Source organism: Cetobacterium sp. NK01 (assembly GCF_024506395.1).
Classification (GTDB): Bacteria; Fusobacteriota; Fusobacteriia; order Fusobacteriales; family Fusobacteriaceae; genus Cetobacterium_A; species Cetobacterium_A somerae_A.
This window is the reverse complement of the sequence record NZ_JANIBO010000002.1, coordinates 519044-609639: the sequence shown is the minus strand read 5'-3', so window position 1 is coordinate 609639 and position 90596 is coordinate 519044. Positions and strand designations below refer to the sequence as shown.

At 29.4% G+C, this 90596-nt stretch carries 79 protein-coding genes (1 of these 79 cut by a window edge); 26 read left to right on the top strand and 53 right to left on the bottom strand.

The features are described from left to right. Positions 1-8 precede the first annotated feature (8 nt). From gmd (NON08_RS12105) to NON08_RS12020, 18 genes are all read right to left on the bottom strand, one after another. The gene (gene gmd / locus NON08_RS12105; protein ID WP_256691851.1) at positions 9-1094 is read right to left on the bottom strand and encodes a GDP-mannose 4,6-dehydratase; all 1086 of its coding nucleotides are present in this window, start codon (positions 1092-1094) and stop codon (positions 9-11) included. Beyond that, entirely contained in the window at positions 1091-2131 is a 1041-nt protein-coding gene (locus tag NON08_RS12100; protein WP_256691850.1) for a glycosyltransferase, read from the bottom strand. The genes gmd (NON08_RS12105) and NON08_RS12100 overlap by 4 nt, the downstream gene beginning before the upstream one ends. Before the next feature lie 24 nt (positions 2132-2155). Next, positions 2156-3202 carry a glycosyltransferase gene (locus tag NON08_RS12095; protein WP_256691849.1) on the bottom strand — a complete coding sequence of 349 codons (1047 nt, stop codon included), beginning with the start codon at positions 3200-3202 and terminating at the stop codon, positions 2156-2158. 340 nt (positions 3203-3542) lie between these two features. Then, entirely contained in the window at positions 3543-4802 is a 1260-nt protein-coding gene (locus NON08_RS12090; protein ID WP_413774057.1) for an O-antigen polymerase, read from the bottom strand. An 86-nt stretch (positions 4803-4888) separates the two neighbouring features. Then, positions 4889-5980, bottom strand: a complete 1092-nt coding sequence (locus NON08_RS12085) for a glycosyltransferase family 4 protein (protein WP_256691847.1) — start codon at positions 5978-5980, stop codon at positions 4889-4891. A gap of 2 nt (positions 5981-5982) precedes the next feature. Continuing rightward, on the bottom strand, positions 5983-6921 hold the full coding sequence (gene fcl, locus NON08_RS12080; RefSeq protein ID WP_256691846.1) for a GDP-L-fucose synthase: 939 nt from the start codon (positions 6919-6921) through the stop codon (positions 5983-5985). Between the two features lie 8 nt (positions 6922-6929). Continuing rightward, the gene (gmd, locus tag NON08_RS12075; protein WP_256691845.1) at positions 6930-8018 is read right to left on the bottom strand and encodes a GDP-mannose 4,6-dehydratase; all 1089 of its coding nucleotides are present in this window, start codon (positions 8016-8018) and stop codon (positions 6930-6932) included. A gap of 11 nt (positions 8019-8029) precedes the next feature. After that, a complete protein-coding gene (locus NON08_RS12070) occupies positions 8030-9106 on the bottom strand; it encodes a mannose-1-phosphate guanylyltransferase (protein WP_256691844.1) in 1077 nt (358 codons plus the stop codon). A 12-nt stretch (positions 9107-9118) separates the two neighbouring features. Then, on the bottom strand, positions 9119-9871 hold the full coding sequence (locus NON08_RS12065) for a glycosyltransferase family 2 protein (RefSeq protein WP_256691843.1): 753 nt from the start codon (positions 9869-9871) through the stop codon (positions 9119-9121). Between the two features lie 2 nt (positions 9872-9873). Further along, entirely contained in the window at positions 9874-11124 is a 1251-nt protein-coding gene (locus tag NON08_RS12060; RefSeq protein ID WP_256691842.1) for a sugar transferase, read from the bottom strand. A 14-nt stretch (positions 11125-11138) separates the two neighbouring features. Then, positions 11139-12215: an ABC transporter permease gene (locus NON08_RS12055; protein ID WP_256691841.1), complete on the bottom strand. Its 1077-nt coding sequence runs from the start codon at positions 12213-12215 to the stop codon at positions 11139-11141. Next, a complete protein-coding gene (locus NON08_RS12050; protein WP_256691840.1) occupies positions 12215-13534 on the bottom strand; it encodes an efflux RND transporter periplasmic adaptor subunit in 1320 nt (439 codons plus the stop codon). The genes NON08_RS12055 and NON08_RS12050 overlap by 1 nt, the downstream gene beginning before the upstream one ends. A 9-nt stretch (positions 13535-13543) precedes the next feature. Further along, positions 13544-14782, bottom strand: coding sequence for a TolC family protein (locus NON08_RS12045; protein WP_256691839.1), 1239 nt, complete (start codon positions 14780-14782; stop codon positions 13544-13546). Beyond that, the gene (locus NON08_RS12040) at positions 14697-15383 is read right to left on the bottom strand and encodes a tyrosine-protein phosphatase (RefSeq protein WP_256691838.1); all 687 of its coding nucleotides are present in this window, start codon (positions 15381-15383) and stop codon (positions 14697-14699) included. Before NON08_RS12040 ends, NON08_RS12045 begins: the two co-directional genes overlap by 86 nt. Then, positions 15377-16207 (bottom strand): CpsD/CapB family tyrosine-protein kinase, encoded by an 831-nt coding sequence (locus NON08_RS12035; RefSeq protein ID WP_256691836.1) that lies wholly within the window; start codon positions 16205-16207, stop codon positions 15377-15379. Before NON08_RS12035 ends, NON08_RS12040 begins: the two co-directional genes overlap by 7 nt. Further along, positions 16197-16940: a YveK family protein gene (locus NON08_RS12030; protein ID WP_256691834.1), complete on the bottom strand. Its 744-nt coding sequence runs from the start codon at positions 16938-16940 to the stop codon at positions 16197-16199. Before NON08_RS12030 ends, NON08_RS12035 begins: the two co-directional genes overlap by 11 nt. A gap of 121 nt (positions 16941-17061) precedes the next feature. Next, positions 17062-17328, bottom strand: a complete 267-nt coding sequence (locus tag NON08_RS12025; RefSeq protein ID WP_256691833.1) for a hypothetical protein — start codon at positions 17326-17328, stop codon at positions 17062-17064. A 13-nt stretch (positions 17329-17341) separates the two neighbouring features. Next, the gene (locus tag NON08_RS12020; RefSeq protein WP_256691832.1) at positions 17342-18166 is read right to left on the bottom strand and encodes a hypothetical protein; all 825 of its coding nucleotides are present in this window, start codon (positions 18164-18166) and stop codon (positions 17342-17344) included. Positions 18167-18360: 194 nt separating this feature from the next. Here NON08_RS12020 and NON08_RS12015 point away from each other — a divergent pair, with 194 nt between their 5' ends. Further along, a complete protein-coding gene (locus tag NON08_RS12015) occupies positions 18361-19767 on the top strand; it encodes an HTH domain-containing protein (protein WP_256691831.1) in 1407 nt (468 codons plus the stop codon). Positions 19768-19821: 54 nt separating this feature from the next. Here NON08_RS12015 and NON08_RS12010 read toward each other — a convergent pair whose 3' ends face one another. The 3 genes from NON08_RS12010 to malX are packed head-to-tail and all read right to left on the bottom strand — an operon-like array spanning position 19822 to position 23854. Next, entirely contained in the window at positions 19822-21078 is a 1257-nt protein-coding gene (locus NON08_RS12010) for a helix-turn-helix domain-containing protein (protein ID WP_256691830.1), read from the bottom strand. Between the two features lie 27 nt (positions 21079-21105). Next, complete coding sequence (locus NON08_RS12005) at positions 21106-22260, bottom strand: MalY/PatB family protein (RefSeq protein ID WP_256691828.1); 1155 nt, start codon at positions 22258-22260, stop codon at positions 21106-21108. Between the two features lie 55 nt (positions 22261-22315). Then, a complete protein-coding gene (gene malX / locus NON08_RS12000; RefSeq protein ID WP_256691827.1) occupies positions 22316-23854 on the bottom strand; it encodes a maltose/glucose-specific PTS transporter subunit IIBC in 1539 nt (512 codons plus the stop codon). Between the two features lie 229 nt (positions 23855-24083). Between malX and NON08_RS11995 the strand changes: the two genes are divergently transcribed. Beyond that, positions 24084-25514 carry an amino acid permease gene (locus NON08_RS11995; protein ID WP_256691826.1) on the top strand — a complete coding sequence of 477 codons (1431 nt, stop codon included), beginning with the start codon at positions 24084-24086 and terminating at the stop codon, positions 25512-25514. Between the two features lie 43 nt (positions 25515-25557). Here NON08_RS11995 and NON08_RS11990 read toward each other — a convergent pair whose 3' ends face one another. Both NON08_RS11990 and NON08_RS11985 read right to left on the bottom strand, forming a co-directional pair. Continuing rightward, positions 25558-25980, bottom strand: a complete 423-nt coding sequence (locus NON08_RS11990; protein WP_256691825.1) for a hypothetical protein — start codon at positions 25978-25980, stop codon at positions 25558-25560. A gap of 97 nt (positions 25981-26077) precedes the next feature. After that, positions 26078-26596, bottom strand: a complete 519-nt coding sequence (locus NON08_RS11985) for an NlpC/P60 family protein (RefSeq protein WP_256691824.1) — start codon at positions 26594-26596, stop codon at positions 26078-26080. A gap of 169 nt (positions 26597-26765) precedes the next feature. Here NON08_RS11985 and NON08_RS11980 point away from each other — a divergent pair, with 169 nt between their 5' ends. Next, positions 26766-28115: an MATE family efflux transporter gene (locus NON08_RS11980; RefSeq protein ID WP_256691823.1), complete on the top strand. Its 1350-nt coding sequence runs from the start codon at positions 26766-26768 to the stop codon at positions 28113-28115. 19 nt (positions 28116-28134) lie between these two features. On the opposite strand, the gene NON08_RS11975 is transcribed toward NON08_RS11980, so the two are convergent. Next, a complete protein-coding gene (locus NON08_RS11975) occupies positions 28135-29448 on the bottom strand; it encodes a sodium-dependent transporter (RefSeq protein ID WP_256691822.1) in 1314 nt (437 codons plus the stop codon). Between the two features lie 353 nt (positions 29449-29801). Between NON08_RS11975 and NON08_RS11970 the strand changes: the two genes are divergently transcribed. Both NON08_RS11970 and pap read left to right on the top strand, forming a co-directional pair. Beyond that, entirely contained in the window at positions 29802-30719 is a 918-nt protein-coding gene (locus NON08_RS11970) for a GTP pyrophosphokinase family protein (RefSeq protein WP_256691821.1), read from the top strand. 67 nt (positions 30720-30786) lie between these two features. After that, positions 30787-32232: a polyphosphate:AMP phosphotransferase gene (gene pap / locus NON08_RS11965; protein WP_256691820.1), complete on the top strand. Its 1446-nt coding sequence runs from the start codon at positions 30787-30789 to the stop codon at positions 32230-32232. A gap of 48 nt (positions 32233-32280) precedes the next feature. Here the strand turns inward: pap and proC are convergent, their stop codons facing one another. From proC to NON08_RS11945, 4 genes are all read right to left on the bottom strand, one after another. Beyond that, positions 32281-33081, bottom strand: a complete 801-nt coding sequence (proC, locus tag NON08_RS11960; protein WP_256691818.1) for a pyrroline-5-carboxylate reductase — start codon at positions 33079-33081, stop codon at positions 32281-32283. An 11-nt stretch (positions 33082-33092) separates the two neighbouring features. Next, positions 33093-35468, bottom strand: a complete 2376-nt coding sequence (hypD, locus tag NON08_RS11955; RefSeq protein ID WP_256691817.1) for a trans-4-hydroxy-L-proline dehydratase — start codon at positions 35466-35468, stop codon at positions 33093-33095. Between the two features lie 5 nt (positions 35469-35473). Continuing rightward, positions 35474-36385: a trans-4-hydroxy-L-proline dehydratase activase gene (locus NON08_RS11950; RefSeq protein WP_256691815.1), complete on the bottom strand. Its 912-nt coding sequence runs from the start codon at positions 36383-36385 to the stop codon at positions 35474-35476. A gap of 463 nt (positions 36386-36848) precedes the next feature. Continuing rightward, a complete protein-coding gene (locus NON08_RS11945) occupies positions 36849-37874 on the bottom strand; it encodes an IS6 family transposase (RefSeq protein ID WP_256690901.1) in 1026 nt (341 codons plus the stop codon). Between the two features lie 125 nt (positions 37875-37999). On the opposite strand from NON08_RS11945, the gene NON08_RS11940 reads away from it, so the two are divergent. Further along, entirely contained in the window at positions 38000-38581 is a 582-nt protein-coding gene (locus tag NON08_RS11940; protein ID WP_256691814.1) for a helix-turn-helix domain-containing protein, read from the top strand. A 16-nt stretch (positions 38582-38597) separates the two neighbouring features. Here NON08_RS11940 and NON08_RS11935 read toward each other — a convergent pair whose 3' ends face one another. After that, the gene (locus NON08_RS11935; protein ID WP_256691813.1) at positions 38598-38834 is read right to left on the bottom strand and encodes a hypothetical protein; all 237 of its coding nucleotides are present in this window, start codon (positions 38832-38834) and stop codon (positions 38598-38600) included. A 168-nt stretch (positions 38835-39002) separates the two neighbouring features. On the opposite strand from NON08_RS11935, the gene NON08_RS11930 reads away from it, so the two are divergent. Then, a complete protein-coding gene (locus NON08_RS11930; protein ID WP_256691812.1) occupies positions 39003-39764 on the top strand; it encodes a hypothetical protein in 762 nt (253 codons plus the stop codon). A gap of 44 nt (positions 39765-39808) precedes the next feature. On the opposite strand, the gene melB is transcribed toward NON08_RS11930, so the two are convergent. Genes melB through NON08_RS11915 form a run of 3 tightly spaced genes read right to left on the bottom strand, consistent with a single transcriptional unit; the run spans position 39809 to position 44418 of the window. Next, positions 39809-41164, bottom strand: coding sequence for a melibiose:sodium transporter MelB (melB, locus tag NON08_RS11925; protein WP_256691810.1), 1356 nt, complete (start codon positions 41162-41164; stop codon positions 39809-39811). Positions 41165-41184: 20 nt separating this feature from the next. Next, on the bottom strand, positions 41185-43380 hold the full coding sequence (locus NON08_RS11920; protein WP_256691809.1) for an alpha-galactosidase: 2196 nt from the start codon (positions 43378-43380) through the stop codon (positions 41185-41187). Between the two features lie 12 nt (positions 43381-43392). Then, positions 43393-44418 (bottom strand): LacI family DNA-binding transcriptional regulator, encoded by a 1026-nt coding sequence (locus NON08_RS11915; protein ID WP_256691807.1) that lies wholly within the window; start codon positions 44416-44418, stop codon positions 43393-43395. 224 nt (positions 44419-44642) lie between these two features. On the opposite strand from NON08_RS11915, the gene mprF reads away from it, so the two are divergent. Beyond that, on the top strand, positions 44643-47198 hold the full coding sequence (gene mprF / locus NON08_RS11910) for a bifunctional lysylphosphatidylglycerol flippase/synthetase MprF (RefSeq protein WP_256691806.1): 2556 nt from the start codon (positions 44643-44645) through the stop codon (positions 47196-47198). A 15-nt stretch (positions 47199-47213) separates the two neighbouring features. Then, positions 47214-47630, top strand: a complete 417-nt coding sequence (locus tag NON08_RS11905) for a rhodanese-like domain-containing protein (RefSeq protein ID WP_256691805.1) — start codon at positions 47214-47216, stop codon at positions 47628-47630. A gap of 36 nt (positions 47631-47666) precedes the next feature. On the opposite strand, the gene NON08_RS11900 is transcribed toward NON08_RS11905, so the two are convergent. Beyond that, a complete protein-coding gene (locus NON08_RS11900) occupies positions 47667-48296 on the bottom strand; it encodes an NADPH-dependent F420 reductase (RefSeq protein ID WP_413774058.1) in 630 nt (209 codons plus the stop codon). A 106-nt stretch (positions 48297-48402) separates the two neighbouring features. Here NON08_RS11900 and NON08_RS11895 point away from each other — a divergent pair, with 106 nt between their 5' ends. Further along, positions 48403-49182 carry a glucose 1-dehydrogenase gene (locus tag NON08_RS11895; protein WP_256691803.1) on the top strand — a complete coding sequence of 260 codons (780 nt, stop codon included), beginning with the start codon at positions 48403-48405 and terminating at the stop codon, positions 49180-49182. Positions 49183-49210: 28 nt separating this feature from the next. Continuing rightward, positions 49211-49537: a DUF1622 domain-containing protein gene (locus tag NON08_RS11890; protein WP_256691802.1), complete on the top strand. Its 327-nt coding sequence runs from the start codon at positions 49211-49213 to the stop codon at positions 49535-49537. Positions 49538-49579: 42 nt separating this feature from the next. On the opposite strand, the gene glsA is transcribed toward NON08_RS11890, so the two are convergent. From glsA to NON08_RS11865, 5 genes are all read right to left on the bottom strand, one after another. Further along, positions 49580-50500 carry a glutaminase A gene (glsA, locus tag NON08_RS11885; protein ID WP_256691801.1) on the bottom strand — a complete coding sequence of 307 codons (921 nt, stop codon included), beginning with the start codon at positions 50498-50500 and terminating at the stop codon, positions 49580-49582. A 25-nt stretch (positions 50501-50525) separates the two neighbouring features. Then, positions 50526-52145, bottom strand: a complete 1620-nt coding sequence (gene gadC / locus NON08_RS11880) for a glutamate:gamma-aminobutyrate antiporter (RefSeq protein ID WP_319941561.1) — start codon at positions 52143-52145, stop codon at positions 50526-50528. Between the two features lie 104 nt (positions 52146-52249). Then, entirely contained in the window at positions 52250-53761 is a 1512-nt protein-coding gene (locus tag NON08_RS11875) for a ClC family H(+)/Cl(-) exchange transporter (RefSeq protein WP_256691800.1), read from the bottom strand. Between the two features lie 13 nt (positions 53762-53774). Further along, the gene (locus tag NON08_RS11870; RefSeq protein ID WP_256691799.1) at positions 53775-54230 is read right to left on the bottom strand and encodes a threonine/serine exporter family protein; all 456 of its coding nucleotides are present in this window, start codon (positions 54228-54230) and stop codon (positions 53775-53777) included. Beyond that, the gene (locus NON08_RS11865; RefSeq protein ID WP_256691798.1) at positions 54227-55015 is read right to left on the bottom strand and encodes a threonine/serine ThrE exporter family protein; all 789 of its coding nucleotides are present in this window, start codon (positions 55013-55015) and stop codon (positions 54227-54229) included. Before NON08_RS11865 ends, NON08_RS11870 begins: the two co-directional genes overlap by 4 nt. 171 nt (positions 55016-55186) lie before the next feature. Between NON08_RS11865 and NON08_RS11860 the strand changes: the two genes are divergently transcribed. Next, a complete protein-coding gene (locus NON08_RS11860) occupies positions 55187-56254 on the top strand; it encodes an agmatine/peptidylarginine deiminase (RefSeq protein WP_256691797.1) in 1068 nt (355 codons plus the stop codon). Between the two features lie 17 nt (positions 56255-56271). Further along, positions 56272-57153, top strand: coding sequence for an N-carbamoylputrescine amidase (gene aguB, locus NON08_RS11855; protein WP_256691796.1), 882 nt, complete (start codon positions 56272-56274; stop codon positions 57151-57153). A 37-nt stretch (positions 57154-57190) separates the two neighbouring features. On the opposite strand, the gene NON08_RS11850 is transcribed toward aguB, so the two are convergent. Together NON08_RS11850 and NON08_RS11845 are read right to left on the bottom strand one after the other, a co-directional pair. Then, complete coding sequence (locus NON08_RS11850; RefSeq protein WP_256691795.1) at positions 57191-58486, bottom strand: APC family permease; 1296 nt, start codon at positions 58484-58486, stop codon at positions 57191-57193. Between the two features lie 20 nt (positions 58487-58506). Continuing rightward, the gene (locus NON08_RS11845) at positions 58507-59967 is read right to left on the bottom strand and encodes a glutamate decarboxylase (protein WP_256691794.1); all 1461 of its coding nucleotides are present in this window, start codon (positions 59965-59967) and stop codon (positions 58507-58509) included. 154 nt (positions 59968-60121) lie between these two features. On the opposite strand from NON08_RS11845, the gene NON08_RS11840 reads away from it, so the two are divergent. The 10 genes from NON08_RS11840 (at position 60122) to NON08_RS11795 (ending at position 70491) form a co-directional block, all read left to right on the top strand. Then, positions 60122-60853, top strand: coding sequence for an FMN-binding protein (locus tag NON08_RS11840; RefSeq protein ID WP_256691793.1), 732 nt, complete (start codon positions 60122-60124; stop codon positions 60851-60853). Positions 60854-61005: 152 nt separating this feature from the next. Next, positions 61006-61917, top strand: coding sequence for a ribokinase (gene rbsK / locus NON08_RS11835; RefSeq protein WP_256691792.1), 912 nt, complete (start codon positions 61006-61008; stop codon positions 61915-61917). A 3-nt stretch (positions 61918-61920) separates the two neighbouring features. Next, positions 61921-62328 carry a D-ribose pyranase gene (rbsD, locus tag NON08_RS11830; protein ID WP_256691791.1) on the top strand — a complete coding sequence of 136 codons (408 nt, stop codon included), beginning with the start codon at positions 61921-61923 and terminating at the stop codon, positions 62326-62328. Beyond that, positions 62329-63819 (top strand): ribose ABC transporter ATP-binding protein RbsA, encoded by a 1491-nt coding sequence (gene rbsA / locus NON08_RS11825; RefSeq protein ID WP_256691790.1) that lies wholly within the window; start codon positions 62329-62331, stop codon positions 63817-63819. It begins immediately after the preceding gene. A 3-nt stretch (positions 63820-63822) separates the two neighbouring features. Next, complete coding sequence (rbsC, locus tag NON08_RS11820) at positions 63823-64749, top strand: ribose ABC transporter permease (RefSeq protein WP_256691789.1); 927 nt, start codon at positions 63823-63825, stop codon at positions 64747-64749. A 23-nt stretch (positions 64750-64772) separates the two neighbouring features. After that, on the top strand, positions 64773-65651 hold the full coding sequence (gene rbsB, locus NON08_RS11815) for a ribose ABC transporter substrate-binding protein RbsB (RefSeq protein ID WP_256691788.1): 879 nt from the start codon (positions 64773-64775) through the stop codon (positions 65649-65651). Between the two features lie 122 nt (positions 65652-65773). Next, positions 65774-67843 carry a molybdopterin oxidoreductase family protein gene (locus NON08_RS11810; protein ID WP_256691787.1) on the top strand — a complete coding sequence of 690 codons (2070 nt, stop codon included), beginning with the start codon at positions 65774-65776 and terminating at the stop codon, positions 67841-67843. A 19-nt stretch (positions 67844-67862) separates the two neighbouring features. After that, a complete protein-coding gene (locus NON08_RS11805; protein WP_256691786.1) occupies positions 67863-68270 on the top strand; it encodes a 4Fe-4S dicluster domain-containing protein in 408 nt (135 codons plus the stop codon). Then, positions 68270-69532, top strand: coding sequence for an NAD(P)/FAD-dependent oxidoreductase (locus tag NON08_RS11800; protein WP_256691785.1), 1263 nt, complete (start codon positions 68270-68272; stop codon positions 69530-69532). The genes NON08_RS11805 and NON08_RS11800 overlap by 1 nt, the downstream gene beginning before the upstream one ends. A gap of 17 nt (positions 69533-69549) precedes the next feature. Beyond that, on the top strand, positions 69550-70491 hold the full coding sequence (locus NON08_RS11795; RefSeq protein WP_256691784.1) for a TDT family transporter: 942 nt from the start codon (positions 69550-69552) through the stop codon (positions 70489-70491). Positions 70492-70542: 51 nt separating this feature from the next. Here NON08_RS11795 and NON08_RS11790 read toward each other — a convergent pair whose 3' ends face one another. The 4 genes from NON08_RS11790 to NON08_RS11775 form a co-directional block, all read right to left on the bottom strand. Then, entirely contained in the window at positions 70543-71331 is a 789-nt protein-coding gene (locus NON08_RS11790; RefSeq protein ID WP_256691783.1) for an endonuclease/exonuclease/phosphatase family protein, read from the bottom strand. A gap of 8 nt (positions 71332-71339) precedes the next feature. Continuing rightward, positions 71340-72977, bottom strand: a complete 1638-nt coding sequence (locus NON08_RS11785; RefSeq protein WP_256691782.1) for a PTS transporter subunit IIBC — start codon at positions 72975-72977, stop codon at positions 71340-71342. Between the two features lie 22 nt (positions 72978-72999). Further along, positions 73000-74649, bottom strand: coding sequence for a glycoside hydrolase family 13 protein (locus NON08_RS11780; protein ID WP_256691781.1), 1650 nt, complete (start codon positions 74647-74649; stop codon positions 73000-73002). Positions 74650-74785: 136 nt separating this feature from the next. Next, positions 74786-75757 (bottom strand): LacI family DNA-binding transcriptional regulator, encoded by a 972-nt coding sequence (locus NON08_RS11775; RefSeq protein WP_256691780.1) that lies wholly within the window; start codon positions 75755-75757, stop codon positions 74786-74788. A gap of 407 nt (positions 75758-76164) precedes the next feature. Between NON08_RS11775 and NON08_RS11770 the strand changes: the two genes are divergently transcribed. Both NON08_RS11770 and mobB read left to right on the top strand, forming a co-directional pair. Continuing rightward, positions 76165-77379, top strand: coding sequence for a molybdopterin molybdotransferase MoeA (locus NON08_RS11770; RefSeq protein WP_256691779.1), 1215 nt, complete (start codon positions 76165-76167; stop codon positions 77377-77379). Further along, entirely contained in the window at positions 77372-78466 is a 1095-nt protein-coding gene (mobB, locus tag NON08_RS11765; RefSeq protein WP_256691778.1) for a molybdopterin-guanine dinucleotide biosynthesis protein B, read from the top strand. The genes NON08_RS11770 and mobB overlap by 8 nt, the downstream gene beginning before the upstream one ends. 24 nt (positions 78467-78490) lie before the next feature. Here mobB and NON08_RS11760 read toward each other — a convergent pair whose 3' ends face one another. Continuing rightward, complete coding sequence (locus NON08_RS11760; protein ID WP_256691777.1) at positions 78491-79414, bottom strand: hypothetical protein; 924 nt, start codon at positions 79412-79414, stop codon at positions 78491-78493. 16 nt (positions 79415-79430) lie between these two features. After that, complete coding sequence (locus NON08_RS11755) at positions 79431-81506, bottom strand: molybdopterin oxidoreductase family protein (RefSeq protein WP_256691776.1); 2076 nt, start codon at positions 81504-81506, stop codon at positions 79431-79433. Positions 81507-81638: 132 nt separating this feature from the next. Here NON08_RS11755 and NON08_RS11750 point away from each other — a divergent pair, with 132 nt between their 5' ends. After that, complete coding sequence (locus tag NON08_RS11750; protein WP_256691775.1) at positions 81639-82571, top strand: L,D-transpeptidase; 933 nt, start codon at positions 81639-81641, stop codon at positions 82569-82571. A 38-nt stretch (positions 82572-82609) separates the two neighbouring features. Here NON08_RS11750 and NON08_RS11745 read toward each other — a convergent pair whose 3' ends face one another. From NON08_RS11745 to NON08_RS11715, 7 genes are all read right to left on the bottom strand, one after another. Beyond that, positions 82610-84298 (bottom strand): hypothetical protein, encoded by a 1689-nt coding sequence (locus tag NON08_RS11745; protein ID WP_256691774.1) that lies wholly within the window; start codon positions 84296-84298, stop codon positions 82610-82612. Between the two features lie 9 nt (positions 84299-84307). After that, on the bottom strand, positions 84308-84904 hold the full coding sequence (locus NON08_RS11740) for a metallophosphoesterase family protein (protein ID WP_256691773.1): 597 nt from the start codon (positions 84902-84904) through the stop codon (positions 84308-84310). A 63-nt stretch (positions 84905-84967) separates the two neighbouring features. After that, positions 84968-87349, bottom strand: a complete 2382-nt coding sequence (locus tag NON08_RS11735; protein ID WP_256691772.1) for a glycogen/starch/alpha-glucan phosphorylase — start codon at positions 87347-87349, stop codon at positions 84968-84970. A 19-nt stretch (positions 87350-87368) separates the two neighbouring features. Beyond that, on the bottom strand, positions 87369-88199 hold the full coding sequence (locus NON08_RS11730; protein WP_256691771.1) for a hypothetical protein: 831 nt from the start codon (positions 88197-88199) through the stop codon (positions 87369-87371). Between the two features lie 18 nt (positions 88200-88217). Continuing rightward, entirely contained in the window at positions 88218-88991 is a 774-nt protein-coding gene (locus NON08_RS11725) for a TrmB family transcriptional regulator (RefSeq protein WP_023049674.1), read from the bottom strand. 9 nt (positions 88992-89000) lie between these two features. After that, positions 89001-89858, bottom strand: coding sequence for a sugar ABC transporter permease (locus tag NON08_RS11720; RefSeq protein ID WP_023049675.1), 858 nt, complete (start codon positions 89856-89858; stop codon positions 89001-89003). Then, positions 89855-90596, bottom strand: partial view of a carbohydrate ABC transporter permease gene (locus NON08_RS11715; protein ID WP_023049676.1) — the 3' portion only. The gene runs 149 nt beyond the window's last position; 742 of the gene's 891 nt are visible here — the last part of the coding sequence; its start codon lies beyond the right edge, outside the window; the stop codon is at positions 89855-89857. Before NON08_RS11715 ends, NON08_RS11720 begins: the two co-directional genes overlap by 4 nt.

Here is a 90596-nt window from a genome sequence, read left to right as displayed (position 1 = left end):
TTTTCCACCTATCTCTTTACTATCATTCTAGCATTGTGTTCTTTTTCTACAAACTCAAGATCATGTTTTACCATACCTCTTACTAAATCCTCAAATGATGTTTTTCTTGGATTCCATCCTAAAACTGTTCTTGCTTTTGTTGGATCTCCTAAAAGAGTTTCAACCTCTGAAGGTCTAAAGTATTGTGGGTCAACTTCAATTAAACACTCTCCTGTTAATTTATTGTATCCTTTTTCCTCTACTCCAATTCCTTTCCATTCTAATTCTATTCCTATCTCCTTAAAAGCATAGTTACAAAATTCTCTTACTGAATATTGTTCTCCTGTTGCAATAACAAAATCTTCTGGAGTATCATGTTGAAGTATCATCCACATACACTCTACATAATCTTTTGCATGTCCCCAATCTCTTAGTGCATCAAGATTTCCTAGATATAATCTCTTTTGATATCCTTTCGCTATTCTTGCAGCTGCTAAAGTTATCTTTCTAGTTACAAATGTTTCTCCTCTTCTCTCAGATTCATGATTGAAAAGAATTCCATTTACTGCAAACATTCCATAAGCTTCCCTATAATTTTTAGTTATCCAAAATCCATATTGTTTTGCTACTGCATATGGTGACGTCGGATAAAATGGCGTCGTTTCTTTTTGAGGAACTTCTTGTACCTTTCCAAATAGCTCAGATGTTGAAGCTTGATATATCTTACAAGCTTTTTCCATTCCTAAGAACCTTACTGCTTCTAAAACTCTTAAAGTTCCAACTGCATCTGCATCTGCTGTATACTCAGGTACTTCAAAAGATACTTTTACATGTGATTGAGCTGCTAAGTTATATATCTCTGTTGGCTTTATTTCTCTTATAAGTCTTGTTAAACTCATTGAATCTGTCATATCTCCATAATGTAATTTAATTTTTCTATCTTTATGCATATCTTCTATTAGTTCATCTATATACAAATGCTCTATTCTTTGAGTATTAAAAGATGATGCTCTTCTTATTATTCCATGTACATCATATCCCTTATCTAAAAGAAACTCTGCTAAATACGATCCATCTTGTCCTGTTATCCCTGTTATTAATGCAATGTTCTTCATTTATATTCCCCTTTTTCTAATTTACTATATATCTCTTCATAACTTCTTAAAAAATTTTCAACCGTTAATTTTTTATGATAGTCTGATGTAAAAAATTCATTTTTTTCTTTATTCAAAATCATTTTTTCAATAGTTTCTGCTAATGATTTAGGATTTTCACATTCAAAAGTTAATCCTAAATCATATTTTTCGGTTAAATCACCTATATTTAATCCTTTTGGTGTTATGCAAGGTATTTTATTTACAATTGCCTCAGTCATTGGTCCACTATTTCCACCAAATATTTTTCTATATGGCATAACCATAACATCTGTCAGCAATACGTTTTCCATAAATTCTTCGTCCGTTAAAAATCCATATTTTCCTCTTATATTTATTTTATTTTCTTTTGATTTTTGTACTATAAACTCTTTTTTAAAAGTTTCTTCTTTTCCAGCTATATTAAGTATAATTCTTTCTTTTAATTCACTATTTAAATACTTAAAAGATTCCAATAATATATCTAATCCTTTGTCATTTCTCGTTCCACCCAATGTTGTTAATACAATTTTATCTTCCAGTTTGAATTTTTTCTTTAATTTTTCTTTTGGTTCAATAATAGAATAGTCATAAAAACTAGGGTAATGTACTACTTCTACATTCTTAATTCCTATTTTCAATAATTTTTCTTTTAGTATTTCTGAATGAACAACTATTAAATCTATTTTTTTAGAAAAATTTTTTAATAAAATAATTTTAAGTTTTTCTTCAGGAACAAAATGTAAAGTTCCTAAAATAATTTTATTTATATTTAATGACGATAATGGAAAATATGTATAAATCATATCAAAATATAGCAAATGAAATATTTCATTGTCTTTTGACAGAAATTTTTTTATTAATTTTTTCCTATCAAAAATATAATTAAATATTCTCTTTTTATTTCCTTCTATTTTTATATCAATAAATAATTTTGATGTACTACTTATATTTAACAAATTTTCTAAATATATTTCATGGTGTCCATCTAAATTTGTTTCACATAAATTAATTTTCATAAGTTCTCATCCTTAGTTATTATTTTAATTCTTAATATCATAAGTTTTAATTTGATGCTCTTTTATCTTTTCAAAATCTAATTTTTCAATATTGAATTTTATTCTTAGATAATTTTTTAAATCTATAATTTTATTTATCTTTATTTCTAAATCATTATCCAACTCTATATTATATAAATATCCCTGCTCACCATTTTGAATAAGCTCAGTATGACACCCTACTTTATTACTTAATATCACAGGTAATCCATTATATAAAGCCTCTTCAACAACCAATCCCCATGGTTCAGATTTAGAAGGTAAAATAAAGACATCATTATTTTGATAAATTTTACTTAATTTCTCATTATCTATTTTTCCTAAAAATTTAATATTGTCTTCTGATAATTTCTTTAATTCTTCCTCCAAAGGTCCATATCCAACTATATTTAACTCTAAATTTGGCATAGTATTAAATACTTTTATAATTTGCTCAAGATTTTTTTCAGACGATAATCTTCCTACATATAAAAACTTTCTTACTTTTTTGATATTTCTTTGAATACTCACTTTTTTATAATTAAAAATACCGACTCCTTTCGTTTTCCTTACCTCACCCTTATATCCAACATTTCTTAGTAGATTATATTGAGATTCTCCTGAAGCAAATCCAAGAGAAATTCTTGAGACAAATATTTTTTTTAGTATCCCTTTTAAACCTTTATTTGTACTTTCAAACTCACTTGACTCAATAACAATAGCATTTTTTTTTTTTGAACTTAACAACCATGCCATCCAATTTTCTAAAGAATCCCAACCTCCTAATGCTATTTTTTTATAATTCATTCCATTTAAAATTTTAGCTAACTTAAAAGCATTTTTTTTACTATCTCTTTCTTCATAAACTCCATTATCTAAATAAGTATATTCAAATTTCTTTTCACCTTTAAAAAAATCTTCATTTCTATCTTTTGAATATTTCGAAATAAAAATTACAAAAATTTTTTGCTTTTTGATAATTTCATTATATAAATTTATTTTATAAAATGATGATAAATTTGTTAAAATTACTAAATCATATTTTTTTTGCATACTATTTTTTTATCCTTTCTATAAAGAAAATATTTTTTCTTTCAGTTTTTTATAATTCTTTTCAAAATATTGGTTTCTAGTGAAACCTTCTATTTTTAAGTTAAGTTTTAAGTATTTTATAAATTATGTAGTTTATTTTGATAATTAACAGAAGATAAGTAACCTAATTTTTGGAATCCTATTGATACTATACTGATCTTCTCATATTTAAATTACAATAGAGTATTTTATCAAATATTTTCTCTTAAAATCTAAACAATTTTTTGTAGTTAAGGGTGAATAATTTAAAAATTTTATCTTAAGTAGAATATCCTATCCTTAATTCACTATACTCATTTAACTATTTTATTATTAGTTTATATATAAAAACTACTGTAAAAAGAATTCCTGTAGTATAAGCAAAACTACTTAATAAATCTCCTCTTAATATAAAAAATAGCATCCCTAGAGATAGTAAATAAATTCCCTTTAAAATATTTGTTTGCCCTAATTTTTCCCAATAAACTTTATCAAATCTAGAATTTATAAAGGCCAATAATATAGTGAATATTATTATTCCCATATAACCAAAATTTATATATCCTTCCCCAAAATAATTCATTGATATATTATCAAAACCTAACCCTAATTCATTTGCTACATATGCACCACTTCCAATTGATTTTCCAGACCATAATTTCCTTGGAACAAAAAATAGAATTGATGTCTGCAACTGCTTCCCATTAGTTACAATATCATTACTTACAACTCTCAAAAAATTTTGATAAGAATCAAAATGTCCCTCTAAAAACATTTCAAATTTAAATCCAAATTTCAAGTTTTCTATTCCCGAAAAGCTTCTCATTTCATCTAATAAAGGAAATAAAAATAGCATTCCTATTATTAAGCTCTGATTTAAAATTAATTTTTTTTTATAAAAAGAAATGTATAATAATAATAGTGGAATATATACTGCTGCAACATAAAATCTAGCACTTGATGTCGGAAAATTAGTTAATAAAACTATTCCTAGTAAAACTACTTCTACAAATATTTTTTTTATTTTTTTTATTTTAAAAATAATTAAACAAGCTATCGGTAAAGGTTTTATAAATTGTCCTATTAATAACCATGTCATTTTTTCTACTTTTATTGTTTCTACTCCCTCTCCACCTCTTAATAATAAACTATATAAACTAAATTTATTAAAAAATAATAAAATTAGCAAACTCACAAAAGAAATAAATACTAAAATAAACGTTACTTTTATTCTACTTTTTAATTTTTTTGAAAAAAAATAAACTATACTTTTTTCTATTTTTAAATCTTTTATTTTATAAAAAAAATTATAAAAATAGATATAAAATAATAAAATAATAATTATAATAATATTCATCCAAATATATTCAATCTCATTTATTTTACTTCCATTCCAATATTTTACGTTTAAAGAAAATTCTATTGCAGGAGAAATTCCAAAAAAGAAAAATACAAATAAATAAAAAATTTTATTTAAACTATAATTATATTTATCTCCCAAATACATACCATATATAGAAATTAATATTATTATGAAATTTGTAACTAATACTATCTCATTATAGCTTTTATAATTTTGCAAAAAATAATTATTTAATACAAATAATACTATTCCAAAAAATGAAAATAGATTCAATATTTTTACTGTTTTATCTATAGTTTAACCTCCTATAAAACTATTTTTTCAATATTTTTTATAAATATTTCTTTTGTATTTTTTTCTCTCACCAGTCTATAATTCTCTCCAAAATACTTGACATCTGAAATATTTTTTATTCCGTTTAAAATATCTTCAACATCTCTATTTCTTATACTAATTCCGTTTATCTCATTTTTAAATATATCTTTTATTCCACCTATAGTCTCATCTGTTATTACAGCACATCCTGTTGCATAAGCTTCTAAAATTGATATTGGTTGTCCTTCGTTAGAATAGTAAGTTGGTAAAATAAAAATATAATTTTCTAGTAATAATTTTTTCTTTTGTTCTCCTCTTACTATTCCATGATATTTTATTTTTTTAGGATATTCTTTTAAGTATTCTTCAATCTTCTTTTTTATACTTGGTTCTATTGCTCCAGCTAAATTAAATTCTATTTCATCATCATTAAATTTCTCTGAAGCTTTTAATAAGTCCAATATTCCCTTCTCTTCCATAAGATTACTTAAATATAAAACTCTTTTTTTAGTATCTTTATTATATCTATCTATTTTTTCTTTTATCTCATCTTCTGTTGCAACAATATCATCTTGAACTCCATTTTCACAAACATATATTTTATCTTCAGGTATAATTCCTTCAAACATATTTTTTAAAGAATTTCCTAAAACTATAACTCCATTAACTTTTCTTAATAAAATATCTAAAATTTTTCTTTTAAAATTATTTTGTGAATTATACACTTCCCTAAAACACCCATTATGAATATGTAAAAACACTTTATTTTTTTTAAAAAATGAGCATATCATATAATGGAAAAATCTCATAAATCCTAAAAAAGTCCCTCCAGGTGTCATATAAACAATATCATAATTATTTTTTAGTATTTTTTTACATTCTGAAAATGAATTTTTTAAAGTTATTTTAATTTTATTGAAATCAAATTTACCTTGTTTTGTTTTATCAGTTAATTCTTTAAAAAAATTGGTATCAATATAATCAACTTCATAGTTTTCTTTTAGCCCATTCAAAACCATTTCATTTGCTATACTTTGACCTGTTATAGGGTTAGGAAATGGTCCTATTATAAGAATTTTCATAATTATTTTTTCACATCCTGCGTATTTAAAAACCACTCATAAACTTTTTCTATTCCTTCTTTAAGTTTAACTTTATGTTTAAATCCTGTTGAATTTAATCTTTCTACGTCAAGAAGTTTTCTTGGAGTTCCATCTGGTTTTGATAAATCATTGATTATTTCACCTTCATATCCAACTATTTCTTTAATTAGATTAGCTAATTCACCAATCTCAATATCTTCTCCAGTACCAAGATTTACATGTATCTCATCAGAATAATTTAGCATAAGATGGATTAAAGAATCTGCTAAATCATCCACATACATAAACTCTCTTCTTGGTTTTCCAGTTCCCCACATAACAACTTCTTTAGAGTTGTTTACTTTAGATTCATGAAACTTTCTAATAAGTGCTGGCATAACATGCGATGTTTCTAAATTAAAATTATCATTTATACCATATAAATTTGTTGGCATTGCTGATATAAAATCGCACCCATACTGTCTTCTATAAAACTTACATAATTCTATCCCTGTTATTTTTGCTATCGCATAAGCTTCATTTGTTTCTTCTAGAGAACCAGTTAATAAATATTCCTCTTTTATAGGTTGTTGTGCAAATTTAGGGTATATACAAGAGCTTCCTAAAAATAGTAGTTTTTTAACTTTATTTTTATAAGAAGAGTTTATAATATTTGTTTCTATCATCAAATTATCATAGATAAACTCTGCTGGATAACTGTTATTCGCATGAATTCCACCAACTTTTGCTGCTGCTAAAAACACATACTCTGGCTTTTCCTCTTTAAAGAATTTTTCAACAGCAGCTTGATTTCTTAAATCAAGCTCTGTTGAAGTTCTGTATATAATATTTGTATATCCATTTTCTTCTAATCTTCTTACTATTGCTGACCCTACCATGCCTCTATGACCAGCTATATATATTTTAGAACTTTTTTCCATTTTTCCACCTATCTCTTTACTATCATTCTAGCATTGTGTTCTTTTTCTACAAACTCAAGATCATGTTTTACCATACCTCTTACTAAATCCTCAAATGATGTTTTTCTTGGATTCCATCCTAAAACTGTTCTTGCTTTTGTTGGATCTCCTAAAAGAGTTTCAACCTCTGAAGGTCTAAAGTATTGTGGGTCAACTTCAATTAAACACTCTCCTGTTAATTTATTGTATCCTTTTTCCTCTACTCCAATTCCTTTCCATTCTAATTCTATTCCTATCTCCTTAAAAGCATAGTTACAAAATTCTCTTACTGAATATTGTTCTCCTGTTGCAATAACAAAATCTTCTGGAGTGTCATGTTGAAGTATCATCCACATACACTCTACATAATCTTTTGCATGTCCCCAATCTCTTAGTGCATCAAGATTTCCTAGATATAATCTCTTTTGATATCCTTTCGCTATTCTTGCAGCTGCTAAAGTTATCTTTCTAGTTACAAATGTTTCTCCTCTTCTCTCAGATTCATGATTGAAAAGAATTCCATTTACTGCAAACATTCCATAAGCTTCCCTATAATTTTTAGTTATCCAAAATCCATATTGTTTTGCTACTGCATATGGTGACGTCGGATAAAATGGCGTCGTTTCTTTTTGAGGAACTTCTTGTACCTTTCCAAATAGCTCAGATGTTGAAGCTTGATATATCTTACAAGCTTTTTCCATTCCTAAAAATCTTACAGCCTCTAAAACTCTTAAAGTTCCAACCGCATCTGCATCTGCTGTATACTCTGGTACTTCAAAAGATACCTTAACATGTGATTGTGCTGCTAAGTTATATATTTCTGTTGGTTGAATCTCTTTTATTATTCTTGTTAAACTCATAGAGTCTGTCATATCCCCATAGTGTAGCTTTATTTTTCTATCTTTATGCATATCTTCTATTAGTTCGTCAATATACAAATGTTCTATTCTTTGAGTGTTAAAAGATGATGCTCTTCTTATTATTCCGTGTACATCATATCCCTTATCTAAAAGAAGCTCTGCTAAATACGATCCATCCTGTCCTGTTATTCCAGTTATTAAAGCTATTTTTCTTTCCATTATATTCCCCTTTATTTTTGTATTATTTTTTTTATATCTTGTGTTCTAGATTTATCTGCTATTAATATATTATTACCATTTTTTACAACAACTAAATCTTTTACCCCTAATAATGATATTTTACTTCCGTCTCCAACAACTATATTATTTACAGCATCTAATTCTAAAACAGTTGTATTTCTAATTATATTTCCCGCTATATTTTTTGGAAAAACTTCATCTAAAGCATTAAAAGATCCTATATCATTCCAACCTATATCTACCGGTATTACTCTTATGTTTTTAGAAAACTCCATTAGCCCAAAATCTATAGAAATTTTTTCAAATTGTTTAAAATCACTTCTCACTAAATTGGTTAGTTCAAGTCCTGTTTTATTCTGTAACAATTTTTCTCTTATAGAATTAAAAATCTCTGTATGTTCCTCCATAAGAACATCAAAATTTTTAAAAATAGTTTCTATTGTAAATATAAACATCCCTGAATTCCAAAGATATTTTCCTGAAGCTACATAGTTTTCAGCTGTTTCTAAATTTGGTTTTTCACGAAATCTTTTAACTTTATAAACTTCATTTAAATCTATCTTTTCATCATTTTTTACCTCTATATATCCATATCCAGTTTCTGGTTTATCTGGTTTTATTCCTAACGTTACAATAACACTATTTTTTCTTGCTTCCTCTGCGCCCTTATTTATAACTTTTCTAAAAAGGTTTTCATCTTTAATTAAATGATCTGAAGCTAATACAACCACTTCAAGTTTTTCATCATTTTTCAATAATTTTTTTAATCTATTTTCAATTATCAATGATGAATATCCTATTGCTGCAGCTGTATCTTTAAAATCTGGCTCAATGATTATATTTTCCTCTGGAATATCTTTTAACTCTTTTTTTATTGCCATCTGTTGTAGTTCATTTGTTGCTATAAATATTTTATCAGCAGGGATTATAGGCAAGATTCTATCTACAGTTTCTCTTATCATAGTTTTATCTGAAAATATTTTTAAAAGTTGCTTTGGTTTTTCAGGTGTTGACAATGGCCAAAATCTTTCACCACTGCCTCCAGCCATAATTATTGCTGTTAACATATTTATCTCCTCTTAAATCATTTGTTTTAATTTTGTTATAAACCTTATATAATCAAATAAAAATGGTTTCGATAGGCTATTCTTACTCCAAGCTCTTGAGCACTCTTTAGCTATAGTTAATTTACTTTTAAATCCACCTGTGCTAACTCCACCAACTCTCATTTTTACCATTACTTCTTCTAGATAATCAACTTTTGGATTATTTTTTTCAAAGATTCTTAACATCAAATCAAAATCTGCTGCTATTTTATAATCTAGTGAAAAGTTTCCAACTTTATTATAAAATTCTTTTTTTATATATAAAGTTGGATGAGCTGGATGCCATCCTCTTCTAAATATTCCTTTTTTATAAACTCCAGATTTCCATTTTCTAACCACACTAGTTTTATCATTTTCTTTTATGAAATCTAAATCTCCATAAATTAAATCTGAATTCTTCTCTTTTATTTTATTTACAACTTTCTCTATTATTGTTTCATTACTTAAATAATCGTCTGAATTAATAAGCCCAATAATATCTCCTGAAGCTAAATTAATTCCTTTATTCATAGCATCGTAAATACCCTTATCCTTTTCAGATATCCACTTTAATCTACCATTAAAATTTTTTTCATATTTTTTAACTATATCTAAAGTATTATCTTTTGAACCACCATCGATTATTATATATTCTATATTCTTATACGTTTGAGATAAAACTGATTTTATTGTATCTTCTATATATTTATCACTATTATAACTCGCTGTTATTATAGAAACTTTCATCTCTACATCCCCTTCCCAAATAGTACTACTTTAACTGTTTTAAATAGTATTATTATATCTAATATAAAATTTTGATGTTTTATGTAATAAATATCATATTCTAACTTTTTTTTAGCGTCTTCTAAACTTGCTCCATATGGATACATAACTTGTGCCCACCCTGTAAGTCCTGGTTTTACTGCATATCGTACCTTATACATATTTATCTTTTTTTCATACTCTCTTCCAAGTTCATTCCACTCTGGCCTTGGTCCTACAAAGCTCATGTCACCTTTTAATACATTAAATATCTGTGGCAACTCATCCAACCTTGTTTTTCTTATAAATTTTCCAACTGGAGTAATCCTATCATCTTTTTTGCTAGCATACTTTGAATGTTCACTTGGATCATGTAATCTCATAGATCTAAATTTAACTATCTCAAATTCTTTTCCTCCAGCTCCAATACGCTTTTGCCTAAAAAATGCTGGATTATTAAAGAAATTTTTTGGATTATCAAATTTTACAAGAAAGTATGTAAAAATCATAAATGGAGCTCCAATTATAAGAATCACTAGTGACATCGATATATCTAAAATTCTTTTTATTCTTTGCTCAAAGCTAGAACTTAAAACTTCAAATCCTCTTGCCTTTATAACCCAATCTTTAGATAAGCTATCAATATCTATTTTTCCCTCAACTTCTTGTAAAAATGCCATAGAATCCTTTACTTTAACTCCAGACATTTTCAAATTATAAATCTCATTTATAGCTTGATTTGTTATTTCTATGGGATAGATTACTTCACTTGCGTTCATACTTTTAATTTTCCCTATTTCATCTAGATTAACGCATCCTTTATATGATAGTTTTTCATTTTTTCTAATTATATTTTCTAACTTGTCATCTAATCTATCTGTAAGTAATACAACTCTTTCAGTTGAACTAAATATGATATTATAAAGCCATTTAATTAGATTTTGAACAATAGTGAAAAATACCCAACCAAAGATTAAGCTAGTATCTTTATAGTAAGCTATTAAAATATAGAAAATAAGACCATTTATAGCTGCTGATATAATAAACTCTCTGTATCTATACTTTTTATTGAAAGAAAATGTATCAAAAATATAGTAGGAAAAAAGCATAATTGGAAATAATGAATAAAATATTAGTTCTCCACTTAATTGAAAACTTTGTCTCATAATTTCAAGTAGAAAAAATAGTGTTATTGTATATATTATTCTTCCTCTTATATTCTGACTATGTTTCATAGCCAATCCCTCCCTTAAATTTTCAGCGCCTCTACTATCTCTAGCTCTCCTGCTGCTTTAGCAGGAAAAACTCCAAAGAGTAGTCCAACACCCATAGTAAGAATCATAGCTCCTACCATCTTTATAAAGTTAAAATATGGTGGTATTTTTAGTATATTTCCAGCTAAGTACGACATCACCACTCCAATAACAACTCCTGTAAGAGTACCTAAAGTTATAACCACTGCTGCCTCTATTAAAAATATCTCCATCAATTTTTTTTTATCCATTCCCACTGTTCGTAGTATCCCTATATATGAACTTCGCTCTCTCACTGCTGCAGCTATTAAATTTAAAATTCCAGCTCCACCAACAACTAACGAAATAAAAGAGAGGATAAAAAGTCCTTTTCCTACAAAACTTTTTATCCTCTCCACTTTTTTATAGATGTCTGGCATTTCTAAAACCCGTACCTGATCGTACCCAAACCGAGACCTATTCAGCTCTCGAAGTATAACTGGTATATATTCCACCCCATCCTCATCTTGTGGAAAGGAGATCACTAAGCTTTTATAGGTTCTCCTTCCAAAGATTCTTTCAAAAGTTTCATCACTTACAATGACCCTATCTCCCATTTTCATAGTTTCAAACGGACTCTCCTCTTGATACAAATCCCTAATTGTAAATTTCCTTTTTCCCAACTCAGTTTGTAGCTCTACTTCTGCCCCCACTTCTGTATCTAAAAACTGTGTCTTATCTAAAATTACCTCTCCCTCTTTTAACCTTGGAAGATTCATAGCTTTTAAAGCTTTTTTTGTGTAACTTCTATATAATGTATTTTCTACTAATCTTCTTGCCTCTGGAAAAACTGCATATTCCACAAAAGGCAATCTCTCAACTAGCTCTAAATCTTTAGAACTTATAGAGTCTGCTCCAATAAGAATTCTATTGTTTCCTATGGCAGATAAATCTCTATCTATAATATTTTTTGCTCCATCTCCAAGAGATAGTGTCATAACCAAAGCCATTGCTCCAACTATAACTGCCACAAGTGGAAATAAAGCTCTTTCAATATTTCCCCGAAGGAATCTAAATGCCATCCAAAATCTCATTAAATCACAGCCTTTACTCTTTCACCGTTACTAACTTTAAATGGATTTATTACAACCTCTGTTCCCAGTGGCAGATTAAGCACTTCATAATCTGTAGAAGTTTTTGCACCAATTTTTACCTCTGTTTTTCTAACTTTGCCTTCGTCAACTATATAGACATAGTTCTTATCTCCCTCCTCTATTACAGAAAAAGATGAAACAGTTGCAACACTTCTTGTAGAATCATTAGTTATCTCTACATCAGTTATAAATCCAGGTTTTAAGTCATTAGTTTCTGAAACCTTTACTTCAACCTCTATAACTTTATCATTTTTTCCACCTAAAACACTTTCACGAGCTACACTAGAAACTCTAGATACAACTCCTTCATACATTAAATCTCCACCAGATGATGAACTACGTATAATTGCTTTTTGTTTTGGTGAAACACTACTAGCTTGATACATTGGTACTTCAACTTTTACTGTACTCTCTCCTTTTGGAGATATAGCAAGTAATCTTTGTCCACCTAACATATTACTTCCCTCTACCACATCTATTGCTGTAATAACTCCAGCTATTGGTGCTTCAAGAGGTTTTCTTAACTGCTCTGCACGACGAGTTAAAATATCATAATTTAGTTGTAGCTTCTCTAAACTTGATTTTAGTTTAGCTTCTTCAATCTGTAGTTCTCTAGTTAAACTTTCAAAACTTACAGCTGAAAGTTCAAACTTTTGTCTATTCAGCTCTAAATCAGTTCTTAAATCCTCAAGCTCTACCATTTTTTTATCAGCTTCTGTTGCAGCCTTATTAGCTTCTGTACTAGAAACTCCATCTGCAGCTAAAAGTTTTTTATAAGCCTCTGCTTTTTCCTTTAAAGTTCTAGCCTCTGCTGTTAATACTGGAAGCCTTCTTTCATCTCCCTTTATTTTCTCCTCTAAGTTTCTCATCTCAAGTTTTCTATTATCTAATTCTAACTTCAATGATCCACCATCTAAATCAGCTATTCTAAGTTTTACATCTTTTATATCAAGCTCATTTATTTTTAACTCTTTATCATTTTCAATTATACTCTTAGTACTAAAAGTCATAAGTCTATCTCCAGGTTCAACCTCTTGTCCCACACGAGCTATTATTGACTCAACTAAAACAGGTGCTTCTACATACACAGGTACAACCTCTCCTGGTGCAACAACTCCTGCATAAAGTATTGAGCTAGAAAGGCTACCTATCTCTATCTTAGAAACTTTTACCTCTTTCCCACTCACCTTATTAATGGCAAGGTATCCTCCAAGAGCTAGCACTGCAACTACAGCACCAATCATTATCTTTTTATTCATACCTCTCCCCTACTTATACAGATTCTCATACTCTATCACTGCTAAAACAAGTGATCTTTGAAGTTTGTAGTAATCCTCTTCAGCACTTTTTAATTTATTTACTGAATTTAGATAATCAAATGTTGTCACAAGCTCATTGTCATATCTCAAGTTATCAATTTTTAAGTTTTCTCTCAGTAGTTCAACTCTTTTCTTTTGAGCTTCACTTTGACCAGCTAAGGATTCTATCTCTCCAAGCTTATTTCTCATATCTAACTTTATTCCTTGAATATTGTTATCATACTTAATCTTAGCTTGATCTAATCTGTATTCACTTTGGTCTACAGAATCTAGTGTTGCTCCCCAAGCGAAAGTATACCTAATACCAACTTCTACTCTACCTTCATTTACAGTTTCATATTTATGTGTATTTAAATTTTCCTCTTTAAATTTATGAGAAGGTTTTACATAAAGTACTGGATACAGATCAGCTTTTGCAATTTTCAGATCATACTCTGCTAAATCTACCATTAAACTCTGAGTCTTACCTAAAGTTGTATTTTTAGGATCTTCAACTTTTTTAATATCTCCCAAAGATTTTAAATAGTCCATTGCATTAAACTCAGACAATGTAATCTCTTTATCTAAATCATATCCTAAAAGTTGCATCAATGTCTCTTTAGCTGCTCTCTCTTTTTGAATATTTTCATAATTTAATGCTCTATTATTTTCTAAATCTGCCTCAACTTTTAAAACTTCTGACTTTGCTATCATTTTATTCTCTTTGTATAAACCATCAAGTCTGTTTCTTTGTTTTTGTAGGGCTGCAATTGTTAAATCTGTTACCTCTTTTTGCTTTCTGTAGTTTAATGTGGAAAAATATGCATTTACAGCATTTTCTTGCCATGAATAAACAGCTAATTTTTGTTCCTCTTTAGCTAATTCCAATTCGCTTTTTGATTTTTTATATGTATTTACTATCTTTCCACCTTGAAAAATAGGAATTACTGCTTCTATCTTTTCAAATCCAAACCCCTCTTTTTTAGCTGTTTCCCAGTCATTTTCACTTTCTATTGTTACAGGTGGTAGAATAAGATTTCTAAAGGCCTTTTTCTTCCCTTTCTCCTTTATCTTTACATCTAACTCTTTAACTCTAACCTCAGGATTAGCAACTTTAACTCTTTCAAGAATGGCTTCTAAGCCAAGGTCTTCTGAATATGCTCCTAAAGAAAGTATTAAAAATCCCGTCAGTAGATTTTGTTTTCTCATTTTTCTTCCCCTCCTTTTTAATTTCCTTATAGCTCCTTTTCTCTGTTCCATGGGCATCACTACCTAAGTAATCAATATATCCCTCATTTAATAACCTAACTATATACTTTGGTTTATCTCCACACATATTCACTTGAAGTTTTACTCCAAGTTTTTTCAACTCCACTAAGTCACTTCCCCTAAAATGACTATATCTTTCCACATGAGCTAAAATAGGTGTAAACCCTTTTTCTAAAACTTTTTTCAAAAGATGCTTTCCCACATTTGGTGGTGTTAATGGAGAAAACTCAACTAAAAGAAGATTATCTTTTATTGTATTAAACTCTCCTTTTTCTAAGACTAAATCTATCTTCTCATCTAAGTAAACTTCATTCCCTTTATGAAGTTTAACTTTTAGATTTAACTCTTCACATCTTTTTTTTAAAATTTCATAATTTTTATCATAATTAATATTACAAAATCTTCCCTTGTTATAGTGAGCTGTGAGATAAAACTCATTAAATCCAACTTCTATAGCATCCCTGATCATCTCAATAGATTCCTCTAATGTCTTTGGTCCATCGTCAACTCCAAATAGTAGATGAGTGTGGATATCTACCATCTTTTCCCCTTTTGGTCCCCACTTAGCTGTCTCTTGTAATCTCTTTTTAGTTTTTCAATAAATCCCTTAAACCCTTTTTGAGGTCTGTATGCTCTAGCAAGAGCCTCTCCCTCTTCTGTGTAATAATCCTTATAATATGAGTAGTTATTGTTGTAATATCCATAGTTTCCATAAGATAATCCATTCTTATCAACTTTGTTTACAACAAAACCATATATATTAGCTTTGGCATTATTTAACATAGTTTTTCCAAACTCCAACTCTCTTTTTGCAACTTGATCATATGCCACAACATACACAACTCCATCACAATATTTTGAAAGTATTGCTGCATCACTTGCTATTATAAGTGGTGGTGTATCTAATATAACTGTGTTGTATTTTTCTTTTAACTCATCTAAGAGAGATCTCATTTTATCTCCCAAAAAAAGTTCTGTTACATTGTGAGCCACATTTCTTGTGGGAAGAATATCTAAATTTTTCTCCACATCTCTTAAAATTACGTCTTCAACTTTCGCTTCACCAGAAAGAACAGATTCTAATCCTTTATCAAAAGATACTCCAAAACTCTCATGAGCTCTAGGTCTTCTAATATCACAATCTATTAGTAAAACTTTTTTCCCAGTAATTGCGATACTCATTGCATAGTTAGAAGCTATAACACTTTTCCCCTCTTTTGGCACTGTACTTGTAACTAATATTGTACGAGCTAACTCTTTTTCATTTAAGAAATGGAGATTTGTTCTAATAACTCTAAGAGCTTCATTCATCTCATGATTATCAGCATCTTTAAAAAATATCTGTCTTTTAGTTCTATTTTCCATCCTTACCTCCATCAACTAGAGAAAGATTGAAATCTGGAACCATTCCAAGCATTGACGTTCCTAAAATTTTCTCTATATCCTTTGGTTTACGCAACTTACAGAAGAAGAACTCAACTATAAAAGCTGTCATACATCCCACCATAATAGATAGCACAAAAGATATTGCAATTATTAAAACTCTCCTTTTAGGCAATGCTTCTCTAGGAACCTCTGCTGATTCAACAACTTTTATATTTTGAAAGTTCATAACCTCACGAACTTTTAACATAAACTCATTTCCAATCTCATTTACTACAGCTGCTGCAAGTGCTGGATCTCCATTTTTATATGTCAACTGTAATAACTCTGTATCTTCAACTGGTGATATTGTCACATTATTTTGTAATCCTTTTAAACTTGTTTCTAAATCATATTTTTTTATAACACTTTTTAAGATTGTATTGCTTTTAGCTATCTCTGCATAAGTTGTTGCTAGCTTTTGATTTACTGATAACTCTCCTCCATCTAGGGAGCTGGCACTAAAATTTCTTCCACTTGATACCATCATAGTCATCTCAGCTTTATAAACTGTTGGTCTAGTCATTGCAAAGAAAACTCCTGCAGCAAATATAGGTATTGCAATAAGTGTTATCAATTTCCATCTTCTAAGAAGTGTAAAAACAAGATCCATCAGATCTAATTCCTCTTCATCTTCATAGAAGTCATCTTCGTAAAAATCCTCTTTTCTCCTCATCCTTCTCCCCATATTCAAATATTTTTCATAAAAAAAAGCTGCTCTCTGAACAGCTTTTCTCACTTCTTAATTATTAATAATTATTTTTGTGTTGCTTTCAGTGTTACTCAATTTTTTATTTTTATTTATAGCTGTATGGTGTATTTTGTAAATGTGTTAAGCTTATTGCGCTTGCATGTGCTGATGCGTGTGCTACTGTTGTCGAACTCATTTGATTCTCCTCTTCATCTTGAGAATCTTTCATTCCAAAAGCTACTAAAAACGAATCACTTTTTGAAAGTGTTACTGCTGGAGTTTCTTGTTCTGCTGCCCCTTCCTCTGGTTCAACTGCCATTGCTAAACTGCTTACTAATAGAAGTGACATTATTGTCAATAGAATCTTTTTCATCATTACCTCCCATTTAAAATACATATGCTGCAGCTAAAGATCCAATTGCTGCTACTTTATCATTTGATCCTTGCTCATTTATATTTGTAGCTCCTAAAGTAAGTGAAATCGGATAGTCTGGGAATGGTACCACACTAACTCCTGCTGTTAATATATTACTTGTGTAGTCTACTATTACACTTAGTTGAGGATGTAAATACATTGCCACTGCACCAAATCCATCAACTTTATCTTTTCTATCATTTTCTCTATTTATATCTGCATATGAGTTATTTCCAAATCCAGCTGTAATAGCTACAGGTAGAAATTCATTTGCCCATAATTTTGTAACTGCTGTATAAAAACTTGGATCTTGATAATCTCCATCAAGTCCATTAGCATGCCATAAATCAAGTCCTGTCATCCCCACTGACCAACCAAATCCATACTCTTTAAAGTGGTGTCCAACGTTTAGGTTTAGATTTCCTCTATTGAAAGATCCTCCATCTCTTGGATCAATACTTCCAATTCCTAAAGAAAAAGCTCCTCCTATTTTATCTGCATCTCCGAATCCCATTCCAAGAGCTAATGCTCCATCTGTATTATCCCTATCTCTTCTTCCAGAAATACCTGCAAAAGCTACACCATATGATGAAACTAATCCAGAAGGTGCTCCTAAAGAAAAGCTTGGTAGTGTTGCCATCTCATGAAAATTCTGTGCTAAATACATTAATGGTTTATCATTTGTTATCTCTTTTTTTGCAAAAGTTGCTACACCCTCTCCAGTAACAGTTGATAAATCAGACGCATAAAGTGCTGAACCTAATAATATCGTGCCCACCAAAACTTTTTTCATCATATTTTCCCCTCCATATTTTTTCATTAATATGAAAATATTTTTTTTGTCTAAATGTAGTATACTAGATAACTTCCACTTTTTTCTACTTGAAATTTTTTTATTTTTCTGTAAATATTTTTCAAAAGCGTTTGACTTCTGAACTTTTTTATTTTATAATGAACTGGCATTTTAAATGTTTATAAGGGGGACTGACTATGTCTGTAGCAATTTATTCTAGACACTTAAGAATACTTCGCCTTTTAAATTTCACAAAGGGAGAAAATCTAGAGTTTATACAATCGTTTTTTAAAATTTCAAAAGCTAATTTAAATCTAATTATTAGAGATATTCATGATTCAGTGCCAAATATTTCTAATAGTAAAAAAATAGATTTAATTATTAAAGAAATTTTGAATCATGAAAATATCTTTGAAATTTTAAAGAGTAATCAAATTATTTCAAAGGATGAAAGAGTTTTTTTTCTAATTCTAAAAATTCTTATTAAGGGAAATCTGAATTTAGAAAGTCTTTCTAAAAAATTAGAAGTTTCTAGACGTACATTAAACGGTGATCTAGTAGATATTAAAAAGGATTTGGAAAATTTTGATCTTATTATTGAGAGTCATACAGGAAAAGGTGTATTTTTAACAGGGGATAATATTAATGTAAAACGGGCACTTTCGTGCTACATCTATAAATTTTTAGTTGAAGAACCATATCTTCCACAGATTTTTTTAGATTATTTTTCATATCTATTTCATGATAACGAAGTAGATATTTTATTAAAAAAAGATATTGAAAACTTTTTAAGTTATTGTCATATGGATAATTTCTTTTGCAATAGAGAACTTTTAAAATCTTTTTATATAAGTTTTAAATATTTAGATGACAAAGGTGAGAATGATAAAAACAGTTTAGGAAACTCTTTAAAAGATTTTTCTGTTTTTAAATTTTATTTTTCTAAAATCTTTTCAAATGAAGATTTAGAAAAGTTTTATGAATTTTTCCACGATTCACTTTTTAAAAATATTGATTTTAATGAAATCCCATATTTTTTAAATATTTTAAGAATATGTACAGGTAATTTCCCAGAGGAGTCTATATATTTTTATGAGCATTTAGAAGTTTGGAATGAAATCATAAAAAAAACTTTTAATAAAGAGATTTCTCCTAAAGAGGCTGAGATTCTAAAAAAAATTATTTTAAGAGTTGGAGTTTCTAGTAAACAGAAACACTATCTTTCTATACAGGAGCTATATTTTTTAAATCTTCATATTGATCAAGAAACAGTTGAAAAATGCATTGCTCTTTTCACTAATTTCCGTGAACACTATTGGAATATCTCATTTAACGATGTTATATCTATATATTTTCTTCTAAACAGTGTGAAAAGTGAAAAGAAAGAGATTGTAATTTTATATAGAGATATCCCAAAATATATGGTAGAAAATCTTAAAGATAAAATTGAACATCAGTATAATGTAACTATAAAAGATTTTGTAAATATACATTTCTTTGATACTTTTAAAAAAAATAACTCTATAAAAACCTTAGGAGTTTTTACAGAGTTACCTATTGATACTGAAAAATATGAAATTTTAAATCTTAATTTGAATATTTAATTTCTAATATATTTAAGCACAGCAGGAGTGTTATATCTCCTGCTGTTTAATTTGTTACAAGTCTTTTTTTATAACTTTACCATAGACTTTTAATAGTTCCTTTATTAATCTCTCTTTATCTACTTTTTCACTATTTTTCTCAACAATATCTAATATAGTTTTTAAGCTTATAACTTTATTTTTTTCTCTATCTATAGATGCTTTAACCTCTTTAGAGATATACATTATCTCATTTTCTGTAAGTTTTTCAGGAAGATACTTCTCCTCTTTAGAATAGTTTAAAACAAGATTAAAAATCTCATCTTTCTCTCCGCTCTCCTTAATACTAAAGTTATTTTTCAATCTATATATAGCTGGTATTAAATATCCCATAAGTTTAGAAGAGAGCTCTTTGTAATCTAAATATTGTTTTAATATTTTTTTCAAAGTTATCATTAACCCATCTAAATATTTCTCAATACTTTCCTTTAACTCCCCTATATTTTCAGTTACTCCACCACTTATAAAATACTCGGTTATATGAACTAACTCATAACTTAGCTCTTTATTAAAATAATCTCTTAAACTATTTTTTACTATCTCATAATGAGGGGTGTTTACTAAAAATTTATAGTTTATTTTTCTATCTATAATATGATTTTCTTTAACTCTTTCTAGAGAAACATATAAAAATATCTCCATAAGTTTTATAAAGTCATCTTTAAATTCAACACTTGATTTTTTTTCTATCTCTAAAATAATCTTCCTCAAACTTTTTAAAGTATCCACCTCTATATTTTGGAAAATATACTCTTTATCTAAAAATGTTATCTCTAAATCTATATACTCTAAATATTTTAAAGCTTTTAGATGCCTTAATTTTTTCTCATTTCCAACTATAGAAAATCTATTTTTTTCAGACTCTAACTTTAAACTATATTTTTTTAAAATACCATTTAAAAACTCTATATCTTTCTTTAAGGTAGCTCTTGTTATCTCAAGCTTTTTTTCTATAAAACTTAACCTTACATCTTTCACAAATAAAAAAGTCATAAGTATAAACTCTGCCCTCTCCTCTTGCTCTAAAGTATAGTAGTTTTTATAGATCTCTTTATAAAAATATTTGATCTCATTTTCATTTAAATTTATCAAAAGTCTTTTTTTATCCTTTTCAATCTCATTTTTTAAAATCTTTTTTAAATAAAAATTTAGATTATCAATTATATATCTTAGATTCCTTTCACTTGTTTTCATTTGAAAAAGAATCTCATCCACTGTTTTACCAGAATTTATAAGTTTTAAAACCTCTAACTCTTTTCTTTTTAAACTCATCACATCACCTAAGATATTATAACTTTCTTATCTCACTTTTTCAATAGCTCTTTTGATACCTTCAACAGCTATCTTAACTTTTGATAATGGACATCCCACATTTAAACGGATTCTATCTTTATCTCCATATGCCTCTCCAGACATAATTGCCACTTTTCCATCTTCAACAAGGGATTTTTTAAATCTATCCATATCTATGTTACAATCTTTTAAATCTATCCACATTAGATACGTTCCCTCTGGAACATTAGCTCTTATTCCATATAATCCATTTAACTCTTTTTCCACATACTCACAGTTTTTAGTTAGATAACTATTTAACTCATCTACCCAATATCCACAACTATTATATGCAACCATTGTTGATAGTACTCCAAAAATTGTTGGAGATGACAGTGAATCAACCTCTTTTAAGTGAGTTATAAACTTCTCTCTTATATCACCTTGGGGAATTATTGCATATGAACCACCAAGAGCTGGAGTATTAAAAGTTTTTGAAGCAGAACTTACAATTAAACATCTTTTCGTATCTATTTTTAAAACTGGAGTTACCTCTTTTCTAGCTATATCCATATGAATATCATCTGAGATTAAAACTCCATCATACTTTTCACATAGGTCTATAAGCTTTTTAAGCTCTTCATACTTCCAGATTTTTCCAGTTGGATTTTCAGGATTACAAAGTAAAAACACTTTCACTCCACTTTTAAATCCCTCCTCTATTTTATCAAAATCTGTATGAAACTCTCCACTCTCATCCTCTTTTAAAGTCACTTCAAAAAGATCATAAGATTTTAAAATTTTTGTAAATCCATCGTATCTTGGTGTATGAGTCATAACTTTTCCATTTTTCCCAAGAATTTCCTCTAATAGCATAGAGATACTATAAATTACATTTGGAGAATATACTACCCAATCACTATTTATCTCTGTGGCATATCTTGTTTTATACCAATTTTTTATAGCTCCCTTATAATCTTCATGATTCCAACGTGAGTATCCAAAAATTCCGTGAGCTGTTCTTTCAACTATTGCATCTAAAATCTCTTGAGGACATTTGAAATCTGTATCAGAGATAGAAAATGGAGTTAAATCCTTTGTTCCAGGTCCAAATCTATCCTCTATATAGTCCCACTGAGTACAGTAGGTTCCTTTTCTATTTATAATTTCATCAAAATTCATAAGTCCTCCCAATATTTTCCTATATAAAAGGAGGGATTATTTCCCTCCCCCAATTTTACATTAACTTTTGTAACTGCTTTTTTAACACCTGTACTTTTGGTCCTATTATAACCTGTACATTTGTATCATTTAATTTTACTACGTTTACTGCTCCTGCTGCTTTAACAGCTTCAACATCTATTTTATTTGCATCTTTAACTACAAGTCTAAGTCTTGTTATACAGTTATCTAAACTTACAATGTTCTCTTTTCCACCTAAAGCTTCTAACATAACTTTAGCTGTGTATCCAGCAATATCTCCGCTATCAACAGCTTCTTTTGCTTGAGCTGAGTTATCTCTTCCTGGAGTTGGAATATCATATTTTACAATATACCATTTAAATACAAAGTAGTAAATTAGAAACCAGATAATTCCAACAGGAATTACATAGAACCACTTTGTCCAGAATCCTTGGAACACTCCAAATACTAGGAAGTCTATTATGTTTCCATCAGTGTTTCCTATAACTACTTTTAAAAGTCCCATTATCATAAATCCAAGTCCAGTCATAACTGCGTGGAACAAATAAAGAACTGGTGCTATAAACAGGAATATAAACTCAATTGGTTCAGTTATTCCTCCAACTGCTGATGCTACAACTGCTGATATTAAAAGTCCTTTGATCTTTTTTCTGTTCTCTAAGTATGCTGATTTATATATTGCTAAGGCTGCTCCTGCAAGTCCAAACATAAATGTTGGCATCTTACCTTGAGATAAGAACTTTGTTGCTTCTGGAGATACAAACTCTGCTCCTTGTGCAAACTGATTATAAAATATATTTAATGCTCCGTGGATTGTTTCCCCTGCTGCAGTTACATAAGTTCCTCCAGCTTCAGTAAATCTTATTGTTGCAACTAAGATGTGGTGAAGTCCAAATGGAAGTAACAGTCTCTCTCCAGCTCCAAACAGAAACGGTCCAAATGGTCCTGCTCCATGGATTACTGCTCCAACTTTATTTATTCCAGCTGCAAAGAAAGGCCACACCATAGGTACTGCAAGCCCTACAACTGACATTATTAAAACTGTTGCTATAGCTACGAATCTTGTTCCACCAAAGAATGAAAAAGCATCTGGTAACTCTATATTTTGAAACTTCTCATGGATAAAGAAAACTATAACTCCACATATTAAAGCTCCTAGTGCTCCTGTATCAATACTTTGAATTCCCATTACCATCTTTGTATCTACAACTTTTAAAAGTCCCGCTTCACTTAAATAAAAGTTTGTTCCAAGTTGCATTGCAATATAACCCATAAGTCCTGCAAAAGCTGCAATCTCTTTATTCTCTCTAGCCATCCCAAGTGGAATTGCCACAGCAAACATAAGTGGTAAAAATGAAAAGGCAACTAAACTTATCTTTATCATAAAGTTAAATATACCTTGTAAGAAACTATTTCCTAAAAATGGAAACATCTCTATTGTTGTACTACCTGTAAAGGCAGCTCCAATTCCAAGTAAAATTCCCATTGCTGCTAGTAGAGCAACTGGTAACATAAATGTTTTTCCTAAACTTTGAAAAAACTCCCATGCACTTATTCTATTTTTGGTAGTCATTTGACACTCTCCCCTTAAAACTTTTTTTATACCACAAATTGTACATATAAAAACATTTTTGTTCAATTCATAATCTTTTTCCTAATTTTTTGAAAGAGATTAATAGTTTTGAATTTGAAAATTACTTTTCATTATACCATGTTTGAAAAAAATATTTGATTTATTGTATATTTTACTGTACAATTGTACATATTTTAAGTGAAACATTTAACAAAAAGGAGTACTATTAATGGAATCAAAAAAATTAAACTGGCGTATGCTAGCCATGATGGGATTCACAATTGTTTGGGGATTTGGTAACGTTGTTAATAACTATGCAAACCAAGGTCTAACGGTTGTTGTTTCTTGGGTATTAATTCTTTCTCTTTACTTTTTACCATATGCACTTATGGTTGGAGAGATGGGATCTGTGTTTGATCATAAAGCTGGAGGGGTTTCAAGTTGGGTTGGATCAACTTATGGACCTATGATAGCATATCTTGCTGGTTGGACATATTGGGTTGTTCATATACCATACTTAGCACAAAAGCCTCAAAGTGCACTTGTTGCTTTAAGTTGGGTTTTCTTCCAAAATGGAGATATGATAAAGACTTTTAACCCTTTAGTTTTACAGAGTATTGTTTTAGGAATCTTCCTACTTTTCCTTTGGTTATCATCTAAAGGAATGAACTCTTTAAAGAGAATAGGAGCTCTTGCTGGAACATCTATGTTCTTTATGGGTATTTTATATATTTTATTAACTGTTGCTGCACCATCTCTTATGAGCATAAACCCTGCTACAACTGATTGGTCACTGTCAACATTTATGCCAAAGTTTGACTTTACATACTTTACTACTATATCTATGTTAGTATTTGCTGTTGGTGGATGCGAGAAAATCTCTCCATACGTTAAAGACGTTGAAAATCCACATACAAACTTCCCTAAGGGAATGTTAGCACTTGCTGCTATGGTTGGTATGTCAGCTCTACTTGGTTCATTTGCAATGGGAATCATGTTTAACAGTGGAAATATTCCTGCTGACTTAAAGATGAATGGTCAATACTACGCATTTAAACTTTTAGGTGAGTACTACGGTGTAGGAAATGCACTTATGGTTTTATATGCTGTGGCTAATACACTATCTCAAATATCAGCACTTATGTTCTCTATTGACGCTCCACTTAAAATATTAATTGGAGAAGGGGATAAAAACTTTATACCAGCTGCATTTACAAAATGTAATGAAAATGGAGCACCTATCAATGGATATAAATTAACTGCTGTTCTTGTTGGAATCTTAATTATAATTCCTGCACTTGGTATTGGAGATATGAATAATCTTTACAACTGGCTACTTGATTTAAACTCAATTGTTATGCCTCTTAGATACTTATGGGTATTCTTAGCATACATTGGACTTAGAGGATTAATTAAGAACAAAGCTTTAAGTGATAGTTCAGGATTTAAGTTTGTTAAAAATGATAAAATTGCAACAGCTATTGGAATCTGGTGTTTTGCATTTACAGCCTTTGCATGTTTAATGGGTATCTTCCCTAAAAACATTGAAACATTTAGTTCTGAGTGGTTCTTCCAAATTACTCTTAACATTTTAACACCAATTGTCTTAGTTGGACTTGGACTTATATTCCCTAAGATAGCTAGAAGAACAAATAAATAATAAAATAAAAAAAGGGAAAATAAAATTATTTTCCCTTTTTCTTTTATAAATCTACTTTAACTGTTTCTTTAACTCCAGACTCTGATGCTATAATAGCTTCTTTTGAAAGTTTTTTAAACTGTACCAAAGATTGTGTCGCTCCAGCTACACTATCTATTGCTTCTGGATTTTGCTTTTCAACTAACTCTTCTGAGAAGATCTCTTTAAGTTCTGGTACATCTATTTTGCTAATCTCTTTATATTTTTTATTGTACTCTACATCTTCACTTTTTAATTTTCCATCTTTATTTATATAATCAAAATTTGCAGATTCAATCTTACCATCTTTTACTGTAAGATCTAAAAATACTTTCCAACCTCTTTTGTCAAAATCTTTTGCTTCACTTTTAAATACTCCATCGTTCATCTTAGCAAATCCAAGCGATGTTATACATAGAGCTCCAATTAAAATTAACATCTTTTTCATAATATCTCCCCCTAGTTTTTAGTTATTATTTCATAATGTTACTTCAATTATTTTATATACTCTATTTTTTATCCCTTGTCAAATTTTTAAACTTCTATTATATCACTCTTCTTGTTTGCCAAAATCTTTTAGCCCAATAGCTATCATACTCAGATATTGTAACTCCTGTTGTTCTTCCTGCATGAACAAACTTGTTATTTCCTATATATACACCAACGTGTTTTATTCTACTATTCATTTTAAAGAAAATAAGATCTCCTACTTTCCAGTTTTCTCTATTTCCAACAACTTGTTCTCCTATTTGAACTTGAGTTAAAGTCGTTCTTGGCAGCTCCACATCAAATTGCTCTTTATACAGATGCTGCATAAGTGCTGAGCAATCAACTCCCTTTTTTGTTGTTCCTCCATAACGATATCTAGTACCACGCCAACTAGAATAAAACTCTGTTATTTTAGCACTTTTTATATATTCTTTTTTTTGTGTTAGAATCTCTTCATCTAATTCAATCTTTTGTACAACCTTTGGCTTAGTAAAACTTAATGCATGAACCTCTGATGTTATAAAACTAAAGGCAAGTATGAAAAAGGTAAACAGTTTTATTAATCTCTTCCCCATAATCATCTCCCGTCTTTTCTTATTTTGTTACTTATTTTGTTACTTATTTTATTACTTTTTTAATTAGTATATTATACTCAATTTTTGTCTATTTTGCAAATTTTTGACTTTTATGTGACCTTTATGATAGAATCTAGGAACTTTATGTAAGCTAGGGGAGTGAATTTTAATGGTAAAAAGTGAATTTTTAAATCGATCCAAAGAGATTATAAAACTAGCTATTCCTGCTGTTGGTGAAATGATATTATATATGCTGATCTGGGTTTTTGATACTCTTATGGTTGGAAAATATGGTGGTCAAATCTCTGTTTCCGCTGTTGGGTTTAGTTCTGAAATTATGTATACCTTTATCAACATCTTAATTGCTATGGGACTGTCTATATCTATAACATCTATTGTGGCTCGTTGTCTTGGAGCTAGAGAACAAAACAAAGCTGAAGATATGGCTGATTTAGGAGTTAAAATTGGTGGAGTTATAGCTATTGTTGTTTTCTTAATATTTTTTATCTTCTCAAAAAACATATTAAGTTTAGCCGGAGCTAAGGGTGATGTATTAAATCTAGGTTATAAATATATGAGAATCTGTTCTATTGGACTTTTCTTTAATATGATTACAAATCTTTTAAATGGTGTTTTCCGTGGATGTAAAAATACTAAGACTCCACTTTATGGTGCTGCTATTTTAAATATAGTAAATCTTTCTTTAGACTATACACTTATATTTGGAAAATTTGGATTTCCAGAGTTAGGAGTTGAAGGAGCTGCTATTGCAACTACAGTTGGAAATATCTGTGCCTTTTTATTTATTTTAAGTCAACTTAAAAAACTACCATTTAAAATATCTTTAAAAAATAGTGTAAATCTAAGTTACTTAAAAGAGCTTATTGATTTAGCTGTTCCATCTGGATTACAAGAGGGAGCTTTTAGTATTGTTAGACTTTTAAGTGTTATGATGGTTATGAAACTTGGAAGTTTAGCTTTTTCTGCAAATCAAATCTCTGTAACCATTGAAAGTATATCTTTTATGCCAGGTTGGGGATTTGCTATATCAGCAGTTTCTCTAGTGGGACATAGTATAGGTGAAAAGGATTTAAAGGGAGCTAGAGAGTATGCCAATACATCTTTACTTCTAGCTTGCATTGTCATGGGATTTTTCTCTTTAATTTTCTTATTTTTCTCTGAAAATTTAGTACGATTATTCATCAAAAGTGATGAAGTTGAAGTTATCGCTCTTGGAGCTGCTTGTCTTATGATTGGATCAATTCAGCAGATTCCTACAGCTATAGATATGGTTCTCTCTGGTGCTTTAAAGGGGATGGGAGATACTAAAACTCCATTTAGAATAGTTTTATTTTGCAACTGGTGTATAAGATTACCTTTGATGTATTATTTTATCTATCTAAAAAGAATGCCTGTGACATACTTCTGGTGGATTACATCACTTCAATGGACTGTGGAAGCGGCTATATTTATTAAAATATATCGAGATAAATTTTATAAAAATCCCAAGAGTATCTAAACTCTTGGGATTTTTTTTCTTATCCTATACCTCCGTATAAAACTCCTAATATCAGAATTATTAAAACTCCAGGTACGAATATATATTTTCCTATTTTTACAATATACTTTCCTACTTTATGTTTTGCTCCTAAGTCAATCTCATACTCTATAGATTTTGAATCTATTCCATAAAAATAGAACCCTAAAATTATAATAGCTCCAAGAGGTATTAAATAGATTGTCATTGTATCTGCAAAAGTTCCAAATAGATTCATATCTAAATCTAAAGGTAATCCTATTAAAAATAAAATTCCTCCAACTATCACACTAGCTTTTACTCTAGAGATATTAAACTTCTCCATAACCGCTTCCACAGGAACCTCTAACTGGTTTATTGCAGAAGAGATAGCTGCAAATATTACGCTTAAAAAGAATATTATTCCTAAAACTCTTCCCCCAGCCATATTGTTAAATACAGATGGTAATGTTATAAACAGTAAACTTGGTCCAGCTCCTGGTCCATAACCAAAAGCAAAAGCTGCTGGTATGATTATAAATCCAGCCATCAGTGCTGCTAGAGTATCTAAAATACATGTTTGTACAACACTTACAGATATATTTACATCTTTATCTAAATAGCTACCATAAACTAAAAGTGCTGATCCACTAACTCCCACTGTGAAAAACGCTTGTCCTAAAGCCATAACCCAAGTTATTGGATTTAAAAGTTTATCCCAATCTGGATTTAATAAAAACTTAACTCCCTCCATAGCTCCTGGAAGACTAAGTGATTTTATCATAAGTCCAAAGAATATTATAAACATAAGTGGCATTACAATTTTATTTATCTTTTCAATTCCCTTTATAACTCCAAGTGAAATTACTCCAACACTTAAAACTACAGCTATAAAATGCCAAAATATAGATTCTGTATTTCCAGTAAAACTTCCAAAATATTGCTCATAATTTAAAGTACTCATATCCACCATTAAATATGTCACAAAGTATTTTATTATCCATCCAAAAACTATTACATAAAATGTAAATATTCCTGCTACAGAAACTACTGGAACAATTGGTAAAAACTTAGCAAAAGGTACTCTCTTTTTTTCCATAAGTTTTCCAACACCTAAAACTCCCTTTTTCATCATTCTTCCAAATGATATCTCTCCAACTAAACCTACATAGGCAAATAAAGCCATAAATATGAAATATGGTATTAAAAATGCTGCTCCACCATAAGTTCCTAACTTCCAAGAGAAAAGCCAAATATTTCCAAGTCCTATGGCTGCTCCTACACATGATAAAATAAATCCGATTCTGTTACTAAACTTTTCTCTTTTGTCGTTCACGTTACACACCTCCTAATTTTATAAAAAAAAATTCCACAGAAATATATCTGTGGAATAAATGTTTTCTCAATTTAATCTATCAGATACAATCTTTTTTAGTTTTTGACCAAGCTAAAATAAGTTTGTATCCTGCATTCTCAGGTTACAAACTAACTATGGCCACCACCAAAATAAAACTGTTTCTGTTAAAGATGTATTAATTTTTAAGATATCTAATTGTTTTTTCATTTAATACACCTCCCTAAGAATAATTATTTTGAGTTATTGTAGCATTATACAATAAAAAAAACAAGGATTTTTTCATTTTTGTGATATAACTATATGTAGATATTATTTTTTTAAGTGAGGTAGCTATGGAAAAAATTAATTGTAATCAATTTCAATTATTAAACTATTACAAAAAAAATAGAGAGCTTTATCGTAAATTGGGAAAAAGATTAGAACGTTTTTTAAAGCAATCTTTTGAAAAAGAAAAAATTATCTATCATTCAATTACTAGTAGAGCTAAAACAAGAGAGAGCTTTCAAAAAAAATTAGAACGAAAAGGTTATACATGCGTTGAAGAAGCTACAGATCTTTGTGGGCTTAGAGTCATTACTTTTTTAGAAAGTGAAACTAAAATTGTTGAAAATTTTTTAAGACACGCCTTTATTATTGATGAAAGTAATAGCGTTGACAAAAGTGATACTTTAGGTGAGGATAAAGTGGGATATAAATCTATACACTTAGTTGCAACTCTTCCTAAAGAACTTTTAGTTCTTCCTGAATTTGAAAGATTTGAAGGATTAAAATTTGAAATTCAAGTTAGAACAATATTACAACATGCTTGGGCAGAGGTTGAGCATGATAAAAATTATAAATTTAGTGGACAACTTCCAACAGATATAAAAAGAAGATTTAAACTTTTAGCTGGATTTTTAGAAATTGCAGACAGAGAGTTTGAAAGTATCTCAAAAGAGATAACAGAGTATGAAAAGAAAGTTGTAAATACTATTGAAGGAAATACTCTACATGAGATTGAGATAAACTCTACATCTTTAAGAAAATATCTAAATAAAAAATTCAACATTACATTCTCTCAAGGTATTAGTCCTAAAATTATTAAACTATTACAGGATAACAATATAAATACCTTAGAAGATTTCTCTAAGATAGAGGATTTAGAAATTATGAAACGATACTTTGGAAACGGCAGCAAAAAGTTTCCTGCTCGTTATGATCTTATGATAAAACATCTTCTAGATTATCATGAAAAACTAAATCAAATTTAAAACAGGAATTATCTCCTTATTTTAGTATATTTTAGAAATGAAATTTACAAAATAAGGAGGTTTTTTTATGGGAATATTTACTAATGAGAGTTGTTTAAAACTGAAAAATAAAGAGTATTTAGAAAGTATCAAACCTTTAAAGATAAAACTAGGTGAGCTTCAAAGAGTGAGCAAAGAGAAGAAAATACCAATTTTAATTATTTTTGAAGGTCTTGAAGCTTCTGGAAAAGGTGCTATTATAAATGAAATTCTAGTAACTCTAGATCCTAGAGGCTATAAAGTTATCAACCACAATCACGCCTTAGAACAAAACACACTGCCATTAAAACAATATTTAGATAATATTCCTGGAAAAGGTGAATTTCATATTTTTGATAAATCTTGGTATGATTTTGCATTTGAAGAGGGAACAAACATAACTACAAGATGTAAGGAGATAAATAAAATAGAGCGTTCTCTTATTAGAAGTGGAATGCTTATTATAAAGTTTTTTCTTCATGTTTCTAAAAAAAATCAAAGAAAAAGATATTTTAAAGCTAAAAAAAATCCAGCTAAGTCATGGAAAGTAACTCCATACTCTTGGAAACAAAATTTCGATTATAAAAATATCCTTGGAACTTGGGAAGATATTTTAGAAAGAACTAATAACTACGACTGTGGTTGGAATACAATCTGTTCTAATGATTTAAATGGAGCTAAATCTGAAGTTTTTAGAATTCTGTTGGAAAAAATTGAAAATCATCTTAATCAAAAAGAGGTTAGACCAGATGATGTTCTTTTACCATATAAAAAACCATACTCTTTAGATGATGTAGATTTAGATAAATCTATTGATAAAAAGGAATATAAAGAGGAACTGAAAAAACTTCAAGAAACAATTTCTAATCTTCATCATGAAATATACAATAGACGTATCCCTGTTATTATTGCTTATGAAGGATGGGACGCTGCTGGTAAAGGTGGAAATATTAAAAGAGTTGTACAAAGAATGGATCCAAGAGGGTATGACGTTATTCCCATTGCTGCTCCTAACGATGTAGAAAAAAGTAAACACTATTTATGGAGGTTCTGGAAAGCTCTTCCTAGAAATGGTCATGTTTCTATTTTTGATAGAACTTGGTATGGTCGTGTTTTAGTAGAAAGAGTTGAAAAGTTTGCTACTAAATATGAGTGGAAAAGAGCTTACCAAGAGATTACTGATATGGAAACTCAGTGGGTTAATAACGGAGCTATTATTATTAAGTTTTGGTTACAAATATCTAAAGATGAACAACTGAAAAGATTTAAAGAAAGAGAGAATACTCCTGAAAAGCAATGGAAAATAACTGAAGAGGATTGGAGAAATCGTGAGAAATGGAAAGAGTATAAAGAGGCAGTAGAAGAGATGATCTCAAGAACTTCTACAGTTTCTAGTCCTTGGTATGTTGTTCCTGCTAACGATAAATACTACGCTAGAATTTTTGTTTTAAAAAAGATTATAAAAGAGATTGAAAAACGTCTATATCATATTTAGTTTAATAAAAATCTCCTATGATTAAATAACCATAGGAGATTTTTTTAATTACATTTTTCTAGCTTTAGCCACGCAACCTCTAATTGCTTCTATAACACTACTTCTCATTCCTCTTTCCTCTAATATACTTACAGCTTCTATTGTTGTCCCCCCCGGAGAACATACCATATCTTTTAGAGCCCCTGGGTGCATTCCTGTTTCTAAAACCATCTTAGCACTTCCTAAAACTGCTTGAGCTGCAAACTTATAAGCCATATCTCTTGGCATTCCCTCCATAACTGCTCCATCTGCTAAAGCTTCTATAAACATATAAACATATGCAGGTGAGCTTCCACTTACTCCAACTACTGCATCCATCATATATTCTGCTACCACCTGAGCTTTTCCTATAGAGTTTAAAAGATTACATACGTAGTCTAGCTCCTCTTTTGTAACTTTTTCATTAGCACAAACTGCTGTCATACCTTCACAAACCATAGCTGGTGTATTTGGCATAGTTCTTATAATTTTAACCTCTTTCCCAAAAGTTGCCTCTAAATTTTCTAAAGTTTGCCCAGGTGCTATTGTCACTATTGTTGTAGTTTCTTTTACAAAAGGTGATATCTCTTCTATAACCTCTTTATAAAATTGAGGTTTTACTGCTAAAAATACAATATCACATTTTTCTACAATCTCTTTATTTTTTTCAGTTATATTTATTCCATAACTTTTTTTTACCTTTTCTAATATTGACTTAAACTTATCTGAAGCAAATACATCCCCTTTTCCTATAATTCCAGAAGAAACTATCCCTTTAATTATTGCTTGAGACATATTTCCTGCCCCTATAAATCCTATCTTCACTTGCATCCTCCTCTATTTTAATTAAAAATCTGTTCTGTTCTATCTATTATTTCATCTTGTAGTGCTTTACTTAAATTTCTAAAATGATCACTATAACCAGCTACCCGAACTATTAAATCTTTATACTCCTCTGGATTTTCTTGAGCTTTTATTAAAGTTTCGCTATCTATAACATTAAATTGTATATGATGCCCATCCATACTAAAATATGTTTTTATTATATCTGCCATATGATTTAATCCTTCCTCTCCTTTAACTACATTTGGAAGAAACTTTTGATTTAGCAGTGTTCCACCAGTTTTTAGATGATCCATTTTTGCTGCTGATTTTAAAACTGCTGTTGGTCCATACATATCTGCACCTTTTTCTGGAGAGATTCCCTCTGAGACTGGTTTATGGGCTAGTCTTCCATTTGCACTTGCCATCATAACTTCACCAAAATACACATGACACGTTGTTGGTAACATATTTATAGCATATCTCCCTCCTTTTATATTTGGTCTATCTGTTACAACTGAGTTATAATATTCAAATATCTCCTTCATTACATCATCTGCATAATCATTATCATTTCCATATTTGGGAGTTTTATTTCTAACTAAATTTAATACCCTTCCATTTCCTTGGAAATTAGAATCTAAGGCACTCATTAACTCTTTCATTGTAAAGTTCTTTTTATCATATACATTATATTTTATAGATACTAAAGAGTCTGTTATTGTTCCAATTCCTACTCCTTGAATATAACTTGTATTGTAACGAGCTCCCCCTGCATTATAGTCTTTCCCTTTAACTATACAATCATTTGTTATAACTGATAAAAATGGAACTGGCATATATTTTGCATAGATTGCTTCTATTACATTGCTTCCCTTTATTTTTATATCTATAAAATATTTTACTTGTTTCTTATAAGCTTCAAAAAGCTCCTCATAACTTTTAAAATCTTCAGCATATCCTAATTTTAAACCCAGTTGCTTATTAGTAATTCTATCATATCCATTATTTAAAGTTAACTCTAAAATCTTTGGTAGATTGAAATATCCTGTAAGTATATATGCTTCATTTCCAAAAGCTCCAGTTTCAACACATCCACTAGCTCCTCCCCTTCGAGCATCAGCTAAAGTTTTTCCAGCATTTAATAGCTCTTGAACTATAGCTTCTGTATTATAAAAAGCTGGTTGTCCCCACCCTTTACGAGAAATTGCACAAGCTTCTTTTAAAAATCTAAGAGGTGTTTTTTTACTAATTTGCACATTTGAACTTGGTTGTAATAGTTTCATCTCATCCATACACTTTAAAATTAGATAACTTACATCATTTACTCCATCATGACCATCAGGAGTTATTCCCCCAGTGTTTATATTTACAAAATCTGTATATGTACTACTTTCTTTTAAAGTTATTCCAACTTTTGGAGGAGATGGTTGATTATTAAACTTTATCCATAAATTTTGTAAAAGTTCTAATGCCTTATCTTCATCTAATATTCCATTCTCACAATCATTTATATAAAACTCATTTAAATGTTGATCTAATCTTCCTGGACTAAATGCATCCCAAGGATTTAACTCTGTTGTTACTCCTATATGCACAAACCAATACATCTGTATCCCTTGCCAATAATTCTTTGGCTTATGTGCTGGAACAACTTCACAGTTTTTAGCAATTTGTAAAAGTTCCTCTTTTCTAACTGGATTTTTCTCATCCTCTGCAATTTTGTAAGCTAATTCAGCATAACGTTTTCCCAAAGCTATAATTGCATCACAGCAAATGCTCATAGCATTTAATTCTTGCTTTTTATCTAAAGCCTCTCTATCACTTAAAAAGTCTAACTCATCAATAGCTTTTTCAATTTTTTTCTTATAATCTAAGAATCCATATTTATATATTTGCTCTGAACCAACAGTGTGTCCTGGTCCTCTTTGCTCCATAAACTCTGTGAATATACCACTCTCATAGCACTCTTTCCACTCTTTATCCATAGCATTTAAAATTTTATTTCTAATAGATCTTTTTTCCCAATATGGAATTATCTCTTCCTCTTGGATTTTTAAATCTTCTTTTGTAACTTTAAAAGATATTAAATCTCGATTGTTCATAATATGCATATCATCTAAAGTATGGCAACAAAGCTCTGGAAAAGTTGGAGCTGATTGTGGACCTTTTCCTTTTTCTCCTACAATTAACTCCCCTTCATTTATACATATAGATTTATTTTCTATAAAATGTTTAAAAGCAAGGGCTCTCAATTCTGGAATAGATACTGTTCCTTCATATTTTTTATATGCCTCTGTTATAAGTTTTGCTCTTTCAATATAAATATGTGCTGCTGTTTCTAAACTCTGCTCTCTTAACTTTTGGATTCTTTTATTCATCCCTCTTTTCTCCATTTTCTCTACCCTCCTATTTTAACATCTAAAAATCCATCCCCTTTAAACATCTCTAAATATTTTTCCATCTCTCTTTGTGAAGGTGTAACAAAATTTTCTCCTAAATACTTTAAATCTAATTTTTCATATTTATTTGTACCTGCTTTATGATATGGGAGTAGATTTATCTTTTTTACATGGATATTATCTTTTAAAAATTTTATAATCTTTTCAATACTTTTTTCATCACTGTTTACACCAGAAATTAATGGTATTCTTATATATATATTCTTGTTATGATCACTTAAATACTTTAAATTAGAAAGTATTAGCTCGTTCCCTCTTCCCATATATTTTTTATGAACTTCATTATCTATTGTTTTTATGTCATATAAAAATGTATCTACATAATCTATTAGGACTTCATAATTTTTTTGAGAAGCATATCCGCAAGTATCTATAGCTACGTTATAACCTCTTTGTTTTAAATTTTTTAACAACTCTTTTAAATAATCTACATCTTGAGTCATTACCTCTCCCCCTGAAAGTGTTACTCCTCCTCCTGACTCTTCATAAAACATTTTGTCTTTATCAATCTCTTCTAATAACTCTTTAATAGAGTATTGCTTTCCAACTATCTCTCTTGCTCCATTTACACAATAATCTAAGCATGTCTCACAAAGCGTACACTCTTTTCTATCTGTTTTAGCTAAACTTTTTTCAATTTTTATACTATGTTGTGGACAAATATTTTCACACTCTTTACACCCTTTACACCTTTCATAGTTAAAAAGTAATTCTGGCGTATATTTTTGACTTTCTGGATTATGACACCACCAGCAATTTAAAAGACATCCTTTAAAAAATATTGTCGTTCTAATTCCATCACCATCATGTAGAGAATATTTTTGTATATTTATTACATAGGGTACTGTCATTTTTTTCAACTCCCTTTTAAAATACAAGCTATAACCACATTAACATTTAGCAATCCTTTTTTATGTTTTTCTTTTAGTTTTTGAACGTACCTTTCATATTACGCCTATTATAATTCTTAATTTTATTTTTTTCAACTCTTTTTTCATTCATATGAATTTTACATTCAATCTATAATAAAAAATTCCTTTTATAAAGGAATTAGAAAACTTTAAAAGATATTAATTTTCATTTAAATGAAACTCATTAAATGCTCAAAAAATCCCTCTAGAATTTTATTGGTTTTTATGATAACTTTAAATATAGAACATTATTTTTTAGTGAATCTGTTAACTAAAGATGAAAAATAGGTCCAATTCCTAAAAAAGGGATAAAGATTTTCGACTTGAAATATTTTTGTAAAAAAATGATATCACAAAAAGACATAGCTTGTCTATGCCTCAAAAAGAATATTCTTTTTCTTTGTTAAAATAGCAGTAGATTTTTTCTGCTGACTTCGCTATATTCTACGCCAGCAACTTTGGCAGGAGTAAGGTTACTCAATCCTTTATGCGGTGTAATGTAGTTGTAGAAGAAAAAGAAGCCTTCTAATAGTGCGTTTACACTTGTTTCGCACTTTAAACCGTGGGTTGTTCTATATTTATGTTTGAATCTTTTAAAAAAGGTTTCAATTAGGTTGTTAGTTACTTCGTCATACCATGATTGAACTTTAATATGTTTAGATTCTGAGAATACTATTTTTGTTGGAATATTGTAGCTAGGTAATCTATCAGATACTATTGATTTAGGTGCTCCAAATCGCTTTTTAACCTTATCAAACAGGTGGAAAGCAGAGGTTGCTTCTCTTGAAGTTGTAAGGTACCAATCAATAACGTATCTAGTTTCAGAGTCAATTAAAGTCCAGATGTAATATCTTTTACCTTTGATTTTAATTACAGTTTCATCAACGTGCCACTCATCAGATAGATTTAAATCTTGCGGAGTATGTTTAGAAACAATATCTTTAAATATGCCTGCAAAACCTTTGATCCATTTGTAAATGGAGACATGAGAGATTTTAATATTTTTACGATCTAAAAGGTATTGTGAAATAGCTCTTGTGGTAGCTGAATGAACAAAATACATATACAAAGCATCAATGACAACATTGATATTTGTTCGAAGTCTTTTGATATTAATTGTTTTAGATTTAAATTCAGAAGAAATACTATCAAAATTAGAAGTCTTTTTTACTGCAATATGAATATGATTACACTTTCTGGAATTGCATTTAAACCTAGAATAGTAAAGATAATCATGATGCAAATATGTTCCTGAATTACAAATAGGACATTTAGGATATGAACGCCTATTATCACCGAGTTTAGAATTAGCAGAGAATTGTCTAGCGCATTCTTTGCATTGGTATTTTTGATGTCCAAGATTATTTTTACCAAAACGATAAAGGTTTTTAGAGAAACAACGAGGACAAGAGATATTATTAATATACATAGTTAAAAACTGCTCCTTTCTTGGGGGGAATATTGGTTGGTCGAATAACTATTATACCTCAAAGGATTGGAACAGTTTCAATAAATTTTAAGTTAACAGAAACTTTTTAGTAACAAGGGGGTTTAATGAAAAAATATTCTAACAACATCGGTTCTTTAATAAAGGAACTTCGTAAAAAAAGAGAGATGACTTTAAAAGATTTAAGTAGCTCTTGCAATTTATCTGTTGGATTTTTATCCCAACTAGAAAGAGGAATGACTAGTATTGCAATTGATTCCCTTGAAATTATTGCTCACGCTTTAAGTGTAGAGCTAGATTTTTTCTTTGATTTTAAGAAAAAAGACAATAGCGCAAATCAAATAGTTCGAAGTTATAATCGAGATGCAGTTCCTATCACTGATAAAATTATTCAACACAATCTAAGTCCTGATATGAAAGCATTCAATCTATACCCAAGACTCATTGATATTATGCCTTTTACTGACAATACATCTTATGATCTACAACTTTATGCTCACGAAGGTGAAGAGTTTATTTTTGTTTTAGAAGGAGTTTTAACTTTAATTATTGAAGAGGAGGAGTTCACTCTTTATCCTGGAGACAGCACCACTTTTAATTCTAATAGACCACACAACTGGAAAAATGAAACAAACTGCATAACTAAAATTATATGCGTTCATAATCCAAATCCATTTAAAATAATATAATACAAAGAGAGAGTGATTACTTAATCACTCTCTCTCTTGCTTTTATAAACTTTTTATTACAATATAAACATCTGCTGCTTAAATTATCTGCCTCATCTTGAAATTGCTCTGAAAAATCACTATTAGGAACTTTTTTTCCGCATATTTTACAAAATTCATTTCGTCCTTCTTTTTGCTCAAAAATCAACTCAATATTTGTAGCTATATTTCTAAAAATTTCCTGAATTCTTTTAAAACTAAAGAAATTCAACATATTCACCACCTCTTAATTATTATAACTATTTTTCAAAAAATAAACAATATTCCTTTAATTTTTTCAAAGTTTTAAAGGATTTTTAGTTTTTTTCAGAACATACATTGTATAAATATATTATGAGAAGATTGAATCTTTTCTTAAAATGGAGGATGAGGATTTTTAACTATGAAAAAAGTCGTTGTTTTATTAAAAAATGGAAATGATTTAGATCTTATTTTAAAAAGTTACATTCATTTAAAAACACATTTTGGTTTTAAGATAGTTCCTATTTACATTAGAGATATTGCTTATAAAATTCCTATTAGTGAAACTGTTTTAAACTCTGGTGGAGCTGCAGAAATTTTAAATGAGATGGAAGATGACTTTGTGGCACAAGTTCACGAATCTTTTAAAAAATATAAAATTGAAACTGAACTGCTTGTTCAATCTGAAGTTGGAGTTGATGAAATAAAAACTCTTTTAAAAACAGCTGATCTACTTATGCTTGAACAGAGTATATATTTAAACGATCTATTTTTAGAGTTATTAAAAATAGCTTATAGACCTATTATTGTTTTAAGAAATAAACCTTTAAATTTTGAAAGTATTTCTATTGTATCAAATGATGGTATTAAAATTAATAAAAGTGTATATAACTTTTTAACTCTTTTCCCTAATTTAGATCTAGAAAGTATTCCTATACTAACATGGAATTGTGATTATGAAAAACACTATCTAGTTGACCTTATGAAAAACAAAGGACTGTCTAGTGATGTCATCAATTTCAATTCTAAAGATGATACTTTGAAAGATTTTTACTTTGCTTTAAATAAATCTAATCTGATTATTATGGGTAATTTAAGTCGTTCTTTTTTCTTTGAAAAAATAACAAATAGAACAGGACTTAATCTTTTAGAAAATCTAAACACCTCTCTTTTCATAGGATAGGTAAAAAAATGAGGCCACTTTTTTAGTTAGCCTCATTTTTTAATTTATGCTTCAATCTCTCTTTTTACTTTTATAGCCTCAACTACTTCATCATAATATTCTCCATTTAATCTATAATACTTCTTATAAATTACATATCCAAATATTGAAAGTAAAATTGGGAAAACTATCATTAAATATTTTATACCTATTACAGCTGAACCTGTTTGTGCTACATTTGGTACATATCCTACTAGTGATAATCCCATACCTATTAACCATCCACTTACAGCTGATGCTGATTTTACAAGAAGTGTCTGAACAGAGAAAATAACACTTTCATTTCTGCTTCCAAACTTAAACTCTCCATAGTCTACAACATCTGCTAACATTACTGTTGATATACCTAAAGTTAATCCTGATCCTAACTTTGCTACTATTCCTGCTATTGCAACTAAAGTTCCATTTGTTGGAGCTATATTTCCAAAAGCAAATAACATCAAAAATCCTACAACAGGAAGAGCACAAGCTAAGAAAAATACCTTTTTTCTTCCTATTTTTCTAGATAAAATAGGGAACATCATAAGTGATCCAATTTCTGCTAACCCTGAAAATCCTGTGAAAACTGAAAAAAGTTTTTCTACTCCAATTACATATTTGAAGTAATATATTGCAACTCCACCAGATATTTGAGCCATTAAGTTAAACATTAAAACAGTTCCTATTAACGCTACTAATTGATCATTTTTTAAAATTAGTTTAAAAGCTTCCTTTAAATTTATTTTTTCACTATTTTTACCACTTGTCACTTGCTCTTTTACATTTGTAACAGTTAATATCGTCGTTAAAATAAATACTGCTGCTATTCCTAGAGATAGTAATGAAAACCCTCTTCCTTCATTTCCTTTTCCTAAAAAAGCTATTAAAGGTAATCCGAAGCTACCAAGAGATAACCATGCTAAACTTGCAAATATTCTTGGTACTACTGCAATCTCCTCTCTTTCTTTTTTATCACTTGAAAGAGCAGGTATCATAGACCAAAATGGTATATCCATAACTGTATAAGTCATTCCCCAAAGTATATACATTATAGATATATAGATATATAAACTTTTTCCACTAAATGCCTCTGGCTTTGTAAACATACCTACAACTGTTATAGCATTTAGAATCGTTCCAATTAAAATCCAAGGTCTAAATTTTCCCCATTTACTTCTTGTGTTGTCTACAATCATTCCCATAGCAGGGTCATTTACTGCATCCCACATTCTAGCAACTAAAAATAAAGTTCCTACAAAAGCTGGAGCTAATCCTAAAACATCTGTAAAATAATACATTAAAAATATATACACAATTGCACAAGCATAATCTTTTCCTAAAGCACCTAAACCGTATGATAACTTCGTTTTTAAACTAACCATGATACTCCTCCTGTGAGCTTTTATTTAATCTCTTTTAATTTAAAAATTCTACTTTTAAAATCTTGTGTCTCTGAATCTTTTGAGAAATATCTTTCTGGTTGTGGGAAAACAATTCCTACATTCATCAGTTCATCTCCATAAGCTTCAAATTCATCGTTAATTAAATATTTTTTATCCTCTTCTAAACCTTTTAGTATCACTTTTTTATTATATCCTGGATTTGGTTCTGCTAATATTGTAAAGTGTCCAACTAAGGCTTCCCCTTTATTTTTATCCACTACCATCCAAGCTGCTGTATTTCCTTCAAAAGGACTCTCCAGTCTATAAAAATCTCCAAATTGTATAAGTTTTCTATTCTCTTTATAGAAGTCTAAATATTTTGTAACTTCTTTTTCTGTCAATTCATCAAACTTCAATAAATTTAATTCATATCCAAAGTTTCCAAACATTGCCACGTTATTTCTAGTTTTTAAACTAGTTTTTCTTGCTGTTTGATGATTTGGTATATCTGACACATGAGCTCCCATAGAGATTAATGGATACGCTAAAGACGTTCCATGTTGAATATTTAATCTTACAATTGCATCTGTATCATCACTTGTCCAAACTTGTGGCATATAGTGTAACATCCCTGCATCAAATCTTCCCCCTCCTGATGCACAAGATTCAAATAATATATGCGGAAACTTTGTTGTTAATTTTTCTAAAATTTCATATAATCCTAAAATATATTTATGCGGTAAATCTTGATATGTTATCTCTGTCATATTTCTATTCATATCCCACTTTACATAGCTTATTGGAGCTTCTGAAAATCTCTCTGATAAAATATCAACTATATAATCTCTTACCTCTTTTTTAGAAAGATCTAAAATATACTGATTTCTTCCCATTGATAATCTTCTATTTTTTACTCCTAAAACCCAATCAGGATGTTCTTCATAAAGTTTACTATTTTTACTTATCATCTCTGGTTCAAACCACAATCCAAATCTTATTCCCTTTTCTACAACTTTTTCTGCTAATCCTTTAATTCCATTTGGAAGTTTTTCTAAATTTGGAAACCAATCTCCTAAAGATGTCTTGTCATCATCTCTTTTTCCAAACCATCCATCATCTAAAACAAATAATTCAAAACCTAAATCTTTAGCCTTAGACGCCATTGCTACAATTTTCTCCTCGTTGAAATCAAAATATGTAGCTTCCCAGTTATTAACTAAAATAGGTCTTTCTTTATCTCTCCACTCCCCTCTTGCAACTCTTTCCTTAAAAAGTTTATGAAAAGTTTGACTTAAATCATTCATTCCCTTGTCACTATAAACTATTATTCCCTCAGGTGTTTGAAAACTCTCGCCCTCTTTTAGTTCCCATTTAAAATCAAATGGATTTATTCCCATAGTTACTCTTGTAGCATCAAAGTGATCCACTTCTACATGTGCTAAAAAGTTTCCTGAATAAACTAGTGCAAAACCTATGCTTTCACCAACCTCTTCAGTTGTTTCAGGTCTTTTTAAGATTATAAAAGGATTTTGGTGAGCACTACTAGCTCCTCTAGTACTATCTATATATTGACACCCAACTTCTAACTTTCTATTTTTTATAAACCTTTCTCTTGCCCAAGCTCCTGAAAGATGTATCATCTCATAGTTATAATCTGGTAGATCTAAAGCAAAACTCATAGCTCTATGTATATTTACACTTTCTTTTCCTAGATTTTCAAATCTTGCATTTCTAGTTATTACATCTCTTTCTTTGTATACTGTATAAGTTAAAAACAGTTTACAGTTTAATACTTTGTCCTCTAACTCAATCTCTAAAGTATCTCCCTCATCCTCTTTTTCCATATAAGTTGATGGAAGTCCAAGTAACTCTTTTTTTCCTTTATAAACTTTATAACTCTTATATACAAAATCTGTAACTCTACTGTTGTCACTAGCTTCTATTTCCAGTGCTGGTTTTCTGAAATCTGTAGTTCCATATGCAGGATATTCTTGCTTATAATATTCTAAAGAAAATCCCGGATCATCTTCATGATGAGCTATTATACCTATTCCTACTTCTGGTTGATTAAAAAGGTGTTTGAAACTCTCTCTATTTCTAATTTTTTTTCCAAAATATAAGTTCCCAAGTTGACCGTTCTTCATAACATTAAATACATAACTCACATTTGAGCTCTGTAAATGAAACTCTAAACTTTTTTCATTTATATATATCATTTTTCCTCCTAGTTAATCTAAATAGCTCTCTTTAATATATTCATCTAATCCTTTTATCAATGTTGTTTTCACAAAAGTTACTTTTGATTTTTCCTTCTCATCATTTACTAACAACTCTACAGCTGTTTTTGCTAAACTATTTATATCTGGAGCCACAGACATAATTCCAAGGGGTATTGTATTTCTTAGATTATCAAATCCCACAATTGGAATATTCTCTACTCCTTTTTCTTTTAAAATATTATTTACACAATAACTCATATTGTCATTTGCACAGAACACACCATCGAATTCTATATTTTTTTCTAATAACTCTTTTACTATTTCCACAGCCTTTTCATCAGAGTAATTTCCATTATAAATCATAGGAGCTATTCCATAACTTTCCATGGCTTTAACATAACCCTTTTCTCTTTCTTTTCCAGAAAGCTTATTTTTATCCCCTGATATATGTATAATTTTTTTTCTTCCTAAATTTATTAGATGCTCTGTGGCTTTTTTAGCTCCTTCACAATCCTCTGTATTTATATAATAAACATCTTTTTTTTGACACTTTGGATCTGAAAGATAATCAACTAAAACAATTGGAGAATAGGTTTTTATTATTCTTTGGATATTTTCTTCCCCCTCTTTAAATCCAATAAAAACTCCTCCTACAATATCTCTATTTACATATAAAGACTCTACTTTAGAAAAGCTATCATCATTAACTACATCAACTAACAGTTGGTAATCCAATTTTAAAGCTTCTTTTAAAACTCTATTTATAAAATCCAAATAATAACCAAAAGATAATCCGTTGTCTAGTATTTTACTTTTATCATTATTATCTCCATAGATAAAAAGTCCAATTGTTCTACTTTTTTTTCCTGCTAGAACTTGAGCACTAGAGTTTGGAATGTATCCTAACTCATTTATTACCTTCAATACTTTTTCTTTTGTTTCTAAGGGAACATTTGAATAGTTATTTATAACTCTTGATACTGTGCTCCTTGAAACTCCAGCTAGCTGAGCCACTTTTGTGCTATTTATCTTCATATTTTCTCCTAAACTTTGTTTTGTGAACGCGTGTTTATTATATTTATAAAACGATTATATTGTATTTAGAACATTTTTGCAATATTTTTTTGATTTTTAAAATCGAACTTATTTTACTCAAGTTAATTAAGTTTTTTCATTTTTTTCTTTTTTTAATAGAGGATTACTCATATTTTTTTGTAAATTTATAATAGAAATATTTATTTTAATGAGGTGGGATTACTATGGAAAATGTTTCAAATTTTAATAGGAAAAAAGTTATTGAATATTTAAAAATTGCTGTTGAATTAATTATTTTTTTAGTAGCTATGTTTTTTATTCATAAAGAATTGAAAAAATATAATATCCATGATTTAAAGAGTTCTATTGAAGCTATACCTTTTTGGGCAATTAGTTTGATTATATTCTTTGTTTGCTTAGATTATCTTATTTTAACTTGTTTTGATGTTTTAGCTTTTAAAAATGAGAACTACAGCTTACCTAAAAAAAATATTGGGTTTGTCTCCTTTGTTAGTTTTGCCTTTGCTAACTCTATAGGTTTATCTGGTTTAACAGCATCTGGACTTCGATTAAACCTATACTCAATTTTAGGAGTTCCATATAAAACAATAATGAATGTTGTTATCTTTTGCTACACTACATTTTGGCTTGGCCTTCTTTGGATTGGAGGTATTTTTTTAACTTTACTTCCTATATCTTTAGTTGACATCAAACTCCCTATAAAACTACCAATAACTACTACAACTCCCATTGGACTTATTCTTTTAATTGGAGCAATTGTTTTTACAGGAGTCCTTATAAAAAAACATAAAAACTCCAACGAGATTTTAATAAATAGAATACTTGTAGCTCTTGGTGATTGGGTCTCTTTAAGTTTTGTTTTATACTTTGCTTTGCCTCCTCATAACAGAATTGATTTTTTCCATTTTTTAGCAATTTTTATCATAGCTCAAATTTTGGGATTTTTAAGTAATGTTCCAGGGGGAATTGGTGTTTTTGATCTTATTTTTTTAACTCTTTTAGGTGGAGCATACTCCTCTGATAAAATAATAGGAGCCCTTCTTATCTATAGAATTGCTTACTTTTTTATACCTCTACTTGTGGCATTTACTATTTTTACTATTTATCATCTTTTTATTAGAAAAGATAATAATAAAATTACAGAGATTGAACAGGTAATTTTTTCTCAGTTTCCTAATTTTTTAACTATATTGACAAGTATATCAGGAGCTATTCTTATTTTTTCAGGGTTTTTCCCATTTAGCTCTAGAGCTCTTACAAAATTTGAAAATATTTTCCCTTTTTTAACTTTAGAAACTTCCCATTTTATAGGTGGAGCTGTTGGAGTTACTCTACTAGTTTTGGGATTTTATATTCAAAAAAGATTTGAGATAGCTTATTTCTTAAGCGTTTTTTTCATAGGATTTAGTATAATTTTATCTTTTATAAAAGATTTTAATCTTTTCTTTACTATTTTCTTTATTGTAATATTTTTAGGAATTCTTCCTTCTAAAAAATATTTTTATAGAAAATCTAATTTTCTCCATGAAAAAATCACTTTTAAATGGGCCATTATGATATCTTTAATTATTTTAATTGGAATATATATTGGAATTTTTTCATATAAAGAAACAGAGTTTTTTACAAAAGTTTCTTGGAAATTTTCAAATACACTTTTAGGTATTTTCTTTGCTATAGCTATTTTAGCTATTTTAAGTACTATTACTAATAGAAAATCTATAAATAAAAATCTTGAATCTGCAAACAGTGATATCACTGATACTTCTGAAACTAATCCAACAGATATAGATTTACAAACTTGTATTAAATTATCTAATAAGACCGATGCTTATCTATCTCTTTTAGGTGATAAAGAGATTATATTTGACGACAGCAAGAACTCATTTATTATGTTTGGAAAAAGTGGTCACTCTTTCATCGCTATGGGAGATCCTATTGGTGATAAAAAAACTTTTGGAAGTTGCATATGGAAGTTCTACAATCACTGTAAAGAAAATAAAAAAGAAACTGTTTTTTATGAAATCGGAAAAGAGTATTTAAATTACTACCTTGATGTAGGTCTTAGCTTTTTAAAAATTGGTGAGTTTGCTCAGGTTCATTTAGATACTTTCACTTTAGAAGGAAATGATGCTAAACCTCTCAGACATGCTACAAATAGAGTTGAAAAAGAGGGATACTCTTTTGAAGTGATCCCAGTTGAAAAAGTACCTGAAATTTTAGATGAATTAGAAAGTATCTCCAACGAATGGTTACAAGATAAAAATGCAAAAGAAAAAGGATTTTCTCTTGGAAAATTTACCAAAGATTATCTATTAAATTTTCCTGTTGGTGTTATAAAAAAAGATAGTAAAATATTAGCTTTTGGTAATATTTTAGAAACATTTAATAAAGAGGAGATCTCTCTTGATTTAATGCGATATCGTAACGAAGCTGTTCATGGAACAATGGATTATTTCTTTATATCTGTTATAAAATATGGACAGGAAAATGGATTTAAAAAATTTAATTTAGGAATGGCTCCTCTTGCTGGTATTGAAGATAACACAGCCTCTTTCTGGAACAAAGTAGAAAAAGCTATTTTTTCCCACGGAGAACATTTTTATAACTTTAAAGGACTTAGAGCTTTTAAAGATAAATTTAATCCTCAGTGGGAACCAAGATACATAGCTTACTCTGGTCCATTTAATTTACCTAATATATTAAAGGATATCACTCTTTTAATTTCAGGTGGAATTAGAGGACTTATATCTAAAAAATAAACTTAGGAGGTTTTTATGAAAAAAATATTTTTAGCTTTTATTTTATTAATCTCTAGCTTTGGTCTTTCTTCCTTTGCTAGTGGAGGTCCTTCTTATGGAGATGTTGAAGGATACTATGAAACAGTTTCTCTTGCTAAAGTTTTGGATATATTAAATGAGAATAAAGGTACCATATTAGATGTCCGTAATAATGACGAAGTGGAAAAAACAGGACTAATTAAAGGAGCAAAACATATTCCTTTAGATAATTTAGAAAATCGTTTAAATGAACTTGATAAGGATAAAACGTACATAACTTTTTGTAACACTGGAAATCGTTCTAAAAAAGCTGCTGAAATTTTAAATAAAAATGGTTTTAAAAATATCTACAATTCTCAAGAGGGAATGAGTACTTGGCCTTATAAAGATATGATAGAACCTGTTAAAAAATAAAAAAAATCTGAGCTTAACTTGCTCAGATTTTTTATTTTATCTTAACCAAATCATTCCACTTTCAAAAGATTTCCCTTGTTTTCTCACCATCTCAATCCAAATCATAGCTAAAGGTTCTAAGTATCTAGCAAAATGAATATCTCCTATTATCATAGGATCAAATCCCATTTCAAAAAGTAACTCTTCTACTTTTTTATTTGCAATCTTGTTATTTCCAGCTATCATCATTGTTAATTTTTTTTCATTTACACAAGGATCTATCAGTTTTTCCACTCCTAAAGTATTTAATGTTTTTACAATGTGAGAATCTCTTAAAATCTCTTGAATAACTTCGCCATTAGATGTGTATCTTCCTCTTGTTAAAACAAAATCTTCTCCAATAGGATTTGTTAAATCTATAAAAATCTTACCCTCAGGATTTTTTATTCCAGTTACAGCTTTTTCCACTTTATTTCCTGGAACAGCAATAACTATAATTTCATTATCCTCTGCTATATCTTTGCTATCTACATATTCAATATAATGTTTTTTTTCAAATTCATCTTTTAAACTCTTTACTCCAATCTGCACAGGATGTCCTAACTTATGAAAAACCTCTGCTAAAGCATTTCCTACAACTCCATTTCCTAAGATTCCTATATTCATACTTTCCTCCTTAAATGCAATATTCTTAATACTTTTTTCGAAATATTTTTTTTAAATCCTTTTAATTTTTAATATTAAAAGGATTTTCTACATTTTATTAGAAAACTAACTTAGGAGGTGTTTTATTATGTTTAAAATTGAAAATCACTATAATTTAAAAGGTATGGTTGCTATCATTACTGGAGCTGGGGCTGGAATTGGAAAAGCTTCTGCCCTTATGCTAGCTAGAGCTGGAGCTAATATAGTTTGTGCTGATCTTAATCAAGTTGAAGCTGATAATACAGCTATTGAAGCAAGAGGTGAAGGTGTTAAAGCTTTTGGAATAAAATGTGATGTTACATCTATCACTGATTTAGAGGATGTGGTTAAGGCTGCTGTTAAGGAGTTTGGAAAAATAAACATTTTAGTTAATAACGCTGGTGGTGGCGGAGGTGGAAAGGAAAAGTTTTTAGAGCTAACACCTGAATATCTTCAAAAAATATATAATCTTAATGTTTTTAGTATTTTTAATTTATCTAGACTTTGCGCTCCACATATGATTGCAAGTGAATATGGTTCAATTGTTAATATTAGTTCTATGTCTAGTTTAATGCAAAGTCACAATATGAGCGTATATGGAAGCTCTAAAGCTGCTGTTAATCAACTAACTAAATATATGGCTGTTGATCTAGGTCCAATTATTAGAGTTAATGCTATTGCTCCTGGAGCTATCAAAACTCACGCTCTAGCTACAGTTTTAACTCCTGAATTAGAGACTATCATGCTTAAAAAAACTCCTATGAAAGTTTTAGGAGAAGCTGATGATATTGCTATGGCAGTATTTTTCTTAGCATCCCCTCTTTCTAAATGGATAACAGGACAGATTCTTCCTGTAAATGGTGGAGGAGAACAAGATTTAGAAGGATAAACTTTTTTAATAGATAGGGGTGGATCTTATGCTTACTTTTGAACACTATATTATGGATTCTTTTAAAATTTTATTACATTGGCTAGCATTTTTCTTTACAGTATTATCTATTGGTGTTATTTGTTTCGGGTTTTTAAAAAGCACTATAATTTTATTTACAAATAAAGAAAATTTAAGCTTTAATAAAATAATGAGAGAAACTTTTGATAAATATATTTTAGTAGGTCTTCAATTTTTGATCATTGCAGACATTGTAGATACTATTATTTTAAGAGATTTACAAAACATTGTACTAGTTCTTCTAATTGTTATTATAAGAACTATAATGAGTTGGGAAATCGAAAAACATAAATAAACTAAAAGACCTCAGACTTTAAAAAGTCTGAGGTCTTTATTTTTAGAACATATCTAATTCCATCTCTTTTGAGATATCCTTCATTATTCCCATTCCAGCAACACTATTTCCCTCTTTATCTAAAGATGGACCAAATACTGCTATACCTATTTTTTTGCTAGATACTGGAGAGATTATCCCTCCGCCAACTCCTGATTTTCCTGGAATTCCTATATTATCTAAGTATTCACCACTTTGATCATACATTCCACATGTTGCAATCAGCCCATTTACTATCTGTGCATATTTTTTGGGAATAACTCTCTCTCCTGTAGATAAAATTCCACCACTTGCAAAGAATCTTGCAATTTTAGCTAAACTCTCTGTTGTTACATATATTGAACACTGTTTAAAGTAAACATCTAGAATCTCTTCTACATTACCTTTTAAAACACCCTGTCCTTTCATATAATAAGCTAACCCTCTATTTGTATCTCCAGTTTCTTTTTCACTTAAATAGATATCTGTGGCTAATTCTAAAGTTTCATCTTCACTTATCTTTTTCATAAAGCTTAGAATTCTATTAAATTTCTCTTCTGGAGTACTACCTTTTATTAAAGAAGCTGTCATAATAGCTCCTGCATTAATAAATGGATTTCTTGGCAAGTGATCAGGTTCTGTTTCTATTTTTTTTATTGAGTTAAAGGCATCTCCTGAAGGTTCCTTATGAACATGTTTAAAAACCTCTTCCTCTCCATTATCCAATAAAGCAAGAGTTAAAACAACTGTTTTAGATATACTTTCTATAGCAAATCTAATCTTTGTATCTCCTGCTGACAACATCGTTCCATCTGGAAATGCAATAACAACACCTAAGTAATTTTTATCTACCTTAGCCAGTTCTGGAATATATGTTGCTACAGTACCTTGAGATATCACTTTTTTATTATTTTCTACTATTTTATTTAATATATCTTGAGTCATTTCCTGCCTCCAAATTTAAAAAACTTTACTTTTGTTCTTTTTCTTCATTAGAATCTGTTTTATTTTCTACTTGTTTTGCATCATCAACTTTTTTTGGTTCATCATCTTGTTGCATAACATCATCTGGATGCGGAGTAATATGGAACTCACCTCTTGCTTTTGGATGTCCAAAGAAGTGGTGCTCTGGAGCATTGTCAACTGTTATTCTAGTAGGCTCTATTGCTACAGCATTCTTCTTATCTCTAAACTCATATATTATGAATGGAAGAACTAAAACAACTATAAATCCTATTGTTAGAATAGTCTCATACTCTCCTGTATTTCCACCAGGTATATTATCTGGAGGGAAGAAAGATATAACAAATGCAAGTAATGATGTTAAAAATCCTATTGCTCCTACGATACATTTAAATACAACTCCACCTGGAATTTGATATCCTGCTTGAGCATCTGTAGGTTTTCTTTTTAAAACTAATGTTAAATAACCTATAAATAATAGGAAATAAGTCATTAAATAGATAACAACTGTTAAAGACATAGCAGTCATGAAGGACATGTTATTTCCTCCACCACCAATTGTTAATACAATTGCCCATATAGTAACAACTACACCTTGGAACATTACTAAAGGAACTGGAACGTCATGTTTATTAACTTTTTTAAATATTGGAGGTAAAATTCCTCTTTGTGCCGCTACATACATAGCTCTTGAAGGTCCTACTATCCAAGCACTTACCTCACCTAAAACACCTAAAGCTATAAACGCTGCTATTATTCTAACTATCCAATGTAAATTACTACCGTAATGTGTTACCAATATATCAAATGTTTGGTTTACTCCAGAACTTAAGTTTAATTCATTTAAAGGAATAACTGTTGCTATTGATAAACCTCCAGCTGAACTTATCATAATTGCAACTATAACTAAAATAAAAATTGCAAAAGGATATTGTTTCTTAGGATTTTCCATCTCATTAGCATGAGATGCTGATGCCTCAACTCCCATATAACTTAAAATAAACGAAACTAATATTACTAAAGAGTTAACTTTTGTAAAATCAGGGAAAAACGCATCCCAACTAACTTCCATATGTATTGGGTTTCCACCAATTATATAAGCTAAAGCCAATCCGATTAATACTATAGCTGGTATAACAATACCAAAAATAAATCCAGTTCTTGCTATTTTAGCTGTGTATTTTGTTCCTCCCAATTGAGAGAATGTTAGCAGCCAAAATACAATTAATATTGATATTAATTTTAAATGTGGATTTACATTTAAAGCTGGCCAATCTAAAACATAAGAGATTGAACCATTTATAAAGTATAACATTGTTATATATCCTACAGTTATTTGGAAAAACTGATAGAATACTGCCGCAAATCCCCAACGTTCACCTAAGGAATTAGAAACCCATGTTAAAACTCCTCCTGTTTCCCATCCTGGAATTGTTGCCATTTCAGCTGCGCAAAGAGCTACTGGAATAAACCAAAACAAACCACCAAAAAGTAAAAAGAATAACAAAGAAAATCCAGATGTTGCAAAACTTGGATATTCATAAACAGCCATAACCATTGAAGCTGTTATTGTGAAAAATCCAAATAATGTCAACTGTTTTTTTGTTGCACTAGTATTAGCATCCATAATTGAATCCTCCTATAAATTTTTTTATTGTTACCCTATTGTTCATCTTTAGAAGAACATTTCCTTCTGAAAAATTATAACTTTTTTATTTTAATCTCTTGTTACTAATTTTCCTGTGCTAAGGATCTTAGTGAATCATAAAACTTTTCAATGTCTCTTTTTTTGGTAGGAATCCCTATTATGTCATTTTTTTGTACTTCAGTTGTTTCATCTATTTTAATCAACTCTCCTTTTCTTTCTATTGAACCTATTTTTAAATTTCCAGGTAAATCTATCTGGTTCAACTGTTCACCGATTAAATAAGATTCACTTCCCACTTCAAAAACCATTTCTACAACTTCATCATTATCATCTTTTTCTATTAAAGGTTTATATAAAAGATCATATATTGGTTCAATTCCCATTAGATTACTCACTGTATACGCCAATCCAACAACAATAACCATACTTGGAAGAAGACTGAAATCCCATGTCATCTCCAATATCAATATAATTCCTGTAGCTGGAGATCTTACAACTACAACAAAAGCTGAAGCCATACCTAAAAATATAAAAACTCCTAAATTACCAACATCTATAATATTAAAATATAGAAGTATTAATCCAAATAATTTTCCTGATAATCCTCCAATTACCAAAAGAGGTAAAAAAATACCTCCAGGAAATCCTGTAGAATAAGATAATGTTGTAAATAATAACTTTAAAATTATAAAAAATATTAAAGCTACTATAGATAAGTCATTAACCATTCCCTCTCTTATTAAAAAACTTTCTCCTCCAGCTGTTAAATCCTTATAGAAAACTCCAATTATAACAACCATCAATGTATAAAAAAATATTTTAATATATTTTGAAATTTTTATTTTTCCATTTAATTTTTGAAAATAAATCAAAAGAAAAGAAAAACTTTTACCTACAAAACTCATAAAAATTGCAAATGCTATACATATATAAAAATATTCAAAATAATTTAAATTTTCTGGATAATTAATAGCTATATTTAAATAATCATTTTTTACAAAAAATTTAGCGGCCATATAACCTGAAACTATTGAACCTAAAAACGAAAAAATTGTTAATCTTGAATTAAAATATTTCTGTAACTCTTCAGCTATAAAAATTGCAGAAGCAAGAGGTGCTGTAAAAGCTGAAGATAACCCAGCTCCCGCTCCACTCATTATCAAATATTTTCTCTCTACTCTATCAACTTTAAATACTTGAGACACTGTCTCTCCAATAAGAGCTCCCATTTGGACTGAAGGTCCTTCTCTTCCAAGGGAAAATCCAGCAGATATACCTGAAACTCCTCCTAAGAATTTTAAAACTATACCTTTTATTGGATTTTTTACTTTTATTCTTCCATATATTTGTGCTCTTGCTTGAGGAATACCACTTCCTGTTATTACCGGCATCTCTTCAACCATTTTACTTATAAGTACACCAATTATATATATCCCTAAAAAACCTAAAACTAAATAGTAAATTGGATTATTTAAATTAAAAATAAAATCCCTTATATAAATCGATTTTTCTATTAGCCATCTATAGGGTATGGTTACAAGTCCAGTCACAAATCCCGTTAAAATAGCTAGTATATAAACTTTTAAAATTCCCATAATAAAACTCCTTTTATAAATTTTCGTTTGCTTTCTTTTTTACTATATAATAATAAATTTGAGAGAACGTTGAAACTGTAAGAATTCCAATGGCTATTGACCCTGAAATAATAAAAGTTTCAATTCCCTTGCCTACAGCTCCTGAAATATTATCCTGAACTATGTAATACATAGTATAATAGATTCCACCTCCTGGAACTAAGGGGATCATACTTGGGTATAAAAATGAAACAGTGGGTACTTTTAATCTTCTCGATAAAATTTCTGAATAAATAGTTATTGTAGATGATGCCGCTGTGTATGAAATAAAATATGTAAATCCTCTTGCACTCAACAAGCTATATACCAACCAACCAATTCCTGCTCCAAAACTACCATATAAATTTTTCTTCCCTCGAACATTAAATATTATTCCAAATCCATATGTTGCAACAATTGATGCTATAACTTGGACTATTATAGTACTCACAATAGACCTCCTAATGTTTTTATTATAGATAAGGTTATTCCTGATCCTATAGCTAAGGCTGTTCCCACCATAAAAGCTTCCACTCCTCTGGCAATTCCAGAAACCAAATCTCCTGTTATTAAGTCACGAATTGAATTTGTAAAAGCAATTCCTGGTACAAGTAACATTAATGTTGAAATTATAGTTACTGAAATTTCAGGTATTATTCCTAATAAAAAACAGATATATGCTGAAAATGAGCAAGCCATTCCTCCAACTAAGTTTAAAAAGAATTTATTTATCATTAATTTAGCTGAAAAATATCCTAAAAAAGACACTGATATCGCCCCAATTATAGAAGCTATACAACTACCTCTATCTCCACCAAAATAATACGCAAAAGCTCCTGCTGCTATACAGTTTCCTATTAAAACATAGAAAAATCTATAAGGTTTTTCATCATCTATCTCTTTAACTTTTTCTAAAAACTCTTTAAATTTGTAGCTCTCTATATCCCTTACTAAAGAACTTAATTTAGATATCTTTTCTACATTTATAGTTCTCATTCTAATTTTTTCTATATTTGTAAAAAATCTTCTCTCTCTTCCTCTTATAGTTGTTAAAATACTCGATAGCACAGCAAAAGAGTTAGATTCAAGTCCATAGTGATTACAGATCTTATCAACCATATCTTCAGCTCTGTAAGTTTCTCCTCCTGATTCTAATATCAACTTCCCCACATAACTTGCTAAATATAAAATGTCATTTTCATTAATGACAGTTAAATCCTCTCTTAGATTATCCATATCTATCACCCAATTATATTTTACTTAAATATTCCGCTATCTATGTTCTTTTCCTTGAAATTTTATATCTTTTTAAATTTTATTAGTTTTTTTATCAAATAAAAAAGAAATTTCTTAAATAGAATGAATAATTTAAATAAATTGTTATTTTATACTTAGGAGGTTTGTATTATGTTTGGAAGTTTTGATAAAACACCCAAAGAACTCGGCTACAGAATGCCTGGAGAATGGGAAAAAAGAAGACGTACTTTTATGCAGTGGCCCGTTAGAGATGGAAAAAATGGTGGCACTTCTATTTGGCCAAATGGAGTTGATGCTGCTAAAGTAGGTTACGCCCATGTTGCTAAAACAATCGCTGAATTCGAAGAGTTAGTTATGATTGCTCCTGCTGAACTTTTAAATGAAGTTAAAGAGATGTGTGGAGAAAAAGTAAAGGTTTTATCTCTTCCCATTGATGATTCTTGGGTTAGAGATAATGGCCCTACTTTTTTATTAAATGATAAGCAAGAAGTTGCTGGTGTTAAATGGCGATTTAATTCTTATGGTGAAAAATATCAACCTCATTATAACGATGGAAAAGTTCCTTATCACTTAGGTATTTTTTATGATACACCTATTTTTACTTCACCGTTATCTTTAGAAGGTGGTGGAATTCATTCTGATGGTCAAGGAACTATTTTAACTACAGAATCAGCAATAATCACTCAATCTAGAAACCCTAATTTCACAAAAGAACAGATTACAACTCTTCTAAAAGAATACTTAGGTGCAGAGCAAATTATTTGGTTAAAATCTGGATTATATGGCGACTTAACTGATGGACATGTTGACAATACTGCTTGTTTTGTAAAGCCAGGTGTCATAATGATTCAAGCTTGTTATGATAAACACGATCCTGATTATGAAATTTTTCAAGAAAATATGAAAACTTTAAAAGAGTTTAAAGATAGATCTAGTGGAATGCCTTTTGAAATTATTGAAATTGAAAAACCTCCTATTAGATATTATGATGGGCAGCTTTTAACACTAAGCTATATTAACTATCTTCCTGTAACAGGAGCAGTTATTGTTCCTATATTTGGAGGAGATGCTAAAGAAACTGATAAAAAAGCATTAGAATTAATTCAAAAAGTTTACCCAGATAGAAAAGTGGTTCCTGTTGATGGAATGCCTATTATTCTTGGTGGTGGTTGTGTTCACTGTATCACTCAACAAATGCCATATGGAAAAAGCTTTTAATAACAAGGAGGATTAAAATGAAAAAAGTAAAAGTAGCAGCAATACAAATGTCTTTTGGATGGGATGTTGATGAAAATATAAAAAAAGCTGAAAAGCAAGTTAGAGCAGCAGCTGCAGAAGGTGCTCAAATAATATTACTTTCTGAACTTTTTGAAAGAGTTTATTTTTGTGCAAAAGAAAAAGCTGAATACATGCAGTTTGCTACAGAGTTAGAGTTAGATACTGCAGTTAATCATTTTAAAAAAGTTGCAAAGGAGTTACAAGTTGTTCTTCCAATAAGTTTTTATGAAAGAAAACATGGTGCAAGATATAACTCTATTGCTATAATAGATGCTGATGGAGAAATTCTAGGTATTTATAGAAAAAGTCATATACCACATGATGTAAGTGGATACCAAGAGAAATTCTATTTTAATATTGGAGATACTGGATTTAAAGTTTGGGAAACTAAATATGCTAAAATAGGAGTTGCTATATGCTGGGATCAGTGGTTCCCTGAATCTGCAAGATGCATGGCATTAATGGGTGCTGAAATTTTATTCTATCCAACAGCTATTGGATCAGAACCAAGTGACCCTACTATGGATACAAAAGATCACTGGCAAAGAGTTATGCAAGGTCATGCTGGAGCTAATTTAACACCATTAGTATGTGCTAACAGAACTGGACAAGAATATGTTGATGAAGTGGGAGTTAAATTCTATGGTTCATCATTTATTGCAGATCATACTGGTGCTAAAATTTCAGAAATGGATAGAGATTCAGAAGGATTTGCTATAGCTGAACTAGATTTAAAAGCAATTGATGATTACAGATCTTTCTGGGGATTATTTAGAGATAGAAGACCAGATCTATATGACGCTATTTTAACTCTTGATGGCGAACATAAATTTAAATAAATAAAAAAGGATGTAGTTGAAGAATTACATCCTTTTTTTATTGTTGTTTTTCCATTTGTTTTTTTGCATAAGTTATATATAGTACAGCTCCAATAACAAGTCCAATCACTATAAAAAATAGATTCTCATAAGATGAATGACTTAATAACCATATTGAAAGAACTATTGCAATTATAGGAACAATAGGTCCTAATGGTATTTTATACAGAGCTTTTAATTTTCTTTTTCTAAAAACAAGAACAGATCCAGCAGTTGATATAAATTCAATTAAACGTGCTATAACTGTAAGACTAGCTAAAAAAATAAAATTTCCATACAAAGCTAAACTTATTGTTATTGCTGTTGTTAATAAAATTGCAAATCCTGCCGTTCCAAATCTTCCCTTTTTATTAAATAATTCAGGAACATATTTACTATCTGCTAAAGCTTGAATTGATCTTGGAGCAATAAAAGAAAGTGCTATAGTTATTCCACCTATTGAAACTAACGTTGCAATTGTAATAAAAAGAAAACCTGAGCTTCCAAATACTGCTGCTGTTGCTGATGCTATTGGAACAGATGTCATTCCTAATTTAGGACCTAATAGTCCAATACAAACTATCATAACTAATAAATAAAAAATTGAACAGAATACCATAACCCAAATTATTGCTTTTGGTAAATTCTTAGTTGGATTTTCCATATCCTCTGCTGCTACAGCTAGTAAGTCAAATCCTGTAAAAGCATAAAATATAACCAATGTAGCCACTCCTAAATTTCCAGTAGAAAGTCCTAACTCTATTTTGGGAATCAGTGGCATAAAATCTGATCCCTTTATAAAAAATATTCCTACAAAAACAAAAAGTAACAGTGGTAATAATTTGCTAACTGTTATTAAATTATTTAATATTTTTGAAAACTTAACTCCTAAATAATTTAACACACCTAAGAAAACTCCAATAGCTATAACGAAAACCTTATTGTAATAAGGATCAACAGCTAGGGGGTATACTCCCCCTAAAGCTGTTAAAAACCCTTGAATTTCTGCTGACCAGCTTACAATTCCTATAAACCATGCAAAAATTCCTATTTCAAATCCCACAAAATTTCCATAAGCTTCCTTAGCATAAACAAATGACGATCCATTTTTATCAAATATACTTGCTGTTTCAGCAAAACAAAGAGCTAAAAATAGTGCTAAAATAGCATTTATTAAAATTACTATTAAACTAGCTAATCCTACATCTGCATAAGCTTTATTGGGTAAAAGAAATATTCCTGATCCAATTATTGAATTTATTCCTAAAAAGAAAATACTCCAAAAGCCAAGTTTATTACTTGTTAACTCTTCCATAAGTACACCTCTTTTTTAAGCTATTTTTTCAATAATCTTTTTTCTGTATGAGTATAACCAGCTACATGGTCCTCAGTTTTTTCAATCTCTTTTTTCACTGTCATATGTTTATCTAAATAATCTATTGATTCTTTCATATCTTGAAGTAGTAATGAAATTTGTTCCATACTTTGGTCAGCTCTTGCTAAAACTCTCATCAGTGTTACATTTTCTAAATTTTTTGGTAATGGATAAGCTGGTAATTGCCATCCGTAATATCTTAATCTATCTGATAGATCATACTCTGTCCATGCTCTTTTTGGATCATCTTTTAACATCCAAGAAACAATAGGAATATTTTCTCCATTATTTAATATTTTAAATATTCCTAATTTTTCTAGTCCTTTTACTAAGAATAACCCTACATCTCTTGATTTTTCATGTACAGCTTTATATCCTTCTTTACCCCATCTTACAAAGTTGTAATATTGAGCCCATATTTGGCTTCCTGGTCTTGAGAAGTTTATTTGGAATGTTGGTTCAAAAGCTCCTAAATATGCTACTTTAAATAGTAACTCCTCAGGTAAATACTGTTTATCTCTCCACATTACCCATCCTAGACCTGGATAAACTAATCCAAACTTATGTCCTGATGTACTTATTGAAACTACATTTTTTAATCTGAAATCCCAAGGTAATTCTGGATTTACAAATGGTAAATATAGACCTCCTGAAGCTGCATCTACGTGAATTGGCACTGATAATTTAGCTGTTTTATTATACTCTTCTAACTCTTTATCAAGAGCAACTATATCATCAAATGTTCCTGTGTATGTTATACCCATTATTGGTACTATTCCTATTGTATACTCATCACAAGCTGCTACTGCATCTTTTGGATCAAGATATAACTCATCTAAAGATTTCATAGGAATCTCTCTTAATTCTACATCCCAATATACGCAAAACTTTTCCCAAACTACTTGGAATCCTGAACTTACTACTAAATTTGGCTTTTTAGCGTTTATATCTATTCCTAAAGCTGCCGCTCTTTTTCTCCATCTAAACTTCATTGCCATTCCACCTAGCATACATGCTTCTGATGAACCAACTGTGGAAGTTCCCATGTATTCTTCATCAGCTGGAGCATGCCATAAATCTGCAATAATATTAACACATCTTTTTTCCACTTCTGTTGTTTGTGGATATTCAGCTTTATCTATTGCATTTGTAGCAATTGCATCTATCATAACTTGCTTTGCTTCTGGTTCCATATATGTTTGAACAAATGTTGCTAAGTTATATCTTGGATTTCCATCATGCATCATTTCATCTGCTATTAATCTATATGCTATATCTGGATTAATAGCCTTATCATTCATTTTTTCTCTTGGTAACACATGAGCTGATTCATAACTTCCAAATAATGGTGTTGTTGAACTGTCAGGAGCAAATTGATATTCATTTTCTTTTTCTTCTCCAACTTTTCTTTTGTGTAACATAAAAACCTCCTATTTTAATTTATTTTCTATGCTCAATTATTCTTCTTATTTATTGAAATTCCTTTATAAAAAATTTTTTTCTTGTTTTTTTTAAAAAAATAAAGTATATAGGTAATAACTAGCAACTATTCTATTTTCAAAAGGAGTGATTTTAATGATAAAAAAATGGTTACCCTTATCTTTTTCCGCCCTTCTAATTTGCGGATCAATAACCTCTTTTGCAGCTGAAACAAAAGTATATCAAGGTTTAGGACATTCAACAAACTTTAGAGTTGGTCCTGGTAAAGATAGCGAGGGACAACAAGTTTATAGCTTTAACTATGTAGATGCTGCTGTACTTTTTGATGCTGATGGAAAAATTATAAATGCTGTAGTCGATGCTTTAGAAGTTAGCTCACCTAATTATGATGGTGAAAGTATGCCACATTTTTCAGGTTGGCCTGGAACTGAAGGGTATAACTTAACTGATCATAAAACAAAAAAAGTTGTAGGTAAAACTGAAAATACTCCTGCTAATGCAACTAATGAAGTTGATAATTGGAAAACTAAAAGAGAGCGTGGAGCTACCTATGGGATGAATCCTAAAAATGAATGGGATGAACAAATGGATTTTTTCCAAGAAAAATTCAAGGGAAAAACAGTTGATGAATTAGAAATCATTTTCACAAAATTATATTCAGACGTTAATGGTAGACCTCTAAAAGAAAATAGTAGAAATGAAAAAGATAAAGAAAAATATAGTAAATTAACTGAAGCTGAGAAAAAAGAAGTTGCTGATATCACTGCTGGAGCTACAATGAGTTTAAGAGACAGTCATGGGGATATTTTAGGTGCACTAAAAAATGCATATGAAAATCGTGTTGAAGTAACTATTCCAACTAAATAACACTAAAAATTACTGAAACTTTTCACAAAGTTTCAGTTTTTATTTTATTGACATTGCTTTTTTAGTGTGCTAAATTAATTGTATAGAGTATTTTTTAAACTTATTGTGTACACTATTTGATCGGAATAATTATTTTTTAAGGAGATTTTAAAATGAAAAAAATTGTTGTTGTTGGAAGCATTAACATGGATTTAGTTACAATTTGTGAAAGAGCACCTCGTGGTGGTGAAACTCTTTTAGGTAAAAAGTTCATGCAAATCCCTGGTGGAAAAGGAGCTAACCAAGCTGTTGCTATGGGGAAGATGAAATCTCCAGTTTCTATGCTAGGAAAAATAGGAAAAGAGGGTATGGGAGATATTCTTTTAGATTCTATGAAAAAAGATGGAGTTGATGTTTCTAATATAGAATATTGTGATGAAGCTACGGGTATTGCTAAAATCATAGTAGAAGATAACGGACAAAATAGAATTATTGTTGTTCCAGGAGCTAACTACCAAGTGGATAACTCTTATATAGATAGACATTTAGATACTATTAAAAACTGTGATATTCTTGTTACTCAACTTGAAATCCCTATGGAAACAGTTAAATATTCATTAAAGAAAGCTAAAGAGCTTGGAAAAATAACTATTTTAAATCCTGCTCCTGCTAATAAATTAGATGAAGAGATTATCTCAAATTCTGATTACATAATTCCTAATGAAACAGAGTTAGAGATTTTATCTGGAATACCTGTTACTGATGAGGAAAGCGTAATAAATGCTGCTAACATCCTTTTAGACAAAGGTGTTAAAGGACTTATCGTTACTTTAGGAAGTAAAGGATGTATGTTTATAAGTAAAACAGAGAGAAGATCATTCCCTGCTTATAAAGTTAAAGCTATTGATACAACTGCTGCTGGAGATAGTTTCATTGGTGGTTTTGTAAATGGACTTGCTTCTGGTCTAACTTTTGAAGAAGCTATAGATAGAGGAACTAAAGTTGCTGCTATATCTGTTACTAGAATTGGTGCTCAAACTTCGATACCAACTCTTGAAGAAGTATTAAATTTTAAAGGAGAATAGATTATGAAAAAAGGAAAACTTTTAAATAGTGAACTTTCTTATGAGATTGCTAAAATAGGTCATACATCTCATATTACACTTTGTGATGCTGGACTTCCATTTCCAAAAGGTGTAAAAAGAATAGATTTAGCTATTGAAGCTGGATACCCTAGCTTTATAAAAACTTTAGATGCAATTTTAAGTGAAATGATGGTTGAAGAGATTGTTTTAGCCTCTGAAATTAAAACTATTAATCCTAAAGTTTACAACGAAATTTTAGAAACTTTCCAAAAAAATGGAATGAACCCTAAAATTGTTGAGGTTTCTCATACAGAGTTTAAAGAGATTACAAAAGAAAGTGAAGCAATTGTTAGAACTGGAGAGTGTACTCCATATGCAAATATTATTTTAAAGTCAGGAGTAGTTTTCTAAATGAATAAAGAGATTGTTTTACAAATGAAAGATATCTGTAAATCTTTCCCAGGTGTAAAAGCCCTAGACGGTGCTTGTTTAAACGCTTATAAAGGAAGAGTTATGGCTTTGATGGGAGAAAACGGTGCTGGAAAATCAACACTTATGAAAATAATGACTGGTATCTACAGTAAAGATTCAGGAACTGTTTTCTATCATGGACATGAAGTTACTTTTAAAGGAACTAAAGATTCTCAAGAAGCTGGTATTGCTATTATTCACCAAGAGTTAAATCTAATTCAACATATGAGTATAACTGAGAATATATTTTTAGGAAGAGAACTTACAAACAGTTTTGGAAAAATAGATTGGAATCTTATGCATAGAGAAGCTAGATCTATTTTAGATCTTCTTAATGTTGAAGACAGTGAAAAAACTTTAATAAAAGATTTAACAATAGGTAAGATGCAAATGGTTGAAATTGCCAAAGCTCTTTCACAAAACGCTAAACTTATTGTTATGGATGAACCTACAGATGCATTAACTGATAAGGAAACTGAAAGTCTTTTCAAGGTTATTAGAGAGCTTACATCAGAAGGGAAAAGTATTATTTACATATCTCATAGATTAAAAGAGATTCCTGCTATTTGTGATGATATAACTGTTTTAAGAGATGGTAAGTTTATCTCTGAAGCTGAAGTTAAAGATATTGATGAAAACTATATTATTGAAAAAATGGTTGGAAGAACTTTAAGTGAGCAGTTCCCAAATGTTTCTGTAACTCCTGGAGCTGAGGTTTTAAAAGTTGAAAACCTTTGTGGTAAATATGTTAAAGATGCCTCTTTCACTTTGAAAAAGGGAGAGATTTTAGGTATTGCTGGTCTTATGGGAGCTGGAAGAAGTGAACTTGTAAAAACTATTTATGGATATTATAAAAAATCCTCTGGTAAAGTTTTTATAGAGGGACAGGAGGTTTCTATTGAATCTCCTGAATCTGGTGTAAACCATGGAATCGCCTACGTTTCAGAAGATAGAAAAGGAGATGGACTTGTATTAGGATTAAGTGTTAAAGAAAATATGACTCTTTCATCTTTAAAATTCTTCTCAACTAGATTAGGTTTAAATAAAAATGCTGAAAACAAATCTGTTGATGAATATATTGAAAAATTTGGAGTAAAAACTCCTTCACCTAATCAAATTATTAAAAACTTAAGTGGTGGAAACCAACAAAAAGTAGCTATTGCAAAAGCTCTTTTAACTAATCCTAAAATTTTAATTTTAGATGAACCAACTAGAGGAGTTGACGTTGGTGCTAAAAAAGAGATCTATGATGTTATTAATGAGCTAAAGAAAAAAGGTCTTAGTATTATTATGATATCTTCTGAAATGCCAGAAGTAATGGGACTAAGCGATAGAATTATGGTTATCCATGAACACAAAATAAGTGGAACTCTATCTAAAGATGAGTTCACTCAAGAAAAAATAATGAGATATGCAGTAGGAGTTGAATAAATAATGTTAAAAAAAATATATAACAATAAGCCTCTAATTGGTTTAATTGTTTTCTCTATAATAGTTTCATTTTTAAACCCAAGGTTTTTATCAGTTAATAATATCTTAAACGTTTTAAGACAAACGTCTATAAATTCAGTTATTGCTATTGGAATGACTTTAGTTATTTTAACAGGTGGAATTGATCTTTCTGTTGGTTCTATTTTAGCTTTAACTGGAGCTTTTGGAGCAAGTTTAATAGCTAATGGTGTAAATCCAATTTTAGCTATTGTTATTGCCATTGTTATTGGTGGACTTTTTGGAATCTTTAATGGTTTACTTATATCGTATGCTAAACTTCAACCGTTCATAGTTACTTTAGTTACTATGACTCTTTTAAGGGGAGCTACTTTAGTTTTCACTGATGGTAAGCCAATCCCTGTAAGAGATGGTGGAGATTTCTTTGATAATATTGGTGGAGGTTACTTCTTTGATATTCCTATTCCAATATATATTATGATTGCTCTTTTCATTGCTGGATACTATATACTAAATAATATAAAATTTGGTAGATATATCTATGCTATTGGTGGAAATGAAGAAGCTACTAAACTTTCAGGAGTAAATACATCTAAATATAAAACTTTAGTTTATGGTGTTTGTGGAGCTCTTTCAGCTTTAGCTGGAGTTATCGTAACTTCTAGACTTGGTTCTGCTCAACCTACTGCTGGATCTGGGTATGAACTTGATGCTATTGCTGCAGTTGTTCTAGGTGGAACATCTCTTGCTGGTGGAGTTGGAACTATTGCTGGAACTGCTCTTGGAGCAATTATTATTGGTGTTCTAGGAAACGCTCTAAATCTTTTAAATGTATCATCTTACTATCAGATGATGGTTAAAGCTTTAGTAATTCTTATCGCTGTTTTAATCGATAAAAAATCTTCTAAATAAATTTTATGGGTGGTGTAATAATTATGAAAAACAAATTAAGATTTTTAGGACTTATGGTTCTTGCTTTAGGTATGGGGACAATTGCTGAAGCTGCTAAAGTAGGATTAGTTGTTTCTACACAGGATAATCCTTTCTTTGTTACTCTTAAAGAGGGAGCTGTTTCTAAAGCAAAAGAGATGGGACATGAGATTGTTGTTTTAGATTCTCAAAATGATCCTTCTAAAGAGTTAGGAAATGTTGAAGATCTACTTGTTAAAGGTATCGATGTTCTTTTAATAAATCCAACTGATTCTGATGCTGTTGTATCAGCTGTTAAAGCTGCTAACCGTAATAAAGTTCCAGTGGTAACTTTAGATAGAGCATCTAATGGTGGAAAAGTAGTTACTCACATCGCTTCTGATAACGTTGCTGGTGGAGAGTTAGCTGGAAACTTCATAGTTGAAAAATTAAATGGAAAAAATAATAAAGTTGTAGAGTTAGAAGGAATCCCTGGTACAACTGCTGCTCGTGATAGAGGAGAAGGATTTAACAAGGTTGCTCAGAATAAACTAGATATCGTTGCGAAACAAGCTGCTGATTTTGATAGAACTAAAGGACTTAATGTTATGGAAAATATTTTACAAGCTCAGCCTGAAGTTAATGCTGTTTTCGCTCATAATGATGAGATGGCCCTTGGAGCTCTAAAAGCTATTGAAGCATCTGGAAAAACTGATGTTATAATCGTTGGTTTTGATGCCACTGAAGATGCAGTGAAAGCTGTTAAAGAGGGTAAACTTGCTGCAACTGTTGCTCAAAAACCAGCAGAGATTGGTGCTAAAGGAATTGAAGCAGCTGATAAAATTGTAAAAAAGGAAACAGTTCCACAGTTTATGCCTGTTGAACTAGAACTTATAACACAATAGTTTTAAACATTTTTAGAATTAATTTTAACCTTTTTTATAGTAGTGTGACTAAAATCACACTACTATTTTTTATTAACAAGTATTATTATATATAAATACTTGTATACCAAGGAGGAGAGAATATGAATAAAATTCAAACAACTTGCAACTACTGTTCGTTAGCATGTAACATGGATTTCTACGTTGAAGACAATAAAATTAAAAAAGTTATTCCTACAGAAAAATATCCAGTGAATAAAGGATTTAGTTGTATTAAAGGTCTAAATCTAGATAAACAACTTACATCAGGTGATTTTCCTAAAAATCCCTTATTGAAAACTACAAATGGAAGAGAGGAGATTTCATGGGATAAAGCTTATAGTTTTTTTAGTGAGAAACTAAAAGCAATTGTTGAGAAACATGGAAAAGAAAGTGTAGCTTGTATAAGTACTGGACAACTAGCTTTAGAAGAGATGGCTTTAGTTGGTCATGTTTTTAGAAACTTTGTAGGTGGACAACTTGATGGAAATACTAGACTTTGTATGGCTACATCTGTTGTTGCACATAAACAAAGCTTTGGATTTGATGCTCCTCCTTATACACTAAACGATTTAGAGCTTTCTGATACTATTATTTTTACTGGAGCTAACCCTGTTGTTGCTCACCCTATCATTTGGGATAGAGTACGTAAAAATAAAAATAAGAAAGTTATTGTTATTGATGTTCGAAAAAGTGAAACAGCTCAAAACGCTGATTATTTCTTCTGCATAAAACCTAAGAGTGATATTGTTTTATATTACACTATTGCTAACTATTTAATTAAAAATAACTGGATTGATAATAACTATATTGAAAAATATTCAGAAAATTTTGATACATTTAAAGAGCATGTTTCGAAATTCTCTATTGATGATATAGAGGAAAAAGTGGGAATAACTAAGGATGAATTTTTAACTTTAGCTAAACTTATTCATGAAGGAGATGCTGTATCTTTCTGGTGGACTATGGGAATCAACCAAAGTTATCAAGCTGTTAGAACTGCTCAAGGTATAATTAACTTAGCTGTTATGACTGGAAATATAGGTAGACCTGGAACTGGAGCTAACTCTATTACAGGTCAATGTAATGCCATGGGATCTCGTCTTTTCAGTAACACAACTGGATTATACGGTGGTGGAGAGTACACTGATGAGGCCAAGAGAAAGATTGTTGGAGATGCTTTAGGATTAGACCCAGCTATTTTCCCAACAAAACCTACTCTTCCTTACAATGTTATTATTGAAAAAATAATTTCTGGAGAGATAAAAGCACTTTGGATTCTTTGTACAAACCCGAGACACTCTTGGACTAACAACACTCAATTTGCAGAAGCGATTGAAAAGTTAGATCTTTTTGTTGTACAAGATCTATATCCAAATACTGATAGTTCTGAACTTGCAGACCTTTTCTTACCAGTAGTTTCTGGAATAGAAAAAGAGGGAACACTTATTAATACAGAAAGAAGAATATCTAAATTAAATCCTGTTATTCCTAAACCTGAAGGATCTTTTAGTGATTTTGAAGTTATATACAATGTTGGAAAAGCTTTAGGTATGGGAGATCTTTTAGATGGATGGGAAACTCCTGAAGCAGTTTTCAATAAAATGGTTAAAGTTACAAAGGATACTCCTTGTGATATGACTGGAGTTAGCTATAAACTTCTAGAAAATGGATATGGTGTTCAATGGCCATTTAAAGAGGGTGAAACTTTAGTTGATAACGAGAGAAGATTATTTGAAAATGGAGAGTACTATACACCTAATAAAAAAGTTAAATTTGTATTTGAAGATGTAGCAGAAAATCCTGTTCCTACAAATGAAACTTATCCTTACGTTTTAAATACTGGAAGAGGAACTGTTGGACAGTGGCATACTCAAACTAGAACAAAAGAGATTACATATGTTAATGATTCAACTTCAGATAACTCATATATCTATATCTCTAAAACTCTTGGTGAAGAGCTTGGTATTGAATCACAAGATGAAGTTTTAGTTAAATCTATAAATGGTAGAAGTAGTAAGTTCTTAGCATTGACTACTGATAATTTACCTCATGATGTTTTATACGCACCTATTCATTATATAGAAACAAATAATTTAACACTTTCTATATATGATCCATACTCTAAGGAGCCTTCATACAAATATGCTCCAGTTTCTATTGAAAAAATCTAAAAGCAAAGGAGAGATTAAATTGAAAAGAATAAAAATAGATAGAAGTAAATGTATCGGTTGCTTAACTTGTGTTAGTGCCTGCTTAGTTTCTCACGATTCTGCTGACTCTAGAAATAGAGTTGTTTTAAGTAGTGATTTTAAATTTTCTCCAATCTTTTGTAGAAATTGTGATCTTCCTGAGTGTGTTTATACTTGTATGAGTGGAGCTATGAGAAAAGATTCTGAAACAGGATATGTCACTTATGATAAAAACAAATGTGCTAGTTGTTATATGTGCATAATGGCTTGCCCATATGGAACTTTAAAAGAGGATAAAGCAACTAAAAAAGAGATTATGAAATGTGATATGTGTAGCCATGATCCTGATGGACCACAATGTGTTGCTAAATGTCCTATGGCTGCAATTACTCTTGAGGAGGTAAAATAATGAAATATGTTATAATTGGAGCTTCTGCAGCTGGTATTAATGGAGCTGAAAACTTAAGAGCTTTAGATAAAAATGCAGAGATTATATTAATATCTAAAGATACTAATATCTACTCAAGATGTATACTTCACCACTACATTGGAGGAATGAGGGATTTAGATGGTATCAATTTTGTAGATAAAGATTTCTTTGAAAAAAACAATATCAACTGGCTTAAAGGAAGAGAGGTTATCTCTTTAAATGAAAAGGAGAAAACTATTACTTTAGATGACAATGAAGTTGTTTCATACGATAAAGTTTTAATTGCTTCTGGATCTAGACCATTTTTTCCACCTATTGAGAATATAAATGGGAAAGAAAATGTTGTGGGATTAAAATCTTTAGATGACTGTAATAAAATTATAGAGATTGCTGCAAGAGCAAAAAACATTGTTGTCATTGGTGCAGGTTTAATTGGTATGGACGCAATTAGTGGCCTTATTCATAATAAAAATGTCCATGCTAATCTATCTTTAGTTGAAATGTCTAATAGATTACTACCATTACAACTGGACAAAGAAGCATCTATAACTTATGAAAAAAAATTAGTTGAACATGGTGTAAAACTATTCTTTGATTCAAAAGTTACAAAACTAAATATAAATCCAAAAAATCCTAATCTAATTAACTCTTTAAGTTTATTAGATGATGGTAGAGATGTTGAGCTTCTAGCTGATTTAGTTATTGTTTGCGCCGGAGTAAAACCAAATGTGGAGTTTTTAGAAAATACATCAATAGAATACAATAAAATTGGACTTCTTTTTAATGAAAAAGGTGAAACTAATGTTAAAGATGTGTATGGAGCTGGAGATATTAGTGGCAATGGTACTATCTGGTCTGTTGCAGTAAAAGAGGGTATAGCTGCCACTTCAAATATGGCAGGAAAAACTAGAGTTATGGATGACTTTTTCTTTGCTAAGTCAACTATGAACTTCTTTGATATTCCAACTTTATCTTTAGGTTGTTTACATATTTACGAAAAGACAGAGGGAATGATTATTGATTCTATTAGAGAAAGAGATGGTGTCTACAAAAAAATTGCTCATAAAGATGGTAAAATATATGGTGCTATTATTCAGGGAGACCTTTCATACACTGGTGTTTTAACACAACTAATCAGACTTAATATTGATATCTCAAAAATTAAAAAATCAATTTTTAAAATTGATTACTCTGATTTCTTCAATATAAATTCTGAACTTGAGTTTGAGTATAAAAAATAAAATATAAGGAGATTATAATGATTAAAGAGACAATTGATAGGTTAGAGCGTTTCCCTGTTGGGGCTATTGCTACAACTGTTGGGGCGTGCACTCTTGCCAATGCCTTTTTATTACTAAATTTTACTTACCTTAGAAATATCTTCATGATTATTGGTATTGTAGTATTTATTTTAGCAACTATAAAGATTTTTAGACATAAAGAGGCCTTTCTAGCTGAGTATAACAATACAATTCCTGCTAGTTTATATGGTACATACTCTATGTTAGCTATGATTATTGGAGCATTTTTGCTTCCATACAGTCCTTTTTTAGGAAAGAATCTTTGGCTTTTTGGTGTATTTTTTCATGCTTTTGCTATATGCATTTTTACCTATAGAAATGTTATAAAAAACTTTAACATTGATACTTTTGTTCCAAGTTGGTTTGTAACTTATAACGGAATTATGGTTTCTATAGTTGTAGGTGGAGCTATGGATGAACCAGTTATTTCTAAGTGGGTTTTAATTTATGGAGTACTTGTATTTTTCACAATAATTCCATTTATGATTAGAAGATTAATTATAAAACCTTTACCTGATATGGTTTATCATACAAAAGCTATTTTATTAGCACCTTCAAGTCTTTGTGCTATTGGTTATTTAAATGTGGTTAAAGAGCCTAACATGTATATTGCACTCTTCCTATATGGAATTGTCTTTGTAACACTTATTTCAATACTTTTAAGTATTCCTAAATTCTTTAGCTTTAATTTCCACCCTGGTTTTGCAGGAACTACCTTCCCTATGGCCGTTGGAACTGTAGCTTCTTTTAGAATGAGTGCTTACTTAGCTAGTATAAATCTACCTGTATACTCTAACGTTGTCAGAAATATTGCTGGTATTCAACTTTATGTTACAACAGGAATCATAGTATTCGTTTTCTATAACTTCTTAAAAAAAGTTAAACCTTCAGCTAAATAAAAAACAAATAGAAAAAGGATTGAGCTACACTTTAGCTCAATCCTTTTGTTTTTATATCTCTATAGTTACCCCAAAGTGATCTGAAATAACATCTTTATTTTTTCCATTAAAAATAACTTCACTTGACTTTACACTGCACTCTTTATTGGTAAATATAAAATCAATTCTTTTTGGGCTACTACACTTTCCTTCCCAGCCAGCAATAAGTCCTGGAACTGTTATACCATCATCTTTTTTTAAAGCTTCTACATATGTATCCTTTAAACCTCTTTTTAAAAGATAATCATACCCTTCACCCTTTATATCTGCACTATTATTAAAATCCCCCATTAAAAAATATCTATTTCCTCTTTCATTGGCAAAATCCAATAGATCATCTATCTGTTTTTCAAATGGATTATCACTATCATTCCACCATCCCATATGACAACTATAAAAATCTATTATCTCCCCAGAAACTATTTTTGAAACCATTGTAAATTTTCTAGTTTTCCAAAAGTTTGTATCTTTAATAACGCCTATAAAATCTCCAAAAGTCTCTTTTGCCTCTCCTTTGAAAAGAATGCCTGTTCCTTCATGAAATATATCATACCCAACATGATGATAATCCCATCTATAATTATACTCAGCTTCTTGTTTTTTTAATTCTTTACATAGTAAATCTATAAAATTCCCCTCTCTTATATCCTCATATAAAATTTTATCCTCTTTTAATTGATTTACCTCTTGTAAAGCTATTATATCGTAATTTTCTTCTAATATTATTTTTGCTAAGTATTTCATTTTATCTATTTGATTCTTTTCCTGCCAAGAGTGACAGTTTAGTGTTAATAGTTTCATTTTAAATTTTATCTCCCTAGTATATCAATTATTTTACATTTTAGTATATCTGCTTTAGGACCATAGATAGCCTGGACTCCACAATCTTTTATTATTAGTCCTATAGATCCTGTTTTCTTCCACATAGTTTTATCTCCAACTGCTTCTGCATTTTTTACAGTAACTCTAAGTCTTGTCATACATGCATCTACTTCAACTATATTTTCTCTTCCTCCAAGAAGCTCAATTATTCTAACTGGAATCTCCTCTTGATCACCAGTTGTTTTTACTTTTTCATCACTACTCTCTTCCTCTTCGTCAATATAATTTCCTCTTCTTCCTGGAGTTGGTAAATCATATTTTTTTATAATTACATTGAACAACCAGTAGTTTGCAAAGAAAAATCCTCCACTTACTATTACAAAGTTTATTAAATCTTTATATAATCCCGCCTTCATCATTAAAGGTATACGAGAAAGTAGTTCTAAAAATCCAAAAGAGTGAACTCTTAAAGAGATTATATCCACTAGAGCAAAGGCAAGTCCTGTTAAAATTGCATAAGCTACATATAATACTGGTGCCACAAACATAAACATAAATTCAATTGGCTCTGTTACTCCTGTTAAAAATACAGCTAACATTGAAGAGATAAATATTGTTTTATACTGTGTTTTTTTATCGCTATCAACATTATTTAGCATAGCTAATCCAATTCCTAAAAGAGAGGCAGTTGACAATATTACTTGACCAGCTTTAAATCTAGCTGGAACAACTGTATCTAAAAGATTTTTATATCCCGTCATATCTCCTGCTGCTTTCAAGTTATTTAAATCAGTTATCCAAGCTAGCCAGATTGGATCTTGTCCAGCAATTGTACTTCCCACTGCAGTTCCTGTTAAAACTTGATATGTTCCACCTAGTTCTGTATAATTCATAGGAATTGTTAGCATATGATGTAATCCAAATGGTAATAACAATCTCTCTAAAGCTCCATATATAAATGGTGCTATTACTGGTGCTGTATTTCTAGAAGTTGCAATCCATTCTCCAAAGCTGTTTAGTCCCCACTGAACAAATGGCCATACTAATGCTAAAATTGTTGCCATAACAAATGACCCAAATATTACCACAAATGGTACAAATCTTTTTCCATTAAAAAATGCTAAAGATTTTGGTAGTTTATCAAAATTTTGATATTTATTAAATAGCACTGCTCCTAAAAATCCTGAAAGTATCCCCACAAAAACTCCCATATTTAAAGATGGTGCTCCCATAACCATTGTAAAATAATTCTTTACTAATAGCTCTTGTCCTGTTAACGATGTAATAACTGCTTCTGGATTATTCAACATCGCTGAATTTATTCCAAATATAGCTCCTGTTATTCTATTTGTTAATATAAAAGCTATAACCCCTGCAAAAGCTCCTCCAGCTTTTTCTTTTGCCCATGATCCTCCAATAGCTGCTGCAAAAAGAATATTTAAATTTACTATAACTCCCCATCCCATATCCTCTATTATTCTTCCAATCATAGATAAACCACTTGTCCCAAGAAGTTTTCCTATTGATACCATAAGTCCCGCTGCAGGCATAACTGCTATTACAACTATTAAAGCTTTTCCTAATTTTTGCCAAAAATCAAATGATATTAAACTTTTCTTTTTCATTTTAACTTCTCCCCTATATTAATTAGATTTTATAAACTACACTTTCATATGGTCTTACAATATAATTTTCTAGCTTTTTATCAATTGTTTTATAATTAGATATTATAATATCTTCATTTTTTATATTAAATTCTGAAAGATTTAAAGTTTTTTCATTTTCACTAAGATTAGATAAAATTAAATATCTCTCTCCATCTAACTCTCTAAGATAAGCAAATATATGTTTATCCTCTTCTAAAACTAATTTAAATTTTCCGTGAGTTAAAGTTTTATTATTTTTCTTTAAAGATATCAATTTTTTATAGTGATTATATATTGAATTTTTATCCTTTATCTGATCTTCTACATTAATTTTTTTATAGTTTTCATTTACTTTTAACCAAGGTGTTCCTGAAGTAAATCCACCATTTAGTTGATTATTCCATTGCATTGGAGTTCTAGCATTGTCTCTAGAAGTATTCGATAAAATCTCTAAAACTTCTTTTTCACACATCCCAGCCTCTAATTTCTCTTTTCCTTCGTTTACACTCTTTACATCTTGAAACTCTGAAAGAGAATTAAATATTGTATTTGTCATTCCAATCTCTTGACCTTGATAGATAAATGGAGTTCCCTTTTGTAAAAAATATGTTGTTGCAAACGCTTTTGCTGATTCTAACCAGTATTTACCATCATTTCCCCATGTTGATGTACTTCTAGGAATATCGTGATTTTCAATAAAAAGTGCATTCCAGCCCTTTCCTTCTAAAGAGACTTGCCATTTATTTAAAACATCTTTGTATGCCTTTGGACAAAATTCTGTATCACCTTCATAATCCCATAATTTCAGATGTTCAAATTGGAATATCATATTGAACTTTCCATTTTCACTTCCAACCCATTCATCTGCATTTTCTGCATCTACTCCATTTGCTTCTCCAACAGTTACTATATCATATTTATCAAAAGTATTTTCCTTTAACTCTTTTAAGTAATTTTGAATTCCATTTACATTCATATGCATATCAAAAGAATCTACAAATTTTTTCTTTTCAGGATTTGGCATATCTGGGAATCCATCAGCCTTTTTTATATGACTTATGGCATCTACTCTAAATCCATCTATTCCCTTATCTAACCACCAGTTCATCATATTATAAATTTCTTTTCGCATCTCTTCATTTTCCCAGTTTAGATCTGGTTGCTTTCTAGAAAATAGATGTAAATAATATTCATCTGTTTTTTCACATTTTTCCCAAGCAGATCCTTTAAAAATGCTCTCCCAATTGTTTGGTTCTTCATCATTTTTTCCTTCTCTCCAAATATACCAATCACGCTTTGGACTATCTTTAGACTCTTTTGCTTCTATAAACCAAGGGTGCTCGTCACTTGTATGATTTATAACAAGATCTATTATTAATTTCATCTCTCTTTTATGAGTTTCTTCTAAAAGTCTATCAAAATCTTCCATTGTTCCAAACTCTTCTAAAATATCTCTATAATCACTTATATCATAACCGTTATCATCATTAGGACTTTTAAAAAATGGTGAAACCCAAATTAAATCAATTCCCAATTCTTTTAAATAATCTAATTTTTCTATTATTCCATTTATATCTCCAATTCCATCCCCGTTGGAATCTTTAAAGCTTCTTGGATAAATTTGGTATCCAATTAATTCTTTCCACCACATTTTAACTCTCTCCTTAAAATTTTTGCATCTTTGTGCAAACGTTTGCTCTTTTTTCTTATTTTAACATTAAAATTTATATTTGTCTAGATACAAAACAAAAAAGTTGTAAAAAAAGTATTACAACCTCTTTTACAACTTAATTTAATTCTATATCTACAACTTTGCTGTTCATTTTTGACTCTTCTAAAATATTATCTATCAATATATTAACTGCCTCTACTCCTAGTTTTTCAGGTTTTATATCCAGTAAAAAAACTTTATTCTTCCAAATACCTTTTAAATTTGTTCTATTAAAGCTTCCTATATTTATATTTTCTATATGAAACTTTTCTAAATACTCTAAAAATCCTTTTAAAAGATTATCATCTGATATTATAAAATTTTTACAATTTCTTTCTGAAAAACTTATTTCTGCCAACCTAAAACCCTCTTCTCTAGAAAAATCTTTTCCTAGATATACATGACTTTCTATTTTCAGTTCTTTACAAGCTTTTTTAAACCCTTCAACTCTATTAACTGTCACAGTTAAGTTTTTATCTCCCCCAATAAAAACTGCATCTGTTTCCCCTTTTGGAATAACCTTTTTTACCATGTCATAAGTTGCCTTTAAATTGTTATTATCTACCCATGAAACCCCGTCTTTTTCCTCTGGCTCTCCTACAATTACAAATGGAAACTCTAGTTCTTTTAAGTATTTTATACTTTTATCCTGTTTTCTTGTGGACATTAAACAAATTCCGTCAACTAATCCACTTTCTACCAATTTTTTTGTTCCTTCATACTCCTCTTTTTCATTTTTACAAAAATCATACATTATATAATAGTCTCTTTCTTTCCCTTTGAAACTAATCCCTTGCATCACTTCTATAAAAAATGGGCTAGAGAAAAGTGTTATTGCTTCTTTTGGCATTATCACACCTAAAATCCCTGTTCTTTTTTTTACCAATCCTCTTGCCATTATATTGGGTTTATAGTTTAATCTTTCAATAGATTCTCTAACTTTCTCTTTTGTACTCTCACTTATTTTTGGATTGTTAGATATTACTCTTGAAACTGTTGAAACTGATACCCCCGCATCTGCTGCAATCTCTTTTATTGTTACTTTCATCAGTTGACGCTCCCTTATCTTTTCTATTTTCTATATTATATCTAAATTTTCAATATTTACAAAATTTTTTTTAATAAAGATACCTGTATATATACTCGAAACCCACTTTTTTGTACTTTTAAAATGTTACTTTTTATAAAAAAGTGTCCTTTTAAAAAACAATTATTTTTTTTTGATATTTTTTTTGAAAAAGTCCATAAAAATGACTGTTTTAAACTAATTTTAAAGCTTTTATTTTTTATTTCCTTAAGGATTTATCACTCCATAAATTTTCGTCGTATAAGCTCATAAAACCCCTATTTTAGGCGTTGTATTACATTGTAATACACTTTGTAATACACTTTGATTAATAACTCTAAAATATGTTATAATTACTAATAGCTGTAAATTTCAATGGAGGTGAAAATATGGAGCAAATCAATTTAGAAAATGCAATTGAAATTTTATTAGAAAATGTAAAACCCTTAAAAGAAATAGAAGAAAAATATATTTTAGATAGTTTAGGATTTGTTTTGGCTGAGGATATAATTTCTCCTCTGAATAATCCACCATTTAATCGTTCTCCCTTAGATGGATTTACCTTTAATAATTTAGATACCTTAGGAGCCACAAAAGAAAATCCCGCTGTTTTTAAAGTAATTTCTGAAATCTTTGCTGGAGATTTTTCAGAAGAAAATTTTAAGCCTAAAGAAGCTTTTAGAATAATGACTGGAGCTCCCATTCCAAACAACTGTAACTGTGTTATAAAACAAGAGGAAGTATTCTTTGATGAAAATACTAAAGTTTTAAAAGTCTATAGAGAGTTAAAAGAGTTTGAAAACTTTTGTTTTTTAGGTGAAGATTTAAAAGTTGGAGAAATTGTTATAAAAACAGGAGAGATCATCACATATAATCATATTGGTGTTCTTGCCTCTTTAGGAATAAACTCTATTAAAGTGTTTAAAAAACCTAAAGTCGGTATTTTGAGTCTTGGAAGTGAATTACTTATGCCAGGGACGCCCTTAGAAAAAGGCAAAATCTATAACAGTAACCTTTTTACTCTTATTAGCAAACTAAAACATTTAGGGTTAGATGGAGTTATGTATCCTCCTATGAGCGATGACTCAGTTTGTGTTGCTAATTTCATTTCTAAAGAACTTAAAAATATTGACTTCTTAATAACTACTGGAGGGGTTTCAGTGGGAAAAAAAGATATTATGCATGACGTAATTAAAGAACTTGGTGCTAAAAGACTATTTTGGAAAATTAATATTCAGCCTGGAACTCCTGTTCTAGCCTCTAAAAAAGATGAAAAGCTTATCCTTTCTCTTTCTGGTAATCCTTTTGCATCTTTAGTTAATTTTGAACTTCTTGGAAGACCTATTTTATCAAAAATGAGTCTTAATAGTATAAAAAATACTAACTCTACAGTTGCTATAGTTAAAGGTGGCTTTAATAAAAAATCTTCTAAACGAAGATTTATTAGAGGATATTTTAATGATGGAAATGTTTTTTTAAACGATGACAAACATTCTTCAGGTAGTATTTCATCTCTTATTGGAAAAAATGCCATTGTTGAAATTTTACCAGATACTCCAGCTTTAAAAGAAGGGGATAAGGTTAAGGTGATTTTAATTGATTAAAATTAAAGATATTAATGTTTTAATCTTAGCTGGGGGTAAAGGAAGTCGAATGAATTATTGCAATAAAGCTTTACTTAAATATAATAATATAACTTTTTTAGATAGATTAAAAACTCTTTTTTCTGATTTTAGTAAAATCTATCTATCTTTAAATAGTAATCAAAATATTATAAGTGAAGATTTTATTAGAGTTGATGATGATTTTCAAGAAATTGGTCCTATCTCTGGACTATATAAAGGAATTTCTGAAAGTGATTTAGATTATATTTTCACTCTTCCATGTGATGTTCCAAATTTAACAAAAGATTTTATAGAATATATATCAAGTTTCGTTTCTCCTTACCACGATGCTTTTATAGTTAAAGATAAAGATGGTTTTATTCATCCCCTCCTTGGGATATATACTAAAAAAGCTCTTCCTATAATTAAAGATGCTATTGAAAATAAGGACTTTAAAGTTTTAAATCTCATAGAAAAACTTGATGTTAAATTTATTGATTTAAAATACACTATTTTTGATGATAAAGAGATTTTAAAAAATATAAATACTCCTGAAGATTTTAACTCTTTATTTAAAAATAAAAATACCAATTTTTTTGCAATCTCTGGTGTTAAAAACTCTGGAAAAACAACTTTAATAACTAAGCTTTTAAAGAAATTTGTAGAAAAAGGATTTAAAGTTGGAACAATTAAACATGATGGACATGATTTTCAAATGGACAACTTAGATTCTGATACTGATAAACATGTTAAATCTGGAGCTTCAGGAACACTAATATTTTCTAAAAGTAAGTATATGTTTTTAGAAAACTCTCCTGAAAAAAGTTTAAATTTTTATCTTCAATATTTTAAAGATTATGATTTTATAATTTTAGAGGGATTTAAAAATAGTGATTTTCCTAAAATAGAGGTTATTAGAAAAGATGTTTCAACAGTTAGTCAATCTAATAAAAATAATCTAAAATTTTTAGTAAGCGACTTAAAATCTATTGAAAATAGTGGTGATCTAGATATTGTAGACATAAATGATACTGAAACTATTTTTGATAAAATAATCAATATATCAAAAAAAGATGGCCTAATATAATAAAATAGGCCATCTTTTTCTTAGTTAATCTTTTTTTAAAAAATAAAATTCTATAAATCTATAAATAGTATATAAAACTGATATTGTAGTCACTGCTATTTCAATCCAAGCTAGAAAAGAAAAACTTGAATATAATTTTCCAAATCTTGTTGCAGCTGTTACACTTATTGTTAAAGGGAATGTAAATGCTGCAAAAGTTGGAGCAAAAGGTAACGCTTTTGCTCTAAGAACTCCCATCCAAGCTGTAAATGTTCCTGTAAAAGCAGCTATTGCTAAAAGACATGCCACTGTTTGATTTACATTAAAAATTCCACTTAAATACCCTGCTAATAAAAGATTTACTGGTGCCGCTACCACTGGAATAGTAATTCTATATTTATTTTCAAATCCAAGTCTTATTCCCCTTATTATTATAATTGGAAGCAAAACAATAATTGAAATAAGTCCTATCCACCAAAATGATTTAGCCCATGGATCAAATCCCATATTTTTAGCAGTTACAGCTACTGTTATTATTCCACCATATGTAACAAACCATCCAAAATGAAATTCTAAAAGCTTTCCTAATTTTATTCTATAATAAGTAAATGTAAACCAGATAATAAGATGAACTAAAGAAGCTATAAACCATATCATTCTTCCTACTTCAGGATTATATCTATATATATATGTAGATATTATTAAAATTGCCATGTCTAAAGATGTTATAACTGCTCCTCTCATAGTATCCTTTATATCATCTAAAAAAGAGTTATAACAAAATATTATTTTACAAATATAACCACCTACTAAAATTAAAGATATTAATATTGTTATTATAAATATATATTCTCCGTATTTATAACCTATCCCTTCCCAAGCTGAACCTAAACCAACTATACCAAGTCCTAAAGCTGAAGCTCCTGATGGATACTTTTTTAATCTGTCTACTAAACTCTCTCCTGCCATATATCCTCCAAAGTTTTTAAATTTTTTTTATATTAACTGTTGCATATTTATAAGATGGTTCTTTTGAGTAGGGATCATAAAGAGGATCTGTTAATCTATTAGCAACATTATAATGCATAGATATAAATACTTGTCCCTTTAATACTTCATCACTTATTTTAACTTTTATATTACATTGTCCATTTTTTGATGTCACTAGTACTAGATCCTCATCTTTTAAATTTAAATCAGTTGCATCGTCATTGCTTATTAATAAATAATCTTCATTTGGATATGTGTGTTGAACTATAGGCATATTTCTAGTTCTTGTTAGTGTATGCCAAAGTCCTACTCCTCCTCTACCTGTTATTAAATAAAATGGGTATTCTTCATTTGGAATTTCTGGATACTCTTGTGGCATTTCAAATATAAATTTACCTTTATTATTTTCTGTATAAAATTTATAATCTTCAAATAAAATTCTATAATCATTTTCTAGTTTTTCACCTTTTCTTAATGGCCACTGAATACCATTACTATTTTTTAAATCGTCATACTCTACTCCTGTTATATCACAAGGCATACCTTCTGATATAGCTTTCATTAGATTAAAAGCATCTTTTGGAGTATTCCATTTTTCTAATTTTAATTTTTCAGCTAAACCTAATGCTTTTCCAATTTCTAATATAATTTCATAATCACTTTTTATTCCTTCTGGAGGTTCAACAACTTTTTGAACAGCACCTAATCTTCTTTCTGTATTGATAAAAGTCCCTTCTTTTTCTAGAGATGTGGCCGTTGGTAAAAATAGATCTGCTTCTTGAGCTGTTTCTGTATCATAATATATATCCTGCACTACTAAAAAATCTACTTTAGAGTTAAAATCTTTCATAGTTGTATTGTGAGGATAAGATACCATTGGATTTGTTGCAATTATCCACAGTCCTCTTATATCTTTTGTTTCCACCTTTTCTATAATTTCATTAAATGCTAATGTTGGTCGATTTGGTATTAAATCATCTTTAATTTCTAATATATTTGCTATTTTTTTTCTATCCTCTTCTAGATTAAATTTTCTTCCTGCAAATAGACAAGTTTCAGCACTATAAAGTCTTGAACCCATTGCGTTACATTGCCCTGTTAAAGAGTTTGGTCCAGTTCCCTCTTTCCCAATAGCTTTTATTAAAAAACATATATTTACAATAGCTTCTGCTGTTCTTGTTGCCTCATAACTCTGATTTACTCCCATTGTCCACCAAAATGAAACTTTCTCTTTTGCATGTATTTTTTCTGCTAAATTTATTAATACATCTTTATCTATTCCACAATGCTCTTCTAATTTGTCTAGGGTATAATCTGATACAAAATTTTTAAACTCTTCAAAATTATCTATTTTTTCTTTAGCAAACTCCTCATCAATATAATTTTTCTCAATTAAATAATTAGCTAATGTATAAAGTAAAAATAGATCTCCTTTTAATTTTACAGGTATCCATAAGTTTGCATCTTTTGCTGTTTCTGTTTTTCTTGGATCTATTACAACTAACTCTACATTTTTATTTTCTTTTCTCAATCTCCACCAAGGAACAGGATGACTTATAGCTGGATTAGATCCTATAAAAATAGCTAAATCTGTTGTCATTAAATCATTCCAAGAATATGGCGGTGCATCAAATCCAAAAGATTGATTATATGATACTGCTGCTGTTGCCATACACAATCTTGTATTTCCATCTCCCTCCATTCCCATTCCAAATCTTCCTACATAACCTAAAATTGCCATCTCTTCCAAAGGTATTTGCCCTGTACTTAAAAAAGCTAAAGAACCTTTTCCATACTTATTATTTATATCTATAAATTTTTCTGCTATGATTTTATAAGCTTTCTCCCAAGATATAGGATTCATTTTCCCATTTTCATCTCTTAATAAAGGAGTATTAACTCTATGCTCCATTGAATTTTGATAAGCTATATTTCTTCCTTTAATACACGCCAATCCTTTATTAACAGGATGTGTTAACACTGGTTTACAAGATTTTATTTCATTATTTTCCACTTGAAATTCTAAATTACATCCTGTGGCACAAAAACTACATGTTGTTTGTATATTCATTACCTTACCTCCATTTTCATCTATATTTTTTTATTCTTTTTTAATTTTTTTTTCCTTTAATTTTAATTTTATAGAAGGAGAGTGTTAGTTTATTTTGTAAAATACTTCTAAATATAAAGGATGGTGAAATTTATGATAAAGCTTTTTAATCTTAAAGTAACTACAGTTTTTTTTCTGTTTACACTATTTGCATTTTCTAAATCAGCTATTATTGAAAAAGAACTTTTATACGATAAGTACACTTTACCTGATAACTATGTAGTACGAATTGGAGATAATTATACTCAACATAGAAGTTATGATTGGGTAAAAATATCAAATATTTTGGATAATGTCGATGGTTTTGTAAACGATCAGTATAGCTTAGGATCTTTAAAAAATTATAAAAATGTCAATGGAAAACCTAGACCTACTATTCAAATGAAATCTTCTCCTGAATCAGATATATACGGTGTTAGAAGAAATCAAGGAATTCCACTATATTCAGAAAATAATTTAAATCAACCTGAAAGATATGCTTGGGACGGAAGTTTAATAAAAATTTTATCTCGAAATGGAAATTTTTCTAAAGTTCAACTTAAAGATATTGATGGAATCTGGTATATACCTAATAGATATATTGAAACTCTTTCAGCTAGAAGATTTAATAAAGTTGTTATTATAAATAGAACTTTTCAGAATGTAGTCACTCTTGAAAGAGTTGGAAATGTATGGAAGGTTAGAAGTAAAAACCCTATTACCACTGGTAAAGATAAACTACCATATAGCTATGCAACACCTCTGGGAGTTTTTGTTGCTCAAAACAAATTAAGAAGAATGGATTACATGAAGTTTGGAAATGAGTCTGAACCTGGTGGTTACTCTCCATATGCTACAAGATTTTCTGGTGGAGGTTATTTTCACGGTTTCCCTGTGGACCTTCCAAGAACAAGTATTATTGAATACAGCAACTCTTTAGGATCTCTTCCTATTTCTCATATGTGTGTTAGATCATCAGCTTCCCACGCTCAATTTGTATATAACTGGGCAGAAGTTGATAAATCATTATTTATTGTTATTGATTAATTTTTAATATATAAAAAGGGAACTTTTAAAAGTTCCCTTTATACTAAAGTTCCATAATAATCTACAAAAGTGTATTGCTCCCATTTTCCTCTTATAACATTTAAAATCCTATTATTATTATATTGAATTAAAATCTCTCTATTTTTTATTAACTTTTCTATATCCTCTTGAAATTTTTTATTTTCATCTTGCAATGTATTTAAATTTAAAAACTTAGCATACTCTTTTAGATGATATATAGTTTCATAGTTTTGTGTTCCACCATAATTTTTTAAAATCCAATAATTTTCTAACTCTTTATCTAAATTATAATTAAATGTTATATTTTTAGTTAAAGTAAAGTCTCCTATTTTATACTCATCTTTATTTAATATATTTTTTTCTATAAACTCTCTTAAATTGTCTGTTCCTCCATACCTTGTATAATAAAGATAACTTTGACTTATTTTCAGATATTGTTGATTTCTATTTTTTTCTACTTCACTCTCTTGAAACATAACAAAAATAGGTAGATAAATATCTAAAATATAGCTATATATAAGTTCTCTCTTAGTTAATAATTTATTGGATTTTTTTCTATAGTATCTTGAATATCTTATACAATCTTCAGCTACTTCATCTAAATTTAAATCTTCAAACTTCAAATTTAATTGCTTTGATTTTAAGATGATTTCATTTTTATAAAAATTATAAACTTGCTCAAACCATCGTTGCATTCCTACAATAAAACCGGGAATATTATTTCTCAAACTAAAAAGTGCAATCTCTCCAATTATTAAAGTTTCTCTTCTAAAAGGTTTTTTAGAATACTCTCTTATGGCTTTTATCTTTCCTTTTGTATCATCTGTGTAAAATATGATCTTATCTATATAGTATAGTTTTCTAAAATCATCAATTAAAAAACTATCTAATTTTATATCAGTCTTTAAGTCTTTTAATATTAGTATTTTATTTCTATTTAAATAATCTACTAAAGTATTTATATAACCTTTTTGATATTTATTTCCTAATTTATAACTATTTTTATATTTTAGATACTCTACAAAAATATCACCGTTATTTTCATTTTCTAAATTTTTAAAATTAGCAATTAATATATTTACAACTGGAATAAAAACTCGTTGATACCAAGTTGTAGCTTTTTCAAAATTTTCATCTCCTAAAAAATAACCCTCTGAAAATTTTCTTACCTCATCTCTTAACTCTTTATAATTCTCAACCTTTGAGCACTCAATATTATTTAAACCACTCTCTTTTTCAAAACTAAATCTCTCTCTAGAAAGTCTATCAAGCTCTTCGTTATTTTGAGAAAAAAATTCATATACCTCTGCTTCTATGGAATGAAAATTTAAACTTTTAGCTACTGAAATTCGATGGTTCCCATCATAAACATAGTATTCTTCTCTTACTTTATATAAAATTACTGGAGGTAAACTACCACTTTCTAAATATTTTATATATACAGAACACCATCTTCCCTTAGATTCCTCTCTCAATGGATTAAAATCTTTATCAAAATCTTGAGCTTTTTCTACAGTTCCAACTACTTTAGTTAAAGGTACTTCCCTTACTCCTAAATAAATTTTATTAGAAAGTTGATTCTCTTTTTCTACTATACTAAACTCCTTAATTTTTTTACTCTCTCTATCAAAAAAATTAAATCTTGTTTTCCTTAATGCTTTTTTAAAAGCTAATTCTGCATCCTCTTTATCTATATTGTACTTCAATTTTCCTCCTTAAGAAAAATCTAAATCTAAAACTTTGTATCCAAAAACATTGATTATTCTTGTATTTTCTAACTGTCCCTCTTGAATCTCATGATGACTTTTTAAATGAATATGTCCATGTAACCAATATTTTGGTTTTAAGAGATCTATAGCTTTTCTATAACTATTAAACCCCTTATGTATTGGATCATCTCCTTCATTTATTCCCCCTACTGGAGAATGACTAATAACTAAATCCACGGTTTTAAACATTGTTTTTAAATAGCTTTTCATCACCATAAAGAAAACATCTTTTTCACTATATTGATGTGCCCCCATTGAATATCTCTGACTTCCATCAAATCCTACAACTTTTATTCCCTTTACAGTACAGTTCTCTCCACCATCTAAATTTTTACAAAAACTTATATCATGGTCACCTGCGTATATATGATTTCCATTAACATAGATTAACTCTTTATTTAAAACAGTAAAAAGATAATCTAAATATCTATTGCTCACATCACCACAAGATATTATTAGTTCTATATCCTTAAACATCTCTTTTAAAACTTCAGGAGAATATCTCTCCAATGTTGCCTCGTCACTAACTGCAAGTATTTTCATCTTTCAACTCCTAATTTTTAATAGACAAAAACTACCATAAATATATGGTAGTTTTTATTTATATTAAATTCTTTGAGGGGCGATTTTCCAAATTTCTTTTGCATATTCATCTATTGTTCTATCTGATGAAAACTTACCACCATTTGAAATATTTATCCAAGCTTTCCTTCCCCAATCTTCTCTATTAGAAAACTCTTTATTTATTCTCTCTTGTGTTTCTCTAAACGCCTCAAAATCTTGTAACACAAAATATTGATCTGGTTTGTGCCAAGAAGCTCCTTTTAATAATGAATCATATAACTCTTTATAAAGTCCTGTTCCTTCATCATTTAATGTCCCGTCTATTAGAGCATCTACAACTCTTTTTAATCCAACTGTATTTTTATAAGGAATATTCGGATCGTATCCCTCTTTTTTAAACTTTTCTATATCTTCAACTTTCAATCCAAAAATATAGTTATTCTCTATTCCAGCCTCTTCAACAATTTCAACATTAGCTCCATCTAAAGTTCCAAAAGTTAAAGCTCCATTTATCATAAATTTCATATTTCCAGTTCCTGAAGCCTCTTTTCCAGCTGTTGATATTTGTTCTGATATATCTGCTGCTGGGAATAAAAGTTGAGCAACTGAAACATTGTAATTTTCTATAAATACAACTTTTATCATATCTTTAATATCTTTATCATTATTTATAAGATTTGCTACCTCATTGATTAATCTAATTGTCCCTTTAGCTCTCATATATCCTGGAGCAGATTTTGCTCCAAATATATATGTTACAGGATGAATTTCTAAATTTGGATTCTCTTTTAATCTATAATATAAATCTAAAATATGAAATATATTTAGAAGTTGTCTCTTATATTCATGTAATCTTTTTATCTGAATATCAAAAATTGAATCTGGATTGATTTTTATTCCTTGAGTTTCTTCAATATATTTTGCTAATTGTTTTTTCTTTTCTAATTTTATATCTAAGAAATTTTCAATAATCGACTTATCTGCTGAATATCTTTCTAAGTTTTTCATTTGAGAAAAATCTGTAACCCATCTATCTCCAATTAATTCAGTTATTAAATTAGATAATTCTGGATTACATTGAAGTAGCCATCTTCTTTGAGTTATTCCATTTGTTTTATTTAAAAATCTTTCTGGAAACAGCTCATACCACTCTTTTAACTCTATATGCTTTAAAATATCTGTATGCAATGCTGCAACTCCATTAGTTGCAAAAGATCCATATATAGCCAGCCATGCCATGTGTATTAAATCACCTTGGATTATTGACATTCTCTCTCTCTTAGCTCTATCATTTGGATATTTTTCTTCTAAAAGATCTAAAAATTGAAAGTGAATTCTTTCTGTTATTTGAAATATTCTAGGAACTACCTCTTCATAAAGTCCAATCCACCATTTTTCCAATGCTTCTGATAATATTGTATGGTTTGTATATGCAAATGTTTTCTCTACAATTTTCCATGCATCTTTCCATAATAGACCCTCTATATCACATAAAATTCTCATAAGTTCTGGTATTGCAATTACTGGATGAGTATCATTTAGTTGAATTGATACAAATTCTGGTAATTTTCCAAAATCAGTTCCATGTAATCTCTTAAATTTTCTTACTATATCTTGTAATGATGCAGATGTAAAGAAATACTGCTGTTTTAATCTAAGTTTTTTCCCCTCATTTGTTGAATCATTAGGGTATAAAATTCTAGATATGTCCTCTGCCTCATTAACTTCCTTTAAAGCTTTATCATAATTTTGATCATTAAAAGCCTTTAAATCTAACTCATTTATAGATTTAGCTTCCCATAATCTAAGAGTGTTCACATTCTCAGTTCCATACCCTATTATTGGCATATCATAAGGAACTGCTCTAACTTTACTATCACCAAATTCAACTATAACTTCGTCAAATGGTCTACATATTGTCCAAACATCACCATATTTTAACCAAGTTTCTGGAGTTTCAATTTGGAATCCATCAACTATTTTTTGCTTAAAAATTCCATTTTTATATTTAATTCCATATCCTTGTCCTGGTAGATCTAAAGTTACTAAAGAATCCATAAAACATGCAGCTAATCTTCCAAGTCCACCATTTCCTAACCCTGCATCCTCTTCGGCGTCTTCAACTATATTTATATCCAATCCAAGCTCTTTTAATATCTCTTTTACTTCTTTTTCAACTCCTAAATTTATCAAATTATTCCCTAGAGCTCTTCCCATTAAAAATTCTGCTGAGAAATAAAAGGCTTGTTTACCGCTTTCATATTTTTTTCTAGTTTCTAACCAATTCTTAGAAATTGTTTCAATTAAAGCCTTACTCAGTCCTTGGTAAATTTCAAAAGAGTTTGCCTCATCTATACTTTTATTAAATAAAATTTCTACCTGTTTTTCTATTCTACCTTTTAAAAGATTTTTCTCAATTAGCATATTCTATTCTCCTCACTTATTATTTTTCATTTAGTTTTTTCATAAGTTCTTGAATCTCTAACTCTTTTTTCTCTAATTCAGCCTTTAATCTAGCTTTCTCTTTTAGCTGCTTAATTATCTCATCTTTATTATTTATTTCGTTGCTTAGTTTATTGTTTTCAGCCTTTATATTTTTTAATTCTGATGCTTCTTGTGGATTAGATTTAACTATTTTTTTATTCACTTTAGTTTGTAATAATTGATGTACCTCTTTAGAATTAACACCATTTCCAAAATATATATTTGGTGTTATTATTGGTCCTTTTTTAGAGTCAAGGTTTATAGGAATAATCATTTGTGCATAATCTCTTGTTAATTTTTCTCCTTCAAATAAAGATTTATCAATAAAGATATCCTGAGAACTTGCCGAAGTTCCAAATAAAACTTTTAAATTATCAATAGGAACTAATTTTGCTGATGTAGATTCTCCAGGTCTTAATCCAAAGTCTAAAGCTTTTGTATAGAATCCTTTAGATTTTTCATTCATATCAAAAAGTCTTTGCTCTTTTCCATTAAATCCTATATATTTTGTATCTGACCAATTTATAAAAATAACGTCTTTAGATATATTTTTTATTGAAACATCAATACTATCCTTATTAAATGAAATATTCATAAAAAATTTGTCTGTTGATATCTCATTATTTTTTAATATTAATGGATAATCCCTTGAAGTAGTATCCTTCACACCATATATTTTAACTCCTTGTTCTTTTACTATAGAAGTATTCTCTTTTATTGGTGTTGTTGGTGTACAACCTGTTATTACAACTGTCGATAATAAAGCTCCTAAAAAAAATAGATTTTTCATCTAACTCCCCTCTCTTTTTTAAAAATCTAATGTTATTATTTTATTGATATCCTTCCCAAATCTATTTTCTAATTTCATTAAGTGAATATCATTTTTTATATGTTCAGTAACTATATTAATTAAAAGTTTATTTTCAGAATATGTTCCACAAAATTCACCTTCATAGTTACTAGCAATTATTGCTGCAAATAAATCAACAGCTACCATAATTCTTTTTTCTGAATTAGTTATATTAAAATTAAAACTATCTCTTATATATGTTTCAACGCCAAGACTATCATAATCTATTTTATTAAAACTAAATAGTATAACTCTAACACCCTTTTCTTTTAATCTTTTGAAATCTTTTTCAAATTCAAATAGATCTAAATTAGTATTTATATACACAATTTTTTCAGCTCTTTTTAAGATATTTCTAAATCTATCTTTAACATCTTCAAATGAGTTTAAATTATAAAATTGTTTTTGTTTGCCACTAACTTCAACTTTATTAAGTTCATCTTTTAAAAATTTTGTGGCTGTACTTACCTCTTTTTTATAATTTTCAAAAAGCTCATTTAAATCAATTGCTTCATATAAAGTTATCTCTTTATCTAAATATGAGTTTATATACCCTTTTTTTTGTAAAATATCTAAGTTTTGATAAACTGTTGTTCTAGGGTAACCCAAAGCTTTTGCGATTTGAGATCCATTAGATCCTGGGTTTTTTATAAGTTCTAAAAATACCTCAGCCTCTTTTCTTCCAAATCCAATTTTTTCTAAATTTTCTAAAATTTTTTCATTTTCTATCAAAATATCCTCCTACTCTTTAACTCCTCCAACAGTTAATCCACCTACAAGATATCTTGATAGACTAATAAACAGTATTACAACTGGTACACTTGTTATTAGTGCAGCTGCTGAATATGTTCCCCACTCTGCACTAAAAGAACCTTGAAGATTAACTAGTCCAACTGGTAGAGTTAACTTTTCTGCTGATGTTAAAATTATTCTTGCTATTACAAACTCAGACCATGCTGTCATAAAAGAAAATAAAGCAGTTATTGCAAGGGCTGGAGTTGAAACTGGCAACACTATTTTATACATAACTTGCCAAACTTTGCAACCATCAATATATGCACTTTCTTCTAATGATTTAGGTATTGTATCAAAATATCCCTTTAACATCCAAACTGAAAAAGGTACAGACACTGCCACATAAGGAATTAGTAATCCTAAAAAGCTGTTCATTAATTTCAATCTTACTAATATTATGAACATTGGTAACAATAACATTGGTGCTGGAAACATCTGTGTTACTAAAAATGTCATCATACCAACTTTTCTTCCCCAAAATGAAAATCTAGAAAATGCATATCCTGCAGTTATTGATATAAATACTCCTATTATAGCTGTTAATGTTGAGATAATAAGAGAGTTTTTTAACCAAATTAAAAGATCCGTTTCAAATATAGCTTTTCTGAAGTTATCTAAAGTAGCATCTTCAGGTATTATTCTTAAACTTGTTGAAAACAATTGGTCTCCCGGTCTTAAAGCTACAGATAAAACATTTAATAGGGGATATAAAGTTATCAAACAAAAGATTATTAATATTGTGTAAATTCCAATTATTTTCTTCCAACTGTCATTTTTCTCAAAATGAATGTTCTTTTCAATCATCTTGACTCCTCCTTAAAAATATTGCTCTTTCTTACATATATTACAGAGAATACAAGTAAAAATAGGAATATTAATACTGAATACGCTGCTGCAAATCCATATCTATAGAAATTAAATGCCAATCTATAAACATCTGTTACTAATATCTGTGTTTCTTTGTTTCCATATCCACCAGCTAAAATGATTATGATATTTAACATATTAAACGTCCAAATTGTTCCTAATATAATTGCAGGTGTTAGAGTTGGCTTTAATAAAGGTAGTGTTATATCTTTAAATTTACTCCAAGGACTAGCACCATCTATGTCAGCTGCTTCATATAATTCCGCTGGAATTGATTGTAATCCTCCTAATGTTATCATCATCATAAATGGGAATCCCAACCAAATATTTGTTATTATTGCTGCATAAAAAGTCAGCTTTGGATCACTTAACCAAGGTAGATTTTGTATTCCAAACCAACCTAACATTAAATTTATAGCTCCAAAATTTTGATTAAACATACCTTTCCAAGTAAGAGCTGCTATATATTGAGGCATTGCCCAAGGAATTATAAGAAAAACTCTCAAAATAGATTTTCCTGGTAGTTTTCTATTCAGTAATATTGCTAAAAATAATCCAATAGTTACATGAAAAAATACGTTTACAAAAGTCCAAATTATAGTTCTAATAAAAGTTGCTAATACTTCTGGATCTTGAAATACTCTAATATAATTTTGTAATCCTACAAAACCAGGA

What these genes read in the sequence shown, in the direction of transcription:
- NON08_RS11905 (WP_256691805.1), top strand. Translation starts at nt 47,214, where the DNA reads ATGAAAAAAATATTTTTAGCTTTTATTTTATTAATCTCTAGCTTTGGT.
- pap (WP_256691820.1), top strand. Translation starts at nt 30,787, where the DNA reads ATGGGAATATTTACTAATGAGAGTTGTTTAAAACTGAAAAATAAAGAG.
- rbsC (WP_256691789.1), top strand. Translation starts at nt 63,823, where the DNA reads ATGTTAAAAAAAATATATAACAATAAGCCTCTAATTGGTTTAATTGTT.
- NON08_RS11945 (WP_256690901.1), bottom strand. Translation starts at nt 37,874, where the DNA reads ATGTATATTAATAATATCTCTTGTCCTCGTTGTTTCTCTAAAAACCTT.
- NON08_RS11875 (WP_256691800.1), bottom strand. Translation starts at nt 53,761, where the DNA reads ATGGGAATTTTAAAAGTTTATATACTAGCTATTTTAACGGGATTTGTG.
- NON08_RS11950 (WP_256691815.1), bottom strand. Translation starts at nt 36,385, where the DNA reads ATGACAGTACCCTATGTAATAAATATACAAAAATATTCTCTACATGAT.
- NON08_RS11770 (WP_256691779.1), top strand. Translation starts at nt 76,165, where the DNA reads ATGGAGCAAATCAATTTAGAAAATGCAATTGAAATTTTATTAGAAAAT.
- rbsK (WP_256691792.1), top strand. Translation starts at nt 61,006, where the DNA reads ATGAAAAAAATTGTTGTTGTTGGAAGCATTAACATGGATTTAGTTACA.
- NON08_RS12060 (WP_256691842.1), bottom strand. Translation starts at nt 11,124, where the DNA reads ATGAAACATAGTCAGAATATAAGAGGAAGAATAATATATACAATAACA.
- NON08_RS11845 (WP_256691794.1), bottom strand. Translation starts at nt 59,967, where the DNA reads ATGTTACACAAAAGAAAAGTTGGAGAAGAAAAAGAAAATGAATATCAA.
- NON08_RS11775 (WP_256691780.1), bottom strand. Translation starts at nt 75,757, where the DNA reads ATGAAAGTAACAATAAAAGAGATTGCAGCAGATGCGGGGGTATCAGTT.
- NON08_RS11970 (WP_256691821.1), top strand. Translation starts at nt 29,802, where the DNA reads ATGGAAAAAATTAATTGTAATCAATTTCAATTATTAAACTATTACAAA.
- fcl (WP_256691846.1), bottom strand. Translation starts at nt 6,921, where the DNA reads ATGGAAAAAAGTTCTAAAATATATATAGCTGGTCATAGAGGCATGGTA.
- NON08_RS11850 (WP_256691795.1), bottom strand. Translation starts at nt 58,486, where the DNA reads ATGGAAGAGTTAACAAGTAATAAACTTGGCTTTTGGAGTATTTTCTTT.
- NON08_RS11995 (WP_256691826.1), top strand. Translation starts at nt 24,084, where the DNA reads ATGGAATCAAAAAAATTAAACTGGCGTATGCTAGCCATGATGGGATTC.
- malX (WP_256691827.1), bottom strand. Translation starts at nt 23,854, where the DNA reads ATGACTACCAAAAATAGAATAAGTGCATGGGAGTTTTTTCAAAGTTTA.
- NON08_RS11780 (WP_256691781.1), bottom strand. Translation starts at nt 74,649, where the DNA reads ATGTGGTGGAAAGAATTAATTGGATACCAAATTTATCCAAGAAGCTTT.
- glsA (WP_256691801.1), bottom strand. Translation starts at nt 50,500, where the DNA reads ATGACTCAAGATATATTAAATAAAATAGTAGAAAATAATAAAAAAGTG.
- gadC (WP_319941561.1), bottom strand. Translation starts at nt 52,145, where the DNA reads ATGGATGCTAATACTAGTGCAACAAAAAAACAGTTGACATTATTTGGA.
- NON08_RS11895 (WP_256691803.1), top strand. Translation starts at nt 48,403, where the DNA reads ATGTTTAAAATTGAAAATCACTATAATTTAAAAGGTATGGTTGCTATC.
- NON08_RS12055 (WP_256691841.1), bottom strand. Translation starts at nt 12,215, where the DNA reads ATGAGATTTTGGATGGCATTTAGATTCCTTCGGGGAAATATTGAAAGA.
- rbsA (WP_256691790.1), top strand. Translation starts at nt 62,329, where the DNA reads ATGAATAAAGAGATTGTTTTACAAATGAAAGATATCTGTAAATCTTTC.
- melB (WP_256691810.1), bottom strand. Translation starts at nt 41,164, where the DNA reads ATGGTTAGTTTAAAAACGAAGTTATCATACGGTTTAGGTGCTTTAGGA.
- NON08_RS11790 (WP_256691783.1), bottom strand. Translation starts at nt 71,331, where the DNA reads ATGAAACTATTAACACTAAACTGTCACTCTTGGCAGGAAAAGAATCAA.
- NON08_RS11860 (WP_256691797.1), top strand. Translation starts at nt 55,187, where the DNA reads ATGTTTGGAAGTTTTGATAAAACACCCAAAGAACTCGGCTACAGAATG.
- gmd (WP_256691851.1), bottom strand. Translation starts at nt 1,094, where the DNA reads ATGAAGAACATTGCATTAATAACAGGGATAACAGGACAAGATGGATCG.
- NON08_RS11720 (WP_023049675.1), bottom strand. Translation starts at nt 89,858, where the DNA reads ATGATTGAAAAGAACATTCATTTTGAGAAAAATGACAGTTGGAAGAAA.
- NON08_RS12025 (WP_256691833.1), bottom strand. Translation starts at nt 17,328, where the DNA reads ATGAAAAAGATTCTATTGACAATAATGTCACTTCTATTAGTAAGCAGT.
- NON08_RS11920 (WP_256691809.1), bottom strand. Translation starts at nt 43,380, where the DNA reads ATGATATATATAAATGAAAAAAGTTTAGAGTTTCATTTACAGAGCTCA.
- NON08_RS12030 (WP_256691834.1), bottom strand. Translation starts at nt 16,940, where the DNA reads ATGAGGAGAAAAGAGGATTTTTACGAAGATGACTTCTATGAAGATGAA.
- NON08_RS11915 (WP_256691807.1), bottom strand. Translation starts at nt 44,418, where the DNA reads ATGAAGATAAATAGCACAAAAGTGGCTCAGCTAGCTGGAGTTTCAAGG.
- NON08_RS11865 (WP_256691798.1), bottom strand. Translation starts at nt 55,015, where the DNA reads ATGGATAATCTAAGAGAGGATTTAACTGTCATTAATGAAAATGACATT.
- NON08_RS11750 (WP_256691775.1), top strand. Translation starts at nt 81,639, where the DNA reads ATGATAAAGCTTTTTAATCTTAAAGTAACTACAGTTTTTTTTCTGTTT.
- NON08_RS12070 (WP_256691844.1), bottom strand. Translation starts at nt 9,106, where the DNA reads ATGTTAACAGCAATAATTATGGCTGGAGGCAGTGGTGAAAGATTTTGG.
- NON08_RS11760 (WP_256691777.1), bottom strand. Translation starts at nt 79,414, where the DNA reads ATGGCAGGAGAGAGTTTAGTAGACAGATTAAAAAAGTATCCATCAGGA.
- hypD (WP_256691817.1), bottom strand. Translation starts at nt 35,468, where the DNA reads ATGGAGAAAAGAGGGATGAATAAAAGAATCCAAAAGTTAAGAGAGCAG.
- NON08_RS11730 (WP_256691771.1), bottom strand. Translation starts at nt 88,199, where the DNA reads ATGAAAAATCTATTTTTTTTAGGAGCTTTATTATCGACAGTTGTAATA.
- rbsD (WP_256691791.1), top strand. Translation starts at nt 61,921, where the DNA reads ATGAAAAAAGGAAAACTTTTAAATAGTGAACTTTCTTATGAGATTGCT.
- rbsB (WP_256691788.1), top strand. Translation starts at nt 64,773, where the DNA reads ATGAAAAACAAATTAAGATTTTTAGGACTTATGGTTCTTGCTTTAGGT.
- mprF (WP_256691806.1), top strand. Translation starts at nt 44,643, where the DNA reads ATGGAAAATGTTTCAAATTTTAATAGGAAAAAAGTTATTGAATATTTA.
- NON08_RS12020 (WP_256691832.1), bottom strand. Translation starts at nt 18,166, where the DNA reads ATGATGAAAAAAGTTTTGGTGGGCACGATATTATTAGGTTCAGCACTT.
- NON08_RS12010 (WP_256691830.1), bottom strand. Translation starts at nt 21,078, where the DNA reads ATGAGTTTAAAAAGAAAAGAGTTAGAGGTTTTAAAACTTATAAATTCT.
- NON08_RS12005 (WP_256691828.1), bottom strand. Translation starts at nt 22,260, where the DNA reads ATGAATTTTGATGAAATTATAAATAGAAAAGGAACCTACTGTACTCAG.
- NON08_RS11755 (WP_256691776.1), bottom strand. Translation starts at nt 81,506, where the DNA reads ATGAATATACAAACAACATGTAGTTTTTGTGCCACAGGATGTAATTTA.
- NON08_RS12035 (WP_256691836.1), bottom strand. Translation starts at nt 16,207, where the DNA reads ATGGAAAATAGAACTAAAAGACAGATATTTTTTAAAGATGCTGATAAT.
- NON08_RS12100 (WP_256691850.1), bottom strand. Translation starts at nt 2,131, where the DNA reads ATGAAAATTAATTTATGTGAAACAAATTTAGATGGACACCATGAAATA.
- NON08_RS12085 (WP_256691847.1), bottom strand. Translation starts at nt 5,980, where the DNA reads ATGAAAATTCTTATAATAGGACCATTTCCTAACCCTATAACAGGTCAA.
- NON08_RS11890 (WP_256691802.1), top strand. Translation starts at nt 49,211, where the DNA reads ATGCTTACTTTTGAACACTATATTATGGATTCTTTTAAAATTTTATTA.
- NON08_RS12050 (WP_256691840.1), bottom strand. Translation starts at nt 13,534, where the DNA reads ATGAATAAAAAGATAATGATTGGTGCTGTAGTTGCAGTGCTAGCTCTT.
- gmd (WP_256691845.1), bottom strand. Translation starts at nt 8,018, where the DNA reads ATGGAAAGAAAAATAGCTTTAATAACTGGAATAACAGGACAGGATGGA.
- NON08_RS11810 (WP_256691787.1), top strand. Translation starts at nt 65,774, where the DNA reads ATGAATAAAATTCAAACAACTTGCAACTACTGTTCGTTAGCATGTAAC.
- NON08_RS11840 (WP_256691793.1), top strand. Translation starts at nt 60,122, where the DNA reads ATGATAAAAAAATGGTTACCCTTATCTTTTTCCGCCCTTCTAATTTGC.
- NON08_RS11800 (WP_256691785.1), top strand. Translation starts at nt 68,270, where the DNA reads ATGAAATATGTTATAATTGGAGCTTCTGCAGCTGGTATTAATGGAGCT.
- NON08_RS11930 (WP_256691812.1), top strand. Translation starts at nt 39,003, where the DNA reads ATGAAAAAAGTCGTTGTTTTATTAAAAAATGGAAATGATTTAGATCTT.
- NON08_RS11740 (WP_256691773.1), bottom strand. Translation starts at nt 84,904, where the DNA reads ATGAAAATACTTGCAGTTAGTGACGAGGCAACATTGGAGAGATATTCT.
- NON08_RS11795 (WP_256691784.1), top strand. Translation starts at nt 69,550, where the DNA reads ATGATTAAAGAGACAATTGATAGGTTAGAGCGTTTCCCTGTTGGGGCT.
- NON08_RS11735 (WP_256691772.1), bottom strand. Translation starts at nt 87,349, where the DNA reads ATGCTAATTGAGAAAAATCTTTTAAAAGGTAGAATAGAAAAACAGGTA.
- NON08_RS12045 (WP_256691839.1), bottom strand. Translation starts at nt 14,782, where the DNA reads ATGAGAAAACAAAATCTACTGACGGGATTTTTAATACTTTCTTTAGGA.
- NON08_RS12065 (WP_256691843.1), bottom strand. Translation starts at nt 9,871, where the DNA reads ATGAAAGTTTCTATAATAACAGCGAGTTATAATAGTGATAAATATATA.
- NON08_RS12015 (WP_256691831.1), top strand. Translation starts at nt 18,361, where the DNA reads ATGTCTGTAGCAATTTATTCTAGACACTTAAGAATACTTCGCCTTTTA.
- NON08_RS11935 (WP_256691813.1), bottom strand. Translation starts at nt 38,834, where the DNA reads ATGTTGAATTTCTTTAGTTTTAAAAGAATTCAGGAAATTTTTAGAAAT.
- NON08_RS12040 (WP_256691838.1), bottom strand. Translation starts at nt 15,383, where the DNA reads ATGGTAGATATCCACACTCATCTACTATTTGGAGTTGACGATGGACCA.
- NON08_RS12095 (WP_256691849.1), bottom strand. Translation starts at nt 3,202, where the DNA reads ATGCAAAAAAAATATGATTTAGTAATTTTAACAAATTTATCATCATTT.
- aguB (WP_256691796.1), top strand. Translation starts at nt 56,272, where the DNA reads ATGAAAAAAGTAAAAGTAGCAGCAATACAAATGTCTTTTGGATGGGAT.
- NON08_RS11785 (WP_256691782.1), bottom strand. Translation starts at nt 72,977, where the DNA reads ATGAAAAAGAAAAGTTTAATATCATTTGATTTTTGGCAAAAATTAGGA.
- proC (WP_256691818.1), bottom strand. Translation starts at nt 33,081, where the DNA reads ATGCAAGTGAAGATAGGATTTATAGGGGCAGGAAATATGTCTCAAGCA.
- NON08_RS11980 (WP_256691823.1), top strand. Translation starts at nt 26,766, where the DNA reads ATGGTAAAAAGTGAATTTTTAAATCGATCCAAAGAGATTATAAAACTA.
- NON08_RS11990 (WP_256691825.1), bottom strand. Translation starts at nt 25,980, where the DNA reads ATGAAAAAGATGTTAATTTTAATTGGAGCTCTATGTATAACATCGCTT.
- NON08_RS11940 (WP_256691814.1), top strand. Translation starts at nt 38,000, where the DNA reads ATGAAAAAATATTCTAACAACATCGGTTCTTTAATAAAGGAACTTCGT.
- NON08_RS11985 (WP_256691824.1), bottom strand. Translation starts at nt 26,596, where the DNA reads ATGGGGAAGAGATTAATAAAACTGTTTACCTTTTTCATACTTGCCTTT.